Source organism: Pseudomonas morbosilactucae (assembly GCF_023241715.1).
Classification (GTDB): domain Bacteria; phylum Pseudomonadota; class Gammaproteobacteria; order Pseudomonadales; family Pseudomonadaceae; genus Aquipseudomonas; species Aquipseudomonas morbosilactucae.
Genome location: NZ_JALQCW010000019.1, coordinates 1 through 115,017, shown reverse-complemented (window position 1 = coordinate 115,017; position 115,017 = coordinate 1). Strand labels below are relative to the sequence as shown.

Annotated in this window: 98 protein-coding genes and 3 pseudogenes; 53 read left to right on the top strand and 48 right to left on the bottom strand. The window is 64.7% G+C overall.

Annotated features, from left to right (window positions below; translation table 11 throughout):
• Positions 1–2,120: condensation domain-containing protein (locus tag M1B34_RS09870; RefSeq protein ID WP_268264979.1), on the bottom strand; the 2,120-nt coding region annotated here is incomplete at its 3' end.
• A 279-nt stretch (positions 2,121–2,399) separates the two neighbouring features.
• Positions 2,400–8,828, bottom strand: a complete 6,429-nt coding sequence (locus M1B34_RS09865; RefSeq protein WP_268264978.1) for a non-ribosomal peptide synthetase — start codon at positions 8,826–8,828, stop codon at positions 2,400–2,402.
• A 552-nt stretch (positions 8,829–9,380) separates the two neighbouring features.
• Between M1B34_RS09865 and M1B34_RS09860 the strand changes: the two genes are divergently transcribed.
• A complete protein-coding gene (locus M1B34_RS09860) occupies positions 9,381–10,187 on the top strand; it encodes a helix-turn-helix transcriptional regulator (RefSeq protein ID WP_268264977.1) in 807 nt (268 codons plus the stop codon).
• A gap of 56 nt (positions 10,188–10,243) precedes the next feature.
• On the top strand, positions 10,244–11,686 hold the full coding sequence (locus M1B34_RS09855) for an efflux transporter outer membrane subunit (protein WP_268264981.1): 1,443 nt from the start codon (positions 10,244–10,246) through the stop codon (positions 11,684–11,686).
• A 6-nt stretch (positions 11,687–11,692) separates the two neighbouring features.
• Here M1B34_RS09855 and M1B34_RS09850 read toward each other — a convergent pair whose 3' ends face one another.
• From M1B34_RS09850 to M1B34_RS09840, 3 genes are all read right to left on the bottom strand, one after another.
• Entirely contained in the window at positions 11,693–12,976 is a 1,284-nt protein-coding gene (locus tag M1B34_RS09850) for an arsenic transporter (RefSeq protein WP_268264976.1), read from the bottom strand.
• 38 nt (positions 12,977–13,014) lie between these two features.
• On the bottom strand, positions 13,015–13,362 hold the full coding sequence (locus M1B34_RS09845) for a metalloregulator ArsR/SmtB family transcription factor (protein WP_268264975.1): 348 nt from the start codon (positions 13,360–13,362) through the stop codon (positions 13,015–13,017).
• Positions 13,363–13,485: 123 nt separating this feature from the next.
• Complete coding sequence (locus M1B34_RS09840) at positions 13,486–14,037, bottom strand: NADPH-dependent FMN reductase (protein WP_123332405.1); 552 nt, start codon at positions 14,035–14,037, stop codon at positions 13,486–13,488.
• 206 nt (positions 14,038–14,243) lie between these two features.
• On the opposite strand from M1B34_RS09840, the gene M1B34_RS09835 reads away from it, so the two are divergent.
• On the top strand, positions 14,244–14,480 hold the full coding sequence (locus M1B34_RS09835; protein ID WP_123332403.1) for a hypothetical protein: 237 nt from the start codon (positions 14,244–14,246) through the stop codon (positions 14,478–14,480).
• A gap of 88 nt (positions 14,481–14,568) precedes the next feature.
• Positions 14,569–15,462, top strand: a complete 894-nt coding sequence (locus M1B34_RS09830) for a LysR family transcriptional regulator (protein ID WP_268264974.1) — start codon at positions 14,569–14,571, stop codon at positions 15,460–15,462.
• On the opposite strand, the gene M1B34_RS09825 is transcribed toward M1B34_RS09830, so the two are convergent.
• The 5 genes and pseudogenes from M1B34_RS09825 to M1B34_RS09805 all read right to left on the bottom strand — a co-directional run bounded on the left by M1B34_RS09825 (position 15,459) and on the right by M1B34_RS09805 (position 20,601).
• On the bottom strand, positions 15,459–16,049 hold the full coding sequence (locus M1B34_RS09825; RefSeq protein ID WP_123332399.1) for a GNAT family N-acetyltransferase: 591 nt from the start codon (positions 16,047–16,049) through the stop codon (positions 15,459–15,461). The two genes, M1B34_RS09830 and M1B34_RS09825, sit on opposite strands and share 4 nt — an antisense overlap.
• 29 nt (positions 16,050–16,078) lie before the next feature.
• Positions 16,079–18,334, bottom strand: a complete 2,256-nt coding sequence (locus tag M1B34_RS09820) for an arginine/lysine/ornithine decarboxylase (RefSeq protein WP_268264973.1) — start codon at positions 18,332–18,334, stop codon at positions 16,079–16,081.
• 109 nt (positions 18,335–18,443) lie between these two features.
• On the bottom strand, positions 18,444–19,199 hold the full coding sequence (gene dnaQ, locus M1B34_RS09815; RefSeq protein WP_123332394.1) for a DNA polymerase III subunit epsilon: 756 nt from the start codon (positions 19,197–19,199) through the stop codon (positions 18,444–18,446).
• Between the two features lie 92 nt (positions 19,200–19,291).
• The gene (rnhA, locus tag M1B34_RS09810) at positions 19,292–19,744 is read right to left on the bottom strand and encodes a ribonuclease HI (protein WP_123332392.1); all 453 of its coding nucleotides are present in this window, start codon (positions 19,742–19,744) and stop codon (positions 19,292–19,294) included.
• Between the two features lie 97 nt (positions 19,745–19,841).
• Positions 19,842–20,601: pseudogene (locus tag M1B34_RS09805) on the bottom strand (methyltransferase domain-containing protein).
• 65 nt (positions 20,602–20,666) lie between these two features.
• Between M1B34_RS09805 and gloB the strand changes: the two are divergent.
• From gloB to M1B34_RS09770, 7 genes are all read left to right on the top strand, one after another.
• Entirely contained in the window at positions 20,667–21,434 is a 768-nt protein-coding gene (gloB, locus tag M1B34_RS09800; RefSeq protein WP_268264972.1) for a hydroxyacylglutathione hydrolase, read from the top strand.
• Between the two features lie 99 nt (positions 21,435–21,533).
• Positions 21,534–22,970, top strand: a complete 1,437-nt coding sequence (locus M1B34_RS09795; protein WP_268264971.1) for a transglycosylase SLT domain-containing protein — start codon at positions 21,534–21,536, stop codon at positions 22,968–22,970.
• A gap of 205 nt (positions 22,971–23,175) precedes the next feature.
• A complete protein-coding gene (locus M1B34_RS09790) occupies positions 23,176–25,005 on the top strand; it encodes an extracellular solute-binding protein (RefSeq protein ID WP_268264970.1) in 1,830 nt (609 codons plus the stop codon).
• Positions 25,002–26,855, top strand: a complete 1,854-nt coding sequence (locus M1B34_RS09785) for an extracellular solute-binding protein (protein WP_268264969.1) — start codon at positions 25,002–25,004, stop codon at positions 26,853–26,855. Before M1B34_RS09790 ends, M1B34_RS09785 begins: the two co-directional genes overlap by 4 nt.
• 1 nt (position 26,856) lies before the next feature.
• A complete protein-coding gene (locus M1B34_RS09780; protein ID WP_123332380.1) occupies positions 26,857–27,930 on the top strand; it encodes a microcin C ABC transporter permease YejB in 1,074 nt (357 codons plus the stop codon).
• A gap of 1 nt (position 27,931) precedes the next feature.
• Positions 27,932–28,951 carry an ABC transporter permease gene (locus M1B34_RS09775; protein ID WP_123332378.1) on the top strand — a complete coding sequence of 340 codons (1,020 nt, stop codon included), beginning with the start codon at positions 27,932–27,934 and terminating at the stop codon, positions 28,949–28,951.
• Position 28,952: 1 nt separating this feature from the next.
• Positions 28,953–30,563 carry an ABC transporter ATP-binding protein gene (locus M1B34_RS09770; RefSeq protein ID WP_268264968.1) on the top strand — a complete coding sequence of 537 codons (1,611 nt, stop codon included), beginning with the start codon at positions 28,953–28,955 and terminating at the stop codon, positions 30,561–30,563.
• 42 nt (positions 30,564–30,605) lie between these two features.
• Here the strand turns inward: M1B34_RS09770 and M1B34_RS09765 are convergent, their stop codons facing one another.
• The gene (locus tag M1B34_RS09765) at positions 30,606–31,574 is read right to left on the bottom strand and encodes a GGDEF domain-containing protein (RefSeq protein ID WP_268264967.1); all 969 of its coding nucleotides are present in this window, start codon (positions 31,572–31,574) and stop codon (positions 30,606–30,608) included.
• An 82-nt stretch (positions 31,575–31,656) separates the two neighbouring features.
• On the bottom strand, positions 31,657–32,829 hold the full coding sequence (locus tag M1B34_RS09760) for an NnrS family protein (protein WP_268264966.1): 1,173 nt from the start codon (positions 32,827–32,829) through the stop codon (positions 31,657–31,659).
• A 352-nt stretch (positions 32,830–33,181) separates the two neighbouring features.
• On the opposite strand from M1B34_RS09760, the gene M1B34_RS09755 reads away from it, so the two are divergent.
• Positions 33,182–35,605, top strand: coding sequence for a hypothetical protein (locus M1B34_RS09755; RefSeq protein ID WP_268264980.1), 2,424 nt, complete (start codon positions 33,182–33,184; stop codon positions 35,603–35,605).
• A gap of 7 nt (positions 35,606–35,612) precedes the next feature.
• On the opposite strand, the gene M1B34_RS09750 is transcribed toward M1B34_RS09755, so the two are convergent.
• Positions 35,613–36,971 carry an XAC2610-related protein gene (locus tag M1B34_RS09750; RefSeq protein ID WP_268264965.1) on the bottom strand — a complete coding sequence of 453 codons (1,359 nt, stop codon included), beginning with the start codon at positions 36,969–36,971 and terminating at the stop codon, positions 35,613–35,615.
• Between the two features lie 165 nt (positions 36,972–37,136).
• Here M1B34_RS09750 and M1B34_RS09745 point away from each other — a divergent pair, with 165 nt between their 5' ends.
• The 4 genes from M1B34_RS09745 to M1B34_RS09730 all read left to right on the top strand — a co-directional run bounded on the left by M1B34_RS09745 (position 37,137) and on the right by M1B34_RS09730 (position 42,591).
• On the top strand, positions 37,137–37,679 hold the full coding sequence (locus M1B34_RS09745; protein WP_268264964.1) for a sigma-70 family RNA polymerase sigma factor: 543 nt from the start codon (positions 37,137–37,139) through the stop codon (positions 37,677–37,679).
• Between the two features lie 5 nt (positions 37,680–37,684).
• Positions 37,685–38,674 (top strand): FecR domain-containing protein, encoded by a 990-nt coding sequence (locus tag M1B34_RS09740; protein WP_268264963.1) that lies wholly within the window; start codon positions 37,685–37,687, stop codon positions 38,672–38,674.
• 158 nt (positions 38,675–38,832) lie between these two features.
• Positions 38,833–41,319, top strand: a complete 2,487-nt coding sequence (locus M1B34_RS09735) for a TonB-dependent siderophore receptor (RefSeq protein WP_268264962.1) — start codon at positions 38,833–38,835, stop codon at positions 41,317–41,319.
• Between the two features lie 438 nt (positions 41,320–41,757).
• Complete coding sequence (locus tag M1B34_RS09730) at positions 41,758–42,591, top strand: AraC family transcriptional regulator (protein WP_123332364.1); 834 nt, start codon at positions 41,758–41,760, stop codon at positions 42,589–42,591.
• 9 nt (positions 42,592–42,600) lie between these two features.
• On the opposite strand, the gene M1B34_RS09725 is transcribed toward M1B34_RS09730, so the two are convergent.
• Complete coding sequence (locus tag M1B34_RS09725) at positions 42,601–43,188, bottom strand: LysE family translocator (RefSeq protein WP_123334406.1); 588 nt, start codon at positions 43,186–43,188, stop codon at positions 42,601–42,603.
• Between the two features lie 104 nt (positions 43,189–43,292).
• Here M1B34_RS09725 and M1B34_RS09720 point away from each other — a divergent pair, with 104 nt between their 5' ends.
• The 16 genes from M1B34_RS09720 to dapA all read left to right on the top strand — a co-directional run bounded on the left by M1B34_RS09720 (position 43,293) and on the right by dapA (position 55,447).
• Positions 43,293–43,802: a GNAT family N-acetyltransferase gene (locus M1B34_RS09720; RefSeq protein WP_268264961.1), complete on the top strand. Its 510-nt coding sequence runs from the start codon at positions 43,293–43,295 to the stop codon at positions 43,800–43,802.
• Between the two features lie 108 nt (positions 43,803–43,910).
• Positions 43,911–44,441, top strand: coding sequence for a DUF3455 domain-containing protein (locus tag M1B34_RS09715; RefSeq protein ID WP_268260974.1), 531 nt, complete (start codon positions 43,911–43,913; stop codon positions 44,439–44,441).
• A 113-nt stretch (positions 44,442–44,554) separates the two neighbouring features.
• Positions 44,555–45,106: a sigma-70 family RNA polymerase sigma factor gene (locus M1B34_RS09710; RefSeq protein WP_425273377.1), complete on the top strand. Its 552-nt coding sequence runs from the start codon at positions 44,555–44,557 to the stop codon at positions 45,104–45,106.
• A complete protein-coding gene (locus M1B34_RS09705; RefSeq protein ID WP_123332356.1) occupies positions 45,103–45,810 on the top strand; it encodes an anti-sigma factor in 708 nt (235 codons plus the stop codon). The genes M1B34_RS09710 and M1B34_RS09705 overlap by 4 nt, the downstream gene beginning before the upstream one ends.
• Before the next feature lie 87 nt (positions 45,811–45,897).
• The gene (locus M1B34_RS09700) at positions 45,898–46,371 is read left to right on the top strand and encodes an arsenate reductase ArsC (protein ID WP_268264960.1); all 474 of its coding nucleotides are present in this window, start codon (positions 45,898–45,900) and stop codon (positions 46,369–46,371) included.
• Entirely contained in the window at positions 46,368–47,099 is a 732-nt protein-coding gene (arsH, locus tag M1B34_RS09695) for an arsenical resistance protein ArsH (RefSeq protein ID WP_268264959.1), read from the top strand. Before M1B34_RS09700 ends, arsH begins: the two co-directional genes overlap by 4 nt.
• 127 nt (positions 47,100–47,226) lie before the next feature.
• Complete coding sequence (locus tag M1B34_RS09690) at positions 47,227–47,910, top strand: YjfI family protein (protein WP_268264958.1); 684 nt, start codon at positions 47,227–47,229, stop codon at positions 47,908–47,910.
• A gap of 26 nt (positions 47,911–47,936) precedes the next feature.
• Positions 47,937–48,629 (top strand): PspA/IM30 family protein, encoded by a 693-nt coding sequence (locus M1B34_RS09685; RefSeq protein ID WP_268264957.1) that lies wholly within the window; start codon positions 47,937–47,939, stop codon positions 48,627–48,629.
• Between the two features lie 79 nt (positions 48,630–48,708).
• On the top strand, positions 48,709–49,263 hold the full coding sequence (locus tag M1B34_RS09680) for a rhomboid family intramembrane serine protease (RefSeq protein ID WP_268260977.1): 555 nt from the start codon (positions 48,709–48,711) through the stop codon (positions 49,261–49,263).
• Between the two features lie 53 nt (positions 49,264–49,316).
• Positions 49,317–49,967, top strand: coding sequence for a DUF2491 family protein (locus M1B34_RS09675; RefSeq protein ID WP_268264956.1), 651 nt, complete (start codon positions 49,317–49,319; stop codon positions 49,965–49,967).
• A gap of 46 nt (positions 49,968–50,013) precedes the next feature.
• Positions 50,014–50,442, top strand: a complete 429-nt coding sequence (locus M1B34_RS09670) for a DUF350 domain-containing protein (RefSeq protein WP_123332344.1) — start codon at positions 50,014–50,016, stop codon at positions 50,440–50,442.
• Positions 50,443–50,462: 20 nt separating this feature from the next.
• Positions 50,463–51,176, top strand: coding sequence for a DUF1190 domain-containing protein (locus M1B34_RS09665; RefSeq protein ID WP_123332342.1), 714 nt, complete (start codon positions 50,463–50,465; stop codon positions 51,174–51,176).
• 12 nt (positions 51,177–51,188) lie between these two features.
• Positions 51,189–52,346 carry a glutathionylspermidine synthase family protein gene (locus M1B34_RS09660; RefSeq protein ID WP_123332340.1) on the top strand — a complete coding sequence of 386 codons (1,158 nt, stop codon included), beginning with the start codon at positions 51,189–51,191 and terminating at the stop codon, positions 52,344–52,346.
• 118 nt (positions 52,347–52,464) lie between these two features.
• Positions 52,465–53,196: a class I SAM-dependent methyltransferase gene (locus M1B34_RS09655; RefSeq protein WP_268264955.1), complete on the top strand. Its 732-nt coding sequence runs from the start codon at positions 52,465–52,467 to the stop codon at positions 53,194–53,196.
• Between the two features lie 103 nt (positions 53,197–53,299).
• Positions 53,300–54,247 (top strand): sensor domain-containing diguanylate cyclase, encoded by a 948-nt coding sequence (locus M1B34_RS09650; protein WP_268260981.1) that lies wholly within the window; start codon positions 53,300–53,302, stop codon positions 54,245–54,247.
• Positions 54,248–54,535: 288 nt separating this feature from the next.
• Entirely contained in the window at positions 54,536–55,447 is a 912-nt protein-coding gene (dapA, locus tag M1B34_RS09645) for a 4-hydroxy-tetrahydrodipicolinate synthase (protein ID WP_268264954.1), read from the top strand.
• Positions 55,448–55,523: 76 nt separating this feature from the next.
• Here the strand turns inward: dapA and M1B34_RS09640 are convergent, their stop codons facing one another.
• Entirely contained in the window at positions 55,524–56,171 is a 648-nt protein-coding gene (locus tag M1B34_RS09640; RefSeq protein WP_268264953.1) for a ribonuclease T2 family protein, read from the bottom strand.
• Between the two features lie 585 nt (positions 56,172–56,756).
• On the opposite strand from M1B34_RS09640, the gene bcsQ reads away from it, so the two are divergent.
• Genes bcsQ through M1B34_RS09595 form a run of 9 tightly spaced genes read left to right on the top strand, consistent with a single transcriptional unit; the run spans position 56,757 to position 71,534 of the window.
• Entirely contained in the window at positions 56,757–57,881 is a 1,125-nt protein-coding gene (bcsQ, locus tag M1B34_RS09635) for a cellulose biosynthesis protein BcsQ (RefSeq protein WP_123332333.1), read from the top strand.
• The gene (gene bcsA / locus M1B34_RS09630; RefSeq protein WP_268260983.1) at positions 57,878–60,100 is read left to right on the top strand and encodes a UDP-forming cellulose synthase catalytic subunit; all 2,223 of its coding nucleotides are present in this window, start codon (positions 57,878–57,880) and stop codon (positions 60,098–60,100) included. Before bcsQ ends, bcsA begins: the two co-directional genes overlap by 4 nt.
• A complete protein-coding gene (bcsB, locus tag M1B34_RS09625) occupies positions 60,097–62,421 on the top strand; it encodes a cellulose biosynthesis cyclic di-GMP-binding regulatory protein BcsB (RefSeq protein ID WP_268264952.1) in 2,325 nt (774 codons plus the stop codon). The genes bcsA and bcsB overlap by 4 nt, the downstream gene beginning before the upstream one ends.
• A 14-nt stretch (positions 62,422–62,435) precedes the next feature.
• The gene (gene bcsZ, locus M1B34_RS09620) at positions 62,436–63,656 is read left to right on the top strand and encodes a cellulose synthase complex periplasmic endoglucanase BcsZ (protein WP_123332328.1); all 1,221 of its coding nucleotides are present in this window, start codon (positions 62,436–62,438) and stop codon (positions 63,654–63,656) included.
• Positions 63,638–67,570: a cellulose biosynthesis protein BcsC gene (locus M1B34_RS09615; protein WP_123332326.1), complete on the top strand. Its 3,933-nt coding sequence runs from the start codon at positions 63,638–63,640 to the stop codon at positions 67,568–67,570. Before bcsZ ends, M1B34_RS09615 begins: the two co-directional genes overlap by 19 nt.
• Positions 67,571–67,588: 18 nt before the next feature.
• Positions 67,589–68,275 (top strand): SGNH/GDSL hydrolase family protein, encoded by a 687-nt coding sequence (locus M1B34_RS09610; RefSeq protein ID WP_123332324.1) that lies wholly within the window; start codon positions 67,589–67,591, stop codon positions 68,273–68,275.
• The gene (locus tag M1B34_RS09605; RefSeq protein WP_268264951.1) at positions 68,272–68,949 is read left to right on the top strand and encodes a cell division protein FtsQ; all 678 of its coding nucleotides are present in this window, start codon (positions 68,272–68,274) and stop codon (positions 68,947–68,949) included. Before M1B34_RS09610 ends, M1B34_RS09605 begins: the two co-directional genes overlap by 4 nt.
• Before the next feature lie 18 nt (positions 68,950–68,967).
• Positions 68,968–70,383, top strand: coding sequence for an MBOAT family O-acyltransferase (locus tag M1B34_RS09600; RefSeq protein WP_268260985.1), 1,416 nt, complete (start codon positions 68,968–68,970; stop codon positions 70,381–70,383).
• Complete coding sequence (locus tag M1B34_RS09595) at positions 70,383–71,534, top strand: alginate O-acetyltransferase AlgX-related protein (RefSeq protein ID WP_268264950.1); 1,152 nt, start codon at positions 70,383–70,385, stop codon at positions 71,532–71,534. The genes M1B34_RS09600 and M1B34_RS09595 overlap by 1 nt, the downstream gene beginning before the upstream one ends.
• Positions 71,535–71,573: 39 nt before the next feature.
• Here M1B34_RS09595 and M1B34_RS09590 read toward each other — a convergent pair whose 3' ends face one another.
• The 11 genes from M1B34_RS09590 to M1B34_RS09540 form a co-directional block, all read right to left on the bottom strand.
• Positions 71,574–72,230 (bottom strand): response regulator, encoded by a 657-nt coding sequence (locus M1B34_RS09590; RefSeq protein ID WP_123332316.1) that lies wholly within the window; start codon positions 72,228–72,230, stop codon positions 71,574–71,576.
• Between the two features lie 249 nt (positions 72,231–72,479).
• Entirely contained in the window at positions 72,480–73,538 is a 1,059-nt protein-coding gene (locus tag M1B34_RS09585; RefSeq protein WP_123332314.1) for a protein-glutamate methylesterase/protein-glutamine glutaminase, read from the bottom strand.
• A complete protein-coding gene (locus tag M1B34_RS09580) occupies positions 73,535–74,017 on the bottom strand; it encodes a chemotaxis protein CheD (RefSeq protein ID WP_123332312.1) in 483 nt (160 codons plus the stop codon). The genes M1B34_RS09585 and M1B34_RS09580 overlap by 4 nt, the downstream gene beginning before the upstream one ends.
• Complete coding sequence (locus M1B34_RS09575; RefSeq protein WP_268264949.1) at positions 74,014–74,826, bottom strand: CheR family methyltransferase; 813 nt, start codon at positions 74,824–74,826, stop codon at positions 74,014–74,016. Before M1B34_RS09575 ends, M1B34_RS09580 begins: the two co-directional genes overlap by 4 nt.
• Before the next feature lies 1 nt (position 74,827).
• Positions 74,828–75,346 carry a chemotaxis protein CheW gene (locus tag M1B34_RS09570; RefSeq protein ID WP_123332310.1) on the bottom strand — a complete coding sequence of 173 codons (519 nt, stop codon included), beginning with the start codon at positions 75,344–75,346 and terminating at the stop codon, positions 74,828–74,830.
• Between the two features lie 11 nt (positions 75,347–75,357).
• Positions 75,358–76,986, bottom strand: a complete 1,629-nt coding sequence (locus tag M1B34_RS34300) for a methyl-accepting chemotaxis protein (RefSeq protein ID WP_123332308.1) — start codon at positions 76,984–76,986, stop codon at positions 75,358–75,360.
• 18 nt (positions 76,987–77,004) lie between these two features.
• Positions 77,005–79,089 (bottom strand): chemotaxis protein CheA, encoded by a 2,085-nt coding sequence (locus tag M1B34_RS09560; RefSeq protein WP_268264948.1) that lies wholly within the window; start codon positions 79,087–79,089, stop codon positions 77,005–77,007.
• Between the two features lie 3 nt (positions 79,090–79,092).
• A complete protein-coding gene (locus tag M1B34_RS09555) occupies positions 79,093–79,410 on the bottom strand; it encodes an STAS domain-containing protein (RefSeq protein ID WP_123332304.1) in 318 nt (105 codons plus the stop codon).
• Positions 79,411–79,414: 4 nt separating this feature from the next.
• Complete coding sequence (locus tag M1B34_RS09550) at positions 79,415–79,780, bottom strand: response regulator (RefSeq protein WP_123332302.1); 366 nt, start codon at positions 79,778–79,780, stop codon at positions 79,415–79,417.
• Between the two features lie 36 nt (positions 79,781–79,816).
• Positions 79,817–80,827, bottom strand: a complete 1,011-nt coding sequence (locus M1B34_RS09545; protein ID WP_259740382.1) for a methyl-accepting chemotaxis protein — start codon at positions 80,825–80,827, stop codon at positions 79,817–79,819.
• A 362-nt stretch (positions 80,828–81,189) separates the two neighbouring features.
• Positions 81,190–81,567, bottom strand: a complete 378-nt coding sequence (locus M1B34_RS09540) for a tautomerase family protein (RefSeq protein ID WP_268260990.1) — start codon at positions 81,565–81,567, stop codon at positions 81,190–81,192.
• Positions 81,568–81,674: 107 nt separating this feature from the next.
• Here M1B34_RS09540 and M1B34_RS09535 point away from each other — a divergent pair, with 107 nt between their 5' ends.
• Both M1B34_RS09535 and M1B34_RS09530 read left to right on the top strand, forming a co-directional pair.
• Entirely contained in the window at positions 81,675–82,535 is an 861-nt protein-coding gene (locus M1B34_RS09535) for a LysR substrate-binding domain-containing protein (RefSeq protein WP_268264947.1), read from the top strand.
• 125 nt (positions 82,536–82,660) lie between these two features.
• Complete coding sequence (locus M1B34_RS09530) at positions 82,661–84,073, top strand: DUF2252 domain-containing protein (protein ID WP_268264946.1); 1,413 nt, start codon at positions 82,661–82,663, stop codon at positions 84,071–84,073.
• 22 nt (positions 84,074–84,095) lie between these two features.
• Here M1B34_RS09530 and M1B34_RS09525 read toward each other — a convergent pair whose 3' ends face one another.
• The 8 genes and pseudogenes from M1B34_RS09525 to M1B34_RS09490 all read right to left on the bottom strand — a co-directional run bounded on the left by M1B34_RS09525 (position 84,096) and on the right by M1B34_RS09490 (position 90,295).
• Positions 84,096–84,956 carry an NUDIX hydrolase gene (locus tag M1B34_RS09525; protein WP_268264945.1) on the bottom strand — a complete coding sequence of 287 codons (861 nt, stop codon included), beginning with the start codon at positions 84,954–84,956 and terminating at the stop codon, positions 84,096–84,098.
• Complete coding sequence (locus tag M1B34_RS09520; protein WP_268264944.1) at positions 84,953–85,522, bottom strand: hypothetical protein; 570 nt, start codon at positions 85,520–85,522, stop codon at positions 84,953–84,955. The genes M1B34_RS09525 and M1B34_RS09520 overlap by 4 nt, the downstream gene beginning before the upstream one ends.
• Positions 85,486–85,941, bottom strand: a complete 456-nt coding sequence (locus M1B34_RS09515; protein WP_268264943.1) for an SMI1/KNR4 family protein — start codon at positions 85,939–85,941, stop codon at positions 85,486–85,488. The genes M1B34_RS09520 and M1B34_RS09515 overlap by 37 nt, the downstream gene beginning before the upstream one ends.
• Before the next feature lie 54 nt (positions 85,942–85,995).
• The gene (locus tag M1B34_RS09510; RefSeq protein WP_123332288.1) at positions 85,996–86,310 is read right to left on the bottom strand and encodes an AzlD domain-containing protein; all 315 of its coding nucleotides are present in this window, start codon (positions 86,308–86,310) and stop codon (positions 85,996–85,998) included.
• Positions 86,307–87,005, bottom strand: a complete 699-nt coding sequence (locus M1B34_RS09505) for an AzlC family ABC transporter permease (RefSeq protein WP_123332286.1) — start codon at positions 87,003–87,005, stop codon at positions 86,307–86,309. The genes M1B34_RS09510 and M1B34_RS09505 overlap by 4 nt, the downstream gene beginning before the upstream one ends.
• 239 nt (positions 87,006–87,244) lie before the next feature.
• Positions 87,245–88,440 (bottom strand): annotated as a pseudogene (gene fabV / locus M1B34_RS09500) (enoyl-ACP reductase FabV).
• Positions 88,441–88,678: 238 nt separating this feature from the next.
• Entirely contained in the window at positions 88,679–89,692 is a 1,014-nt protein-coding gene (locus M1B34_RS09495; RefSeq protein WP_268264942.1) for a lysozyme inhibitor LprI family protein, read from the bottom strand.
• Between the two features lie 162 nt (positions 89,693–89,854).
• Positions 89,855–90,295 (bottom strand): hypothetical protein, encoded by a 441-nt coding sequence (locus tag M1B34_RS09490; RefSeq protein WP_268264941.1) that lies wholly within the window; start codon positions 90,293–90,295, stop codon positions 89,855–89,857.
• Positions 90,296–90,547: 252 nt separating this feature from the next.
• Here M1B34_RS09490 and M1B34_RS09485 point away from each other — a divergent pair, with 252 nt between their 5' ends.
• Both M1B34_RS09485 and M1B34_RS09480 read left to right on the top strand, forming a co-directional pair.
• The gene (locus tag M1B34_RS09485) at positions 90,548–91,135 is read left to right on the top strand and encodes a hypothetical protein (protein ID WP_268264940.1); all 588 of its coding nucleotides are present in this window, start codon (positions 90,548–90,550) and stop codon (positions 91,133–91,135) included.
• 48 nt (positions 91,136–91,183) lie between these two features.
• Positions 91,184–91,498, top strand: coding sequence for a hypothetical protein (locus tag M1B34_RS09480; RefSeq protein WP_268264939.1), 315 nt, complete (start codon positions 91,184–91,186; stop codon positions 91,496–91,498).
• Between the two features lies 1 nt (position 91,499).
• Here M1B34_RS09480 and M1B34_RS09475 read toward each other — a convergent pair whose 3' ends face one another.
• On the bottom strand, positions 91,500–91,823 hold the full coding sequence (locus tag M1B34_RS09475; protein ID WP_268264938.1) for a hypothetical protein: 324 nt from the start codon (positions 91,821–91,823) through the stop codon (positions 91,500–91,502).
• 157 nt (positions 91,824–91,980) lie between these two features.
• On the opposite strand from M1B34_RS09475, the gene M1B34_RS09470 reads away from it, so the two are divergent.
• Positions 91,981–92,787 (top strand): DeoR/GlpR family DNA-binding transcription regulator, encoded by an 807-nt coding sequence (locus tag M1B34_RS09470; protein ID WP_123332270.1) that lies wholly within the window; start codon positions 91,981–91,983, stop codon positions 92,785–92,787.
• Positions 92,788–93,072: 285 nt separating this feature from the next.
• Here M1B34_RS09470 and M1B34_RS09465 read toward each other — a convergent pair whose 3' ends face one another.
• The 7 genes and pseudogenes from M1B34_RS09465 to M1B34_RS09435 form a co-directional block, all read right to left on the bottom strand.
• The gene (locus tag M1B34_RS09465; RefSeq protein ID WP_123332268.1) at positions 93,073–94,143 is read right to left on the bottom strand and encodes an alpha/beta fold hydrolase; all 1,071 of its coding nucleotides are present in this window, start codon (positions 94,141–94,143) and stop codon (positions 93,073–93,075) included.
• Between the two features lie 80 nt (positions 94,144–94,223).
• Positions 94,224–95,006 (bottom strand): 2-oxo-tetronate isomerase, encoded by a 783-nt coding sequence (otnI, locus tag M1B34_RS09460; RefSeq protein WP_268264937.1) that lies wholly within the window; start codon positions 95,004–95,006, stop codon positions 94,224–94,226.
• Between the two features lie 21 nt (positions 95,007–95,027).
• A pseudogene (locus tag M1B34_RS09455) lies at positions 95,028–96,487 on the bottom strand (GntT/GntP/DsdX family permease).
• A gap of 175 nt (positions 96,488–96,662) precedes the next feature.
• Entirely contained in the window at positions 96,663–97,301 is a 639-nt protein-coding gene (gene otnC / locus M1B34_RS09450) for a 3-oxo-tetronate 4-phosphate decarboxylase (protein ID WP_123332262.1), read from the bottom strand.
• Positions 97,298–98,590, bottom strand: a complete 1,293-nt coding sequence (otnK, locus tag M1B34_RS09445) for a 3-oxo-tetronate kinase (RefSeq protein WP_268264936.1) — start codon at positions 98,588–98,590, stop codon at positions 97,298–97,300. Before otnK ends, otnC begins: the two co-directional genes overlap by 4 nt.
• 10 nt (positions 98,591–98,600) lie before the next feature.
• On the bottom strand, positions 98,601–99,506 hold the full coding sequence (gene ltnD / locus M1B34_RS09440; protein WP_268264935.1) for an L-threonate dehydrogenase: 906 nt from the start codon (positions 99,504–99,506) through the stop codon (positions 98,601–98,603).
• A complete protein-coding gene (locus M1B34_RS09435) occupies positions 99,499–99,807 on the bottom strand; it encodes a hypothetical protein (protein ID WP_268264934.1) in 309 nt (102 codons plus the stop codon). The genes ltnD and M1B34_RS09435 overlap by 8 nt, the downstream gene beginning before the upstream one ends.
• A gap of 300 nt (positions 99,808–100,107) precedes the next feature.
• On the opposite strand from M1B34_RS09435, the gene M1B34_RS09430 reads away from it, so the two are divergent.
• From M1B34_RS09430 to M1B34_RS09420, 3 genes are all read left to right on the top strand, one after another.
• The gene (locus M1B34_RS09430; protein ID WP_268264933.1) at positions 100,108–101,775 is read left to right on the top strand and encodes a hypothetical protein; all 1,668 of its coding nucleotides are present in this window, start codon (positions 100,108–100,110) and stop codon (positions 101,773–101,775) included.
• Between the two features lie 111 nt (positions 101,776–101,886).
• Complete coding sequence (locus M1B34_RS09425) at positions 101,887–103,242, top strand: hypothetical protein (protein WP_123332252.1); 1,356 nt, start codon at positions 101,887–101,889, stop codon at positions 103,240–103,242.
• 166 nt (positions 103,243–103,408) lie between these two features.
• Entirely contained in the window at positions 103,409–103,762 is a 354-nt protein-coding gene (locus M1B34_RS09420; protein ID WP_268261004.1) for a hypothetical protein, read from the top strand.
• Positions 103,763–103,853: 91 nt separating this feature from the next.
• Here the strand turns inward: M1B34_RS09420 and deoC are convergent, their stop codons facing one another.
• The gene (gene deoC / locus M1B34_RS09415; RefSeq protein WP_268264932.1) at positions 103,854–104,549 is read right to left on the bottom strand and encodes a deoxyribose-phosphate aldolase; all 696 of its coding nucleotides are present in this window, start codon (positions 104,547–104,549) and stop codon (positions 103,854–103,856) included.
• A gap of 123 nt (positions 104,550–104,672) precedes the next feature.
• Between deoC and deoR the strand changes: the two genes are divergently transcribed.
• Positions 104,673–105,443, top strand: a complete 771-nt coding sequence (gene deoR / locus M1B34_RS09410) for a DNA-binding transcriptional repressor DeoR (protein ID WP_185039213.1) — start codon at positions 104,673–104,675, stop codon at positions 105,441–105,443.
• 12 nt (positions 105,444–105,455) lie between these two features.
• Here the strand turns inward: deoR and M1B34_RS09405 are convergent, their stop codons facing one another.
• From M1B34_RS09405 to rbsK, 3 genes are all read right to left on the bottom strand, one after another.
• Complete coding sequence (locus M1B34_RS09405; RefSeq protein WP_268264931.1) at positions 105,456–106,526, bottom strand: aldose 1-epimerase family protein; 1,071 nt, start codon at positions 106,524–106,526, stop codon at positions 105,456–105,458.
• Positions 106,523–107,854, bottom strand: a complete 1,332-nt coding sequence (gene fucP, locus M1B34_RS09400) for an L-fucose:H+ symporter permease (protein WP_123332242.1) — start codon at positions 107,852–107,854, stop codon at positions 106,523–106,525. The genes M1B34_RS09405 and fucP overlap by 4 nt, the downstream gene beginning before the upstream one ends.
• A 79-nt stretch (positions 107,855–107,933) precedes the next feature.
• The gene (gene rbsK / locus M1B34_RS09395) at positions 107,934–108,860 is read right to left on the bottom strand and encodes a ribokinase (protein ID WP_268261008.1); all 927 of its coding nucleotides are present in this window, start codon (positions 108,858–108,860) and stop codon (positions 107,934–107,936) included.
• A 291-nt stretch (positions 108,861–109,151) separates the two neighbouring features.
• On the opposite strand from rbsK, the gene M1B34_RS09390 reads away from it, so the two are divergent.
• Entirely contained in the window at positions 109,152–109,826 is a 675-nt protein-coding gene (locus M1B34_RS09390; RefSeq protein WP_268264930.1) for a type 1 glutamine amidotransferase domain-containing protein, read from the top strand.
• A 94-nt stretch (positions 109,827–109,920) separates the two neighbouring features.
• Here M1B34_RS09390 and M1B34_RS09385 read toward each other — a convergent pair whose 3' ends face one another.
• Positions 109,921–110,970 (bottom strand): ABC transporter substrate-binding protein, encoded by a 1,050-nt coding sequence (locus tag M1B34_RS09385; RefSeq protein ID WP_268264929.1) that lies wholly within the window; start codon positions 110,968–110,970, stop codon positions 109,921–109,923.
• Positions 110,971–111,184: 214 nt separating this feature from the next.
• On the opposite strand from M1B34_RS09385, the gene M1B34_RS09380 reads away from it, so the two are divergent.
• Positions 111,185–113,137, top strand: coding sequence for an oxidoreductase (locus M1B34_RS09380; protein ID WP_268264928.1), 1,953 nt, complete (start codon positions 111,185–111,187; stop codon positions 113,135–113,137).
• 217 nt (positions 113,138–113,354) lie between these two features.
• A complete protein-coding gene (locus tag M1B34_RS09375; RefSeq protein WP_268264927.1) occupies positions 113,355–114,014 on the top strand; it encodes a cupin domain-containing protein in 660 nt (219 codons plus the stop codon).
• A gap of 141 nt (positions 114,015–114,155) precedes the next feature.
• On the opposite strand, the gene M1B34_RS09370 is transcribed toward M1B34_RS09375, so the two are convergent.
• The coding region (locus M1B34_RS09370) for a transposase (protein ID WP_268264926.1) at positions 114,156–115,017 on the bottom strand (862 nt) is incomplete at its 5' end.

Genomic DNA, 115,017 nt, shown 5'->3' with positions numbered 1-115,017 from the left:
CCCTTGGGCTGGCCGGTGGAACCCGAGGTGTAGATCACATAGGCCAGGTGCGCCGAGGTCAGGTTGGGCAGCGCCAGGTCAGTGGCCGGGTGCTCACGCCAGTGCGGCTGGTCGAGGTCGATGACCGGCACCGACAGCGCCGGCAATTGCCCCAGCAGCGCGGCCTGGGTCAGCAACGCCCGGGGCGTACTGTCTTCCAGCAGGTAGGCCCGACGTTCGGCCGGCAGCGCCGGGTCCACCGGCACATAGCCGGCACCGGCCTTGAGAATCCCCAGCAGGCCCACCAGCATCGCCGGCCCGCGTTGTACGCAGATCGCCACCCGATCATCCGGCTGCACCCCCAACTCCAGCAGGTGCTGCGCCAGTTGATTGGCCTGGGCATTGAGTTCGCCATAGCTCAGCGCCAACTCGCCCTGACGCAGCGCCACGGCCGCAGGCCGCTGCGCCACCTGTGCTTCGAACAGCCGGTGCACGGCCTGGCCCCGGGGGAATTCAACCTGGTGGGCATTGAAACCCTGCAACAGGGTTTGCCGCTCGGCCGCCGGCAAAATCGACAGCTCGCGCAAGGCCATGGTGGGGCTCTGCTCCAGGGCATCCACCAGGCTGTACAGGGCGCATTGCAGGTAGTCGGCAATGCGTTGCACGCCAATCGAGCGGTCGATCATCAGGGTCAGGGTAAAACCCTCGCCCAGGTCGTCGACGTTGAAGGTGAAGGGGTAGTTGGTGCGCTCATCGGCGCCCAGCACCTGCACGCCTTCGGCCAACTCGATGATTTCGGCCAGGTCGGCGGCGGCACTGTGGCGGTAGTTGAGGATCGCACTGAACAGCGGCGTCGAGGCGTTGACCCCGCTGCACCGCTGGGCCAGTGCCAGGGATGCATGTTCATGGCCGAGCAAGGCGCTCAGGCGTGTGTGGGTGGCGCGCACCCCGCTGCGCACGTCCAGCGAACCCAGGTCGACCCGCAACGGCAGGGTATTGATAAACATGCCCAGGGCCCGGTCGGCGCCCTCGCCGGCCTGCATGCGGCCGAGCAGCACGGTGCCGAAAACCACGGCGTCACGCCCGCAGACCTGGCCCAGCACCATGGCCCAGGCCAGGTGCATCAGGCTCGCCGCGCTGACCCCGAGCTGCCGCGCCTGATTGCGCAGGCGCAGGCTCAGGGCGCTGTCCAGGGGCGCCCGCAATTGCTCGATGACCAGGCTGTCGCCCTGCACGTCCTGCACGCCGAAGGGCAAGGTCGGCGCGTCGATATCGCCAAGCATGTCGCGGAAGAACGTCTCGTGCACCTGGTCGCTCTGGCCCATGCGCGCCTTGGCCAGGTAGTTGCGGAAAGGAATCGCGGCCGGCACTTGCCCGGCCAGGCCTTGCATGTGGGCGAGGATCTCTTCGCGCACCACGTCCAGGGCGCTGTGGTCGAGGATGGTGTGGTGCGACAGCAGCAGCGCTACCACCCGCTGTTGAGCTTCATCGACGGCAAACACCAGGCGCAGCAGAGGCGCCTGTTGCAGGTCGAGGCGGTAATGCCGGGTGTCATAGCGCGCCTGCAGTTGGCTCAGTACATCACCGTTGCGAGGGTCGCAAGGCACCTCTTCGCAAACCAGCGGCGCCTGGCGCCAGACCACCTGCAGCGGCGTGTCCAGGCTTTGCCAGACCAGGGAGGTGCGCAGGATGTCGTGGCGGTCGATGGTCCATTGCAGGGCCTGGGCAAAGGCCTCGAAGCGCGCTCGGCTATCAAAGGCGAAGCGGGTCTGCAGCACGTAGGGGTCGCCCTGCTGTGCCGACAGGTGGTGGTAGAGCATGCCTTCTTGCAGGGGCGCCAACGGGTAGATGTCCTGCACGTTGGCCGCGCCGCCCGGAATGCCGGCGACAATGCGATCGATGCCGGCCTGGTCCAGGCTGACCAGGGGCAGCATGTCGGGGGTGATGCGCAAGGCCGGGCTCGACCAGTCGCCGTCATGGCCCGCCACCAGTTCGAGCAGTTGTGCCTTGTGCTGGATCAGGTTGTCCCACAGCTCATCGTCCAGGGCCTGGTCATCGCCGAGGATGACCAGGTCGCCCTCCTCCATTTGAAGACGGATCGCCAGGGTGGAAAGAACTGCCATCAATTCGCTGAAGTGCATTGGGTAACCTGCTTGTGAATTCGAAAATCGGTTGTCGAGAAAATCCATGTTCAGCTGCAACCTTGTGCCCCAACGGCATTCACCGTGCCGGGGCACCCAGCGCTCAATGCTGGTGTGCGGACCGTCCGCGCCGTGGCCTGTAAAAGTGACAGGGACATAGGGCCCGACGGGGTTCCCCGCAGGCTGGAAAAACTAAACCATCGACGCCCGTGGGCATGACATGGGAAGCCGGGACAAGGCCCGGGCCGGCCAGGACGGCCGGGCCCGGGTACACACCGCTCAGAGCCGGCGCTTGCGGGTGAGTTGCGGAATGGTGGTCTGCGGCACGTCGATCTGCTGCACCGGGGCCAGGGCCTTGGCAGCGAGCGCGGCCAGAGTCGGCTGGCTGAACAGCAGTCGCGCATCGGCGTTGAGCCCCGCCTGGCGCATGCGCGCCACCAGGCTCACGGCCAGCAGCGAGTGGCCGCCCAGTTCGAAGAAGTGGTCATGGCGCCCCACCCGCTCGATCTTCAGCACCTCGGCCCAGATCTGCGCCAGGGCGATTTCCACCTCGCCCTGGGGCGCCTCGTAACCCCGACTGAGCACCGCGTCCTGGCCCGGCGCCGGCAGCGCCTGGCGATCCAGCTTGCCATTGGGGCTCAGGGGCCAGACCGGCAACTGAACGAACGCCGAGGGCACCATGTACTCCGGCAATTGCGCCAGCACATGGTCACGCAACGCCTCAATGGCCGGGACCGGCTCCCCCTGGCGCACGGTGAAGTAACTCACCAGGCGCCCGTCGCGCATCAGCACCACCACTTCCCGCAGCGCCGGGTGGCTGGCCAGCCGCGCCTCGATTTCCCCCAGCTCGACCCGCAGCCCGTGGAGCTTGACCTGGAAGTCGTTGCGCCCGAGGAACTCCAGGTTACCGTCAGCGCGGTAACGCACCAGGTCACCGGTGCGGTACAGGCGATCGCCCGCCACGAACGGGCTGTCGATAAAGCGCTCGGCCATCAGCCCGGGCAGCCCCAGGTAACCCCGGGCCACGCCGACCCCGCCAATGTGCAATTGGCCGCTGACGCCCATGGGCACCGGCGCGTCATGGGCATCCAGCACATACAGGCGGGTGTTGCTGATGGGCCTACCGATGGGCAACTGGATCGACGGCACCTCGGCCCCCGGTTCCAGGGTCCAGGCGCTGCTGTCCACCGTGGTTTCAGTGGGGCCATAGACGTTGTGCAAGCGGGCCTGGGGCAACTGCTGCTGGAAGCGCCGGGCCATGGCCTCGGTCAGCTCGCCGCCGCCGGCAAACACGTCGGTCAGGCTGTGGCACTGGCGGACCTCTTCCAGCTCCAGGAACTGCTGGAGCATGGCCGGCACAAACTTGACCACGGTGATCTGCTGCTCGCGGATCAACTGCGCCAGGTAGGCCGGTTCGCGGTGGCCGTCGGGGCGTGCCAGGACCATGCGCATACCGATGCTCAACGGCCAGAACAGCTCCCACACCGAGCCGTCGAAACTGAACGGGGCCTTCTGCAACAGGCTGCCGCTGGCGGCCGCCGGGCACAGCCCCGAACTCCAGTGCATCAGGTTGCCCAGGCCACGGTGCTCCACCATCACCCCCTTGGGCGTGCCGGTGGAGCCCGAGGTGTAGATCACATAGGCCAGGTTCGACACCCCGAGGCCCGGCACCTGGGGATCGCTCAGGGGCTGGTGCTGCCAGGTGCAGGCATCGAAGTCGATCAGCGGCACTGCCGCCTGCTGCATCAGCTCGCGGGTCGGGCCGTGCACCAGCACCGCCACCGGCGCGCTGTCCTGCACCATGTAGGCGAGGCGCTCCGGCGGGTAACTCGGGTCCAGGGGCACATAGGCACCGCCGGCCTTGAGGATGCCCAGCAGGCCGACCAGCAACTCCAGGCCGCGCTCGACGCAGATCGCCACCCGGGAATCGGGTTGCACACCCTGTTCGCGAAGGTGATGGGCCAGTTGGTTGGCCCGCGCATTGAGTTCGCCGTAGCTCAGTTGCTGCTCACCGGCCACCAGGGCCACGGCGTCCGGGGTGCGCCGCACCTGAGCCTCGATCAGGGCGTGCAGGGTCTGGTCATGGGCGTAGGTTTCAGCCGTGGCGTTGAGGTCGATCAGCAGGTGCTGACGCTCGGCCGGCGGCAGGATCGACAGCTGTGCCAGGGGCCTGTGCGGTGCCTGCTCCAAGGCCTGGACCAGGGCGCCCAGGGCCGTTTGCAGGTAATCCAGCAGCCGCTGCGCGCCGACCTTGCCCGGCGCCCGGGCCGACAGGCGGAACCCGGATTGCAGGTCATCCACGGCAATGCTCAGCGGGTAGCTGACGATCTCTTCGCTGCTCACCAGCTCGATGCCCGGCAGTTGCACCTGGTCCTCGGGCGGCGCCGCGTGCCGGTAGTTGAGCAAGGTATTGAACAGCGGCGTCGGTGCAGCCACCGCGCTGCAACGTTGGGCCAGGGCCAGCGCGGCATGCTCGTGGGCCAGCAAATCGCTCAAACCGGCATGGGTATCGCGAATCGCCTGGGCGACACTGCAACCGGCCAGGCGCACCCGTAACGGCAAGGTATTGATAAACATGCCCAGGGCTCGATCGGCCCCCTCGCCGGCTTGCAGACGCCCCAGCAACACGGTGCCGAACACCACATCGTCGCGCCCAGCCAGGCTGCCCAACACCTGGGCCCAGGCCAGGTGATAAAGGCTGGCGGCACTCACCCCCAGCTGCCGTGCCTGCGCCCGCAGGCGCTGACCGAGCCCGGCGTCGAGCAGACCATGGGCCTGCTGCTGGTCGTCACGATCGACCTGGTACGCCTGCAAACCGAAGGCCAGGGTCGGCTCATCGACGTCACCGAGCATCTGCCTGAAAAACCCTTGGTGCTCGGCCTGCCGATGGGCCTGGCGGGCTTGCGCCACCACGTTGCGGTAGGCGACGGCCGGCGGCAACTGGGCTTGCTGGCCATTCAGGTGGGCCTGGATTTCGCCGATCAGCACCGCCGTGGACGTGGCGTCGTTGACCAGGTGATGGAAGCGCAACATACCGACCCAGCGCTGCTGCAACGGGTCTTCGGCCCAGGCCAGGGCCATCATCGGCGCCTGGCGGATATCCAGCGGGCGCAGGCCGGGGTCGAAGCGCGCGGCCAACTGGCCGAGGATGTCCCCTGACTGCGGTTCCAGTTGCACTTGCTCAAGCCCCAGTTGCGCCTGGCGCCAGACCACTTGCATGGGTTGCTCCAACCCGTCCCAGGCCAGGCTGGTGCGCAGGATGTCATGGCGCTCGATCACCTGTTGCAAGGCCTGGGCAAAGGCGTCCAGGCGTTCGCGACTGCTGAAGGCAAACATCGCGTGTTGCTGGTAGGGGTCGCCGCGTTCGGCACTGATGTGGTGATACAGCAGGCCCTCCTGCAAGGGCGCCAGGGGGTAGATGTCCTGGACATTGGCCGCGCCGCCGGGGATGCCGGCGACGATGCGGTCGATGGTCGGCTGGTCCAGGCTGGCCAGGGGCAGCAGTTGCGGGGTGATGTGGGTGCAGCCCGGGGCAATGCGGTTGGCCGGCACCTGGACTTCCTGGCTGTTGCCCACCGCCGCGGCCAGCGCCGCCAGGGTCGGCTGGCTGAACAGCACCCGCACATCGGCGCCGAACCCGAGCTGGCGCATGCGCTCGATCAAGCCCACCGCCAGCAGCGAATGGCCGCCCAGCTCGAAGAAGTGATCCTGGCGCCCGACCTGCTCGACCTGCAGCAGCTCGGCCCAGATCTGCGCCAGGGCCACTTCGACCTCGCCCCGGGGCGCTTCATAGTCACGACGCAGCAGCGCCGAAGCGTTCGGCGCCGGCAGGGCCTTGCGGTCGAGCTTGCCATTGGCGGTCAGCGGCAACGCCGGCAACTGCACATAAGCGGCCGGCAGCATGTAGTCCGGCAACTGGCCTTGCAGGGCCTCGTGCAAGTGCTTGATGTCGATATGCGCAGCCGCGTCCAGGGGCGTGAAGTAGGCCACCAGGCGCTTGTCCCCCGGGCTGTCTTCACGCAGCAGCAGCGCGCTGTCCTTGACCCCGGCGCAGTGGGCCAGGCGGGTTTCGATTTCCCCCAGCTCGATGCGAAACCCCCGCAGCTTGACTTGCTGATCGTTGCGTCCCTGGTACAGCAGCACGCCATCTTCGCGCCAGCAGGCCAGGTCGCCGGTGCGATACATCAGGCCGGGCGACGGTTCGCCCGGCAGGCTGCCCATAAACGGATCGGCGATAAACTTTTCCGCGGTCAGTTGCGGCTGGTTGAGGTAACCCAGGGCCACCCCGGCGCCGCCGATGTACAACTCGCCGACCACCCCCACCGCGACCTGGCGCTGCCGGGCATCCAGCACGTAGGCGCGGCTGTTGCCGATGGGGCGGCCGATGGGAATGCTCCCCGGGCTGACAGAGTGGATTTCAAAGGTGGTGGAAAAGGTCGTGGCCTCGGTCGGGCCGTAGCCATTGAGCAAGTGCTGCGGTGCGCCCTGCTCCAGCACCCGGGCGATCACCGCCGGGTCCAGCACATCACCGCCCACGATCAGGTAACGCAAGCTCCTGAACGCCGCCAGCAGGCCATCGGCGTGCTGGTGGAACAGCCCGGCGGTCATCCACAACACGCTGACCCGCTGCTCCAGCAGCAGAGCGCCCAGGGCGGTACTGGACAGCACAACGTCCTGATCGACCAGCACCACGCAGCCGCCATTGAGCAGCGGCGCCCAGACTTCCAGGGTGCTGGCGTCGAACGCCGGGTTGGAGGCGAAGGCCACCCGGTCATGGCGATTGAACTCGGCATAGCCGTTGTTCAACACCAGGCGGCTCACAGCCCGGTGAGGCACCAGCACGCCTTTCGGGCTGCCGGTGGAACCGGAGGTGTACATGATGTAGGCCACGCTTTCGGACGACTGCGCCAAGTCGGGGTTGTGCGCGGGCTGGTGGTCCAGCGCCAGGCGGTCCAGCTCGATGCGCTGCGCCGGGCACGCCAGGGTTTCGCGGCTAAGGGTCAGCAGCACCCGGGCCTGGCTGTCGCTGACCATAAACAGCTGACGCTCGGCCGGAGCATTGATGTCCAGGGGCACATAGACCGCGGCACATTTGCTGATGGCCAGTTGGCTGACCAGCAGGGCCTCGGAGCGCGGCAGCAGGATCGCCACGTTGTCGCCCGGCTTGACCCCGAGTTGCATCAGGTGCCGGGCCAGTTGGTTGGCCCGGCGGTTGAGTGCGCCGTAGCTCAGGGACTGCGCGCCATGCACCGCCGCGGGTGCCTCCGGGGCCAGCAGCACCTGTTGCTCGAACAGGCCGTGCAGGGTCTGGGCCTGCGGATAGCGGCGCGTCGTGGCGTTCCACTCGTGTATCCGCGCCGCTTCGCGGGCGGTCATCAGGGAGAAATCGCCGATCGTCCGTTCGCCTTGCGCCAGCCCTTGCTCAAGCACATGGGTCAAGCGCTCGGCCAGGGCCTCGACCTCGTCCGGCTGGAAATAGGCCTGGTTGTAGACGTAGTGAATCCAGGCCTGATCGTTGTGACAGTTGCTGCGCAGGTGGATCACCAGCGGCATCGGCTCGTGGTTGTTCGGCACCTTGATGGTCTGGGCCTGCGCCTCGCCGTAACAGTAGTCGTGGTCGTCCTGCTCGTAGGACAGCGACAGGTCGAACAGCTGGCCACGGCCTTCGCGCCACAAGCCAAGCTCGCGATTCATCTCGCTCAGGGGAAACCGCTGATGACGGAAATCCTGCCGCACCGCGTCGCGTATCGCCGCCACCAGTTCGGCAAAACTCAGCTCGCGGGCAAACCCCAGGCGCACCGCACTGACTTGGGTGAACAGGCCCAGGGTCGATCTGAAGCGGGCGTTGGAGCGGTTGAGAATTGGCAAGCCGACTACCCACTCGTCGCGCTCGCTGGTGCGGGTGAAATACACGTACAGCGCCGCCAGCCACACATGGAACGCCGACGCCCCCCAGGTTTTGCCGCACGCTTTCATCCGCTCGTGCAGCGCGGCGGGAAACGGCCGCACCAGGTTCGCACCCGGCGCGGCCTGGTTCGGGTAGTGATCGCGATGACGGGGCACCAGCAGCGGCTCGGGCAGGCTGCGGAATTTGTCCAGCCAGTAGGCGCGGTCGCGGGCGTAGCGCGGCGAACCGTGATAGCGGGCATCGTCGTGAATAAAGTCGATGTAGGACGCGGCCTCAAGCTCCGGCGACTGGCCCTGCGCCAGGGCGCTGTAGATGCCGCCCAGGGAGTGCAGCATCTGGCCGAAGCCCCAGCCGTCGAGAATCAGGTGGTGGGCCTGGGTGCCCAGCCAGTAGTGCTCAGGCCCGAGCTTGACCAGGAAAAAGCGGAACAGGGGCTCGCCGTACAGGGCATAGACCCGGGCCATGTGCTGCTGCATCAGGCTCTGGGCCCGGACCGTCGGCTCGGCCTCCTGGGACAGGTCATACAGCGGCATCGGCACCGGCATTTCGCGGGCAAAGCGCTGCAACGGCAGGCCGTCGGGGCCGGCGTCGGCCAGCAACTCGGTGCGCAGGGCATCGTGCTTGTGCACCAGGGCTTCAATGGCCCGCTGCATCAACTCAGCGTCCACGGGGCCTTGCAGCTCGACGTAGCCACCAATGTTGTAGCGCGGCGAGTCGGCCCGGCTCAGTTGGTCGAGCCAGATATCGCTCTGGGCAGCGGTCAGGGGGAACACCTGTGCAGTCCTGGGATGGGGATTCATACACAGACGTCCGGGGCGGCGGCAGAAAAAAGCGTCATAAGATCCTTCTCATGTAATGCGCCTGCTAAGGGCGGTATCGCGGAATTTAAGCACCGGCCCCGGTGCCAGCATGACACCCGAAACCCGGACAACCCGCCGCGCCATCACGCCCCCGACTTGACAAGCCCGGGCCTGGAGCCGGGGTTTCAGCCCTGACGACTAAAACGGGATCTATCTGAAAGTTCCTGAAGGAAGACTTATAAGCCTGTAGGAAATCCACCATAGAACAGGCAGGCCGCTCGCCCAATCGGCACCAAGAGATAAAAATAAATCATTAATAATCAGTTAGTTAGAGGGTGTTTTTAGGCGCCAGCCAAGGGCGTCGGGGATAAGCGTCAAAATAATCCCGCTATTTTCATGGCAGTTTTGTCCCGGTGTTCCACGGCATACACCCGGTAAGTCCATGGGATTTAATGATATTTCCGACGATGGATCAGATTCATGGAGAACTGATCAACACCGGATCGCCTCTGCCCCCTGTTCGACGATCTGTCTACATCAAGGATGATGAATATGAGTTTGGCCTGCAGCATCAGCACCCTGGAAACCCCACATTTCTACTCTGAACTCGGCGAATTGATCGCCAGCACCGGCAACCAAGGTTTTGCCGCCAACATGCTGCACCTGGTGGGCAAACGCGTCCCCGTGAACCGGGTCGAACTCGGCGAGTGGACCCTCGATGAACACCAGGCCTGCCTGCTGGACATCACGCCCCTGGGCAGCGCCGCCCTGCAGGATGTCGCCCCCTGCAGCGCGCTCTGGCACCGCGAGGAACAGCCGCTGCTGAAGAAAATGATCGAGATGGACGACTCGCTGTTGATCCAGATGAACGCGCGCACCGCCGACCCAGCCAGCCAACCGGCCCGGGAGCCGTCCCACCAGTGCAGCCTGGTGTCGCGCAAATCCAATCGGCGCTGTGTCATCTCCTTTTACCGCCCTCACCATCAGCGGGTGTTTTCCCTGTTTGAACTGTCGTTTCTCAAGAGCCTTTCGCAAACCCTGTTGCCGCTGATCGAGCGGCATGCTCAGGCCAGCCGTCAATACACCACGAACAAACCCTGGGCCCCCAGTGTGCCGAGCGTGCCCGAGCAGGCCTTGTTGCATCGCGAGTTCGACGAGCGCCTGGCGCGCAGCGCGACGCTCCTTTCGGCGCGGGAAAAAGAAGTCTGCCTGGGGCTGCTGACCGGCGGCACCGTGCCGCAGATGGCGCAGCGGCTCAACGTCAAGGCCAGTTCCGTGGAAACCTACCTCAAGCGCGCCGCGACCAAACTGGGAGTGAGTGGCCGCCATGGGCTGGCCAAGTGGATGGTCGGGGCATGACCGTGTTTTTTTCCAGTTCGCGTCAGGCTTCGCAGCGCCTGCGGCCAAGGCCCCTCATCAACAAATCGGCGCTGTGCCTGGCGATCCTGGCGTGGACCCTGGGCGGCTGCACGCTGATCCCGGACTACCAGCAGCCCGAATCGCCAGCCCCGGCCGACTACCCCCAGGGGCCGGGTTACCAGGAGGCAACCCAGGCCACACCCGTGGCCACCACGGACTGGCAGCAACTGTTCCGCGACCCGACCTTGCAGCAGCTGATTCACAACGCCCTGGCCAACAACCGCGACCTGCGGGTGGCGGCCTTGAACGTCGAGGCGTTCCAGGCCCAGTACCGAATCCAGCGCGCCGACCTGTTCCCGGCGGTCAGCGCCAACGCTAGCGGCTCGCGCCAGCGCATGCCGCCCAGTGTCACCGGCACCGGCGAACGAGTCATCCAGTCGACCTATTCGGCGACCCTGGGCATCAGCGCCTATGAGCTGGACTTTTTCGGCCGTGTGCGCAGCCTTGGTGAACAGGCGAAGTTCTCCTACCTGGCCACCGAGGAAGCCCGGCGCAGTGCCCAGCTGAGCCTGGTGGCGAACGTGGCGAACGCCTACCTGACCTGGCGCGCCGATCAGGAGTTGCTGGTGCTGAGCCGCAAGACCCTGGACGCCAACCTGGAAAGCCTGCGCCTGACCACCCGTGGCAGCGGCGCCGGCAAACTGTCCAACCTGGATGTGCTGCAAGCCCGCACCAGTGTCGAAAGCGCCCGCGCCAGCCTGGCCCGTTATCAACGCCAGGTGGCCCAGGACCTCAACAGCCTGAGCCTGCTGGTGGGGGCCGACGTCTCGCCCACCCTGCCCGGCCAGCCCCTGGCCAGCGAGCTGATTGTCGCCCTGCCCGCCGGCCTGCCCTCCGACTTGTTGCAGCGGCGCCCGGACATTCAGCAAGCGGAATACAAACTGATGGCGGCCAACGCCAATATCGGCGCGGCCCGGGCAGCGTTCTTTCCCAGTGTCAGCCTGACGGCCAACGCCGGCTCTTCCAGCCTGGAACTGTCAGGGTTGTTCAGAGGGGGTTCCGGGGGCTGGACCTTCCAGCCGCAGATCAACCTGCCGATTTTCAACGCCGGCAGCCTGCGGGCCAGCCTGGATTACTCCCGGCTGCAAAAAGACATTCTGGTGGCCCAGTATGAAAAGTCGATCCAGAGCGCCTTCCAGGAAGTGGCCAACGGCCTGGCCGCGCGCCAGACCTATCAGCAACAGCTCAGTGCCCAGCGCAGCCTGGTGGACGCCAGCCAGGACTACTACAACATGGCCGAGCACCGCTACCGCATGGGCCTGGACAGCAACCTGGTGTTCCTCGACGCCCAGCGTTCGCTGTTCAGCGCGCAGCAGGACTTGATCAACGACCGGCTGGCGCAACTGATTGCCGAGGTCAACCTGTACACCGCCCTGGGCGGCGGCTGGCAGGAAGAGCCGGGCCTGGCAACCTTGCGCCCGCCGGCCAGCGGTGGTTAGCGCCCGTTACAACGACAGGCGCAGCGCCAGCGCTGCCAGGGTCAGCAACAGCACGGGCAGCGTCAGCACGATGCCGACCTTGAAGTAATAACCCCAACCGATATGGATGCCCTTGCGGTCCAGCACGTGCAGCCAGAGCAAGGTGGCCAGGCTGCCGATCGGGGTGATTTTCGGCCCCAGGTCGCTGCCAATCACGTTGGCGTAGATCATCGCTTCCTTGATCACCCCCGTGGCCTGGCTGGCATCGATGGACAGCGCGCCAATCAATACGGTCGGCAGGTTGTTCATGATCGATGACAGCAGCGCCGTGAGCAGCCCGGTGCCCATGGCCGCGCCCCAGATGCCGTAGTGGGCGAACCCGTCCAGCCAACCGGCCAGGTGATCGGTGAGCCCGGCGTTGCGCAGGCCGTAGACCACCAGGTACATGCCCAGGGAGAAAATCACGATCTGCCAGGGCGCTTCCTTGAGCACCTTGCGCGTGGCGATATGCCGGCCACGGGCGGCAATCCCCCAGAGCAACGCAGCGCAAACCGCCGAAATGGCGCTGATGGGAATCCCCAGGGGCTCCAGGGCAAAGCAGCCCAGCAACAGGATACCGAGCACCCACCAACCGGCGATAAAGGTCGCCCGGTCGTGGATCGCGGTCTTCGGCTCGGCCAGTTGCGCCGGGTCGTAGGTCTCGGGAATGTCCCGGCGGAAAAACCACAGCAGCACGGCCAGGGTCGCCGCCACGCTCACCAGGTTGACCGGCACCATCACCGCGGCGTAGCGGTTGAAGCCGATCTTGAAGAAGTCGGCGGAGACGATGTTCACCAGGTTCGACACCACCAGCGGCAGGCTTGCGGTGTCGGCGATAAAGCCCGCGCCCATGACAAAGGCCAGGGTGGTGGCCTTGGAAAAGCGAAGGGCCAGCAACATCGAGATCACGATCGGGGTGAGAATCAGCGCCGCGCCATCGTTGGCGAACAGCGCCGACACCAGGGCGCCCAGCAACACCATGAAAGCGAACAGCTTGCGCCCCCGGCCATGCCCCCAACGCGCCACGTGCAAGGCTGCCCAGGCAAAGAAGCCGGCCTCGTCCAACAGCAGGCTGATGATGATCAGGGCGACGAAGGTGCCAGTGGCGTTCCAGATGATCTGCCAGACCACCGGAATATCACTGAAGTGCACGACCCCGAAGAGCAAGGCCAATACCGCGCCGAACACGGCGCTCCAGCCTACGCCTAGGCCCTTGGGCTGCCAGATCACCAGGGTGATGGTCAGCAGGAAAATCAACGCAGCAGTCAGCATTGGCAACAGCCTTCAACAAGGAACGAAAAGGTCGGGGATCAGCAGCAGCGCACCGGGCGGTCCGCCATGCCCTGCAAGCGTTGCAGGTCAGCGGCCAGCCACGGACGGTTGGCGTCTAGGGTGCCCTGCAACAGAGTGCCGACCCAGGGGGATAATTCCGGGTGCAGGCGATAATAAATCCACTGTCCCTGACGGCGATCGGCCAGCAACCCGCTGCTGCGCAGCAAGGCCAGGTGACGGGAGATTTTTGGCTGGCTCTGATTGAGGGCGGCGGTCAACTCGCAGACGCACAACTCGCCTTCACGGGCGATCAACAAGGCGATGCGACTGCGGGTCTCGTCGGCAAGGGCTTTGAACAGTTCGGCGGGGTTGAGCGAAGCGGACACGGGGACAGCCCTGGAGAAATGGAACGCCGAATATATGGAAAATCATATATCCAGTAAAGGGCTGTTTGATCGGCATCACCTCAAGCGCCGGCAGTCGGGCGCTCAAGGTGTGAGGCAAGGGCTCTAGACGTGACGCTCGACCCATTGCGCGTAGGCATTGATAAAGCTCTGCAGGAACGGCCGCGTGGCGTCGGACAAGGCGCCCGACTCGTCAAAGGCCGAGCCGGCGCCACCCAGGTAGGCCTCGGGCTGCTGCATGCACGGCACGTTGAGGAACACCAGGGACTGGCGCAGATGATGGTTGGCGCCAAAACCGCCGATGGCCCCCGGCGAAACGCTGATCACCGCCCCCGGCTTGCCGCTCCAGGCGCTCTGGCCATAAGGCCGCGAACCCACGTCGATGGCGTTCTTCAAAGGCGCAGGCACCGAGCGGTTGTATTCCGGGGTGACGAACAACACTGCGTCGGCTGCGCTCACTTGCTGGCGGAAAGTACTGTAGGCTGCCGGCGGTGTTACATCGATGTCTTCGTTGTAGAGCGGCAAGTCGCCAATCTCGACAATGCTCAACTTGAGGTTGGCCGGGGCCAGCTCGGCCAGGGCCAGCGCCACTTTGCGGTTGATCGAGGCTTTGCGCAGACTGCCCACCAGTACGGCGATCGTGTAGACCTTGCTCATGGTTGATTCCCGACTCTGTGCTTGAAGAAGTGACTAGTTATAGATGAGCCAGACCCGGTCTCGCCACCTCGCAGCGCTAAATAACCCAGGCAACACCCGCCTCCACCGGGGCGCAGACTATTTTTTTGAAGACGCAAAACTAACCCTGCCCCAGCAGGGTCTACAGCAGCGAAATTTGAGTGTTTATCTCCAGAGGTTCTAAGCAAATGGCAGCAGTACTCGTTGGACAATTCCATGCCCGGGACGCGGAAGGCCGTGTCTATTCCGTGCATGAGTTCCAGGAATCCACGCCTTCGCAAGACGGCCTGGCTGGCTCGGAGCCTGTCACCACCTATCGCCTGGCCATTGGCGACCGCGTCAAAAAACTCGATGACAACCAGTTTCTGCTGGTGCAATCGGACATCACCCTCACCCGTGAACCCGAGACCTTCATTGCCTCATAACCCGGCCTTATGAGCAGAAGTCATATGCACGGACTTGGGTTAGGATTCAGCTCTTGAATCCCTCCCCCGCTGGACATGGACTTCACGCATGCGTTTACGCCATATCGAAGTGATTCAGGCGCTCCTGCAAACCGGCCACCTGGGCACCGCAGCCGAGTTGCTGCAGTTGCCGGTGGCCGAGGTCGAAGGTTTGCTGCGTGACGCCGAAAGCCAACTGGGCTTCATGCTCTTCGCCAGCGTGCGGGGACGCTTGCAGGCGACCCGCGAAGCGCGGGAGCTGCAAGCCGGCATCACCCAGGTCTACGACGCGTTCGAACCCCTGCTGCGCCTGGCCAACAGCCTCAAGCAGTACCAGGCGCCGCCACTGCGGGTGGTCGGCACCCCGCCCGTGGCCCAGCAATTGCTGCCCCAGGGCCTGGCGGCCTTGCGCCGACGTTTCCCCGATACCCCCTGCAACCTGACCAGCCAAAGCACCCGGGAAATGGTCCGCAGCCTGCTGCTGCGCGAATGCGACCTGGGCCTCGGCCTGCACGACCCCGATCACCCTGACATTGAGTGCCAGCCCCTGGCCCAGGGCAAGCTGCAACTGCTGGCGCCCCATGGCTGGCTGCAGCCGAAACAGAAATACATTGCCCTGCAGGACCTCGCCGGCCAGGCCATGATCGGCCTGGAAGGCCAGGACCCGCTGAGCGTGACCCTGGACAGCAAGCTGCAGAATGTTCGCCCCGCACCGCTGATCCAGACCCGGGTGCAGACCCACCAGATGATGCGCAGCATGGTCGAGGCCGGTGAAGGCCTGGCCATCGTCGACCCGTTCACCGCCCTGGGCGCCCGGGCCGGCGGGCTGGACGTGTGCCCGCTGTCGCCGCCGATCCTCGTCACCCTGTATGCCTTGAGCCTGCGCCACAGCGAGCCGACGCCAGCCATTGGCGCCCTGCTGGAACTGCTCACGGAACGGGCCGAAGCCCTGCTCGCCGGCTAGGCGGGCAACGCCCCAAGGCCTTCGTCGGCAAACAGTCGATACCAGAAAATCGCCACTTCGGCGGTCTGCGGATCGATGCCGCGATAGCGCAACTCATCCACACCGCCCACCACATACCCGCAACGCTCGTACAGGCGACAGGCCCCCAGGTTATTGTTCTGGGTTTCCAGCATGATCCCCGGCAAGCGCTTTTTACGGCTCCAGAACTGCGCCACATCGAGCAACGCCTTGGCCACGCCATGGCGCCGGGCCGGGGCATGCACCGCCAGTTCGTCGATATGGGCGTAGCCGTTCCAATTGGTGCTGACCACGATGTGGCCCACCGGCTGGTCGTCGAGAAAGGCCATGAAGATCTCGCTGTCAGCGGCGCCGCGGTAGCTGCCGAACTCCTCGGGGTCGATGCCGTAGCACTTGCGATAAGGCTGGATCGGCCGCAGCGGCCACTGCGCCACGGCCATGCCGCGCTGGGCCTCGGCGTAGGCACTGACCTCGAAGCTGAAGTCGCTGCACCAGACGTACTCGGCAAAGCTCGCCTCAGCCACCCGCACCGACAGGCCGGGGTATTTCGGGTTAACAGCAGGCTGCATAGCAGGAAACGTCCTCAAACCTTGGGCACTCACAGGTTGATGCAATCGACGGTGTAAACCCGCCGATCGCCTTGTTCTTCATGTTGCAGCCCATGCACATCGGCCACAAAACCGGGAAAGCTACTGTCGAAGGCCCGGGCAAACGCCAGGTAATCGATGATCGAGCGGGTGGACTCGGTAAAGCGCTCGCCCGGCATGATCAGTGGGATGCCCGGCGGATAAGGCACCAGCATCACCGCGGCGATGCGCCCTTGCAGGGCATCAATGGACACCGCTTCGACTTCGCCACGCACCAGGTGGTCATAGGCGTCGGCGGGTTTCATCGCCACCTCAGGCAGCACCGTGTACATGCGTTTCAGGTGCTTGGCCGTGGCGTTGCTGCGGTAACAGGCGTGCAGTTGATCGCACAGGTCGCGCAAGCCCATGCCCTGGTAGCGCGCCGGGCTTTGCTGGGCGACGCTGGGCAAGCAGGCGCCGAGGCTGACGTTGGCGTCGTAGTTGCGCTTGAACTCCAGCAACTCGGTGAGCAAGGTGCTCCACTTGCCCTTGGTGATGCCCATGGAGAACAGCACCAGAAAGGAATACAGGCCGGTTTTTTCCACCACCAGCCCACGCTCCCACAGGAACTTGCTGACCACCGCCGCCGGAATCCCCCGCTCGCTCAAGGCGCCCCCCGCGGTCAGGCCGGGCATGACCAGGGTGACCTTGATCGGGTCCAGCAGCACATAGTCATCGGTGACCCCGGCAAAGCCGTGCCACTCCCCTTCCGGCTCCAACAACCAGTCGACGGTGTTGACCTGATCGATGCCGGCCACCTGCGGCGGCTGCCAGATGGAGAACCACCAGTCCTCGGCAGCAATGTGCTGGCGCAGATTGGCCAGGGCCCGGCGAAAACTCAGGGCTTCGTCGAACATCTCTTGCAGCAGCGAGCGCCCCGCCGGCCCTTCCATCATGGCCGAGGCCACGTCCAGGGAGGCGATGATGCTGTACTGCGGCGAAGTGGAGATGTGCATCATGAAGGCTTCGTTGAAGCGATCCCGGTCCAACTGCCGCGCGCCGCCGTCCTGCACATGGATCATCGACGCCTGGCTGAAGGCCGCCAGCAGTTTGTGGGTGGAGTGGGTAGTGAACACCAGGGGGCTCTCGGGCGAGCGCGAAGTGCCCATGCCGTAGCGCCCGGCGAAGAATTCGTGGAACGCCGCATAGGCGTACCAGGCTTCATCGAAATGCAGCACCTCGACGCTGTTACCCAGGCTCTGCTTGATCAGCTCGGCGTTGTAGCACAGGCCGTCGTACGTGGAGTTGGTGACCACCGCCAGCTTGACCTTGGGCGCCCGGCCCCGCGTCAGGGGGCTGGCGTCGATCTTGGCCTGGATCGATTCGCGGCTGAATTCGCTGAGCGGGATCGGGCCGATAATCCCCAGTTCGTTGCGCTCCGGGCACAGGTACAGGGGGATGGCGCCGGTCATGATGATCGAGTGCAGCACCGACTTGTGGCAGTTACGGTCCACCAGCACCAGGTCATCGCGGGCGACCATGGAGTGCCAGACGATCTTGTTGGCGGTGGAGGTGCCATTGATCACGAAGAAAGTGTGGTCGGCGCCGAAATTGCGCGCCGCGCGGGCCTCGGCTTCGGCCAGGGGGCCGGTGTGATCGAGCAGCGAACCCAGCTCCGGCACCGAGACCGACAAGTCCGAACGCAGGGTGTTTTCCCCGAAGAACTGATGGAACGCCTGCCCCACCGGGCTCTTGCGATAGGCCACGCCGCCGCCATGGCCGGGGGTGTGCCAGGAATAGTTGGAGTCGGCGGTGTGCTGCACCAGGGCCTTGAAGAAAGGCGGCAACAGGCCATCCAGGTAATTGCGTGCGGCGCGGGCCACTTGCCGGGCCAGAAAGGGCACGGTGTCTTCGAACAGGTAAAGAATGCCACGCAGCTGATTGAGCTCGCTCATGGCGTCGGCCGGGGCGTTTTCCAGGGTCACCTGCTCGCCCAGGGCAAAGATCGGCAGCGCCGGCGCACGCACCCGGGCCAGGCGGATCAGCCCCACCATGTTTTGCAGCAAATGGGTGTTTTCCCCGGCCCCTTCGGCGGCGATCAACATGCAGGCCAGGCCGTGATGGGTCGAGGCCACCAGCCGGCCTTCGGCGTAGTCCACGGCACAAAACACACTGAAGCTTTCCTGCTCCAGCTCGCGGGCGATACCACGAACCCGGTCGCCGGCCACGGTGTCGGCCTTGATGTCGCGGTGCACGATCAGGATCGGGAATTTCAGGTCTTTGTACATGGGGTCACGCATCCTGAGGCGGCAGGCCGCAGCCTGCCAATGAACTCAGGGTAGAAGCTCCCGGCGTGGTGTGTCACCCGCGCGGTAACAAAAGATCGCCCCTGGACACTTACTGCTGCTGGGCCTTGGCCTCAGCCATTTGGGTCCAGAGCGAAGGGCCACCGCTAGACTTGGCGATCAAGTCGAGGCGCACCTGGTGTTCGGTCAGCTCGGCCTCGGTGGCCCGGATGATGCGGGTGGGCTGGCGATCAGCCGGCAAGCGGCGGATCTCACTGCCACGCCCGCCGTCAGTACCGCCATTGCCATCGGAGGCGTTGCCGGCCAGGGACAGGCTGGTTTGGCCACCGGTCATGGTCAGGAAGACGTCGGCGAGGATCTCCGAGTCGAGCAAGGCGCCGTGGAGTTCGCGGCCCGAGTTGTCGACGTCGTAGCGTTTGCACAAGGCGTCGAGGCTGTTGCGCTGGCCGGGGTGGCGTTCCCGGGCCATGACCAGGGTGTCGAGGATGGTGCAGTGCTGGGTGATGTCCGCCAGGTCCTTGCGGCCCATCAAGGCGAATTCGTTGTTGATGAACCCCACGTCGAACGGCGCGTTGTGGATGATCAGCTGTGCGCCCTTGATGAACTCGAAAAATTCATCGGCCACTTCAGCGAAACGCGGCTTGCCCACCAGGAACTCGTTGGTAATACCGTGGACGCCGATGGCGCCTTCGTCACTCTCACGGTCCGGCTGCAGGTACACATGGAAATGACGCCCGGTGAGGCGCCGACCGATCAATTCGACGCAACCGATTTCAATGATCCGGTGGCCGTCGGTCACCGGCATGCCGGTGGTTTCGGTATCGAGTACAACAGATCTGTTGGCCATCAGGAATCGGTTCTCAGTGCTTCAAAAAGACGGGATTTTAACACGCTAAAGGCGCTGCGGGCGCTCGTCCGAAGAGCGGCTCCCGCGCGGGTTCAGCTCTGCTTGTAACCGCGCACTTCGTCAACGCCACGGTTGGCCAGTTGGTCGGCACGCTCGTTGCCGTGGTGGCCGGTGTGGCCGCGGACCCATTTCCAGGTGACCTTGTGGCGGTTGACCTGGGCGTCGAGCTGCTGCCACAGGTCGGCGTTTTTCACCGGCTCCTTGGCGGCGGTTTTCCAACCACGCTTCTTCCAGTTGGCCATCCACTCGTTGATGCCCTTCATCACGTACTGGGAGTCGGTGACCAGCAGCACGTCGCACTCGCGCTTGAGCTCTTCGAGCCCGCGAATCGCCGCCAGCAGTTCCATGCGGTTGTTGGTGGTATTGGCTTCGCCGCCCCAGAGTTCCTTCTCCACGCCCTTGCACACCAGCAGTGCGCCCCAGCCGCCAGGGCCGGGATTGCCCTTGCAGGCGCCGTCGGTGAAGATTTCTACGCTATCGCTCATCCAAGCCTTCCATCAAAAATACGCGGCTCGCCGACCAGGATCGGCGATGCCTGGGCTGAGCACGCTCAGCCGCTGCTAAAAAATTAACCGTGGGGGGTCAAGACTCACTGTGACGCCGGTTGACCTTGGCCATCGGCAGCGGGACCAGCTTGCCCATGGGCTCGCGCCGGACCTGGCGCACCGGCCGCAGGCCGACCGCAATCTTGCGCGCCACCAATAGATAGAAGCCGCCGCCGGACAGTTGCCAGTTGCCGGCCACCCGTTCCCAGCCGGCCAGCCGTGCTTGCCAGGCGGACGACGCAAGCGGCGGACGATAGCACCCGAAGCGGCGTTTCTCCAGCGCGAAGCCCAGCAGATTCAGCCAGTCGCTGAGCCGCGACGGCGAAATACAGCGCGCCTGGCGCAAGGCGTCATGGGCGAATACATGGCGCAAGCCCCAACTGCTCCAGGGGTTAATGCCGACGATCAGCAAATGGCCACCCGGGCGCACGCTGCTCGCCGCTTCCCGCAGCAGGCCGTGGGGCGACAGGCAGAAATCCAGGCCGTGTTGCAGCACCACCACATCGGCAGCGTGTTCGCTGAGGGGCCAGGCCTGCTCTTCGCAGACAATGTCCACCCCGGGCAACGGCGCGCCCAGGCGCACGTTGCGCTGCACCTGGGGCGCCACGGGCGGGGCATCCGCCGAGGGGCCGTAATGCACCAGGTAGCCACCAAAAAAAACGCCCCAGCTCTTCATCGAGCATGCGCCGTTCTTCGTCGAGCAAAAATTGCCCCAGAGGCCCGGACAACCAATCCCGGGCCGAGCTGATCAACGCCAGCCAGTCAGGATCGGCCTGAGCAAAGGCTTTATCGGTCATTGCGTTCTCCAACGGGCCAAGAAGCTCTAAGATGCGCCATAGTTTTCACCTTGGCGAATCCGACGATGATACAGATCAGTGCCCTGCCCGCGTTCACCGACAACTACATCTGGTTGTTACAAGATCCCACCCTCCAGCGTTGCGCGGTGGTCGATCCGGGTGACGCCGCACCGGTCCAGGCCTGGCTGCAACAGCATCCGGGCTGGGTTCTCAGCGACATCCTCATCACCCACCATCACCACGACCACGTGGGTGGCGTCGAAGCCCTGAAAAAAATCAGCGGGGCGCGGGTCCACGGCCCGGCCAACGAGCCGATCCCCGGGCGCGACGCGGCCCTGGCCGACCAAGACCGGGTCAACGTGCTCGGCCTGGAGTTCGAGGTCATCGCCGTACCGGGCCACACCCTGGGGCACATCGCCTATTACCACAGCGACCTGCTGTTATGCGGCGACACCCTGTTCGCCGCCGGTTGCGGCCGCTTGTTCGAAGGCACCCCGGAGCAAATGCACCACTCCCTCAGCCGCCTGGCCGCCCTGCCCGACGACACCCGGGTCTATTGCACCCACGAGTACACCCTGAGCAACCTGCGCTTCGCCCAGGCCGTGGAGCCCGACAACGCAGACATCGCGGCGCGCCTGCAAGAAGTCATCGAACGCCGGGAACAGGGGCAAATGACCCTGCCCTCGACCCTGGCCCTGGAGAAGCGCACCAACCCATTCCTGCGCACCGCCGAAACATCCGTTAAACAAAAAGCGGACGAACGGAATGGCCTGGATAACCTGTCGCAGAGTGCGGTTTTTGCGGCCTTGCGCGCTTGGAAAGATAAGTTCTAAGCAGGCTATCTATTGGTACAAAAATTCTGAATGGTTGACCGCACCCGAGGTGCTTCCTAGAATCGCCCGACATTTTTGCCCGGAACTTACTTCCAGCCAATGTCGTCATCTATTCGTAATTCCATCAGTTCAGACGCATTGACGCGCTTGGCCCAGGCCATCGCCGTGGCTGTGTCGGCTACGCTCGCGGGGTGCCAAAGCACCGGCCAGGCCCCGCAGAGCGAAGCGACGCACACTCAGAATTTCAACGCCCGCATCAAGCAGAAACCGATCTGGTTGAGCACCCAGCAGCCAAGCCCGCAAATCCCCCAGGACGTCTGGGAACGCATGCGCCAGGGCTTCCAGTTGCAAGAAGGGTTGGGCGTCAACCCGCGTATTGAACAACAACGCCTGTGGTTCGCCAGCAACCCTTCCTTTTTGGAAAACGCTGGGGAACGCGGCAGCCTCTACATCCACTACATCGTCGAGCGTCTTGAAGAGCGCAACATGCCGCTGGAACTGGCCCTGCTGCCAGTGATTGAAAGCGCCTACAACCCGATGGCCTATTCCCGGGCCGACGCGGTGGGTCTCTGGCAATTCATTCCCTCCACCGGCCGCTACTTCAACCTGCGCCAGACCCGTTTCTACGATGGCCGACGCGACATCACCGCCTCGACCACCGCTGCCATGGACTACCTGACCCGCCTGCACGACATGTTCAACGGTGACTGGTTGCTGGCGCTGGCCGCCTACAACGCCGGCGAAGGCACGGTCAGCCGGGCCATCGAGCGCAACGAAAAGCTCGGCCTGCCCACCGACTACTGGAACCTGCCGCTGCCGGCGGAAACCCAGGCCTACGTGCCCAAGCTGCTGGCCCTGTCGCAAGTGGTACTGGCGCCGGAAGCCTACGGCGTCAACCTCAACCCGATTGCCAACGAGCCGTACTTCCAGGTGGTCGAGATCAACCAGCGCATGGACCTGTCCAAGGTCGCGGCGGTGGCCAACATCGACGAGGACGAGCTGTTCCAGCTCAACCCGGCGTTCAAGCAACGCACCACCATCGACGGCCCGCAGCACCTACTGGTGCCAACCTCCAAGGCGCAGTTGCTGACCACCAGCCTGTCGACCATGCGCCCCGAAGAACTCATCAGCCAGCGTCCGCTCAAGCCGGTGTTCGAAGGCGCGACCCGCACCGAGATCGCTGGCGCCAAGCGCACCTACCGGGTCAAGCGCGGCGACAACCTGGGCACCATTGCCAAGGCCAACAAGGTCGACGTCAAGGACCTGCAACGCTGGAACCAGTTGACCGGCAAGAACCTCAAGGTCGGCCAGACCCTGGTCATGCAGGACAAAAGCAAGCGCATTTCGGGCCGCAGCACCACGGTGGTCGCGGCCAACAACAAGAAGTCGACCCAGTACAAGGTCAAGCAAGGCGACTCGCTGTACATGGTTGCCAAGCGCTTCAACGTCGAAATGCAACACCTCAAGCGCTGGAACCCTCGCGCCGGCCAGGCCCTGAAGCCGGGCCAGATGCTGACGGTCTACCTACCGCATTAAGCTGATCGCCGGCGAGCCCGCTCCTGTAGGAGCCGGCTCGCCGGCGATTGCGTTCTACCCCCGTTCCCCCGCATTCCACCCCCGCCCTGCCCCCCTCGCTAACACACCAGCACCCGGCGACCCGGGATGGCCTTTTTCCTGCCCAGACAAGCTGTTACTGTACGGCCCACAAAGCCCAAGCCGCCTGGACCGGATCCCTGACTTGATGCGTCCCCTGCTCCCGCTACTAATCAGTCTGGCCTTGAGCTTTCCCGCAAGCGCGACAATTACCGAAAGTCATGGTTATGCGCAGTTCGGCACGCTCAAGTACCCAGCCAAATTCACCCACTACGACTGGGTCAACCCCGCAGCGCCGAAAGGCGGCACCTTGCGGGTCATGGCATTTGGCACCTTCGATACCCTCAACCCCTACACCTTCAAGGGCACCAGCCCGGTCACCACAGCCAACTTCCTGCAGTACGGGGTCAATGAGCTGAATGAGCCGCTGATGGTGGGCACCGGTATCTACGCCCCCTCCGGCGACGAGCCCACGTCCAGCTACGGCCTGATCGCGCGCTCCGTGGAATACAGCGAGGACCGCAGTTGGGTGGTGTTCAACCTGCGCCCCGAAGCACGCTTCCACGACGGCACGCCGATCACCGCCTATGACGTGGCGTTTTCCTATCGCCTGCTGCTCAAGGAAGGCCACCCGCAATACCGCACCAACCTGCAGGAAGTGGCACGGGTCGACATCCTCGGCCCGCAGCGCATCCGCTTTGTGTTCAAGCGCAGCGGCAATCCGCTGCTGATCCTGCGCCTGGGCGAGTTGCCGGTGCTGCCTCAGCATTACTGGAAGGGTCGTGACTTCAAGGCCACCACTTTCGAGCCGCCCCTGGGCAGCGGGCCCTACCGCATCACCCAGGTGCAGCCGGGGCGCCAACTGGTGTTCGAGCGGGTCAAGGACTACTGGGGCCAGGACCTGGCGGTGAACCGCGGCTTCAATAATTTCGACAAGGTCGAGGTGGAGTTCTACCGCGACAGCGACGTGGCCTTCGAAGCCTTCAAGGCCGGCGAGTTCGATATCTACATCGAGCACCAGGCGAAGAACTGGGCCAACGGCTACCACTTCCCGGCGGTCAATCGCGGCGACGTGATCAAGGCCGAAGTGGCGCACCAGATTCCCACCCAGACCCAGGGCCTGTTCATGAACACCCGGCGCAGCACCTTTGCCGAGGCCAAGGTTCGTGAAGCCCTGGGGCTGATGTTCGATTTCGAGTGGACCAACCGCACCCTGTTCAGCGGCGCGTACAAACGCGCCACCAGCTACTACCCCAACAGCGAGTTCGCCGCCAGCGGCCTGCCCCTGGGCCACGAATGGCTGCTGCTGTCGCCCTACCGCGAGCAACTGCCGGCCAAGCTCTTCACCCAGCCCTTCACGCTGCCCCAGACCGACGGCCGCGGCATCCCCCGGGAAACCTTGCGTCGCGCCCTGGGCCTGCTTGGCGAGGCCGGCTGGACCCTCAACGGCCAGCGCCTGGTGAACAGCGCCGGGCAGCCGTTGCGCTTCGAGGTGCTGCTGGTCAACCCCAACCTGGAACGCATCCTCCAGCCCTACATCGAGAACCTGGCCAGCATCGGCATCGACGCGCGCCTGCGCACCGTGGACCGGGCCCAGTACAAGCAGCGCCTGGACCAGTTCGATTTCGACATGATCCTCATGACGATGAACCAGACCCTGAGCCCGGGCCTGGAGCAGTGGCAGTACTTCCACTCCAGCCAGGTCGGAGTCAAGGGCAGCAAGAACTACGCAGGCATCAACAACCCTATCGTCGATCACCTGCTGGAACAGTTGCTGGCCGCCCAGAGCCGCGACGAACAACTGGCCGCCGGCCGGGCCCTGGACCGGGTCCTGCTGTGGCAGCACTACATGATCCCCAACTGGTACATCAACTATCACCGCCTGGCGTACCGTAACCGGTTCGCCTTCGTCACCACGCCGCCCTATAACCTGGGCCTCAATGCCTGGTGGCTGAAAGCTTCGGAGAAAGCCCAATGATGCCTTTGCGTAACCTGCTCCTGCGCACCAGCGGCCTGTTGCTGATGGGGGTCGCCTGCATCGCCCAGGCCGCCCCGCAACACGCCCTGACCCTGTACAGCGAGCCGCCGAAGTACCCGGCCAATTTCAAGCACTTCGACTTCGTCAACCCCGACGCGCCCAAGGGCGGCACCTTCCGCGAGGCCGGCTTCGGCGGCTTCGACAGCCTCAACCCGTTCATCAACAAGGGCGTGCCGGCGGACAATATCAGCCTGATCTACGACACCCTGATGCGCCAGAGCCTGGACGAGCCCTTCACCGAGTACGGCCTGGTGGCCGGGCAGATCGAGAAAGCCCCGGACAACAGCTGGGTGCGCTTCTACCTGCGCCCGCAAGCGCGCTTCCATGACGGCCAGCCCATCCGCGCCGAAGACGTGGTGTTCAGTTTCAATACCCTGACCCAGTCCGGCGCGCCGCTGTACCGCACCTACTACGCCGACGTTGCCGAAGTGGTGGCCGAAGACCCGCTGCGGGTGCTGTTCAAGTTCAAGCACAGCAACAACCGCGAGCTGCCGCTGATCCTCGGCCAGTTGCCGGTGCTGCCCAAGCACTGGTGGGCCACCCGGGACTTCAACAAAGGCAACCTGGAGATCCCCCTGGGCAGTGGCCCGTACCAGGTTTCGGAGGTCAAGGCCGGGCGTTCGATCCGCTACCAGCGGGTCAAGGACTACTGGGCCAAGGACCTGCCGATCAACCGCGGCTTCTACAACTTCGACGTCATGGCCACCGACTACTACCGCGACAACACCGTGGCCCTGGAGGCCCTCAAGGCCGGGCAGTTCGACTTCTGGCTGGAGATGAGCGCGAAAAACTGGGCCACCGCCTACAACACCCCGGCCGTGGCCCAGGGCCGCCTGATCAAGGAGCAGATCGTCAACGGCAACCCCACCGGCATGCAGGGCTTTGTCTTCAACACCCGGCGCCCGGTGTTCCAGGACGTGCGCGTGCGTGAGGCCCTGAGCCTGCTGCTGGACTTCGAGTGGAGCAACAAGCAGCTGTTCAACGGCGCCTACACCCGCACCCGCAGCTACTTCGAAAACTCGGAAATGGCCGCCACCGGCCTGCCCGGCCCTGACGAACTGAAAATCCTTGCGCCGCTGCGCGACAAGCTGCCGGCCCAGGTGTTCAGCGAGGCCTATGCGCCGTCGGTGTCCGATGGCAGCGGCATGATCCGCAACCAGCAGCGCCAGGCCTACCAACTGCTGCAGGAGGCCGGCTGGCGCATCGTCGACGACAAGATGGTCGACGCCCAGGGCAAGCCGGTGGTGATCGAATTCCTCCTGGCCCAGACCGAATTCGAGCGGGTGTTGCTGCCGTTCAAACGCAACCTCAGCGACCTGGGGATCGACCTGGTGATCCGCCGGGTCGATGTCTCGCAATACATCACCCGCCTGCGTTCGCGGGACTTCGACATGGTGGTGGGCAGCTTCCCCCAGTCCAATTCGCCGGGCAACGAACAGCGTGAATACTGGAAGACCTCCAGCGCCGACAACCCCGGCAGCCGCAACTTCATCGGCCTCAAGGACCCGACCATCGACGCCCTGGTGGAAGACCTGATCAACGCCGACTCGCGCAGCAGTCTGGTGGCCCATGCCCGAGCCCTGGACCGGGTGCTGCAATGGGGCTACTACGTGATCCCCAACTGGCACATCAAGACCTGGCGCGTGGCCTACTGGAACCACATCGGCCACCCGAGCGTCTCGCCCAAGTACGACGTCGGCACCGCCACCTGGTGGATCAAGCCCGATGCCAAGCCGGCGGTTGAACTGAGCCCTCAGGAGCCGGCCGCTGCAGCCGGCGCGGAGCAATAAGATGCTGGCCTATATCGTTCGCCGATTGCTGCTGATCATCCCCACCCTGCTGGGCATCCTGCTGATCAACTTCGTGATTATCCAGGCCGCGCCGGGCGGGCCGGTGGAGCAGATGATCGCCAAGCTCGAAGGGTTCGAAGGCGCCACCAGCCGGATTGCCGGCGGCGGTGCCGAAGTCTCGGTGGCCGGCTCCAGCTACCGCGGCGCCCAGGGCCTGGACCCGGCCCTGGTCAAGGAAATCGAGAAGATGTACGGCTTCGACAAGTCGGCGCCGGAACGCCTGTGGATCATGATCAAGAACTACGCCAGCCTGGACTTCGGCGACAGTTTCTTCCGTGACGCCAAGGTGGTGGACCTGATCAAGGAGAAGATGCCGGTGTCCATCTCCCTCGGGCTGTGGAGCACCCTGATCATGTACCTGGTGTCGATCCCTTTGGGGATCGCCAAAGCCACCCGCCACGGCAGCCACTTCGACGTCTGGACCAGCTCGGCGATCATCGTCGGCTACGCCATCCCGGCGTTCCTGTTCGCCATCCTGCTGATCGTGGTGTTCGCCGGCGGCAGTTACTTCGACTGGTTCCCCCTGCGCGGCCTGACCTCCAACAACTTCGACCAGTTGAGCTGGGGCGGCAAGATTCTCGATTACTTCTGGCACCTGGCACTGCCGGTGACCGCCCTGGTGATCGGCAACTTCGCCACCATGACCCTGCTGACCAAGAACAGCTTCCTCGACGAAATCAACAAGCAATACGTGGTCACCGCCAAAGCCAAGGGCCTGACCCAACGCAAGGTGCTGTACGGCCACGTGTTCCGCAACGCCATGCTGCTGGTGATCGCCGGCTTCCCCTCGGCCTTTATCGGCATCTTCTTCACCGGCTCGCTGCTGGTGGAAGTGATCTTCTCCCTCGACGGCCTGGGCCTGATGAGTTTTGAAGCGGCGATCAACCGCGATTACCCGGTGGTGTTCGGCACCCTGTTCATCTTCACCCTGCTGGGGCTGGTGGTGAAACTGATCGGCGACCTCACCTACACCCTGGTCGATCCGCGCATCGACTTCGACAGCCGGGAGCATTGAGATGAAATTGTCCCCCCTCAATCGTCGGCGCTTCGAGCGCTTCAAGGCCAACAAACGCGGCTGGTGGTCACTCTGGCTGTTCCTGGTGCTGTTCGGCCTGAGCCTGGGTGCCGAGCTGATCGCCAACGACAAACCCTTGGTGGTGCACTACGACGACGGCTGGTATTTCCCGGCCCTCAAGCGCTACCCGGAAACCACCTTTGGCGGTGAATTCCCCCTGGAAGCCAACTACAAGAGCCCCTACATCCGCGAGCTGCTGGCGGCCAAGGACGCCTGGGTCTTGTGGGCACCAATCCCCTTCAGTTACCAGAGCATCAACTACGACCTGCGCGTACCGGCCCCGGCACCGCCCTCGGCGGACAACCTGCTGGGCACCGATGACCAGGGCCGCGACGTGCTGGCCCGGGTGATCTACGGCTTCCGCATTTCCGTGCTGTTCGCCCTGACCCTGACCCTCCTCAGCTCGATCATCGGCGTCATCGCCGGGGCCTTACAGGGCTTCTATGGCGGCTGGGTGGACCTGGCCGGGCAGCGTTTCCTGGAGATATGGTCCGGGTTGCCGGTGCTCTACCTGCTGATCATTCTCGCCAGTTTCGTCCAGCCCAACTTCTGGTGGCTGCTGGGGATCATGCTGCTGTTTTCCTGGATGAGCCTGGTGGACGTGGTGCGCGCCGAGTTCCTGCGCGGGCGCAACCTGGAATACGTCCGGGCCGCCAGGGCTCTGGGCATGCAGAACGGCGCAATCATGTTCCGCCACATCCTGCCCAACGCCATGGTCTCGACCATGACCTTCATGCCGTTCATCCTCACCGGCGCCATCGGTACCCTGACCGCCCTGGACTTCCTCGGTTTCGGCCTGCCCCCGGGCGCGCCGTCCCTGGGCGAACTGGTGGCCCAGGGTAAATCCAACCTGCAAGCACCCTGGCTGGGCATCAGCGCCTTTGCCGTGCTGGCGATCATGTTGAGCTTGCTGGTGTTTATCGGCGAGTCCGCCCGCGATGCCTTCGACCCGAGGAAATGAGATGAATCAGGACAATCTGATCGAAGTCCGCGACCTTGCTGTCGAGTTTGTCGTCGGCGAACAACAGCAGCGCGTGGTCGAAGGCATCAGCTTCGACATCAAGCGGGGCGAAACCCTGGCCCTGGTGGGCGAAAGCGGCTCGGGCAAATCGGTCACCGCCCACTCGATCCTGCGCCTGCTGCCCTACCCGCTGGCCCGGCACCCGTCCGGCACCATCAACTATTCCGGCCAGGACCTGCTGACCCTGAAAGAGAAAACCCTGCGCCATATCCGCGGCAACCGGATCGCCATGATTTTCCAGGAGCCCATGACCTCGCTGAACCCGCTGCACAGCATCGAAAAGCAGATCAACGAAGTGCTCGGCCTGCACAAAGGGCTGACCGGCAAGGTCGCCACCCAACGCACCCTGGAACTGCTGGAGCTGGTGGGCATCCCCGAGCCGCACAAACGCCTCAAGGCCCTGCCCCACGAACTCTCCGGCGGCCAGCGGCAACGGGTGATGATCGCCATGGCCCTGGCCAACGAACCGGAGCTGCTGATCGCCGACGAGCCGACCACCGCCCTGGACGTCACCGTGCAGTTGAAGATCCTCGAACTGCTCAAGGAACTGCAAGCGCGGCTGGGCATGGCCTTGCTGTTGATCAGCCACGACCTGAACCTGGTGCGGCGCATCGCCCATCGTGTGTGTGTGATGCAGCGCGGGAGAATTGTCGAGGAGGCGTCGTGCGAGCAGTTGTTCAGCGCGCCCCAGCACCCCTACACCTGTGAACTGCTGAGCGCCGAGCCCAGCGGTGGCCCCGCCAGCAACCCGGTGGGCCCGCCGATGCTGGAAGTCGAGGACCTGAAAGTCTGGTTCCCGATCAAGAAAGGCCTGTTGCGCAGCACCGTCGACCACGTCAAGGCGGTGGACGGCATCCACTTCAGCCTGCCCCAGGGCCAGACCCTGGGCATCGTCGGCGAAAGCGGCTCGGGCAAGTCCACCCTGGGCCTGGCGATCCTGCGCCTGATTGGCAGCCAGGGCTCGATCCGCTTCGAAGGCCAGCAGCTCGACGCCTTGTCCCAGCAACAGGTACGGCCGCTGCGCCGGGAAATGCAGGTGGTGTTCCAGGACCCGTTCGGCAGCCTCAGCCCGCGCATGAGCGTGAGCCAGATCGTTGGCGAGGGTTTGCGCATCCATAAGATCGGCAGCGAGGCCGAACAGGAGCTGGCGATCATCGAGGCCCTGAAGGAAGTCGGCCTGGACCCGGAAACCCGTCACCGCTACCCCCACGAGTTTTCCGGCGGACAACGCCAGCGCATCGCCATTGCTCGGGCCCTGGTGCTCAAGCCCCGGCTGATCCTGCTGGACGAGCCGACGTCAGCGCTGGACCGCACCGTGCAACGCCAAGTGGTGGAACTGCTGCGCAAGCTGCAAAGCAAGTACAACCTGACGTACCTGTTTATCAGCCACGACCTGGCGGTGGTCAAAGCCCTGAGCCACCAGTTGATGGTGGTCAAGCAAGGCCGGGTGGTGGAGCAAGGCGACGCGCAGCAGATCTTTGCCGCCCCGCAACACGCCTATACCCAGCAACTGCTGGAAGCCGCCTTTCTGGTGCCGGCCAGCGCCGAGTAAAACCGCCGACACGGGGGCTGGCCAACGCCGCCCCCCGCGCCGTCAGCGCCTGCGCTTGCCAGCGTGTTTGTGCAAATACATGGCCTTGTCGGCATCCGCCAGCAGTTCTTCGATACCCAGGTGGCGATCAGCCTCGAATTCGATCTGACCGACGCTGAAGCGGATGTCATAACCGCGCTGCAGGGTGGCATTGCGCTCGTCAAGGATCTCTTGCAGGCGCGCCATGATCGCCGTGGTTTCCACGTGGTTGGAGCCGGTCAGCAAGGCCACGAACTCATCACCGCCCAGACGGCCGATCACGTCGCTTTCGCGGAAGGCGATGCGCAACACATCGGCAAAGGTTTTCAACGCTGCATCGCCCTCGGCGTGGCCGAAGGTGTCGTTGATGTGCTTGAACTCGTTCAGGTCGAAAAATAGCAGGGTTGCGGGTCGGTCCAGGCGTCGGCAGGCCGCCAGGGCATGCCGCGCCAGGGCTTCGAAGCCGCGCCGATTGGAGAGCAGGGTCAGCTCGTCCATGCTCGCCATCTGCACCGCCGCCAGCTCTTGCTCGGCCATGCGCGCCAGATCCCGCAACAGGTCCCGTTCTTCGTCGTCCAGGTCCCGCGGCCTGACGTCGATCAGGCACAGGGTGCCGAGCTTGGCGCCGTGACCCACGGTCAACGGGTAGCCGGCGTAAAAACGAATGCCTGGCTCGCCGATCACCAAGGGGTTGTCATGGAAACGCAAGTCCAGGGTGGCGTCGTGGATCAACAGGATCTGGTCCCCCAGAATCGCGTGCCCGCAAAACGACAGGTCCCGGGAGGTTTCACTGGCACACAGGCCAAAGCACGATTTGAACCACTGCCGATCACTGTCCACCAGGCTGACCAGGGCAATCGGCACGTTGAACAAGCGCTTGGCCAGGCGTGCCACACGGTCGAAACGTTCCTCGGCCGGGGTGTCCAGTACGTTCAAGCCCTGCAAGGTCTTGATGCGTTCGACTTCGTTGGCAGGTTTATCGGGGGCTAGCATCACTTTCTCCATCAATAGCGATGCTCAGTAGCGTAGTTCAGCCCCAGCATCGGTGGCCGCAAATCCCCCAGCGGTATCCAGCTCAGCGCCGGGCTTGCAGCAGCGGCCCGGTGTAACAGCACAAGAACGCCGCAAAGGCCGCGCACCACAGCAGCGCCGACACGCCCAGCCCTGGGGACCAGAACGGCACCAGCCAAACCCGGCACAGCCCAGCCAGGCCGATCAAGGCAAACCCGACCACCATCGGCCTGGGCGGCACCAGCGGCCGCCCGGTGTGGCCCAGGCTGACCCGGGCCAGCATCGCCAGCACCAGACCGCCCAAGCCGCCCACCGCCAGGGCGTGAGTGGCCAGGCTCTGCTGCCCCAACCCACCCAAGTGCCAGAGCGCCATGGCCAGCGCCGCCACGGCCAGCCAGGCATACGCCAGGTACAACGACCAGAGCAGCGGCACACGCCACAGGCCCGCGTCATGCCAACGCCACAGGCGCCAAAGCTGCAAGAGCGCCAGCAGCAGAAACAGCGGCGCCAGGGCTGCCCGTGGCTGCTGGCCCAGGCCGCCGGCCATGCTCAGCGCCGCCAACAGGCTCAGCACCAACAGGGCCCGGGTGGGCCAGGGCGACGATGGCGGCGTGGGCGGCCGACTCAAGCCGCGCTGGATAAAGAACGGGATCACCCGCCCGCCGATCAAGCTCATCAGTGCGGCCACCAACCACAACGCCGCCAGCACACCGCGGCGCTGCAAGGCCTCGTCAGCACTGGCGATACCCCACAAGAGCATTCCCTGGAACAGCGCCAGCAGCACCAGTATCAGCAGGATCGGGTAGTTGTCGCGTTTGCCGGCCATCCACAATTCACGCCCCAGCAGCAGGGCCAACAACGGTAGAAACAACCCTTGCAGGGCCAGGGTCCAGCCCATCGGCAACGGCAGCCACCAGGCCAGCCGCGCCATCAGCCAGACCAGCCACAGCAGGAGCAAGGGGCCGCCGTGCAGCGCTGCACGCCCGGTCCAGTTGGGGACCGCCGTCAGCAGGAACCCGGCGATGATCGCCACGGCAAACCCGAAGGGCATTTCATGCCGGTGCCAGGCCAACATTCCGCTGGACAGCGCCGGGGCCGACCACAGCCCCTGCAACCACAGCCCCCACAGGCCCAGCGCCAGGCAGGCAAAACCGGCGCCCGCGAGAAAGAACGGGCGAAAGCCCAGGCTCCACAGCGCCTGCTGGCCCAGCGGCTTCCAGCCTTCAGGCCGTGACATGGCAAGTCCTCCCCTGGCGTTGCTCCGCAGGGGGCGCAACAGGCGGCAACGGCAAACGGCGACGGGTCATGGGCAGCTCCTGATGTCTACTGGGTTCACAGAGCAGGTATCAGGTTTCATGCCAGGCCAGCAGCCCACTGAAACCTGGAGGTCCAGCCGCCACACAGTCTTAATGACTCCCTGAAAAACAGTCATTAAGACTCCATTCAGGTCAATCCGACTCCTTGCGCCACACTGCCTTTTTAGCGGCCAAACGCGTAGATTGAGCGCGCCCTGTTCCTTCTCCACGCACAAGGATGCCTCCGTGGCCAGCCCCGCCGATTCCCGTCCCGAAAAAAGCCTGTCGCGCCTGATGCTGGAGCTGTTGTGGCAATTGGCGGTGCTGCTGGTGCCGATCTTCCTGGTCACCGTGCTCCCACCCCTGCTGGCGCTGGCGACGTTGCTGGTATGCGCCGCGCTGATGACCCTAGCGGCGCGGCTGGGCTGGCCCCGGGGCGCCCGCGGCCTGGCGCGAGTGATGAGCGGCGCGGCCTTCGGCTTCGGTTTCAGCCTGGGCCGGGCCCTGCCGGCGTACTGGGACATCGCCGGCGCGGCCATCGGCATGTTCGCCGCATTGGCCTGCGTCGCCAGCCTGGAGCGCCGCCTGGGCCTGAGCCCCGCCAAACCCTCCCAGGCCGGCGCCAGCGGCGGGCCCAGCGCCTGGGGCGGCGACGAACCCCAGCACACCCCCGAAGGCCAGCCGATCCGCGTGTTCAACCACGGTGAAATTGCCATGGGCGGCCCCACTTATTGCGATTACCTGTTTCCCGATGGCGTGTTGCTGCAAGGGGTCGGTTCCTCGGCGCGCTTCTCCAACGATGGCCGCTACTTCGCTGCGACGCTGCCGTCGCGCCAGCAATGGGGCCTGCTGATTCTCGACCGCCCACAGCGGCGCCTGTACCACTGCGACTACAGCGAGTTCTGGGAACTGGACAGCTTCGCTGACGACACTCTGGACGGCCGCCACAGCCCGTTGGTGGACAACAGCCCGCGCCAGCACGGCCTTGAGCAACTGCTGCAAGGGGCCAGGGCCGTGGACCTGGTGCCGGTCGCCGACCTGTGGCTGGAGCCCGGCGCCTGGCACGAACGCCTGACCGGGGCGCCACTTGAAGAGACATCCCCCGATGGCGCCCAGCGCCTGCATGGCCAGATGGCCCTGCCCGCCAGCCTCGCCTCGTTGCCCCAGCCCCTGGAACCGCTGCGCGCGCCGCCCTATCGACTGAGCCTGAATGGCCAGGCCTCGGGCCTGCTGATCGGCGCCGAGGACAGCCGCGTATGGAGCGCCGACGGCCGTGCCCTGGCGTGTCTTGCCCGCCAGGAAAGCGACCCGGAAACCAGCAGTTATTGGCTGTGGCAACAGGATCTGGGCTGGCGCCGGCTGCCCGAACCCTGGGTGGCCAGCCCCGCAGAGCCGTCGTTCCATTGGCATCAACTGCTGAGCCTGGACGACCAGCACCTGCGCATCGACGCTTACCTGGACTGCGCCCAGCCGGACCACGGCACCTACGGCTACCGCTTGCACAGCATCCACAGCGACACCGACACCCAGGTCGGCCACGACCCGCAAGGCCGCATGCTGATCGCCGACCTGCCCCTGGCTCGCACCCAACTGGTCATGCCCCTGGACAGCCTGGGCCAGCGCGGCGCCAGCGACCTGGAGTCCGCGCCGCTGTTGGACGGCCAGCGCGCCCGCCTGAGCTGGCTGGCGGACAACCGCGATGGCCTGGGTGCCTATCGCTGCTGCATCGGCGACTGGCAACTGCCGGGGCGCTGGCAGTTGGATCATCGGGTCTCGGACTGCGGCCGCTACCTGGCGCTGTTGCCTTTTGTCGAGGCCCCGGCCGTCTGCGGTCAGGTCCAGGTGGCCGATCTGCAGCAGCGCCGTCTGCTGGCCGGGCCGCCGATGCTGCCCGTACGCCTGCTGGACTTTCGCGACGGCCGCCTGAGCCTGGCCGCCATCACCGGGCGCCTCGACAACCCGCGCCACAGCCAGCCGCTGCAACGGGCCAATCAACCGGCCCCGCCCGCCGAGGAGGCGGCAACCTTCTGCCAGGAACGCGATGATTCACGGCTGCTGTATGAAGTACTCCGGGTGCAGGTCGACGATCACTCATTGCGCCTGCTGCCCCGCTGGCGCCTGGTGGACCGGCCCCAGTCAGCCACCGCCGATGGCGACTTTATCCAGCCGGCGGCCAACGGTGAGGACGCCGCCTGGTTGTTCGGCAGCGAAACCGATTACGCCGACAGTTGCCTGCGCCCCGGCAGCCCGCGCCTGGGCGGGCATCTGCTGACCGCGTCCGGCTGTGCCCTGAGCGACCTGGCGCCGTCGATGATCTGGTCCCCCGCCGCCCGCTACCTGGCGCTGACCCGCTATTGCAGCGAGCGCAATGATCGGCAGGAGGACCGCTATGGCTGGCAAGTGCTGCTGCTGGATGTGCGTGACCACTGCCTGCGCACCTGGCCCGAGCGCCTGCACCATCGGCCGCAGTTCGAAGCCTTCAGCGGCGACAGCCTGCGCCTGCGCCTGTTCACCCGCGACTGGCAAGCCGCCGATGACGACGACTGCGGCCGCCTGCTGAAGCTGAACCTCAGCGAGCTGTTGAGCCTGCCGGGCACACCGCTGATTGAGCACCTGGGGTTGTGGCTGGACAGGGCCGAGCTGACCAATCTCAGCGCCTGGCAAGCCGTGCAACGCCCGCAAAGCCTGTACTTTGGCGCCCCCTCGGAAGAGGGCTAACAGGCGTTCACGGCTGTTTGACGTAGGTGCCAGCGATATCGCGGCCTTCATGGTTGCCCGACACCAGCAGCGCCCCCCTGAGTAACTGCACCCGGTAACCGCGCCGGGCCTGCGGGTCCCAGGCGATGGCCAGGTTGCTGGCGGTCAAGGGCACACGCTGCTGCATCACCAAGGGGGCGGCCCCGGGCTGCTCCAGGCGCAATTGCAGCTCGGCGCTGCCCAGGTCGTGGGGGTTGGGGCCGGGGATGATCTTCACGGTCAACTCGGCGCGGCGCTGGGTCGCGTCGTCGCGCATCAGGTAGCGACCGCTGCGCTGGTTGTCGGCCACCGAGCCGAGCTTGTCCGGCGCGACCTCGACGCTGACGCGTCGCAAGCTGCCGTTGAAGCGTTTGCCGCCGTGGGTCCAGACCGCACCGCGGTTGCCCTGGGCATCGTCTTCGGTGTGCACATACCAGGTGCCGCTGACCTCGCCGTTTGCGCCGGACTCCACCAGGGTCACGCTGCCGGTTTCATAGTCGCCCCCCACCACGCGGATCGGCTTGCCGCTGCCGCCACGGGGGTAGCGCACTTCACCCACCAACACTTCGCCCTGGCGCTGCCACCAGAGTTCCACCGGGAGCTTGCCATTGAGGGTGCCGCTGAACACCTCGGGCGCTTCGTTGTAGGGCCCCTCAAGGTGCGAATGTTCCTGCCACTGGCCGTTGACCAGGGTGCGGACGCTGACGTTGAAGTAATCCCGAGGCATGAAGGCCTCTTGCTCGGGAGGGTTGTAAAGTTCTTCCGTGCGCTCTTCGACCATCACCGGCAGGTTGTTGTGCACCTCCCAACTGGCGTCCTGGTGCCAGCAGCAGCCGCTTTTGGTCCAGGTGTGCAAGCGTCGGCGCTGCCCATCGGTCTCGAACATGCCCAGTTGCCCGTCGCGGGTCAGGTCGGAAAATGCCTGGCTCAATTGCAGGCGCCGGGTGGCCGGGTCGAACAGGTAGACATCGTAGGACGGCCCGCCGTAGCCGCCTTCGCTGCCATTGCGCAGGGCCAGGTCTTGCTCGCCGTCAAAGTTGAAATCGTCGAAGAACAGCACGCTCTGGTCGCCGTACATCGGCGCCTGGCCCGTGGACAGGCTTCCGTCGGTCTTGAGGGTGGCATAGGCCTCGGGCGAGACCAGGGTTTGCAGCAGTTCGCCGCTGGCCTTGTCACGCAGGCTGACGGTGACCGGCGCCGGGTCATAACTGGTGGCCGGTGCCTGGGCAAATCGCAGCTCGATGGCGTATTTCTGCGCCGGGTCCGTGAGGCGGTACACCAGTGGCTCGGCAACGGCCGAGGTGGCCAAGAGCAGGCTGGCAAGCACCAGCGCAGGGCGGATCAACATGAGACACGGCATCCTTGCAAAACCATCAGGGGCGCGCAGTTTAGCGGCAAGCCGGGGTCACCGACACGGCTCCGTAAAAGCAAACCAATATCATTTGCAGGGCAAGTGGGCTTTTTGCTTTAATCGCGATCAATTCCCATTTGCACCCTAGGCGCCCGGCGCCGGATGGACACTGTGTTTTCGACGCCACCTCCCGCTTCCGCCCTGGTCCAGAGCCTATATCACGCCCACCACCGCTGGCTCTACGAGCTGCTGCGGCGGCGCCTGAACAACGCCTGCGATGCCGCCGACCTGGCCCATGACATCTTTGTCCGGGTGCTCAAGCGGCCGCCTGCCCTGAGCGGCGACGTACACCAGCGTTCGTACCTGGCGACCATCGCCCGTGGCCTGTGCGTCGACCATTGGCGCCGGCGGCAGCTGGAACAAGCTTGGCTCCAGGCCTTGGCCGCCCGGCCCGAACCCCTGCAACCCTCGCCGGAACACCAGGCGATCATCGTCGAGACCCTGTACGAGGTGGACGCCATGCTGGCGCGCCTGCCGTCCAAGGTGCGCGAAGCCTTTCTCCTGGCCCAGCTCCATGACCTGCCCTACAAGGTCATTGGCGAACGGCTTGGCGTCGGCGAACGCATGGTCAAGAAGTACCTGGCCCAGGCGCTGATGCATTGCGCGATCCTCGAGGCCGAGCTCGACGGCCTGTTGCTGGAATGACCCCGATGAATGACGCCCAGCCCAGCAAACTCAGCCATGCCAGCCTGGAACAGGCCGCCCAGTGGTACGTGCAGTTGCACGACCAGCAGGTCACCGAGCAACAGCGCCAGCACTGGCGTAACTGGGTCGAACAGAGCCCGGAGCACCGCCTGGCCTGGGGCTATGTGGAGCGGATCAGCCAGCGTTTTGCGCCCCTGCATGACGGCGCCGGGCAACAGGCCGCGAGCCAGGCCCTGCGCAGCGCCGGTCGCAGTGCCCCGGGGCGCCGCCAGGTGCTGGGCAGCCTGTTGCTGCTGGGGGCCGGCAGCCTACTGGGTTGGGGCACCTGGCGCGGCACCCCGCTGCCCCAGGCCCTAAGCCGCTGGCGCGCGGACTACGCCACCGGCACCGGGGAAACCCACGAAGCCCGGCTCAGCGATGGCAGCCGCATCTGGCTCAATGCCCTGAGTGCCCTGGACGTGCGCTACAGCCCCATGGAGCGCCTGTTGCTGCTGCACCTGGGGGAAGTGCTGATCGACACCGCCAAGGACCCGCAACGGCCGTTTCTGCTGCAGACCGAGCACGGCCGGTTGCGGGCCCTGGGCACCCGCTTCAGCGTGCGCCAGGACCCCCAGCACAGCCTGCTCAATGTCTACCAGGGCGCAGTGGAAGTGCGCTGCGCCGACGGTGGCCAGGTGCAGGTGGTCAACGCCGGCCAACAACTGGCCTTCGACCGCTCCAGCCTGATGCCGCTGCAACCCGCCAGTGCCGCCCGCGAGGCTTGGAGCCGTGGGCTGCTGCTGGCCGACAACCTGCCCCTGGGGCAGTTGCTCGACGAACTCGGGCGCTACCGCCCCGGGCACCTGGGCTGCGACCCCGCCATCGCCAACCTGCCGGTGATGGGCACCTTCCCCCTGAAGGATTCCGATCAGGCTTTGGCATTGCTGCAAGCGGCGCTGCCGGTGCGGGTCAAACGCCTGACGGATTGGTGGGTCAGCCTCGAACCCCGGGCTTGAACGGCCAGCCCTACATCCGCGGGTTGAACCGCTGTGTTGAGCCGCCGTGACAGGCCCCTGAAAAAATTTTCCAGGGGCAGTTCCCTTTTCGTTTTCTGGTTCGGTTAACCCGGTAACAGCACTCACATTGCCGATCGATCCGATCCCAAGGGACTTCCATGCCGTCACCCCGTTTCTCTCGCCTGCGCTTGCCTTTGCGTCCTCTGGCCCTGGCCATTCCCGCCGCCCTGCTGTGCCTTGCCGCGCCGTCGGTGAACGCCACCGAAGCCCCAAGCCAGCAAGGCAGCCAACCGTTGCGCCACTACGAGATCGACCCCGGCAGCCTGATCGCCGCCCTCAACAGCTTCTCTGAGCAGGCCGGAATCTTCCTCGCCGGGCACAACGACCTGGCGGCCGACAAGCGCAGCCCGGGACTGAGCGGTGACTACAGCGTCGAACAGGCCTTGCAGCGCCTGCTCCAGGGTTCCGGCCTGCAAGCCCAGCCCCTGAGCAGCGGCGGCTACGTGCTGCAGAGCGCACCGAGCAGCAACGGCCCCCTGGAACTGGGCGCCACCAGCATCTCGGCCCAGACCCTGGGCGCCACCACCGAGGGCACCCAGTCCTACACCACCGGCGCCACCTCGTCGGCCACCGGCCTGGCGCTGTCGCTGCGGGAAACCCCGCAATCGGTGACCGTGATCACCCGCCAGCAGATGGACGACCAAGGCTCCACCAGCATCGCCGACACCCTGCGCCGAGCCCCGGGCATCAGCGTGCAGAACTACGACAGCGAGCGCTGGGAGTTCTCGGCCCGCGGCCTGCCGATCACCAATTTCCAGTACGACGGGGTCAACTCGACCTACGACGGGGTCTACGACTACGGCACCACCAGCACCGACATGGCGACCTTCGACCGGGTGGAAATCATCAAGGGCGCCAGCGGCCTGATGACCGGCGCCGGCGACCCGTCGGCCACGGTCAACCTGATCCGCAAACGCCCGACCAAGGATTTCAAGGCCTCGGTCACCGGCACCGTCGGCTCCTGGGACAGCTACCGCAGCGAGGGCGACATCTCCGGCCCGCTGACCGACAGCGGCAACGTGCGCGGGCGCTTTGTCGGGGTCTATCAGGAGCGCAAATCCAACCTGGAGCACTACCAGAACACCAAGGACATCGCCTACGGCATCCTAGAGATGGACCTGACCCCGGACACCCTGCTGACCTTCGGCATGGACCAGCAGAACACCCGCTCCCGGGGCGCCAGCTGGACCGGTTTCCCGATGTACAACAGCGACGGCTCGCGCACCCACTTCTCACGCTCGTTCAACCCGGCCACCGACTGGAGCCGCCGCGATTTCCAGACCCAGACCCTGTTCGCCTCGCTGGAACAGAAACTGGCCAATGACTGGAAGCTCAAGGTCAGCTACGACCGCAAGCACCGCGAGCACGACACCCTGCTCGGCTCGGCCAGCGGCGGCGCCCCGGACGCGGCCACCGGCAACGGCATGTTCATGTACATGGGCAAGTTCGTCGGCGACCAGACCCAGGACAATATCGACCTCAACCTCAGCGGCCCCTTCACCCTGCTGGGCCGCGAACATGAGCTGATGGCCGGTTTCACGGCGATGCACGCGCGCCAGGATGACCCGGTCTACGGCTCGGTGTACCCGATGCTGGGCAGCAGCATCTACGACTGGAACGGCCACTTCGCCAAGCCGAACATTCCCCAGTCCGGCACCGACGCGATTGTCGAGCGCCAGACCGGCGCCTACCTGGCCACCCGCCTGAAGCCCACCGACGACCTGGCCGTGATCCTCGGCACCCGGGTCAGCAACTTCAAGGCGTCGGACCACACCGATTTCTTCGACCCAGCCAAGGCCGACATCCGCACCGACTACCACCAGACCGGGGTGGTCACGCCCTACGCCGGGGTGATCTACGACCTCAATGACACCTACTCGGTGTACACCAGCTACACCAACATCTATCAGCCGCAAATGAGCAAGGACGCCCAACGCAAGCTGCTCGACCCCACGGAAGGCGACGCCTACGAGGCCGGCATCAAGGCCGAATACCTGGGTGGCCGGGTCAATGCCAGCTTCGCCGTGTTCCGCATCGAGCAGGACAACCTGGCGCAGAAAATCAGCGGTGAGGATGCCGACGCCATCTACCGGGCGATCCAGGGCGCCACCACCAAGGGCTTTGAATTCGAAGTGGCCGGCGAACTGCTGGAAGGCTGGAACCTCAGTGCCGGCTACACCTATAACCACACCCGCGACGCCAACAACGACTACGTCTACGGTTCGGTGCTGCAAACCACCGCGCCCCAGCAAGTGGCCCGGCTGTTCAGCACCTACCGCCTGCGCGGCGACCTGGACAAGCTGACGGTGGGCGGCGGGGTCAACTGGCAAAGCGAGTTCTACGGCAACGTGTTCCAGCCCAACCCCGATGACACGGTCAACTTCGGCCAGTACACGCGCATCACCCAGGACAGCTACTTCCTGGTGGATGCCATGGCCCGCTACCAGTTCAACCAGCACCTGAGCTCGACCCTCAACGTGAAAAACCTCTTCGACAAGCAGTACTACACCGGCATGGGCAACTTCGGCACCGGCTTCTACGGCGAGCCCCGCAGCCTGCAACTCACCACCAAGTGGGACTTCTAGGCCACGTAAGCCGGCTCCCACAGATGTACGGTAATCCGTGGCGGGTCGTAGGAGCTGGCTTGCCAGCGATGGCGTCGGTAAGCCTTGCGCTTGATTCAAAAACGCCATCGCCGGCAAGCCGACTCCTACAGAAGCAAGGTGATCCGTGACGGGTTGTAGGCGCTGGCTTGCCAGCGATGGCATCGGTAAGCCTTGCGCTTGACTCGAAGGCCCCATCGCCGGCAAGCCGGCTCCTACAGAAGCGGGGGATCCGGGATGGGTCGTAGGAGCTGGCTTGCCAACGATGGCATCGGTAAGCCTTGCGCTTGACTCGAAGGCCCCATCGCCGGCAAGCCGGCTCCTACAGGGCCCATTCGCAATGTGCCCTGAAAACATTCGATCCGCTGGCCCGGCGCGTTTTACACTGCCTGCCCTCCGTCCGTTTCAGGAAGCCCCGCGATGACGTCGTCCGGCGCCCAGCACTCCGATCAGGCCCCGCGTTTCTGGCGTGATGCCGCCCTGCCTTTTATCGAGGCGCGGTCCATCGCTGACGGGCGCCTGGCCTGCTATTCACGGCACTCCCACGAGCAGTTCTCCATCGGCGTCATCACCGCCGGGCAAAGCACTTATGTACACGAGCAGGCACAGTACCGGGTGGCGGCGGGCACGGTGGTGCTGATGAACCCCGGCGTGGTCCACGCCTGCAACCCCATCGACGACCAGCCCTGGTCCTATCGCATGCTGTATGTGGATACGCCCTGGCTGACTGCGCTCCAGCATGAACTGGGGTTCAGCCCGGACCAGGACTACCGCCCCTTCGCCCAGCCCTACAGTGACGACCCGGCTTTGTTCGCCGGGCTCAACCAACTGTATGAGGTGCTGGTGGATGAACAGGCCGACACCCTGCACAAACACAGCACCGCACTGAGCTTTTTCAGCGACCTGCAGCAGCGCCTGAACCCCGCCGCGACCGCGCCACGGCACAGTAACGCCAAGCTGCAACAGGCGGCACGCTTCATCCGCGAGCACTGCACCCAGGCCCTGAGCCTGGACACCATCTGCCACGCCTGCGGCCTGTCGCCGTCGTACCTGATCCGCGCCTTCAAGCAGCAATACGGCATGACGCCGCACGCCTTTCTGGTGGACCAGCGGGTGCAGTTCGCCCGTGCCCGGCTGCGCCAGGGCCAGGCGATTGCCGAGGTGGCCCTGGAAGCCGGTTTTGCCGACCAGGCGCATTTTCAGCGGGCGTTCAAACAGCACCTGGCCGCGACCCCGGGGCAATACCGCGGCTGAGCCGGCGTCTCAGGCCAGCAGCAGGTACAGGGCACAGGCCACCAGCAGCAAGGCCATGCAGCGATTGAACAGGCGCACCCCGGCAGGATGGCTGAGGTACTGGCGCAAAAAGGTCCCGGCGTAGGCCCAGCAGCCGATCGACAGGTAGCAGATCACCAGGTACACCAGCACGAACTGCCACACCAGCCGCGGCTCGCCATCCGCGGCAAAGGCCCCCATGCCCGCCACGCAAGCCAGCCAGGCCTTGGGGTTGAGCCATTGCATCAACGCGCCGTACCAGGCCGAAGGCGCCCGAGCCTGATCGCCCGAGCCCAGGCGACCGTCATCGACGGCCAGCTTCCAGGCCATGTACAACACAAAGGCCACGCCAAACAGCTGGATGCCCCGGGTCAGGAACGGCCAGCGCAACAGCAGTTCATGCAGACCCAGGCCAATCAACAGCAGCAACAGGACAAAGCCCAGGGTGGCGCCACCCACATGCCGCAGGCTCGCACGAAAACCGAAGCGTGCCCCGGAACCCAGGGCCACGATGTTCACCGGCCCCGGGGTAATGGATGCGGCCAGGGCAAAGGCCGCCATGGAAAACACTACGCTCATCATTCACGCTCACAGAATCAAGGAAAGACCGGGCGACCTTAGGCGCGGCGCCCCCTCGGCGTATTGAAGAAAACTGCCCAACCCACTCTGTGTCGGAGTTCGTCATGCCCACCTTCGAGCTGCACGCCGCCCAACGCGACGACTGGCCCTGCCTGGACAACCTGTTGCAGTTCTACCTCCATGACCTGAGCCAGTGGCTGCCCCTGCCTCTGGGGGCCCATGGGCTGTTTGCCATGCAGTCGATGGAGCCGTATTGGCGAGCGGCCGGCACCCTCCCCTGGCTGATCCGCGTCGACGGGCAACTGGTCGGTTTCGTCACCCAGGATCAGCAACGGCGCGTGGCCGGCGCGCAGTACAACCTCGGTTACCTGTTTATCTGCCGGGGCTGGCGTCGCCAGGGGCTTGGCCGCGCCGTGGTCAAGCAGCTACTGGAACGCTACAGCGGCCCATGGCAGGTGCTACACCTGGAGGCCAATCGCCCAGCCCGGCTGTTCTGGAGCCAGGTGCTTGAACAACTGAGCGGTCAGCCCTGCCTTGGCCAGCCCTGTGAGGCCGACGGCTACCCGGCCACCCTGTACCTGTGCCCGGGCCTCCCGAGCTCGTCGACAACCTGAGTGAAAAAATATTTTCAACCGACTGCATCCAAACCCTGTGCCCCGCGGGTAGTACTGTCAGCAGCCCAATGGCTGCGCAGTCGATCCCCCTTTTCTGGAGCACTGTCCATGAACCGCACATCCCTGCTCAGCCTGACCCTCTCCCTCGCCGCCACCGGCTGGCTAAGCGCCGCCCAGGCCCAAGCCGACCTGCCCGACAGCATCAAGGTGCCGGACGGGCACAAGATCGCCCTGGAAACCGTCGGCGTCGGCGAGATCACCTACGAATGCCGCGACAAAGCCAACGCCCCCGGCCAGACCGAATGGACCTTCGTCGGTCCCAAGGCGGTGCTCAACGACCGCAGCGGCAAGGCCGTCGGCGACTACTTCGGCCCGCCAGCCACCTGGCAAGCCAAGGACGGTTCGAAGATCACCGGCACCCAAGTGGCCGTGGCCCCCTCCAGCGCCGGCAACCTGCCGTACCAGTTGGTCAAGGCCAACCCCGCCGAAGGCAAGGGCGCCATGAGCGGCGTGACCTATGTGCAGCGCGTGGCCCTCAAGGGTGGCGTGGCCCCGAGCACGCCGTGCACCGCCGCCGAGAAAGGCAAAAGCCAGCAGGTCAAGTACCAGGCCGACTACCTGTTCTGGGCCGCTAAATAAACCGCAACAAAAGGCCGGACAAGCCGTGGGAAAACTGATCTACGCTGCTGTGCAGATGCCCCGGCCATCCGGCCGGGGTTACTGCTCTTCATGGACGGCCCCCACCCTTGTCCCTGCCTGAAGCCCTATTCGATTACCCGGCCTGCCTGGCGGCCTGCGCCCGTGGCGAGCGCCCCGCCCTGGAGGCCCTGTACCGCCAGGAAGGCCCACGCCTGCTGGGGGTAGCCAAACGCCTGGTGGGCGACGGCGCCCTGGCCGAAGACATCGTCCACGACGCCTTTATCCGCATCTGGAACGGCGCCGGCAGCTTCGACCCGACCCGGGGCGACGCCCGGGGCTGGATTTTCAGCGTGACCCGGCACCTGGCCCTGAACCTGATCCGCCGTAACGGCCGGGAAGTTCACGTCGGTGAGGAAAGCGCCCTGCAAGCCCTGGCCGAGGCGCAGGAACCGGACGTCTATGGCGCGCCATCCGCCATGGCCGATGAGCAGCGCATCCACCGCTGCCTGGAGCAACTGCAACCCGAGCGGCGCCAGTGCATCCTCCACGCCTACGTGGACGGTTACTCCCACGGGGAGATTTCACAGAAGACCGGCACGCCACTGGGCACGGTCAAAGCCTGGATCAAACGCAGCCTGGCGGCATTGCGGGAGTGCATGGGATGAACAACGGTGCAGCAGATGACGACCACGATGCACTCCAGGCCCTGGCTGGCGAGTACGTATTGGGCAGCCTGCCGGCGGAGCAGCGCGATCAGGTCGAGCAACGCCTGCCCTATGAGCCGGCCCTGCGCGCCGCGGTGGATGCCTGGGAGCAACGCCTGCATCCGCTGACAGCCCTGGTGCCGCCCCAGCAGCCTTCGCCGCAACTCTGGCGTCGCATCGAACGCAGCCTGCAGCAGGATCGGCGCCCCGCCCAGGTCGCCACGCCCTGGTGGAACCTGCTGGCCCTGTGGCGCGGTCTGGCGGCTGCCGGCCTGGCGGCGAGCCTGGTGCTCGGTAGCCTGTTGCTGACCCGTGCGCCCCCGGCCCCCAACTACCTGGTGGTGCTGGTGGCGCCCCAGGACAAGGCCCCGGGCTGGGTGGTGCAGGCCAGCGACCCACGCGAACTGCAATTGATCCCCCTGGGGGTGATCGAGGTGCCGAGCGACAAGGCCTTGGAGTTCTGGACCAAGGCCGATGACTGGCAGGGGCCGGTGTCCCTCGGGCTGGTCAAGCCCGGCCAACCGCTGCGGGTGCCGCTGGATCGGCTGCCTCCGCTGCAAGCCAATCAGCTGTTCGAGCTGACCCTGGAAAACCCCAACGGCTCGCCGATCGGCAAACCCACCGGGCCGGTGCAATTCATTGGGCGCGCGGTCAAGGTGCTGTAGCACCCGGCACCGCAGGTGCGGCGAGCGACTTGGCAGCGCGCATTGGCATGCGTATATTCGAATATTCATATATACGAGCCACCACCGATGAACATTCTGTTTATGTGCACCGCCAACAGCTGTCGCAGCGTGTTGTCCGAAGCCCTGTTCAATCACCTCGCCCCCACCGGCCTGCACGCCGTGAGCGCCGGCAGCTTCGCCAGCGGCCAACTCAATGCCCAGGCCCTGGCGACGTTGAGCCGGGCCGGCGTGTCCATCGAGGGGCTGTACAGCAAAGGTTCGGACGCCTTCGCCGATGCACCGCCCGATGTCGTTATCAGTGTCTGCGACAAGGCCGCCGGCGAACCCTGTCCGGTGTACTTCGGGGCGGCCATAAAAAGCCATTGGGGCCTGGCCGACCCCGCCGATGTGCAGGGCAGCGAAGCCCAGGTCGAGGCGGCGTTCGCCCACACCGAAGGCATCATCCGCCGACGCCTGGCCGCCTTCTTCGCCCTTGACCTGCCGCGCCTGTCCAGCGCCGAACTCAAGGCGCAACTGGACCGGATCGGAGCCCTGGGATGAATCACCATAAGGATGTTGACCCGCACCTGCCCAACCTCGACCCGCAGTTGCTCACGCCACCCCAGCCCCATCAACTGGAAGGCCTGGCCAGCCTCAGCCATCCGCCGCGCATCCTGCTGCTCTATGGCTCGACCCGGGAACGCTCATTCAGCCGCCTGTTGACCGAGGAGGCGGCGCGCATCCTGCGCTACCTGGGCGCCGACACCCGAATCTTCGACCCCAGCGGCCTGCCCCTGCCCGACGACGCCCCCGTGGAACACCCCAAGGTCCAGGCCCTGCGTGACGCGGTGCTGTGGTCCGAGGGCCAGGTCTGGTGCTCGCCGGAACGCCATGGCGGCCTGTCGGCGGTGTTCAAGGCACAGATCGACTGGATCCCCCTGGCCTTGGGCGCTGTCCGGCCGACCCAGGGCAAGACCCTGGCGCTGATGCAAGTCTGTGGCGGCTCGCAGTCATTCAACACGGTCAATCAGATGCGGATCCTGGGGCGCTGGATGCGCATGTTCACCCTGCCCAACCAGTCCTCGGTGCCCAAGGCCTTCGCCGAATTCGACGAGGCCGGGCGCATGGCCCCTTCGGCCTATTACGATCGGGTGGTGGACGTCATGGAGGAACTGATGAAGTTCACCCTGTTGCTGCGCGGCCGCGCGGACTGCCTGGTGGACCGCTATTCCGAGCGCAAGGAAAGCGCCGACGCCCTCTCACGCCGGGTCAACCAGCGCGCCCTCTGAAGCGTGCAACGTGCCGACACATATCTTCCGGCCCAAGGCTGAAAAATATCACGCGTGAGATATTTACCGCCTGAAGAATCAGGCGTAGATTTCTCACACGTGATACGTGACCAACGGAGTCACCCTGATGAAAAGCCCCGAAAACCCGTCCGATGCTGCGCAAGCGCCCTCCGAGAATTCCCAGGGATCGCGCTCGAAAGCCACCGGCAAGAAACCGTCGAGCTTCTACATGAAGCAGATGCGTGCGGGCCTGAGTGGCGCCGGTTATGTGAAACATGAAACTTGGGTACTCCCGGAAAACCGCAGCGTACTCAAGCACCTTGAAAAGAAACTGCGCCAACCCCTGATGGCAGGCGCACCGGTATTGGAGAACTACATGATCGCAGGTGAAAACTGGACCATCGACCGCCTCTTCAGCGCCCTACAGGCCCTGGATGAAGTGGCCTCGAACGAAATCACCCTGAGCCTGATCCAGGGTTCCGAGCAGAGCATCAAGCTGGACATGAACGATTTCGGCGGCCTGCCAATCTACGTCGCGGTGGTGGGTGAGCAGATCATCGTCGACACCGTGCTGGTGGACCTGGAGTCGATCAACGACGTGCCCCGTTTCAACGACGCCGTGTTGCGCAGCCGCGAAATGTTCCCGTTGTCGTCCATCGGCATCGAGTCCATGCCCAACGGCCAGACCGTCTACAACATGTTCGGCGCCCTGAGTTCGGGCTCGAACCTGACCAACGTGGTCACCGAAATCAAAACTCTGGTGGACAACGTGCAGCGTGCCACCGAAGCCTTCGAAAGCTTCTTCAACTGATTGCCGAGCCCCTGGAGTAACGCCACATGACTCAATCCATCTGGAACAAACTGTTTACCGCCCTGCGCGGCGGCGCCAACGAAGTCGGCGAATCCATTGTCGACCAGCAGGCCCTGCGCATCCTCGACCAGGAAATCCGCGACGCCGACGGTGCCCTGGCCAACGCCAAGCGCGAGCTGGTGACCATCATGGCCAAGCACAAGCTCAGTTCGGAGCGCGCGGCCGAATACAACACCAAGATCGCCGACCTGGAAACCAAGGCCGTGGCCGCCCTGCAGGCCAACCGTGAAGACCTGGCCCTGGAAGTGGCCGAAGCCATCTCAGGCCTGACCACCAGCCTCGACGCCGAGCAGAAGCAAGCCGCCGAGTTCGGTGCCTACGCCGAGAAAATGCGCAAGGACATCAGCAAGGCCGAAGCGCGGATCAAAAGCCTGCGCCAGCAAGTGGACATGGCCAAGGCCCGGGAAAGCGTGCAGAAGGCCCAGGTCAGCGCGTCCATCGCCAGTGGCGGCGCCAACGGCAAGCTGGAAACCGCCGTCGGCACCCTTAACCGCCTGCAAGCCAAGCAGGATCAGCGCGCCGCCGAACTGGAGGCCCATGAAGAGCTGTCCGAAGCGGCCAACGGCAATGACCTGGATCGCCGCCTGCGCGAAGCCAACATCATTCCCGACCAGGGCAGCGCCAACGCCATTCTCGAGCGCTTGAAGAACAAGCAGTAAGGATGGCCGCGGCACCCGGCAAGCCAGGGCCTGGTACCTGCGCTTGCCGCGTGCCGTTTTTTTTGCTCAAGGAACCCCCATGAACGGTTTCAAGACCCTGGCCGGCCTGGCCCTGTTGATGCTTGCGGTGCAGGTGTTGAACAGCGCCAGCGGCTACAGCCTGAACCACTTCGGCCTGATCCCGCGCACCCTCCAGGGCTTGCCGGGGATCGTGCTGGCGCCCTGGCTCCACGGCTCCTTCGCGCACCTGGCGTCCAACCTGGTACCGTTCCTGATCCTCGGCGGCCTGGTCATGGCCGAAGGTCGCCAGCGTTTCGTCAGCGTCAGCCTGGTCGTGATCCTGCTGGGCGGCGCCCTGGTCTGGCTGTTCGGTTTCCGCGGCGTGCATGTCGGCGCCAGCGGCTGGGTCTTCGGTTTGTGGGGCTACATTCTGTCCCGGGCCTGGTTCGAACGCAGTTGGCGCAGCCTGCTGGCCGCTGCGGTCACGCTGTTTTTGTACTCGGGCCTGGTGTTCGGCTTCCTGCCACGGGCCGGGGTGTCCTTCGAGGGGCACCTGGCCGGAGCCTTCGCCGGCTTTATCGCTGCAAAAATCCTTCTATCCCGAGCCCGGCCGATGTCTAATGCGGCCCGATAACGGCCGCACGCCGCACTGGACATCGCCTCCACCCGCCTCAAGGACTTCAACCAATGGGATGGTTTAAACAGTTGCTGGGCTTTGAAGCCCCGAAAACCCAGGCCGTCGCCCCCAGCGCCGGCCCCCTTGGCCTGCGCCAGGGCCTGGGCCTGAGCTTCGACCCGACCCTCAAGCTGCTGCTCGACGGCCAGAGCGCCGTGGTGATCCCCGACAGCCAGCAGATCTGGGCCGAAGGCCGGGTCGAGCTGGGCCAGTCCAACTGGCTTTCGCGCTACTACCTGAACGACCAGGACTACTGGTTGCAGGTGCACACCAGCGGCGCGGCCGATGGACAGGTCGAATCGGTGATCCTGTTCAACTACCTGAGCTACGTGACCATCAGCAGCGAAGCCGAACTGCGTCGCCTGGCCGGCCCCGACAGCCTGATCGGCTTGCCGAGCTACAACCATGACGCCGTGGAATACACTCGCGAATGGGGCACCGAAGCCGGGCAGACCGAGCTGGTGGCCTTTATGGAACAGGTACGCAACCCGGACGAGGCCTACGCAGTCGAACATCGGGCCATGCTCTATGCCCGGGACACCGGCCTCACCGACCGTCGTGAATTCCTGCTGTTCTCCGTCGAAGAAGACGCCGAGGGCAGCATCAGCCTCAGCACTTCCCTGGGTATATCCCTGTACGGCACCGACTTGCAGATCATCTGACGTGCACCTGATCTGATTGGCACCTCCTCTAAAAAGGACCCGCACCATGCTTGAAGCACTCTCCATTTCCCTGAACAAGTTCGCCGTGCTCGGCTTTCTCAGCTACATCCTCGGCGCTGCGGTGATTTTCGCCCTGTTCCAGTTCGTCTACACGCGCATGACCCCGCACAAGGAATTCGAGCTGATCCGTGCCGGCAACGTGTCGGCCGCCATTGCCCTGGGCGGCGCCATCATTGGCTTTGCGATTCCTGCCAGCAACGTGATCGCCTACTCCATCAGCCTGCTGGACTTCGTGGTCTGGGCAGTGATCGCCGCCGTGGTGCAACTGCTCGCGTTCCTGATGACCAGCCTGGTGCTCAAGGGCGTCTCGGAACGCATCCGCCAGGGCGAACTCGCCGCCGGCATCTACGTCGCCGCCGTGGCCATCAGCGTCGGCCTGCTCAACGCCGCCTGCATGACCCCCGCACAAAACTGATCGACTGGACGGAACCCTCGATGAAACGAAGTCAATACGTTCAGCTGTCCCTGGCCGCCTCGGTGGCCCTGGCCATCTCCGGTTGCGGTGGTGAGCCGGACGGCATTTCGGTGCAACAGAAATTCAACTTCCAGTCGGTGCAGGAATGCGTCGACGGCAAGATCGCGGTGGACATCTGCTCCGACGCTTACATCAGGGCCATGGCCGAGCACCGCAGCCAGGCGCCGGTGTATGACAACCAGGCCGACTGCGACGCCGACTTTGTCGCGGACTGGTGCCAGCAGGATTCCAGCGGCAAGTTCATCCCGAAAATGGGCGGCTTTGAAATTGCCGCCAGCGGCACTTTCACCCAGGCCGAAGTCGACGCCGCCCGCGCCGCAGGCGTCGCCGATGGCAGCCAGGCTTCGGGTTCGGGCAGCTCGGTCAACGGCCTGCTCACCGGCCTGCTGATCGGCAACATGCTCAGCGGCGGCAACCGCAACTATTACTCCGAGCCGGTCTATCGCTACCGCGACAACCGCGGCGGTTACAGCAACTCGACCCTGAACCAGCGCATCGACAACGGCACCACGTTCAGCAAGTCGCGCCAGGTGCAAAGCGGCAACAGCTTCAAGAACACCCGGCCGATTTCCGTGTCCTCGGCCACCTCCCGCGGCGGCTTCGGCAGCCAGTCCAGTGCCCGCAGTGGCTGGGGCGGCGGGTCGAGCAAGGGCTTCGGGCGTTCGAGCAGTTAAGGAGCCACGGCCATGAAGAAGATCGCCTGCAAGGAACGCCCGGACTGGCGCCAGACCGCGGAGAAACTCGGCTTCCTGTTCCACACCATCGACGGTGAAGCCTATTGGGATGAAAGCGCCTACTACCAGTTCAGCCTCAAGCAGATCGAGAACGACCTGGAAGACCCCACCACCGAGATCCACGAGATGTCCATGGACCTGGTGGACAAGGTGGTGCACAGCGAGGAATTGCTCGAGCGCCTGAGCATTCCGCCAGCGTTCTACGACCTGATCCGCACCTCATGGCTGGAGGGGCACCCGCACCTGTACGGGCGCCTGGACTTCTCCTACAGCGGCCAAGGCCCGGCCAAGCTGCTCGAACTGAACTACGACACCCCCACCAGCCTCTACGAAACCGCCGCGTTCCAATGGGGCTGGCTGGAGCAGAACATCGAGCGCGGCCTGCTGCCCCGCCACGCCGACCAGTTCAACAGCATCGATACCCGCCTGCACCAGGCCTTTGCCCATCTGGGGATCAAGCGGCCGTTCTACTTCGCCTCGATGAAAGCGTCGGTGGAAGACAAGGCCACCACCGATTACCTGCGCCTGATCGCGGAAAAGGCCGGCATCGAATCGCGGCACATCGACGTCGAAGACATCGGCCTCAACGCCGAGGGGCGCTTCGTCGACCTGCAGGAGCGTTGGATCCCCCACCTGTTCAAGCTGCACGCCTGGGAGTTCATCTTCCACGAGCCGTTCGGCGCAGCCATCGCCCAGTGCGACACGCAGTTTTTCGAACCGCCGTGGAAGGCCATCCTTTCCAACAAAGGCATCCTGCCGCTGCTCTGGGAGTTCCATAAGGGCCACCCCAACCTGCTGGAAACCCACCTCGATACCCATCCGTCCCGGGCCGTGCCCAAAGGCTGGGTGCGCAAACCGTTCTTCTCCCGCGAGGGCGCCAACATCGAGTTGCGCACCGAGGACGACCTGCTGGTCAAGGAAGACGGTCCCTACACCGATGCGCCCTACATCCTCCAGGCCCTGGCGCCACTGCCGCGCTTTGACGACAGCTACACCCTGATTGGCTCCTGGGTCATCGGCGACCAGGCCGCCGGCATCGGCGTGCGCGAGGACGACAGCCTGATCACCAAGGACTCCAGCCGCTTCCTGCCGCACCTGATCCTCGACTGAAGGCGTCACGCGCTCTGCGCACTGCATTCCTCAGAGGAATGCAGTGCAGTCGAAAGATGAATTTTATTTATTATTTCCCTGGCGCTACCGTCATCGGACCTTAACCCGAGGACTCGCCATGTCAGCCAGCACCCCCTCCAGCGCAGAAAAGTTCGACGCCGCCCGAGCCGACGAATACGCCCAGCAAAGCCGCATCGCCCTGGCCGGCTACGAAGCCTGCCATGAATTGGCCGCCTGCCTGCTGGCCGCGAGCCTGGGCACAGGGCGTGAGGCACGCGTCCTGGTGGTGGGCGTGGGCGGAACCGCCCAGGAAATTCTCTGCGCAGCGGCGCTGGAACCGCGGTGGCAATTCACCGCCGTCGACCCTTCGGCGGCCATGCTCGAACCCGCCGTGGCGCAATTGCGCAAGCATCAGCTGCTGGACCGCACCGAGGTGCACCTGGGCACCCTCGACAGCCTGGCCCCGAGCGAACCCTATGACGCCGCCACCTTGATTGGGGTCCTGCATCACTTGCCCGGCGATGACGCCAAGCAGCAGATCCTGCAGGCCATCAGCCAGCGCCTGAAACCCGGCGCGCCGCTGATCCTCGCCGGCAATCACCAGGCCTACGCCAGTCAGCCATTGCTGCTGGCCGCCTGGGGCCAGCGTTGGCGGCAACAGGGCGCCAGTGCCGATCAGGTGCAGGCCAAACTCGGCAAAATCCTCCAGGGTGCCGACCCGCCAGCCTCCGAAGCTGCGGTCCAGGCCTTGCTGCAGGACGCCGGGTTCGATGCCCCGCTGCGGTTTTTTTCCAGCCTGTTCTGGGGCGCCTGGATCGCCCACAAAGCCGCCGCCCACCACGCCAGCTAAGCCCGGGGTGCGTCCGTCGCCTCGCTGGCAATAGGCCTTGATTCGCCCGGCGCATCGCCGCCATGCTGCGGCTGTTTTTTTTCGCGCCGAGGCCCCGACCGTCATGAGCTCCGCCATTCCTACTGCCGAACCCGACAGCGATGTCTACAAGACCCTGCTGGAGTCCACACAGGCGATTCCCTGGCGCATCGACTGGAAGACCATGACCTTCAGCTACATCGGCCCACAGATCGAACGCCTGCTGGGCTGGCCCCAGGACAGCTGGCTCGGGGTCAATGACTGGGTGGAGCGCATGCACCCGGACGATCGCGACTATGTGGTGGAGTTCTGCGTGTCCCAGTCCCGGGCTGGCATCGACCACGAAGCCGACTACCGGGCCCTGACCCGGGACGGCGACTACGTGTGGATTCGCGATGTGGTGCACGTGGAGCGCAAGGACGGCGAGGTGCAGGCGCTGATCGGCTTCATGTTCGATATCAGCGAACGCAAGAAGACCGAGGAACATCTGCTGCGCCTGCAGAAACAGCTGGAGGAGTATTCCTTCCAGGACGGTCTGACCGGCATCGCCAACCGACGCATGTTCGACACCGTGCTGGCGCGCGAATGGACCAGCGCCCAACGCACCGGCCTGCCGCTGAGCCTGATCATGCTGGATATCGATTATTTCAAGCAGTACAACGACCGCTACGGCCATATCCAGGGCGACGACTGCCTGCGCCGCGTGGCCCAGACGCTGGCACAGGCGGCCAATCGGCCCCGGGACTTTATCGCCCGCATCGGCGGTGAAGAGTTTGTCTGGCTGCTGCCGGAAACCGATGGCGAGGCCGCGCGCCAGGTGGCGGACAAATGCCTGCACCTGATTCGCCAACAACAAATCACCCATGAAGCCTCAAGCGTCTCCAACCTGCTGACCCTGAGCCTCGGCGTAGGCACCACGGAGGCCACCGCCGACGGCTCGGCCCTGGGCTTTGTCGAGCAGGTTGATCGGCTGCTGTACCAGGCCAAACACAATGGGCGCATGGGCGCGGCATTCTCGGTATTTCGCGATTGACAAAATCGCCGCCGACTTTTAAAACTGTGCGCCTGATTTCCGAGTGTGCCGGCCTTTATGACCTTCGTTCGCGACCTTGACCTTTGCGCCATTGGCTTGATTGCCAAGGCCCGGGTTCGCGTGGCTTGCACCTCTAAATCGAAGAAACAGTCGCTCATGTGATCGGGGCGCTGTGTCCCGTCAGATGAGCTGACAGGACCACCAGCGCGACGGACACCCTTCCCCCCTGCTGACCTCCCTCTTCTCTTCTGGCGGCGACCCAAACGGTCAACCTTCAGGAGAATACGCATGTCATCGTTTCAAGGTATCTGGGTCCCTATCGTCACGCCGTTCAGTGCGGGCGCCATCGACTTTCCCGCGCTCCGGCGCCTGACCGCGCACCTGCTGGACAGCGGCGTGGCCGGGTTGGTGGTCTGCGGCACCACCGGCGAGGCCGCCGCCCTGAGCAAGGCCGAACAATTGGCAGTGCTCGACGCCGTGCTGGAGCTGGCGCCACCCCGGCAAGTGGTGATGGGCCTGGCCGGCAACCACCTGGACGACCTGCTGGCCATGCAGCGCGCCATCCTCGAACGCCCGGTGGCCGGGCTGTTGGTGCCGGCACCCTATTACATCCGGCCCTCCCAGGCCGCCCTGGAAACCTTCTTCACGACCGTGGCCGACGCCTCCAGCGTGCCGCTGATTCTCTATGACATTCCGTATCGCACCGGCACCACGTTCCACATCAGCACCCTGCTGAACATCGTGCGTCACCCACGGATCGTGGCAATCAAGGACTGCGGGGGCAATCTGGACAACACCCTGGCGCTGCTGGCCAGTGGCGACGTGGACGTGCTGTGCGGTGAAGACCAACAGGTGTTCAACGCCTTGTGCCTGGGGGCCACTGGCGCGATTGCCGCCTCGGCCCAGGTCAGCCCGGCGCTGTTCGTGCGTTTGCAGCACCAGGTCGAGGCCCAGCAACTGAGTGCGGCGCGGGCCACCTTCTTCGAACTGCTGCCGCTGATTCGGCACCTGTTCAGCGAACCCAACCCGGCGGTGGTGAAAAGTGCCCTGGCACTCCAGGGCCTGATCGGCGATGAATTGCGCGCACCGATGCAAGGCTGCCTGCCCGCCACCGTGGAACGCCTGCAGGCACTGCTGAACCCCACTCCGGACAGGCACATCCCTTCAGCCATGCCCTACCCGGCCAGCGCCAGTCTTTAGGCGCTCCCTTGTCGATGATGGCGCCCCAGCAAACGACGCCATCGCCGACACGCCTCACCCTGGCTCAAGGCAACCGTCAACGCACTGGCGGCAAGCGAATCGGACCGCTGCGACACTGGTTTTTCACGCCACGGCCGCACGGGCCAAAATCCAGGTCGCGGGTCAGGCACACGCGCACCTCGGAAAGCTCAGGCCCGCGACACACCACGGCCAGGCCATTCTCGGCCAGTTGCGGGTTACTTTGACGGAACAACCGCACCACTTCACGGGCCTCCAGGTAACGCACCTGGTCGGACGGCTGCAACGCCTCGGGGATCTGCACCACCGCCAAAGCTTTGTCGGTGACCTCCAGATAATCCAGGGGCGTCAGGCCGCTGCAAGTGCCGTGCTTTTTCCATTCGTGCTGCAACAAGCGGGCAGTGGGGAACAACGTCAAACCTTTGGCTCTCGCCTCACGACTCAACCCGGTCAAGGGCGGGCAGGACTGGGGCCAGCCACCGGCAGCGTATTGCGGCCACAGGCCATGCAGGACAAACCCATACCCCTTGCCCAGGCACTGGGGGTTTTGCGGCTGGCTCAAACAGAAGGTCGGCGACCACGACAAGCTCAGCAGGTAATAGTCAAAAACCCCCGCCACCGCCTCAGTCTGCGACCGCGCCTGGCTCGGGGCTGCCAGGTTGAATGCCAAGGCGACGAACAGCGCCATTCTCCACAGTGTCTTCATCAAGGCTCTCTATAATGGGAAGTCATCACGCCAAGTAACCAGCACTTGGCCATTGTCAGGGTTCTGCCACAGCACTGCGCCATGCTTTGGATTGAGCCACACCCGCCGTTCGGCACAAATGCGTATAAAAAAGTGTCGCGATTGACACAGAGTGCCTCAAAGAAGATGCCTTCTGCGCGCCTATCAGGGCATCACCTAAACAACGCCAAAACGCCGCCGATATCAGAGGATGGGTCGAAAACTGCATTTTCCGGCGTCGATTGCTCCCGATAGATTGGATCCAAATCAACTTCCGACGAACGATTCGCGGCACAATACGACCGCCAGCGCCACCGACCAAGCGCTTTAGACCAATGCTTTCAAGGCTATATAGGCAAAGCCAAAGGTTTTGGGAATTCTAGGCGCCAAAATAACGTCAAAAAAAGAACACCACAGAAAGAAAATCAAATAGACAACAGAATAATGACGGTATTACATTGCCATCAATGGAACCAGCAATACCAAAAGACAAGGACGCGTGCGTTCGGGCAAACATTTGTCCCTTCTTTTTGACGAAACCTGCTCAAGACCCCAAGGGATAATCACATGCATCGTTCGGACGATATTACGAACCTGTTTAGCCGGTTCGGGGCCAGCGCGGACAGTTACAGAGAAATCGAGCACACCTACGACTACATCGAAGAGCCTCCGGTCGCGGTCAAGCCGCCCGAGCCGCTGGTGGTCGCGGTAGCCCAAGCCAGCACCCCGCAGCCGGTCGCCACCCCGGTCGAGCCGGCACCGGCGCACCTGACCCTGGTGGTTTCCGAGCCCATTGCAGCCCCGGTGGCAGCCGCGTCGAGCACGGCCCTGGGCAGCCTGTTGGCGGAAGTCATGCACAAGCGTGAAACCAGCCAGTCGTCCCCCACTTCCCATCTACGTCCGATACTCAAGGCCAAGGTCATCGCCGTGGTCTCGAGCAAAGGCGGCGTGGGCAAGACCACTCTGTCCGGTGCCCTGGCCAGTGCCCTGAAGCGCAGCGGCGGCCAGACCCTGGCGGTCGACCTCGACCCACAAAATGCCCTGTGCCTGCACCTGGGCGTCAGCGCCGACCAGCCAGGGCTGATCCAGGCCAACGACAACGCCAGCACCTGGCGCGCCATCGCCCACAGCGGTTTTGCCCGCAGCCAGTGCCTGCCCTATGGCGTGGCCACTGAACAGCAGCGGCGCAGCCTGGAACAGAACATGGAAGCCGACCCTTACTGGCTGGGTCGCCATCTGAGTGCCATGGGCCTGGGCGAACACGACACCGTGATCATCGACACCCCGCCCGGCGCCACGCCGTACCTGAGCCAAGCCCTGGAAATCGCCGACCAGGTGCTGATCGTGGCCCTGCCCGACGCCGCGTCCTACACCAGCCTCAACCAGATGGACCGGCTGCTGGCACCCTACCTGCAAAAAGACACTCCACCGCAGTGCCATTACGTGATCAACCAATTGGACGATGGCCGCGCGTTCAGCGTCGACATGTCCGAAGTGTTGAAGAAAAGAGCCGGCAACCAATTGCTGGGGGTGGTCCACCAGGATCATTTCATCAGCGAGGCACTGGCCTACGAACGCAACCCGCTGGCGCACACCCCAAGTACCCGAGGCTGCCAAGAGATCCTCGATATCGCAGGATCGCTTAGCGAACTGCTCATGCTGCAAGACACGGAAGAGTCCATTCCATCATGACCGGTGACCCCAACCTCACGCCCCACATCCAGGGGCGTACCGAAGTGCGTGTGAACGCCTGGCTGGCCCGCATCAACCAATGGCCCAAGCCCGTGCGCCAGGCGCTGATCATTGTCAGCTCGGTGATTGCCGGGCTGCTGCTGATCAGCACCATCAGCGCACCGCTGGACCTGTACAGCCAGTGTTTCTTCGCCCTGCTGTGCTTCGGCTCGGCCCTGCTGATCAAGCGCCTGCCGGGGCGCCTGCCGATTCTCGCGCTGATCGTGCTGTCGCTGATCGCGTCGCTGCGCTACATGTACTGGCGCCTGACCTCGACCCTGGGTTTCGACACCTGGCTCGACGCCTTCTTCGGCTATGGCCTGGTGCTGGCGGAGTTCTACGCCCTGGTGGTGCTGGTCTTCGGCTATGTGCAGACGGCCTGGCCGCTGCACCGCCGCCCGGCGTTGCTGGAAGGCGAGCCGAACACCTGGCCCACGGTGGACGTGTTCATCCCCACCTATAACGAAGCCCTGAGCATCGTCAAACTGAGCATCTTCGCCGCCCAGGCAATGGACTGGCCCAAGGACAAGCTGCGGGTCCATGTGCTCGACGACGGTCGCCGTGACGAGTTCCGCGACTTCTGCCAGCGCATCGGCGTCAACTACATCACCCGCGACAACAACCATCACGCCAAGGCGGGTAACCTCAACGCCGCACTCAAGGTCACCGACGGCGAATACATCGCCATGTTCGACGCCGACCACGTGCCCACCCGCTCCTTCCTGCAGATCGGCATGGGCTGGTTCCTCAAGGATCCGAAGCTGGCGATGCTGCAAACGCCGCACTACTTCTTCTCCCCGGACCCGTTCGAGAAAAACCTCAACACCTTCCGCGCCGTGCCCAACGAGGGCGAGCTGTTCTACGGCCTGGTGCAGGACGGCAACGACCTGTGGAACGCCACCTTCTTCTGTGGGTCCTGCGCCATCCTGCGCCGCACCACCCTGGAAGAGATCGGCGGCGTGGCCGTGGAGACCGTGACCGAAGACGCCCACACCGCGCTCAAGCTCAACCGCGCCGGCTACAACACCGCTTACCTGGCCATCCCCCAGGCGGCCGGCCTGGCCACTGAAAGCCTGTCGCGGCACATCGCCCAGCGGATTCGCTGGGCCCGGGGCATGGCACAGATCTTTCGCACCGACAACCCGCTGACCGGCAAGGGCCTGATCCTCGGCCAGCGCATCTGCTACGCCAACGCCATGCTGCACTTCTTCTATGGCTTGCCGCGCCTGGTGTTCCTCACCGCGCCCCTGGCGTACCTGATTTTCGGTGCTGAAATCTTCCACGCCTCGGCGCTGATGATCACCGCCTATGTGCTGCCGCACTTGTTCCACGCCAGCATGACCAACTCGAAGATCCAGGGGCGCTTCCGCCACTCGTTCTGGAACGAGGTGTACGAGACGGTGCTGGCCTGGTACATCATGCCGCCGGTGCTGATGGCCCTGATCAACCCCAAGTTCGGCGGCTTCAACGTCACCGACAAGGGCGGCATCATCGACCGCGAGTTCTTCGACTGGAAGCTCGCCCGCCCCTACATCGTGATCCTGGCCCTGAACCTCACCGGCCTGTGCTTCGGTATCCACCAGTTGATCTGGGGCGACCCGAGCACCGCCACCACCGTGCTGATCAACCTGGCCTGGACGGTGTACAACCTGATCATCACCAGCGCCGCGGTCGCGGTGGCCTCGGAAACCCGCCAAGTGCGCGCCGAGCCAAGGGTTCGCGCCGCGTTGCCGGTCAAGGTGACCCGTGCCGACGGCAGCGAAGTGCTCGGCGAAACCCAGGACTTCTCGCAAAGCGGGCTGGGCCTGAAGCTGCCGGACGGGGTGAGCATCGCCCGCGGCGAACGGATTCGGGTGTCGCTGTTCCGCAACGCCAAGACCAGTGATTTCAACACCACCGTGGTGTTCAGCAACGGGCCTTTCATCGGGGCCCAGTTCGACCCGCTGACCCTGCGCGAACAAAGCGAACTGGTGCGCCTGACCTTCTCGCGGGCCGACACCTGGGCCGCCAGTTGGGGCAACGGCAAGCTCGATACGCCGCTCTCCGCCCTGCGTGAAGTCAGCGCCATCGGCCTGGTGGGCATCATGGGCCTGTTCAAGGCCGCGCTGATCCACAAACGCCAGCGCAGCGCCGCCAAAACCTCCTCGCAACCGCTCGAACCTCTTATGGACAAGTCATGATGCCGATCTCATTCGCCAGCACCGAACCGCGCAACAACCGCCGGCCTTTCCTGCTCGTGGCTTCGTCCGTCCTGTGCCTGGGCAGCCTGACGCCCATGGCCTGGGCCGAAACCGCCGTCACGCCTGTCGCGGCCACAGTCGCCCCGGCCAGCGCCCCGGCGGAACAGCCGCCAGTGACCGTAGGCAGCAATGAATACAGCCTGACCCTCAAGCAGTTGGGCCGGCGCGACACCATGAACCTGCAAGGCACCGAAGCCTCGGACAGCGTCAGCTTCGGCATCCGCGCCGACCAGGTGGTAACCGGTGCCCAGCTGTTGCTCAACTACAGCTATTCGCCGGCCCTGCTGGCCGAGCTGTCGCAGATCAACGTCATGGTCAACGACGAAGTGGCCGCCAGCCTGGCCCTGCCCAAGGACGGTGCCGGCACGCCCCAGCAGCAACTGGTGCAGATCCCGCCGCAGTTGATCACCGAGTTCAACCGGCTGCGCCTGCAGTTCATCGGCCACTACAACATGGGTTGCGAAGACCCGCAGCACAGCAGCCTGTGGGCCAAGATCAACAACAGCAGTGAATTGAAGATCCAGGTGGCCCAGCTGCAACTCAAGGACGACCTGTCGATCCTGCCGCTGCCGTTCTTCGATCGCCGCGACTCGCGCCAGGTCGACCTGCCGGTGGTCTTCGCCAGCACCCCGAGCCAGGCCAACCTGGAAGCCGCCGGCGCCCTGTCGTCGTGGATCGGCGCCCTCGCCGCCTACCGTGGCGCCACCTTCCCCACCAGCCTCGGCCAGTTGCCGAAGGAAGGTAACGGCATCGTTCTGGTCAACGCCAAGGAAGCCGTGCAACTGGACGGCATCCAAGTGCCGGCAGCCAAGGGCCCGACCCTGACCCTGGTGAGCAACCCCCGGGACGCCCACGGCAAATTGCTGATCGTCAGCGGCCGTGATGACGCCGAAATCAAAATCGCGGCACAGGCCGTGGCCGTGGGCGGCAAGGCCCTGGACGGCTCCAGCGTGGTCATCGACAAGCTCGACCCGATCAGCCCGCGCCAGCCGTACGACGCGCCCAACTGGCTGCCGACCAATCGCCCGGTGAAAATCGGCGAGTTGATCGAGGCCGGCAAGCTCAATGTCTCGGGCTACAACCCGGGCAATATCACGGTGCCGCTGAACCTGCCGCCAGACCTGTTCAACTGGCGTGAATCCGGGGTGCCGCTGACCCTCAAGTACCGCTACACCCCGCAACAGGTCTCGACCAACTCGTCGCTGCTGATCAGCTTCAACGACACCTTCGTCAAGTCCATGCCCCTGCCCTCGGTGACCAACCTCAAGGGCGGCGACAACCTGCTGGAGATGCTCAAGAAGGACGCCAGCCTGCCACGCGAGGCCACCGCGCTGATTCCCCTGGGCACGGCCACGCCGCAGTCCCAGCTGCATTTCCGCTTTATGTTCGACTACGTCAAACAGGGCGAATGCCAGGACATCATCATCGACAACATGCGCGGCATGATCGACCCGGAATCGAGCCTGGACCTCAGCGCCTACAACCACTACATCGCCCTGCCCAACCTCGGCGTGTTCAACGACAGCGGCTTCCCGTTCACCCGTATGGCCGACCTGTCGCAGAGCGCCGTGGTCCTGCCGGACGGCAGCGGCCCGGCGGAATGGAGCGCCTACCTGACCGTGCTCGGCCGCTTCGGCCAGGCCAGCGGCTACCCGGCCGCCGCGGTCAAAGTGGTCAGCGCCAAAGACGTGCAGAGCGTGGCCGACCGCGACCTGCTGGTGCTGTCCTCGGGCGACAACCAGCCGCTGTTGAAGGAGTGGGCCGATCGCCTGCCGGCCGTCAACAACGGCGACAGCCATCGCTTCTCGCTGTCTGACCTGACCCTGCGTGTGCGCAACTGGCTGAGCACCGATCCAAGTGCCAACCAACGCAAACCTCAGCTGCAAGTGACCTACACCGGTGCCAACAGCAGCACCTACCTGACCGGCTTCGAGTCGCCGCTCAAGTCCGGGCGCAGCGTGGTGGTGATTGCCGCCGGCAAACCCGAGGCCTTGGCCGACGCGACGACAGCGCTGATTGGCGGTGACCAATTCAAGGACACCATCCAGGGCAGCCTGGCCGTCATCAAGGACCAGCAGATCACCTCCCTGGTCGCTGAAGACCAGTACTACGTCGGTGACCTGGGCCTGTTCAAGCGGGTGCAATGGCTGCTCTCGCAGAACCCGCAGTGGATGCTGCTGGTGACTGTGCTGGGCCTGGCCATGGTCAGCTGCCTGATTTACCTGGGCCTGCGCAGCCGCGCTAAAAAACGTCTTTCTTGATGGAACACAGAATCATGACCCCACGTCTCTCGCGTTTTCGGCAGTTGCCCTGGCGTAAAGCCGCGCCGGTGCTTACCGCGCTGGCGTTGCTGCTGCCCGGCGCTGCCCAGGCAGCTTCCTGCAGCGCCCAGACCTGGCCGCTGTGGCAAGACTATGTACAACGCTTCGTGCAGGACGACGGGCGCATGCTCGGCTCCAGCATGAACCCCGACCAGAGCAGCTCCGAAGGTCAGTCCTACGGCATGTTCTTCGCCCTGGTGGCCAACGACCCGCAGACCTTCGAGCGCCTTTGGCGCTGGACCAAGTCCAACATGGCCGGGGCCAACATCGCCCAGAACCTGCCGGGCTGGCTGTGGGGCGCCAACGCCGAGGGCGCCTGGGGCATCCTCGACAAGAACTCCGCCAGTGACGCCGACCTGTGGTTCGCCTACGCCCTGCTGGAAGCCGACCGCCTGTGGAAGAAGCCCGAGTACCGGGCCGACGCGCACCTGATCCTGAGCAACGTCGAAAAGACCCTGGTCAAGAACATCCCGGGCCTGGGCAAGATGCTGCTGCCAGGGCCGGTGGGTTACGAGCACCCGGACCAGCTGTGGCGCTTCAACGCCAGCTACATGCCGATCCCGCTGATGCGCCGCTTCACCCGGGAAAGCCCCGACAGCCCATGGAAAGAAGTGGCCAACAGCACCGCGAAGATGATCGCCGACAAGGGCATGAACCCCTACGGTTTCGTCCCGGACTGGATCGGCTATCGCGGCACGGGCGCCAACAAGGGCCGCTTCGGCGCCGACCCGTTCACCAGCGACCTGGGCAGCTACGACGCGATTCGTACCTACCTCTGGGCCGGCATGACCCCCGCCGCCGACCCGCTGACCAAGGGCCTGCTTGAAGGCCTGGACGGCATGGCCAAGGCCACCGTGGCAGCAGGCGTGCCACCCGAGAAGGTGCACGTGCTGACCCGCGCCATCGACGGCAACGGCTTCTACGGTTTTTCCGCGGCCGTGGTACCGCTGCTGCGTGCCAAGGGGCTGACCCAGGCCGCCGATCAGCAACAGGCCATTGTCAATCAGTCGATCGCCAATTACCTCGACAAGAGCAACCCGGCCTACAGCCTGCATCAGTACTACCATGTGATGCTCAGTCTGTTCTCCCTTGGCTGGAGCGAAAACCGCTACCAGTTCAACACCGATGGAACGGTTAAATTGTCGTGGGAGGCCACATGCGCAAGCAAACCCTAGCCCTGGCTGTCTGGGCGGCGATCGCCGCCAATGGCAGCTTCGCCGCCGAAGCCGGCGACCCCCAGGCCCTGCTGATCCAGCAAGGTTACTACTGGCAGGCCAAGGAGCATCCGGACCGCGCCGCTGAGGCCTGGAGCAAGCTGCTGAACATGGCCCCCGAGCAACCCGATGCCCTCTACGGCCTCGGGCTGATCAAGGTCCAGCAGAAGAACATCGCCGAGGCCCAGGCTTACCTGAGCCGCCTGCAGGCCCTCAAGCCGCTGCCGTTGCAGGCCCTGCAATTGCAGCAAGACATCGCCCTCAGCTCGCCGGAAAAACAGGCGCTGCTGGAGCAGGCGCGAGAATTGAGCGACGCCGACGAGCGCGACAAGGCCGTGGCCGTGTACAAGCAACTGCTCGACGGCCATCCGCCCCAAGGGCTGATTGCCCGCGAGTACTACAACACCCTGGGCTTCGCCACCGGTGGCTGGCCCGAAGCCCGGGTCGGCCTCGAACGCCTGGCCAAGCAACGCCCGGACGATTCGATCCTGGCGCTGTTCCTGGCTTTGCACCTGGCGCGGAACCCGGACAGCCGGCCCGAAGGCATCCAGGCCCTGGCCAAGCTCTCGCACAACCCGGACATCGGCGGCAACGCCGACGAAACCTGGCGCTTCGCCCTGCAATGGCTGGGCCCGCCCTCCCGTGACCAGGTGTCGTTGTTCCAGCAATACCTGCAGGCGCACCCGGATGACACCGAGATCCGCGCGCTGATGGACAAAGGCATCGCCCAGGGCCGTAACGGCCCGGGCTGGCAACGCGATCCCCATGTGGCCCGAGGCCTCAAGGCCCTGGACGCCGGTGACCTGGTCACCGCCGAGCAGGAGCTGCAGGCGCGCCTCACCGACCAGCCCCGGGACTTCGATGCCCTGGGCGGCATGGGCGTGCTGCGTCAACAGCAGAACCGCCTGCCAGAAGCCGAGAACTACCTGGTGCAAGCCACCCAGCTGCCCGGTGGCGGGCAATGGCGCACGGCCCTGGAAGACGTGCGTTATTGGATCCTTCTGGGCGCCGCCGACACCGCCCAACGGGCCGGCCGCTACAGCGAAGCCCGGGACTCGGTGGACAAGGCCATCGCCAAGAACCCGCAGAACCCTGCCGGCCCCACGGCCTTGGCCGGGCTGCAGGCGCGCATGGGTCAACTGGACGCCGCCGAAGCCGGCTACCGCAAGGTCCTGGCAAAAACCCCGGACTACGCCGATGCCCTCAGCGGGCTGATCAACGTGCTGTCCCAGGCCAACAAGTCGGATGAGGCCCTGCGCCTGATCGACTCCCTGCCGGCCGCCGAACAGGCGCGCCTGGCACCCAGCGTGCACATCCGCGCCCTGCGTGCCACCCAGGTGGCGAAGATCGCCGAGCGCCGTGGCGACCTGCCCGCCGCGCAGAAGGCCTATAAAGAGGCCCTGGCCGACGACCCGAAAAACCCCTGGACGCGCTTCGGCCTGGCCCGGGTCTACCTGCGCTCCGGTCAGGCCCAGACCGCTCGTGACTTGATCGACGAACAGCTCAAGCAGCAACCCGACTCGTCGGATGCGCTGTACGCCAGCACCCTGCTGTCGGCAGAGCTGGGGGAATGGACCAAGGCCCAACGCGCCCTGGCGAAAATCCCGCCGGCCCAGCGCAGCCCCGACATGAATGAAATGGACCTGGACATCCGCCTCCACGTGCAGACCGAACAGGCCGTGGAAATGGCCCGTCGCGGCCAGCGCCAGGAAGCCTGGGCCCTGCTGGAAAACGCCTCGCCGTTGACCCGCAACAAGCCCGAGCGTGTCGCAGTGCTGGCCTCGGCCTACGCCGAAGCCGGCAACCCGCAGCAGGCCGTGAACCTGATGCGCGACCTGCTGGACCAGGAAACCGCCCCCGACGCCAACCTCAAGCTGCTGTATGCCGGGGTGCTGCTCAAGGCCGACCAGGACACCGAAGCCAGCGACATCCTGCGGGACTTGCAAGGCCAGGCCATGGACGACAGCGCCACCAAGCGCTACGCCGACCTGGTGTACCTGTACCGGGTCAAGCAGGCCGACCAGTTGCGGGAAAAGAACGACCTGGTGGCCGCCTACGACATGCTCTCCCCGGCCTTGGCCCAGCGCCCCAACGACGCCCAGGGCGTGACCTCTCTGGCGCGCATGTACGCCGCCAGCGGCAACCTGGAAAAGGCCCAGCAACTCTACGCACCCTTGCTCAAGGGCGACCCGAGCAATGCCCGCCTGTACCTGGGCCTGGCAGACATCGGCATCCAAGGCCGGGACTACGGCCTGGCGGAAAAATCGGTGAAAAAGGCCCTGGCCCTGGAGCCCGGCGAACCCCAGACCCTGACCCACTCTGCGCGCATCTACCGCAGCATGGGCAAGACCGGCGAAGCCAGCAAACTGCTGCGCAAGGCCCTGGAGATCGAGAGCAGCCAGCAAGTGGCAAGCAACCCGGCGCCCGCCGCCAATGCCGCGCCCAAGCCGTTCAACCCCTTCGTCGGCCTGCCGGGCCAACGCAAGCAAGCCACGGCCCTGACCACCGCCAGCCTGATCCCGCCACCGGTATCGACTTCGCCCAGCGAGCGCAGCCGTGGCAAGACCCGCGCCAGCGACGAGCAGGTGCCGCTGCTGGCGTCCAACTACCCGGCCGGCAGCAAAGGCATGGCCCTGGGCGAAGACATCTACGCCCCGGAAAGCCGCACCTCGAGCTACCAGAGCCCGGCGCAGAAAGTCCTCAACGAAATCGCCGCCGACCGCAGCGGTTACGTGAATCAGGGCTTTACCGTGCGTAACAACAACAGCGAAAAAGGCCTGGGCAAGCTGACGGATATCGAAACCCCGTTCGAGCTTGGTCTGCCCCTGGGTGAAGACAGCGCCAGCATGGCCCTGCGCATCACCCCCGTGTGGTTGTCGTCGGGCAGCATCAGCGCTGACACCAGCAACCGCTTCGGCACCAGTGCCCTCAATAGCGACGGCACCCTTCGGCCGAGCAATCAGCGCACCTTCAGTGATCGCCAGACCGACACCGGCGTCGGCTTTGCCGTGGCCTACAAGGACAAGGAACAGGGCCTGGAAGCCGATGCCGGGGTCAGCCCGGTGGGCTTCACCTACAGCACGCCCATCGGTGGGGTCAAACTCAACCGGCCGTTCGAGGGCGACACCGACTACCGCTGGGGCATCAATGTCTCGCGGCGCTCGGTCACCGACAGCCTGACCTCCTTCGCCGGCTCCCGCGATCCACGCACAGGCGTCAAATGGGGCGGCGTCACCGCCAACGGTGCGCGTGGCGAGCTGAGCTACGACGACCAGGAAATGGGCGTCTACGGCTATGCCTCGGCGCACAAACTGCTGGGCAACAACGTTGAGTCCAACAACCGTGCGGAGCTGGGCAGCGGTATCTACTGGTACCTGCGCAACGCCGAAGACAGCACCCTGACCCTCGGTGTCAGCGGCTCGGCCCTGAGCTACTCGGAGAACCAGGGCTACTACACCTACGGCCACGGCGGCTACTTCAGCCCGCAGAAGTTTTTCGCCATCGGCGTGCCCATCAGTTGGGCGCAACGCACCGATCGGTTCAGCTACCGCCTGAAGAGCTCTGTGGGCGTGCAGTACATCGGCCAAGACAGCGTCGAAGCCTTCCCGGACGACAACGTGCTGCAGGACCGGGCCGGCAACGCAAACCTGGGCGAATACAAAGGCTCGAGCAAAACCGGCATCGGCTACAGTTTCAACGCCGCCGGCGAGTTCAAGGTTCGACCCAACTTTTTCCTCGGCGCCAGCCTGGGTGTGGATAATGCCAGCGACTACACCCAGTACGCCGGCGGTCTGTACCTGCGCTACACCTTCGAGGACATGACCGGCCCGATGAACCTCCCGGTCAGCCCCTTCGGCTCCCCCTATTCGAATTGATTTAACGAGGAATGATTCATGGCTTCTTCTGTATTGGCAGGTCTGACCCTACTTGTGATTGGCGAGAGCCACATGAGCTTCCCTGACTCACTGATGAACCCGCTGTACGACGAACTGACCCAGCAAGGTGCCCAGGTCCATGCCATCGGCGCCTGTGGCGCCAACGCGGCGGACTGGGTCACCCCCAAGCTCAAGCTCGACTGTGGCGCCACCCGAGAACCGGGCGAGAAGATCAAGATCCAGAGCCGCGGCACCATGGACACCCAGCCGATCAAAGACGTGATCGCCAAGGACAAACCCGACCTGGTGGTGCTGATCATCGGCGACACCCTGGCGTCCTATAAAACCACGCCGTTCCCGAAAGTCTGGGCCTACCAGAGCGTCACCGCCCTGACCAAGCAGATCGCCGACACCGGCACCAAGTGCGTGTGGGTCGGCCCGGCATGGGGCAAGGCCAACGGCAGCAACACCAATGAAAACCAGTACGGCAAGAACCAGGTGCGCACCCAATTGGTCGCCAGCACCCTGGCCAACATGGTCGCGCCGTGCACCTACGTGGACTCCACCAAGTTCTCCAAGCCGGGCCAATGGATCACCTCCGACGGCCAGCACTTCACCATCGCCGGCTACAAATCCTGGGCCGGTGCCATCGGCAGCGCCCTGGGCCAACTCCCGGCAGACGCCGTGAAAGGGGCGAAGAAGTGAGCCGCGCCCTGCTGCTGACCGGCGGCCTGGCCGCCCTGGCGCTGAGCGGCGCCGCCCTGAGTGCGCAGATTGCCCTCTACCCCACCGGCCCGTCCCAGGACTCGGCCTACCTGCGCTTCGTCAACGTCTCGGCCAGCCCCCTGGAGCTGGCCCCGGAAGGTTCCAAGGCGACCTTGAAGCTGGAGGCCGGTAAAGCGGCCACCGACTTTATCCCGGTGCCCGGCGGCCAACCGGTCAAAGGCAGCCTGAGTCGCGACGGCAAGAGCGTGCCCCTGAACGTGCAAGTTGCCGCCGGCGACTTCGCCACGGTGTTCGCCTTGAGCGACGACGCCCAGGGCATCCGCCAACTGGTGGTCAACGAGCCGTTCGACATTCCCAACCAGCTCAAGGCCTCCCTGGCGCTGTTCAACGCCGACCCGAGCTGCAAGGAGGCCAAGGTCAACCTGGCCGGACGTGATGCCGACCTGTTCCAGAAAGCCCCGGAGGGCAACCCCAAGCGCCAGGAATTCAACCCGCGCCCGGCCCTGGCCGTGCAGCTGGTCTGTGGCGGCGCCAACGTCGGCGCGCCCCTGGAACTCGGCGCCCTGGAAGCCAACAAGCGCTACAGCTTGCTGCTGGTGCCCGGAGCGAGCGGTCCACACCTCCTGAGCGTCGCCGACGCCGTCGCCAACTGATCGGAATACTTCGCCCCCATGGTCTTCGCCTCCCTGGAGTTCCTGACGCTGTTCCTGCCGGCCTTCCTGCTGATCTATGCAGTGGCACGGCCGGCCTGGCGCAACGTCATTCTGCTGATCGGCAGCTGGTTGTTCTACGGCTGGCTGAGCCCGTTGTTCCTGTTCCTGCACATGGTCCTGACCTTGCTGGCCTGGGTCGGCGGGTTGCTGGTGGATCGCTCCCGGGAGGACGGCAAGGGTCGCATGCGCCTGCTGGTGGCGCTGATCGTGATCAATACTGCGGTGTTGTGCTGGTACAAGTACGCCAACATTCTCGCCGGGACCTGGAGCGACCTGATCACCTACTACGGCGCCATGCCCCTGGAATGGCAGCGGGTGGCATTGCCGGCGGGGCTGTCGTTCATTGTCCTGCAGGCGATTTCCTACCTGGTGGACGTGCATCGCCACGTGGTGCCGGTGGAGCGCAGCTTCATCAACTACGCCACGTACATCTCGATGTTCGGCCACTCCATTGCCGGCCCGATCATTCGTTATGACTGGGTGCGGCGCGAGCTCAACCAACGCTATTTCAACTGGCAGAACTTCGCCCTCGGTGCCCGCCGCTTCATGATCGGCATGTGCATGAAGGTGCTGGTGGCCGACACCCTGTCGCCCCTGGTGGATGTGGCCTTCCACCTGGAAAACCCGTCCTTCGTCGATGCCTGGATCGGTTGCCTGGCCTACTCCCTGCAACTGTTCTTCGACTTCGCCGGCTACAGCGCCATGGCCATCGGCCTGGGCCTGATGCTGGGCTTCCACTTCCCGGAAAACTTCAACCGGCCGTACCTGGCCTACAGCATCCAGGACTTCTGGCGGCGCTGGCACCTGTCGTTGTCCAGCTGGCTGCGGGACTACCTGTACATCGCCCTGGGCGGCAACCGCAAAGGCACCTGGAAGACCTACCGCAACCTGTTCCTGACCATGGCCATCGCCGGCCTGTGGCACGGTGGCGACAGCTGGAACTACCTGCTCTGGGGTTCGGCCCACGGCATCGCCCTGTGCGTCGACCGCGCCTGGTCGCGCTCCAGCCTGCCGAGCATTCCGCTGTGGGCCAGCCACACCGCGACCCTGCTGTTCGTGTGCCTGGCCTGGACCCTGTTCCGCTCGCCGGACTTCGCCACGGCCCTGAGCATGTACGGCGGCCAGTTCGGCCAGCACGGCTTCGCCCTGGGCGACGCCCTGGCGGTGACCCTGCGCCCGGTGCACGGCCTGGCCGCGTTGCTGGGGGTGGTGTGCATCCTCGCCCCGCTGCTGCAAACCCGTTGTGAAAGACGCTTCGCCGACAACCCGCTGTTCGCGCTGTCAGCGGCCCTTTGGCCTGTGGCTGGTTTCCTCCTGTCGTTCGCTCTGATCGCCAGCCGTGAAGCCGTGCCCTTTCTGTACTTTCAGTTCTGATGACCAAGCCAACGCAATCTCCGTCTACCGCGCCCACGCCGCCCTCCGACCTGGCGCTGCGCGTCAGTCCGCTGGCCGGCGTGATCTTCGCCCTGTTCCTCGCTGGCGGGCTGCTGTCGTGCCTGTGGCTGATGATCAAGGGACCGATCGAATTCGTGCCCAAGGTGGTGACCCAGGACATGCTGCTGCACGGCGACGTGACCCATCGCTTTGCCAAGGAGCTGTCCGACGCGCCGCTGCCCAAGCAGGTCGCCGACCTGGAGCGGGGCGGCAGCTGGCTGGTGTTCGACGACCTCGGCCCACGGGTACGCCAGGGCTGCCCAGGCTGGCTGTTCCTCACCGATGAGCTGCGCCTGAACCGGCATGCCGAGAACAACGCCCAGGCCAAGGCCCAGGCGGTGATCGAGCTGCAACAAGGCCTGGCCAAGCGCGGCATTCAACTGCTGGTGGCGGTGGTGCCGGACAAGAGCCGGATCGCCGCGTCCGAACTCTGCGCGCTGTCCCGGCCGGCGCAACTGGCACCGCGCACCGAGCAGTGGCTGAGCCTGCTGCGCGGCGCCGGCGTATCGAGTGTGGACCTGGCGCCGGCCCTGCAACCCCTGGCCGCACAGGCCTACCTGCGCACCGACACCCACTGGAGCGAAGCCGGGGCCAAGGCCGGTGCCCAACGCATCGCCCAGGCGGTGGCCGAGTTGAAGTTCAGCCCGACGCCGCAACAGGCCTTCGACCTGACCCAGCACGCCAGCGCCCGCCGTCCCGGGGACCTGGTGCGCCTGGCGGGGATCGACTGGCTGCCTCTGGGCCTGCAACCTGCCGGGGAAGACGTCGCTGCTTCCGAGGTCAAGGCCCGCGCCGTGGAAACCAGCGGTGATGCCGAGAGCCTCGACGACCTGTTCGGCGACAGCAACCTGCCGAACACCGCGGTGATCGGCACCTCGTTCTCGCGCAATTCGAACTTCCTCGGCTTCCTCGAACTGGCCCTCGGCGCCCCCATGGGCAACTTCGCCAAGGACGGCGGCGAGTTCTCCGGGGCCGCCAAAGCCTACTTCGACAGCCCGGCATTCAAGCAGACGCCACCCAAGCTGATTGTCTGGGAAATCCCCGAGCGGGACCTGCAAACGCCTTACGGCAACGACGTACACCTGCCTTGAAACACGCCGGCGGACGGGTCCCCGACCCGCCCGCCCCGGCTAGTCATTGAGCTGCACAATGCCCTTGCGCACGGCAAACATCACCAGCCCGGCGATGTCGTGAATACGTAGGCGGTGCATCATCTGCGAACGGTGGGCCTCTACCGTCTTCACACTCAAACCCAGCCCCAGGGCGATGTTGCGCGTGCTTTCGCCTCGGGCGATCAATCGCAGGATTTCCAGTTGGCGCGCCGTGAGCACCTTGCTCGGCGCCTTGAGGCTGGGTTCATGGTGGTGCTTGATGGCGTGGTTGATCACCAGCGGCACCACCGCCGATGACAGGTACTGGCCTTGCTGGCTGAGGGCTTGCAGGGCCAGTTCCAGCTCCACCACGCTGGCGCTCCTGAGCAGGTAGCCCTGGGCACCGGCTTGCAGGCATTGCATGACAAAGGTGCTGTCGGTGTACATCGACAGCATCAGCACCCGACTGTTGGGCGAACTCAGGGACAAGGTCTTGAGCGTCTCGATGCAGGCCAGGCGCTCCAGGGCCAGGTCCAGCAGGACGATTTCCGGCAGCAGGCGCGAAGCCTGTTCGATAGCACTCAGGCCATCGCTGGCTTCAGCGATCACTTGGTATTCCGGCTTTTTCTCCAGCAATGCCCTGATACCGGCACGGACCAGTGGGTAATCATTGGCAAGCAAAATTCGACACAGCATAGGCTTCAGCCCAGTCATAGAAATACGGGCACAACGCCAAGGCGTTGCAGTGTTTTATTGCGGGCGTCGTCGCCTGGATGGGGGCTACCCTGCCAAAATCCGTGCTTGGCAATGGGCCAGCCGGGCAAGCCCGGAGTGGAACTAAACAAGCCGGGCCCGGCGTCGCGAGAGCGACACCGGCCCGTGGGGCGTTGGCACAAGACCGATGAGCCGCCGCGCTGCGACGTCCATCGGGCAGGCAAGCGACGTTCAGCCGTGACGAGGGCCGCAGGCGAACTGCTGGATCAATCGGGCCACTTTGGCCAGAGGCTCGACCTGCTGCGCCGCGCCCAGGCGGATGGCTTCCCGGGGCATGCCGAAGACCACGCAACTGGCCTCGTCCTGGGCGACGGTCTGGGCACCGCTTTCACGCATCGCCAACAAGCCGCGGGCACCGTCGTCCCCCATGCCGGTCATGATGATGCCCAGGGTATTGGTCGCACCTTGCCGGGCGACCGAACGAAACAGCACATCCACCGAGGGCTTGTGCCGGTTGACCGGCGGCCCGTCAATCACCTCGACCTGATAATGTGCGCCACTGCGCTTTAACTGCATGTGCAGGCCCCCAGGTGCCAGCAGGGCCAGGCCGCTGTGCACGCGATCCAGATGCCTGGCTTCACGCACTTCGATCTGACACAGGCTGTTGAGCCGGCGGGCAAAATCGGCGGTAAATTTCTCCGGCATGTGTTGAACGATCACAATGCCCGGGCAGTCACGGGGCAGTTGCCGCAAAACGAATTCCAGGGCCTGGGTGCCGCCGGTGGAACAGCCCAGGGCCACCACCCGCTCCGTGGTTTGCAGCAGGCTCGGCGCCGGCGCGACGTTGCTTTCCTGAGCCGCCAACGGTGTCGCCTGCAACGCCCGGGGCCGCGAGCGGGCGCCCTCCTCCACCTTGCGAATCAGATCGGCGGCCATCTGCTCCAGGCTCTGCTTGAGCCCCAGCTTGGCCTTGGTGAACACCCCCACCGCCCCCGCCGCCAGGGCCTCCACGGCCACGTTGTTGCCCTGCTCGGTGAGGGTCGAGCAGATGATGGTCGGGGTGGGTCGCTCGCTCATGATCTGGCGCAGGAAGGTCAGGCCGTCCATGCGTGGCATCTCGACGTCGAGGATCAACACGTCCGGCCAGTCGCGGCGCATTTTGTCGATGGCGTACAACGGGTCGGCGGCCATGCCGATCACCCGGATCCGCGGATGGTTCTCCAGGCAAGTGCTGAGGACCTGCCGCACCAGCGCCGAATCGTCGACGATAAAGACCTTGATCTCGCTCACGCGTCCCCCTCGGCCGGCAGCGTCACCCGATTGCGCAGGCAGGCCACCCGGCCGCTGCGGCCGTCGACCTGCAAGCGTCGGTAGTGCTGGCCGTTGAGGTCGCAGTAATCCACCGGCCAATTGCGCAGGCTGAACTGCTCCCGGGCAAAGGCGCTGTTGTTGGGGCCGATGGTGCGCGCCGTCTGTTGCAGGCGCAGCAGGCTGGCGCCACCGAACAGGCCCTTGCGGTATTCGCTGGGGCGCGTGCCGTGGCGCAGCATGTCGGCGTGGATGCGCTTGAACACGCCCTCGCCGTAGCGGGTGTCGAGGCCATTGCGGGCCTGGGGATCGTTGGGCAGCAGGTAATGGGACAACGCCAGCAAGCGCCAGCGCGGGTGCCACAGCACCACCGCCACGCAACTGCCCAGCAGGGTCGAGACCGTGCCTTCATGGCGGCCAAAAAAATACTCACCAGGGTGCAGGAACAGGGGCGATTTCATAAGAGTTGGTACACAGAAGGGCTGAGCAGACGCAGGGGCAGATCGAAGCCGTGGACGCTCTCGGCGTGGCCGATAAACAACAGCCCTCCGGGCACCAACTGGCGAATCAGGCGCTGGACGATGCGCTGCTTCTCGTCCTGGTTGAAATAGATCAACACGTTACGCAGGAAGATCACGTCGAAAGGCCCGAGCCCCTCCGGCAACGGCTGCACCAGGTTGACCTCGCGCAGGCTGACCCGCTCGCGCAACGCCGGCTGCACGCGAAAGCGCCCGCTCATGTCACCGATGCCCTTGAGGCAGAAACGCGGCAACCAGCCTTCGGGAAAGTACTTGGCCTGGCTCAGGTCGTAGATCCCGCTGCGGGCTCGTTCGAGCATGCTCAGGCTGAGGTCGCTGGCGACGATCGACCAGTCCTGGGTCAGGGCGCTGTCCTTGGCCACCATGGCCAGGCTGTAAGGCTCTTCGCCGGAGGAACAGGCCGCGCTCCAGATCCGCACCGGGCCTTTGCGGCGGGCCAGCCACTGGGCCAGGAAGGTGAAATGCACCGGCTCGCGAAAGAAGTAGGTTTCATTGGTGGTCAACAGGTCCACCACCAGCCGGCGCTCGTCGAGGCAGGCCGGCTGGTCGAGCATCTGCAGGTACTGGCTGTAACTGTGCAGGCCATGGTGACGCAGGCGCTTCATCAGCCGCCCGGCCACCAGCGGCCGCTTGTTGGCCGCCAGGGCAATCCCTGACGCCTCCAGCATCAGGCCTTGCAGGCGTCGGAACTCATGGTCGCCCAGTTCCGGCAACTTAAAGACCGCGGGCATCTCAGCGGCCATTCATCACTGCAAGGCTGAGCTGCTGGATATCATCCAGGGACAGCACCTGGGCAATCGCCAGGATGATGGTGAAGGCCTGCTCGCTGCGGGCCATGCCGGCAATGAAGTCGGTACGGATGCCCACCCCGAACGGCGGAGGCGGCACCACTTGCTGGGGATCGATGTCCAGTACCGCGTCCACCGCATCCACCACCAGGCCGATGGGCTGCACGCTGTCGCCCAGGGCCAGTTCGATGATCACGATGCAGGTGCGCTTGTCCGGGCGGGTCAGTTCGAAACCGAAGCGCGCCGCCAGGTCGAGCACCGGCACCACATTGCCCCGCAGGTTGATCACCCCGTGGATAAAGGTCGGCATCATCGGCACCGCCGTGACTTCGGCGTACTCGATGATTTCCCGCACCAGTTCGATGGGCAGCGCGTAGGCCGCCTGGCGCACCCGGAACGACAAGTGCTGGATGCGCGTGGTGTCCAGTTCGGGCAACACCACCAGGGCTTGAGATTGGGTCATGTTCGCCTCCCTCAATTGAAGCTGACGAATTGGCCTTCATCCGCCGTCGCGCGGCCTTTGTTCCAGGCCGGCGTCGAGTTGGCGAACACCTCCGTGGGGCGCGACGGGGAACGCGGGGCGCTGTCCTGTTCGAAGCGGAAGAAGCCGATCAGCTCCTGCAGTTGCCCGGCCTGGGCGTTCATTTCCTCGGCAGTGGCGGCCAACTCTTCGGAGGCCGCAGCGTTCTGCTGGGTGATCTGGTTCATCTGGCCCATGGCGATGTTGATCTGCCCGGCCGCACCGCTCTGCTCTTGGGATGCGGCAGTGATTTCCTGCACCAGGTCCGAGGTTTTCTGGATGTTGGGCACGATATCGCCCAACAGGCGCCCGGCCTGTTCCGCCAGGTTCACGCTGCTGGACGCCACCTGGCCGATCTCCTGGGCCGCCACCTGGCTACGCTCGGCCAGCTTGCGCACTTCGGCAGCCACCACCGCGAAGCCCTTGCCATGGTCGCCGGCACGGGCCGCTTCAATGGCGGCGTTGAGGGCCAGCAAATTGGTCTGGTAAGCGATGTCGTCGATGATGCTGATCTTGTCGGCAATCTGCTTCATCGCCAGCACGGTGTCGCTCACCGCACCGCCGCCCTGGACCGCGTCGTTGGCAGCCTTGCCGGCGATGCCGTCGGTGATCTTGGCGCTTTCGGTGTTCTGGGTGATGGAGGCGGACATCTGCTCCACCGAGGCACTGGTCTGCTCGACGCTGGCGGCCTGTTCGTTGGCGGCCTGGCTCAGGGACTGGGAGGTCGAACTGACCTGCTCCGACGCCGAGGACAGGGAATCGGCAGCGCTGCGGACATCGCCGAGGATGCTGCGCAGGCGCTGGGTCATGTTCTGCATGGCGCTCAGCAACTGCCCGGTTTCATCGCGGCTGCTGGCCACCAAATCCTGGCTCAGGTCGCCGGCGGCCATGCGGTTGGCAGCGGCCACGGCGCCGTTCAGCGGCCGGGTGATACTGCGGGTCACGAGGATGCCGATCAGCATGCCCATCAAGCTGGCCACCAGCACCAGGGTGATCATCTGCACCCGGGAATTGGCCGCGATTTCACTGATTTGCTGATTGGCTTCGCTGGCCCGCTCCTGCTTGCGGTTGGTGACGTCGCCCAGCAGGCGGTCCACCTGATCGCTGCTGGCAATCGCCTTGGGCAACAGGTTGGTGATGTCGCTGGTTTCCTGCAGATCGCCGGACTGCTGGTGCAGGCTGAGGATCTGCTGCACCAGGCCGGTGTATTCCTTGAGCGGCGCGTCCAGCAGGTCGATCTGGGCCAGGCCCTCCTTGGTCAGGAAGCTGGCCCGAGCCTTGGTGATCAACTGGCGGGTGCGCTCCAGGGCGTCATTGGCCTGCAGGGCGGACTGTTCACGAGCGGTCACGCTGGTGGACAGCAGGCTCTGGCGCATGGCGCGGCCGGCGACGATCAATTGGATATTGGCTTCCTGCATCTGGCTCAAGCCGGTGACATCGATGTCGTACATGCGGTCCGACAGCTGATCGACCTGGTCCAGGTTGCGAATGCCGATCAGGCCGATGATTGCGGTCAGGGCCACCACCAGCAGAAACCCCGCGGTCAGCCGGATGCCTATTTTCATATTGCGAATGAACTGCATGATGTATCTCCTGAAAGGCTAGGCAAGGGATTCGGCGAGGCCGTTGCGGGTCGGTTGGTCGAGCAGGGCTTGCAGATGGCGAAACAGGCTGGGGATGTCGAGGATCAGCGCCACCTGGCCAGAGCCGAGGATGGTCGAGCCGCTGATGCCCCGCAGGTGCTGGAACATCTGGCCCAGGGGCTTGATCACGGTCTGCAGTTCCCCCTGCAGGTGATCGACGATCAGCCCGGCCTGTTGCCGGCCCTGGCTGACCACCACGATATTGCGTCGCCGCGCCGGCTGGCCCTGGAGGCCGAAATGCCGGTCCAGGGCGATGCACGGCAAGGGCTGGCCCCGCAGGTTGAGGTAGCCGTAACCCTGTTCCAGAGGTTCGGCACCGGCTTCCATGCACTCGGTGACCATGTCCAGGGGGATGACGAAATGGTCTTGGCCCACCCCCACCAGAAAGCCGTCGATGATTGCCAGGGTCAGGGGCAAGCGAATGCGGAAGGTGCAGCCCTGCCCCGGGCTGGAGTCGATCTCGATGACCCCGCGCAACTGGTCGATGGCGCTGCGCACCACGTCCATGCCGACACCCCGCCCGGAGAGGTTGGAGACTTGCTCGGCGGTGGAAAACCCGGGCTCGAAAATCAGCAGGTGAATGGCCTGGTCACTGAGCACTGCGTCGGCCTCGACCATGCCTTTGGCCATGGCTTTTTCGAGGATCCGCGCGGTGTTCAAACCGCGCCCGTCGTCGCTGATTTCCAGCACGATCATGCCGGAGTCGTGGTAGGCGTTGAGGTTCAGGTTGCCGGCGGCGGGCTTGCCCAGGGCCAGGCGTTCGCTAGCCGGTTCGATACCGTGGTCGATGGCGTTGCGCACCAAGTGGGTCAGCGGATCGGCGATCTTGTCGATCACCGATTTGTCGAGTTCGGTCTCGCCGCCACGGATGCTCAACTGGATGTTCTTGTTCAGCTCCTGGCTGACGTCGCGCACCACCCGGTGGAAGCGGTTGAAGGTCTCGCCTACTTCCACCATGCGCAGCTTCAAGGCGCTTTCGCGGATCTGCTCCACGTGCTGGTGCACTGCCAGGGTGCTTTCGATGCAGGCCGGGTCGCCGTTGCGCCGCGCCTGCATCTGCGCCCCGGCGGTGCTGATCACCAGTTCCCCCACCAAGTTGATCAACTCGTCGAGCTTGTGCGCCGCCACCTTGACCAGTGCGGTGTCCTGGGGTCGCCGTTCGCGGCTGGTAGACGGGCTCGGGGCCGGGCTTGCCAGGGAAGACACCGCCTGGGACAAGGCCGACGCCAGGGGGTTGGGTGTGGCTGCGTCGGTTGCCGGGACGGGTTGAGCAGGCTGCCACTGCGCCTCGGGCTCGGGCTCAAGGCAGACGATGCTCAGTTGGCAGAAGTCGTCGATAAACTGGAACACCTCGGCGATCTCGGCTTCGTCGGCGGCGCTGCGCAGGGTCAGTTCCAGGCCCAGGTAGCAGGCTTCGGGATCGAGGCTGTCGAGGGGCGGCAAGCCCTGGCTCAGGGTCTGCAGGTTGACGATATCCCCCAGGCGTTTGAGGTAACGGACAAAGGCCGCAGGGTCGAAGCCGTTGCGCAACAGGTCTTCGGCGAAGGCCATGGAGATCTGCCAGAGGCGTGCGGGTTCAATGGTCGTTTCGACCGCCTGCCAAGGCGCCGCTGTATCACTGGGCAACGGAGTGTCAACCGTCTGCCCCTGGGCTTCCATCAAGGCGGCCAGCAGCACGCCTTGCGGCCCCTCATCGACTTCCAGCAAGCCGCTGTCAGGGTCCACCCGCTCGATCATCGCGCTGAGCTCGTCCATGCAGCTGAGCATCAGCGAGGTCAGGGCCGGGGTCAGCGGGCGCTGGCCGTCGCGCACCGACATCAGCAGGCTTTCCAGGTGATGGGTCAGGTTGACCAGGGGCGTCAGGGAGAAGATCCCCGCCGAGCCCTTGAGGGTGTGCACGGCGCGAAACAGGCCATTGATCGCTGGCTGGTCGTCGGGCGCGCGCTCCAGGCACAGCAGGCTGTCTTCGGCCTCTTTGAGCAGGTCACGGCCTTCGCTGAGAAACCCCTGGAGCAACTGATTCCACTGATCGCCACTGAGCATCGCTCAATCCTCGGTTGGTACTTCGGGGTACAAGGATTCCAGGCGCAGCAGCTCGATCAGCTCGGCCACGTTGGCCGCGCAAGCGACCACCCGCACCGGGCTGCCGCTCTGCCCCAGGGCGCGCTGCAAGGCCAGCAGCAACTGGGCACCGGCGCTGTCGAATTCCTCCACCGCGCTCAGGTCCAGTTGCCACGCCGGGGCGTCGAACGGCAGCCACTGCAGCAGCTCGGCCCGGGCCTCGGCCACCTGGTAAATGGTCAAGTCGCCCGTCACCTGCAACCGCGCCGGGCCGTCGAACGCCGAAGGCGTGAGGGTGAACACGGGCCTAGCCCAGCAGCTTTTCGACCGCCGCCAGCAACTGCTGGGGCTGGAACGGCTTGACGATCCAGGCCCGGGCACCGGCGGCCTGGCCTTCGGCCTTTTTCGATTGTTCGCTTTCAGTGGTGAGCATGACGATCGGCGTGAAGCGGTATTCGTTGCGCGCCTTGACCGCTTTCACCAGGCCGATGCCATCGAGGTTGGGCATGTTGACGTCGCTGATGATCAGGTTGACCTTGCGCCCGTCGAGCTTGGCCAGGGCATCGCGGCCGTCGCAGGCCTCGATCACTTGGTGACCGGCGCCGGTCAGGGTCATTTTCACGAGTTGGCGCATCGACATTGAGTCGTCGACGATCAGAATGGTCTTGGCCATGTGTCACTCCCTGGAACTGAAGGTTGAATCCGGGCCTCAGAAAAACGTCACTTCGCTGGCCGCCGCACTGGGGGCCTGGCCGTGGCGTTCTTCATCGGTGGTAAAGCGTTGGCGCAGACGCTCGAGCCAGGCCTTGGGGTCCTGCAGGCTCGGCGCCTGTTCGGCCATGGCATCGAGCAACTGCTGCAGGTCCACCTGAACGTGGTCGAGCATCTGGTCGGTACGGTCCTGGAACTGCAGGCTGACCATCACCGCCTGAATGTCTTGCTGGGTGTCGCGGGCGTCGCGCTGCAAGGCGCCGGACGCGGCGGACAATTGATTGAGGTTGTCCCCCAGGCGGGCCATGACTTCGGTCACCGACTGGTTGAGGAAATCCAGGTTGTTCTGCTCGCTGCTGCCCAGTTCCGCCGCGGCGGCGATGGTGCTCTGGATCGCGTGGTTGATCTCGCTGACCTTGGCGTCCATGCCCTGCCCGGTTTCCGCCGAGAGGCTGGAGAGCTTGCGCACTTCGTCGGCGACCACGGAAAAGCCGCGGCCGTATTCTCCGGCGCGGGCGGCCTCGATGGCGGCGTTGAGGGCCAGCAGGTTGGTCTGGCTGGCGATGTCCTGAACCCGCTTGGCCATCTGCTGCAACTGGCTGGTGTAGCTGTCGAGGTGGCTGATGGTGCCCAGTAGCTCTTGCTGGCGCTGGCTGCTGGTCTGGAAGGATTGACTGACATCATGCAGGCGCTGGTTGGCGTCACGCAGGCTCTCGCCGACGCCGTTGCTGCCCAGAATGCCTTCGGAATTGCTGAGGGTGCCGTCCAGGCGGGTGGTGATGCGCTGGAAACTCTCGAACAGCGCAGCGATGTTGCCTTGCAGCAACTCCCGGGTACGGCCCAGGCTGTCGCTCCAGTTCGGTGCCACAGCCTGCAACAGGTTCTGCAACGCCGGGTCCTGCTCGGCACGGGCGGCGGCCGGGGAACTGAGGGCGGGTTCGGAGCGCTGGGCTTGGCGTGGGCGCAGGCCAATCAGCAAGGTGGCGACCAGAAGTAACGCGACTATCATCAGAGTGTCCGAGCCCAGCAACAGCCCCGCCACACAGAGCGCAAGTCCCGACCAAACTCCTAGATAGATCCCCATTGCCTGCATCCGCTGCCTTACTCGAAGGGCGCGATACTACCGATGGCATTTTGCGATCAATATAAGGAAAACCCTTAATCCGACCGCCCAGTCAGACTCAAAACACACAGTCCATTAGCACGACAAAGCTAACCAATGAGTCAATTTAATCCGCCGGTCACCCGACAAAATGGTGGCTTTAAAAGAATCGATCTGACTGGAAAAAACCGGATTTTTTAAGGATTTTCCTTAAGGTTCCAAATTATTTCAGGGTACTTCCGGGATGCCCGACCTGGGCCCTCGCCACTTCACAGGTTTGCGCGCCCGCCGCCAAAGGACCACTCCTGGGCCTCGGTGGTATTGATCACGATCATCACGTCCTCCGGATCTAGGTTCAGGGCCTGCTGCAGACGTTGCACCAACTGCTGGTAAAAACGCTGGCGAGTGGCATGGCTGCGTGGCCGGCCGGCGGTGATGGCGATCAGCACAAAGTCATCGCTTCTCGGCCCGCCCAGGTAGTGCCGGTGGTAGATCAACTCCCCGGGCGCGTGCTGGTGAATCACCTGGAAGCAATCATCGAGCGGCACTTCAAAGGCCTCCACCAGGGCCTCATGGACGCCCCGGGACAGGCGTGCAAGGTAATCATCGGACTGGCCGCGGTGCAGGGAAATACGGGCAAAAGGCATGGCAAGGCTCCGGCATCGGTTAAGGGCCTGGCAAAACTAACAAGCGCATACAATCCCGAATATCAGATAATCCTCCGCCATTAATCCCGAATAAGTGGACGATCCCCATGCGCCGCCCGACCTTTGACCTCGACGTCTTGCGCACCTTTGTCACCGGTGTCGAATGCAACAGTTTTGCCAAGGCCGCCGAGCGCCTGGGGCGCTCCACCTCGGCGGTCAGTGCGCAGTTGAAAAAGCTGGAGGAACACGTGGGCCATCCGTTACTGGTCAAGGCCGGACGCGGCCTGGTGCTGACCGCCCTGGGCGAGGCCCTGTTGAGCCACGCCCGGCGATTGCTGGCGCTGAATGACGAGGTCTTCGCCAGCCTGCAACAGACCCGGCAACAGGGCACAGTGCGCCTGGGCCTGCAGGAGGACTTTGCCGAGCACCTGCTGAGCGACATTCTGCGGCGCTTCACGCGGATCCACCCGTTGGTCAACCTGGAGGTGCGGATTGCCCGCAATGGCGAACTGCTGAGCCTGATCGAGGGCAACCGCCTGGACCTGGCCCTGGCCTGGGACAGCGGTGTGAGCACCGCCTATTCAACAGCCATCGGCCGCACCGCCCTGCACTGGATCGGCAGCCGCGAGCAGCCCGGCGTGCCGACTGGCCAGCCACTGCCGCTGGTGCTGTTCGAAGCGCCCTGCGTGCTGCGCACCTTGGCCTTGCACGCCTTGGACCAGGCGCAGCAACCGTGGCGTATCGCCCTGACCAGCCCCAGTGTCGGCGGGTTATGGGCCGCCGTGGCTGCGGGCCTGGGCGTGACCTTGCGCAGCCGCATCGGCCTGCCCGCGCACCTGCAGGTTCTTGAACACCTGCCGCCCTTGCCGAGCCTGGGTTACGTGCTGCACCGAGGGCTGGAGCAACCGCCGGCCGTGGTCGAGTTGCTCGCCGAGTTGATCACCGACAGCCTGGAACGCCAGCCCTGAACGACGCGTCCTCGGCCCCTTGCGACGCGCTGGCGAATGCACCAATCCCTGCTAGCGTTTCAGCACCGCGAGCGCCCTGCTCAAGGGCTGCCATCGCCGCCCGCTACCACCGCCGAAGAGACCTGATGAGCACCGTCAAAGAACGCCTCAAACAGGGCAAGGATGCCCGCAAGCATTGCCCCCGCAGCACTCAGGCCGAGGTCGGTCAGACCCGGCGCGATCCCTTGCCCTTGATCGAAGCCTCCAGCCAGGGGCGGGTCCGGGCCCTGGTGGAACTGCGCTACGGGCGCATGCTGGTGTCGCCCTTCACCTTCTACCGCGGCAATGCCCTGCTCCAGGCCCACGACCTGGCCGGCACCCCGAACATGGGCCTGGTCTCGACCATTTGCGGCGATTGCCACCTGATGAACTTCGGTGGCTTTGCCACCCCGGAACGCAACCTGCTGTTCAGCGTCAATGACTTCGACGAGGTCCACCCCGGCCCTTGGGAGTGGGACCTGAAACGCCTGGTGGCGAGCTTCCTGGTGGCCACCCGCGACCTGCGCCACGGCGCCAGCGTCGAAGAAGAGGTGTGCCGCCAGTTGGTGGGCGCCTATCAGCGCAGCATGGCCCACTGCGCCGAACAGAGCGCCCTGGACATCTGGTATGACGCCCTGACCTATGAAGACCTGCTGGAGCAGGCGCAAAACAACAGCAACATCGTTGAACACGTGCAGCGCGCCATGGACAAGGCGGCACGTCGCACCCACGCCGAACTGCTGCCCAAAATCAGCGAACGCGATGCCCGGGGCGACTTGCTGATTCGCGACGACCTGCCGGAAATTTTCCACCTGCACACCACCACCAGCCTGCTCGACGCCGATGACGACTGGATGCGCCTGGAAGACTGGCGGCCGCTGTACGACACCTTGATGGGCGACTACCGCAACACCTTGCAGGCCGATCGCCGAGCCCTGCTGGCGCGCTTCGAGGCCCAGGACCTGGCGTTCAAGGTGGTGGGCGTGGGCAGCGTCGGCACCCGCTGCCTGGTGGCGCTGCTGACCGACAGCCAGGAACGCCCGCTGTTCCTGCAGTTCAAGGAAGCCCGGCGTTCGGTGCTCGCCGACTACGTGCGCGGCAAGTCACGCCTGCGTCACAACGGCCAGCGCGTGGTAGAGGGCCAGCGCCTGATGCAAGCCGCCAGCGACCTGTTCCTCGGCTGGACCACCGGCCCCAGCGGCCGGCACTTCTATGTGCGCCAACTGCGCGACATGAAAGTCTCGGCGGAGCTGGAAACCTTCGACGCCGACACCTTTGCCGCCTACGCCCGGGTTTGCGGCCGAGCCTTGGCCCGCGCCCATGCCAAGGCCTCGGGGCATGCGGCGCAGATCAGTGGCTACATCGGCAAGAGCCAGACCCTGGCCGACGCGCTGTGGAAGTACGCCCAAGCCTGTGCCCAGCAAAATGAGCAGGATTTCGAACGTTTCCAATACGCCTGTCGCAAGGGTCGCCTGAAGGCGCGATCAGAAGCTGACTTCGCCGCCGATCACCTGCCCTGAACCGTTCAGGGCACCCAGGGCTTCAGGCCATCGGGCCAGACGACGCCGGCGGCACCTCGGCCAGGCTGCGGTAGACCGGCACCCCCAGGCGCAGGGCCATGGCCACCAACGCATCGGCCTGGGCACACGGTCCGTCGCTGCGCAGCAGGCCATCGCAGCGTTGCAGCAGGCGCTGGGCATTGGCCTGGAATGCCGCGTCCGGTAACGACGGCGCACTCAGTGCCACATGCCCGGCCGCGAACAGCCCGGCCGTCCAGGACGCCAGCGTCGACGCTTCAGGGCCCAGCAACAGCAGCAGACGGCTGCGCGGCAGCAGGTTCAGCGCCAGGTATTGCAGGAGCATGATGGTCTTGCCGTCGACAATCTCCCCGGCCTCGACCATGGCCAGGGCCTGTTCGAAACCCAGCTCCAGCACTTCAATGTCCTCGCCCTCTTCTTCCAGGCCACCGCCGCTGCCGATGCGATCGCCGGGCCGGTATTGGCCGATAAAGAAGTGGATGCGCTCGGTGACCGAGCCCGGGCTCATGAATGCGGCATAGATCTGCCGAACCTCACCGACCCGGTAGCCGGTCTCTTCCTCGGCTTCCTGGCGAATGCGCTGCTCGGGGCCGGCGTTGTCCAGCAGGCCGGCGGCGGCCTCGATCAGGTAGCCGCTGTGGTCGTTGACGAAGGCTGGCATGCGGAATTGCCGGGTCAGCAACACCGTACGCTGCTCCAGGTTGTAGAGCAGGATGGTGGCGCCGTTGCCGCGGTCGTAGACCTCACGCTGCTGGGCCTGCCAGCGGCCATCGCGACGGCGCAGGTCGAAGCTGTATTTCTTCAGGATGTACCAGTTGGTCGAGAGGGTTTCTTCAGCAGTGATGCGGACCGGGCTGGCACTCATGGACGCTCCTCATTCAAGGCCGTGGCGGGTGGAAAATCCTTGAGCCGTTCCAGCAGTTGCGCAGTGAAGGCGGGGTTGAAAACAAAGGCGCCGTCCTGCTCCTGCAACTGGCCGGCATCGACCCGGGCCTGGAACCAGTCGGTGATAAAACCGGGGGCATAACCGCCGGTGCCAAAGCCGTTGCCGAAGGCGATCAAGGCGCTGTAGGCGGCCAGATAATCCTCGCGCCCGGTGGCGCCGTGGCGGTGTTGGTAGAGCCAGAACTGCAGGTCGTAGAGCAGGTGCGACAGCGGGTCGGCGTGCAGGGCGAAGTAGCGTTTGTCTTCGAGGATCTGCTGCGAAATCACACGGATGCGCGCGCCAAGGTCGGGGACCGGGGCAAAGTGCTCCAGCAACTCGGCCAGGGGTTCGGAGAACGGCGCGTCGGCAATCATCGCCTGGTCATCGAGGAAGTCCTGCTCGGAGGTGTCGTAGACCTCGGGGGACACCAGGCTGCGGACAAAGCTGGCAAAGTCCTGGGCCAGGAAGGTCACCCGATAGTCGCCTTCCTGGTCGACGTGAACCACCTGCGGCTCGCCCTCGGGCCACAGGCCCGGTAGTCGAGGGCGATCATGTCGTGGCCCGCCGACGGGCAACTGCAGATGTACACGCCGAGGTCCGGGTAGCCCCACTCTTCGATCATGAAGCGGCTGCCGAACTCGCCGCCCAGGGAGTAGGTGCGGCGCCGACCGATGCTGAGGAAACAGTCGATCGCGCAATGGTCCTCGGACCAACTGGTGCCATCGTCCACCGGGCAGCAACTGAGGGTCGGCCGGCCGCCATTGTGGCGCTGCATAAACGCCACGTAGGACGGCGGCAGGCGGTAGCCCAGGTCGGCCTCGATCTCGGCGATCAGGGCAGCGCTGGCCGGCTCATCGTGAATGTCGTCACCAGGTTCCGAGTCCCAGAACGCTGCCAGGTCGATATCGTGGGGAAAGTCGCGCATGCCAAGCATCCATTGCCGTTGAAAATCAGGCGCACAGCCTAACCCAGCGACGCCCTAGAACCACCACCGCAGAAGGAAAAAAACACCCATGCTCAGGAGCATGCTGAGCAAGGTATTGCGCGTGTAAATCACCAGGGCGATGGCCACCAGCGAGCTGAGCAAATAAGGGTTGCCCGGGCTCAGGTTGAGCTGGTGGTCCGGCATGAACACGATCGGCCCGCAGATCGCAGTCAACATGCCCGGCACGGCAAACCCCAGGAACTGCCGGGCATTGCTGCTCAGGCGCAGCGGTAAACGTGGCTCGAGGAACACGTAGCGGTTGAGAAACACCAGCAACCCCATGCCAATAATCACGGCCCAAACCATCATGTGCGCCCCCGATACAGCTTGTTGCAGATAAAGCCCGCGGTCATGCCCGCCAGCCCCGACAGCACCAGGGCCGAACCCCATTGCCAGTAACTGAACAGCACCGAGCAGAACAACGACACCGCCACACAGACCACCGTGGGCACGTTGCGCACCAGGGGCGTGATCAAGGCGATAAAGGTGGCGGCGATGGAAAAGTCCAACCCCAGGTGTTCCAGGCCGGGAATGCTGCTGCCCAGCAGAATGCCGGCCAGGGTGAAGAGGTTCCAGGCGACGTAGAAGGTCAGGCCCACGCCCAGGGCGTACCAGCGGTCGAACTGCTGCCGGTCATGGGTGCTGACCAGGGCGAACAGTTCGTCGGTCAACAGAAAGCCCAGACCCACGCGCCACCGCCCCGGCAGCGGTGAAATCACCGAGCGCATGCTCATGCCGTAGAGCAGGTGCTGAGAGGTCAGGAGCAAGGTGGTCAGCAGGATGGAAAAAATCCCCGCACCGCCCTTGAGCATGCCGATGGCCACCAGTTGCGCGGCGCCGGCAAAGACAATGCTCGACAGCCCCTGGCCTTGCAGCGGCGTGAGGTTGGCCTCGATGGCCATGGAACCGGCCAGCAGCCCCCAGGGCGCAGTGGCCAGGGACAGCGGCATGATGGCAATGGCGCCCCGCAAGAACGCGGCACGCGGTAAGAGAACGCTGGACATAACACCCTGCACACAGAGAACGGACCGAGACTGTGCCACCCACCGCCGCGCCTGGCTTGAACAATCTTGCGCACTTTCAAACCCACCGCCAGCAAAGGCTTGTGTGGGCGCTGGCGCGGACCTGAGCCCTGCGCAAATCTTGCGGGCCTCATCGCCGGCGAGCCGGCTCCGACAGGAGTGGCCGGGTAAAACGACAACGCCTCACGAAGGAGGGGCGTTGGGGGTGACGCTGTACGGGCTTAGAGCTGGATCAGGTTGCTGATCTTCACGTCCGGCTCGACGTCGGCTTCATAATCCACGCCAGCGATTTCAAAACCGAACAGGCGCAGGAATTCCTGCTTGTAACCGGCAAAGTCGGTCATCTCGTAGAGGTTTTCGCTGGTGACCTGGTCCCACAAGGCTTTCACCCGGTCCTGCACTTCCGGTTGCAGTTCCTTGTAGTCGGCGCGCAAGCGGCCTTCTTCGTCGATGATCGGCTTGGGGTTGTACAGGCTGTCTTTGTACAGGCCGTAGACCTGCTCGATGCAACCTTCGTGGCTGCCCTGCTCTTTCATCACTTTGAACAGCAACGACAGGTACAGCGGCATGATCGGGATCGCCGAGCTGGCCTGGGTGACCACGGCCTTGAGCACCGAAACGCGTGCGTCGCCGTGCAGGTCGGACAGCTGCTCGCGCATGCCGATGACCTTGTGGTCCAGGTCCTTCTTGGCTTCGCCAATGGAACCGTTCCAGTAGATGTCGTGGGTCAGCTTCTCGCCCAGGTAGGTGAAGGCGGTGGTTTTCGCGCCTTCAGCCAGAACGCCTGCTTCGTGCAGGGCGTCGATCCACATCTGCCAGTCTTCACCGCCCATGACCGCGACGGTGCCGTCGATCTCTTCCTGGGTGGCCGGCTGCAGGGTGGTTTCCTTGACGATTTCCTTGTCGGTGTCGACACGCGCAGGGTCACGGACTTGCCCAGGGGCTTGAGGGTCGAGCTCAGCACTTCACCGGTTTTCGGGTGGGTGCGACGCGGCGCCGCCAGGCTGTAGACCACCAGGTCGATCTTGCCCAGGTCGCGCTTGATGGTGGCGATGGTCTCGGCCTTGACCGCATCGGAGAAGGCGTCGCCGTTGATGCTCTTGGCGTACAGGCCTTTCTCTTCGGCGAACTTGTGGAAGGCTGCACTGTTGTACCAGCCGGCGGTGCCGAGCTTGCCTTCAGAGCTGCCGCGTTCGAAGAACACGCCCAGGGTGTTGGCGCCGCAGCCGAAGGCCGCGGTGATGCGCGCAGCCAGGCCGTAGCCGGTGGAGGCACCGAGCACCAGCACGTTCTTCGGGCCGGCGTCGATGGCGCCTTGCTGGGTGACGTATTCGATCTGTTGCTTGACGTTGGCTTCGCAGCCAACCGGGTGGGTCGTCACACAGATAAAGCCGCGAACGCGGGGTTTGATGACCATACACAATCTCCCAATTTCAATATGCCAGGCGCCTGTTCAGGCGCCAGCAGCGTCACTTGTTCAAGTCATAGACGCTCGGAATGCCCGCGCGTCACGCAATTGGCCAACCGCCCATGGACCGGGGGTGGCGCGCTTCTCGCCGGGGCCGAACACCGGCATCAGAATAAGCGGCGGCTATTACAGCATTACCCGCGCTCGCGGCATACCTTTGTCGACGGCGAACACCCGCTCCCCGGGGTCAAGGCATCACCTCCAGGGGCAGCGCAGCCTGGGCGGCGCGTTCCTCGTACCAGCGCTGCAAGGTCGCGGGCATATGCCCTTTCCAGGCCGGTACGTTGCTGTAATAGCGGGCCCGGGACTGGCCCTGGGCGTCGAACACCAGCAGCACCAGCCAGAACTGCTCCTTCGGGCCCGTCATGAGGATCGCCGCATTGCTGCTGGCCAGGCCCCGCAGCCACATCTCCTGCACCTTGGCCCCGGGCATCTCTGCGGCCGGCTCGGGGCTGGTGATGGAGCCGGCGTTCTGCACCAGAACCGAGTAATCGTCCTTGAGCAACTGGCGCAGCGCCCGATCCTGCTGCGGCGTGTCCAGCAGGCCCAGGTCCAGCAGGTTGTAATTCACCTTCAACGGCGTCTTCGAGGCCACGTAGCGGCCGGCATAGTAGACCCCCATGCCGGCGCCACAATCGCCGCCGGCCTGCTCCACTTGCAGCACCCCGTTAAGGGGCACGAACTTCAGCTGGCAATCGGCCTCGGCAAAACTCGCCGTGCCGCCTTGCAGCCGGGCCTGGCCCTGCAGGTCACCGGAGTTGCCGCCGCTGGCAGCGCTCAGATCAAAGTCCAACGGCCCTGCCCCACGCTGCCGGGTTTGCAACTCGGCACCGTCGGACTCGCTGGCGGGCACCCGCTGCCAGGTCGCGGTCCAGTTGAAGGGCGCAGCCACATAGCCCAGTTCGGTGATGCGCATCAGGTAGCGCCGGCGCAGGCAACCCACGTCGGCCGCGCACTGGTCGCGGGTCTTGAGCCACTGGCGCTGATCGAGTTTGAGGGCCTTAGGGTCAGCAACCTGGGCCAGGGCCACGCGCCAGCGCTCACCCAATTCACCGTCGAGCATGGCGGTGTAGGGGTCGTTGCAAATGGCTTTTTCACTGGGGCTGGCGGCCTTGGTGCAATCGAAACTGCTGGCCTGAGCGGCACTGGCGGCGAACAACAGAACACCCGCCAGGACGGCGGACGGAGAAATAACGGGCATGGGGGCAATTCCATTGCAAATGGGCGGCGCCAGTATGCCGGGCCGGCGCCGATTTTTCAGCCCTGCCCACCAGCGTCACTTGGACAACAGGCAGGCCCGAGCCGCAGCGCCCCGGACAGACGACGGCTGTCGTCCATCGGGGCCTTGCCCATCACAGGGGAATCAGAGCTTGGCGGCCTGTTCCAGGTAGTCGGTGAGGAAGTGCTGGGGCGGCGTCTGCTCGGACAGGCTGGCGTCATAGCCAACGCGCAACTCACGGGTTTCACCCGGCAGGTAGAGTTCGCCGTAGTTGCCGTTGACGATCAGCACCACGTAGGGCTTGCCGTTGACCTGGGTCGAATAGCGGGTGTCGCGGCTGGTTTTTTCCACGTGCATTTTCTGGATCTTGCGCTGCCAGTCGTGGTCGATGCCGTCGACCATCACCAGCGCTTCATTGGCGGCGCGCTCACCGAACCTCAGGGTCGAGACTTTGATACCCTGCTCGCCGCTGAAGGCCACCATCTTATCGGCCACTGGCGGGCGGTCGTTGTCGGTCGCCGCCAGCGCCGAAGCGCTCAGGCACAGACCCAAAAGCAGCGCCAACCCGTTCCTTTTCATCAACATGCTGATCATCCTGTTTTGCCATGGAAAAGCCCCGAAATCCCCGAGGCCTCCTTGCAGATTGCAAAGTGGCATTTTGGTTCCATCGCTCGACTTATTTTTTACCCCGAACCGCCGACACAGGGATGCCACAAGGAACCCGCCCAATGCAGCAAAACCCGACGCGCCGGGCACCGTAAAACAAAGGACTGTCACCCCCATGCACCATGCGTTTTTCCACCCCGCCGCCTGCTTGCCCACTCGGAGGCCCAGCCGATGAGTACGCACTGCGGCAGCCGACCCAGCGCCCACCACCTTGACGTGAGCTGCCCGCATTGCCGGGGCCTGGCGCGCTTTGACGCCGCGACGATCAGGGCCATCCCCCTCAAGCAGGACGTTGCCTTCTTCCAGCAGCATCCAAGCCTTGAGTACACATTGCTGACCAACCAATCAGGGCAACATTGGCACGGGGCGCGCTACTTTCCCGGCCTGCACGGCGACCCACGCCGTTCGCTGCACAACCTGCCAGAGGGCTATCAGGGTGAGGACTGGGGCAAGACCTACCTCCCCGACGCCCACGTGAACGGGTGCCTCGGGTCGGTGACGTGCGAGCATTGCGGGTTGCGTACCCGCCACCTGTTGCAATGGCCAGTGGAAGCGTACTTTTCCCTGACCTACAAAGGCCAGTTGCTGTGGGCCTACAACCGCGAGGCGGCAAACGACCTGCTGGACTACCTGCTCTCGGACCGCCGACGACCGGATCATTACCGCTGGGCCAGGTTTCTGAGGCACGTGCCGACCCTGTTCAAAACCCGCAAGGCACGCCCGGCCGTGGCCCGCCAACTGAAGCGTTTGCTGAGCTGAACCCATGCATGTTTCAAGCTGAACAACCCCTTGAGGAGCACCCCGAACATGGACGCCAAGACCCTGGTCGCCCACTGCAAGCTGGATAAGGATCGCTACCTGGAACACCTCGACCAGTGCCAGGTCGGCGCGCGGTTGCGGGCCATGAACCTGACGACCGAGCAACGGCATGAAGTCCTCGCCCTGCTCGACGGCGCCTTGACCGACCAGCTCTACGGCCTGCTCCTGGGCCTGGACGGCGCCGCCTGCATCGGTGATGAGCAACATGATTTTCGCCTGCTCAATGAAGACGGCGACGCCATCAGCGGCAACGGTGAACTGGAAGCCGAGGCCTATGCGCAGTTGATCGAAAACCCACGCTGAATCAGGCCCCCGCGTTATTCAGCGCCGCGTCCAGGCTGTGCCCCGCCAGTTCCCGACCGTCAAGCCAGAGGCTGCGGTCCGCCAGACGGACAACCAGAGTCAGCGCCGGGCGATCGCCGGGGTAACGGCGCAGGCAGAGTTGCAGTTCGGTGGGGGATTCGACGGCGCGGATCAAGTCCCACAACCCATCGCTCAGGTCCAGCAGCACGCGGCCGGTTTCCAGGTCGGTGACCTTGGGTGCGTGGACCCAGTGACTCATGCGCATTTCCTGGGGGGTCAGGCGGATTTCCAGGCGGCCATCGTGGTAGGTGTTCACATCGGTCATGGGGCATTCCTTGACGCGGGTCGAGGGCGCGGATCATAACCTGCTGTGACGATTTTCCTCAGGCCCTAGCGGTACAAGAACTCGTCCCCAACGGCCGGATTCGCTACTATGTCTTCCCTCTTTCCTGCCTGTACAGCCAAGCCAATCTGGAGCCCGAATGCCCACTCCCAAGGACATCGCCACCGACAGCGGCGCCCCGATGATTCCTGAGCAGCGCCGCGAGCAGATCCTGCGTCAATTGCGCAAGCACCAGGTGTTGAGCGTGCATCAGTTGATGGAGATGTTCGACTGTTCGCACATGACCGTGCGCCGGGATATCGCCCTGCTGGAGCAAGAGGGCCGAGCCTATTCGGTGACCGGTGGGGTGCGCATTGCCAGCCAGTTGCACAGCGAGCCCAGCCACCAGTCCAAGGCGGTGGTGGAGCTGCCGCAGAAGCAGGCCATGGCCAAGCTGGCCGCCGGCCTGTTGCACCCGGACATGACGGTGTACCTGGACGCCGGCACCAGCACCCTGGAGATCGTGCCCTACATCAAGGCGTTGTCGGGCATGACCGTGGTGACCAACGATTTCGGTGTGGTCCAGGCGCTGATGGAAGCGCCCCAGGTGACGGTGATCCACACCGGCGGGCAGCTGGATCATTCCAACCATTCCTGCGTCGGCGGGCTGGCCGTGGCGACCTTGCGCCAGGTGGTGACGGACATCGCCTTTATGTCCACCAGCTCCTGGGACCTGCTGCGCGGTATCACCACGCCGTCGGCGTTGAAGGTCGAAGTCAAGCAGGTGGCGATGCAGTCGGCGTCCCAGGTGGTGCTGGTGGCCAGCAGCTCCAAATACGGCACCTTCAGCATGTACAAAATCGCCGGCCTGGAGCAGTTCGACATCATCATCAGCGACGCCGCCCTGGCCCCAGCGGCGGCGGACGGAATTCGCAAACAAGGCGTGGAATTGCTGCTCCCCCTGTAGGAGCCGGCTTGCCGGCGATGGGGCCCGTGAATTTTGTATCGTTCTTGCGGGCGTGATCGCTGGCGAGCCAGCTCCTACCTGGGCTTGGCTGGACGGGACGCGGAGCGTCTGCGGCGACATTCCCACGGACCGTGGGAACGAGCAGGCGGCCTTAGTGACCGTTCCCACGCTCTGCGCCACCCTGCCCCCCTTGTAGGAGCCGGCTTGCCGGCGATGGGGCCCTTGAATCCGCTACCGATTCAAGGGCGTGATCGCTGGCGAGCCAGCGCCTACAACGAGGGGTGCTCAGTGGCTTTTTTCGGTTTGCTGCATGAACTGGCCCAGTTCCTTGACGTAGAACTTCGCCATGCTGGTGGTGCCGTGGCCACGGGTGTCGGGGCTGGCGGGGATCAGCAACAGGCGGGCATTTTTCAGTTGGCCCAGCGAGGCTTGCAGGGTGCCGGTTTCCGGCGGGTTGCGCTCGTCGTCCGCCGAGTTGATGGCCAACACCGGCGCCTGGATCTTGCCCAGCCCTGGCGCGGCGTTGTAGTCCGCCGAGGATTGCCACTGGTAGATAAAGTCGTTGGCATCGGCGGTCTGCGGCGCGTTAAGGCGCTCGTCCACCAGTTTGTCGGCCTGAGCCCGGGTCGGCGCTGCCGCCTGATAGGCCAAGGTCCCGCCGCTGGTGCCGACGCTGAACAGCGCATTGGCCAGGCGCAGGGACGGCGGCTGAGCCGTGTAGTTGCCGTTGTTGTAGGCCGGGTCCTGCTTGATCGACTCCACCAGCAAGCGCCGCATCATCCAGTTGCGCGACGACATCTCGGTGGGCTGGGACGCCATGGGCACCAGGGCGTCCATCATCTGCGGCCAGGTCTGGCCCCACATCCAGGTCTGCATACCGCCCATGGAATTGCCGATGATCAGGCGCAGGTGCTTGACCCCCAGCCCTTCAGTGACCAGCCGATACTGGGCCTGGACCATGTCCGTGTAGTTGTACGCCGGGAACCGGCTGCGCAAGCCATCGGACGGCTTGCTCGACTGGCCGACGCCAATGCCGTCGGTGGAAATGATGTAGTACTTGCTGGCATCCAGGGGCTGGCCTGGGCCAAACAACTCACCGCCGAAATCCTTGCTCAGCACATCGCTGCCTGGCCGATAGGTGCCGTGCAGGTAGAGGATGGCCGGGTTCTTCGGGTTGCCCAGGGTGACGTAGTGCAGTTTCAGGTTGGCGAGTTTTTCACCGTTGTGAAAGGTGAACTCGGGAGCGACCCAGTCGCCCTCGGTGGCGGCCGGCAGCGGTGCGGCGCTGACGGCCGAACCGGTAAAAAGCAGGGAGCACAGTAGCCCGATAGCGGGCCTGGAAGCGAAACGCTGCATGGGATGAGTCCTATTGTTGTTTTTATAAGAACCCCCCGCGCAGGCCTGCGCAGGGGGTATTGCGATCAACCTTGCCTGGATCAGCGGGTTTTCCAGTCCCGCAGCCATTGCAGGCCGGCCGAGGTGTTGCCCCGTGGCCGGTACTCACAGCCCACCCAACCGTCGTAACCCAGCTGGTCCATCAGTTCGAACAGGTAGGGGTAGTTGAGCTCCCCCAGGTCCGGTTCATGACGGTCCGGCACGCCGGCGATCTGGATATGGCCGATGCCGGCGAAATCACGACGCAGCTTGACCGCCAGGTCGCCTTCGACGATCTGGCAGTGGTAGCAGTCGAACTGCACCTTGAGGTTGCTGGCACCGACTTCCTGGCAGATGGCCTGGGCCTGGTCCTGACGATTGAGGAAGAAGCCCGGCATGTCGCGGGTGTTGATCGGCTCCAGCAACACGGTGATCCCCGACTTGGCCGCCTGGGCCGTGGCGTGGGCCAGGTTTTCCAGGTACACGGCGTGATGCCGGGCGCGGTCGTTTTCCGAGGGCAGCAAGCCGGCCATCACGTGGATCCGCGAGTTGCCCAATACGGCGGCGTACTCCAGGGCACGCTCGAAACCGGCGCGGAATTCAGCCTCACGCCCCGGCAAGCTGACAATGCCCCGCTCCCCTGCCGCCCAGTCACCCGGCGGCGCATTGAACAGGGCCTGTTGCAGGCCGTTGTCCGTCAGGCGCTGCTTGAGCTCCTGAGCGCTGTAGTCGTACGGAAACAGATACTCCACCGCTTCGAAGCCGTCTGCCGCAGCGGCGGCGAAACGCTCCAGAAACTCGTGTTCCGGGTAGAGCATGCTGAGGTTGGCAGCAAAACGAGGCATGTGAACTCCTGAGGCAAAGGGTCAGACAAAAGGCCAGATCAACAGGGTTATAAAGAAGCCCAAGGTACCGAGCAAGGTGGTGATCACGGTCCAGGTGCGCAGGCCGTCCGCCACGTTGAGCCCGGCCAGCTTGGTGAAGATCCAGTAGCCGGCGTCGTTGATGTGGGACATGGCCAACCCGCCACCGCCCATGGCCAGGCACAGCAGGGCCATGTGGTTGGGGGTCAGGTTCAGGGTGGCGATCAGCGGCGCGATGATGCCGGCGGTGGTTACCAGGGCCACGGTGGTGGAGCCTTGTACCGCACGCAGCAACATGGTCAGCAGGAAGCCCAGAGCCAGTACCGGCAAGCCTGTGGTGCGCAGCATGTCGGAGACCACGGCACCGATCCCGGTGTCGACCAGCACTTTGCCGAACACACCGCCGGCACCGGCGATCAGGATCACCATGCCACGCCCGGCAGGGCCGAACCGATCACATCGGAGACCTGGCTACGGCTCCAGCCACGGCGCGAACCCAGTAGCCAGGCGCAGAGCAAGGTGTCGATCAGCAACGCCACCAGGGGCGCGCCGAGCACGGTCATGACCCCACGCAGGGTGGACTCAGGCGGCAACAGCGACGTGGCCAGGGTGCCGAGCAGAATCAGGATGATCGGCAGCAGAATCAGGCTGACGATCAGGCCGAAACCCGGTGGTGGCGCCGGTGGCAGCTTGGACACGATGGCGCTGGTGGACTCTTCCAGACCCATGTGCGAAACCGCCGCGGTGGCCTGTACCGACGCCTGGGGAGAACCGTTGTTCCAGGCTTCCAGGTCCTGGTTGGTGACGTGCGGGCCATAGACTTCAGCGCGGATGTCGTCGGTCATTGGGTAGAAGCGACGGGTCATGCGCCCGGCCACACGGTAGCCGACATAGCACAGGAACGCGGTCAGCGGCAGGCCGAACATCAGCACCCGACCCAGGTCGGCGCCCAGTTGGCTGGCAGCGGCCACGGCACCCGGGTGCGGCGGCAGGAAGGCGTGCACGGTGAGCAGCGCAGCGCACATCGGCAAGGCGAACACCAGCAGCGGCTTGCGCGCACTGCGGGCCACGCCATAGGCCAACGGCATCAGGATGATCACACCCACTTCGAAGAACACCGGCACGCCGATGATGAAGCCGGCAATGGTCAGCGCCAGGGGCGTGCGCCGGTTGCCGAAGCGTTCGATCAGGGTCTTGGCCAGCGCCTCGGCGCCGCCGGACAGCTCGATGATTCGCCCGATCATCGCGCCCAGGGCAATGATGATCGCGATGTGGCCCAGGGTCTTGCCCATGCCGCCTTCAATGGTGGCCACCAGGTCGGCGGGTTTCACCCCGGCCACCAGCGCCACCACGATGCTGACCAGCATCAGCGCCACAAAGGGTTGGAATTTGTACTTGAGCACCAGGAACAGCAACAGGGCGATGCCTGCGCCGGCGGTGAGCATAAGCAGAAGTGGGCTCATTGCGTCAGCCCCCCACAACGGGTCGGTGAAGCCGTGTTGCCGGTGGATCCGAAACTACCGCAGTCGATGTCTTTCATGCTGGGATGTCCTGTTGTTATTGTTTTTTACGGGCAAGCCGGGCCCTGGGGAAACAGCCAAAACGCCGCCTCCCGGGCCAAGCCTGCGTAAACTTTTTTTACCAGTGGGCGCCGAAGGTTTCGCGCAACTCGTCCAGGGCCGCCTGGTCCAGGGGCGCCGGTTTGGGGTTGCTCATCAGCCACAGGCGCGCGGTTTCTTCCAACTCCTCCAGGGCGTAGCTGGCCTTGGATACCGAGCTTTCCCAGACCACCGGGCCCAGGCGTTCGAGCATCACGCCGCGCACGCTGTTGGCCAGGCGAGCGACCTGCTCGGCGACCTTGGGCGAACCCGGGCGCTGGTAGCCGATCAGCGGGATGTGCCCGACCTTCATCACCTGGTACGGGGTCAGCGGCGGCAGGATGTCATCGGCTTGCCACACGCCGGCCAGGGTCAGCGCCACCAGGTGGGTGGAGTGGGTGTGCACCACGCCGCCGACACCCGGGTTGCGGTCGTAGACCTGGCGATGCAGGGCCAGGGTCTTGGACGGCTTGTCCCCGGACACCCACTCCCCCGCCAGGTTGACCTTGGCGATGGCCGCCGGGTCGAGACGACCGAGGCAGACATCGGTGGGGGTGATCAGCCAGCCATCGTCGAGGCGCGCGCTGATGTTGCCGGCGCTGCCCACGGTGTAGCCACGCTGGTAGAGGCTGCGACCGACGTCGCAGATCTCTTCGCGCAGTTCGCTTTCGCGGCTCATTGAGCGCCTCCGGCCAGTTGCTTGAGGGCTTTGTCGAAGAAGTCGCGGCCACCGAAGTTGCCGGACTTCAGGGCCAGGGCCAGGGGTTCGTCGCTGTTGCTGACGGTGGCCGGCACGCCCGGGTCGATCTGTGCGCCGATCTGCAGCAGATTGACGCCCAGGGCCTTGACCACGGCGCCGGAGGTTTCGCCACCGGCAATCACAAAGCGCCGCACGCCGCTCTGGCGCAGGCCCTGGGCAATCTCGCCCAAGGCGTTTTCCACCAGGGCCCCGGCGCGTTCGACGCCCAGTTGCTGTTGCACGGCCTTGACTTCATCCGGCGTGCTGGTGGCGTAGATCAAGACGGTTTCCGCATGGTCCCGGGCAAAGGCCAGGGCCTGTTGCACCACCGGCTCACCGGCGGCCAGGGCCAGCGGGTTAATGCGCAAGGCCGGGCGATCGGCTTCCAGCCAGGCCGCGACCTGGCCAATGGTGGCCACCGAGGCGCTGCCCGCCAATACCACTTCACCGCCGAACACCGCCGGCAGGGTCGAGGCATCGAAGTCGCGCAGTTTGCCGGCGCGCCGGAAGTTCTCCGGCAGGCCCAGGGCCAGGCCGGAACCGCCCGTCAGCAGCGGCAAGCCGGCGCAGGCGGCGCCCAGGGTATAGAGGTCGGCGTCGGACAAGGCGTCGGCAACCGCCATGCCAATGCCCTGGCCGCGCAGTTCGGCGATCTTCGCCTGCACCGCTTCGGCACCTTGGGCAATGCTGTCGTAGCGCAGCAGGCCGACTTTCAGCTGGGTCTGGGCTTGCAGCACCCGCACCAGATTGGCGTCGGTCATCGGCGTCAGCGGGTGATGCTGCATGCCGGATTCGCTGAGCAACTGGTCCTGGACGAACAGGTGGCCGCGGAAAATGGTCCGGCCGTTTTCCGGGAAGGCCGGGCACGCCAGGGTGAAGTCGCTGCCCAGGGCCTTGAGCAAGGCCTCGCTGACCTGGCCGATGTTGCCGGCGGCGGTGGAGTCGAAGGTCGAGCAGTACTTGAAGAAGATCTGCTCGCAGCCTTGTTCACGCAGCCACGCCAGGGCCGCGAGGGATTCCGCCACCGCGTCCTGGACCGGCGTGGTGCGGGATTTCAGGGCGATGACAATGGCGTCGGCATCAAGCCCGGCAGCGGTTTCGCGGCTCGGAATACCGATGCTTTGCACCGTGCGCATGCCGCCGCGCACCAGCATGTTGGCCAGGTCGGTGGCACCGGTGAAGTCGTCGGCGATGCAGCCCAGCAACGGGCGTGCGGTGGATGTGCTCATGGGGCGTTCCTCAAACAGACTCAGGCTTGGCGGTCGGCAATTCGATGCCCGGGAAAATCTTGATCACTGCCGAGTCGTCCTCGCGGCCAAAACCGGCGCTGGAGGCCTGCATGAACATCTGGTGGGCGGTGGCCGACAGCGGCAACGGGAATTTGCTGGCGCGGGCGGTATCGAGCACCAGGCCCAGGTCCTTGACGAAAATGTCCACGGCGGACAGCGGCGTGTAATCGGCCTTGAGGATGTGCGGAACGCGGTTTTCGAACATCCAGGAATTGCCAGCGCTGTGGGTGATGACTTCATACAGCGCATCGGCATCCACGCCTTCACGCAGGCCCAGGGCCATGGCTTCGGCGGACGCGGCGATGTGCACCCCGGCCAGCAATTGGTTGATGATTTTCACCTTGGAGCCCAGGCCATGGGCGTCGCCCAGGCGATACACCTTGCCCGCCATGCCGCCGAGGATCGCCTCGGCCTTGGCGTAAGCGTCGGCCGGGCCGGAGGTCATCATGGTCATCTCGCCGGCGGCGGCCTTGGCGGCGCCACCGGAGATCGGCGCGTCGAGGTACAGCAGGCCCAGATCGCTCAGGCGCTGGCCCAGTTCGACGGCGTAGGTCGGGGCCACGGTGGCGCAACCGATCAGCAGGCTGCCGGGACGCAGGGCGGCGACCGCACCGTTATCACCGAACAACACGCTTTCAGTCTGATCGGCGTTGACCACCACGGTGATGATCACATCGCATTCAGCGGCCATGGCGGCCGGCGAAGCGCAGGCCACGCCACCTTCAGCGGCGAACTGCTCGGTGACCGCAGCGCGGACGTCACAGGCATGCACATTGAAGCCACTGCGCAACAGCGAGCGGGCAATGCCCAGGCCCATCGCGCCCAGACCGACAACACCGACATTCTTGTTATTCATGGGGGACTCCAGTGGAAAGCTGCGACCGGTTCTGCCCAGCCAGGCGCAGGCGGCGGGCCGCATTGAGGGAATAGACGTTGTTCGGCGCCGAGACGCTGGCCGGCACAGGGCTCGCGGCAGCATTCAAGGCGGAAGATTCGAGGTGCAGCAGGGCTTGATCGAGGACTGCCAGGGGCACGCCGAAGGCGGCGGCCAGCAGGCATTCAGCGTAGCCGGCAGGCAGGGATGCACCGCAAACAGCAGCCGGCGCAGGCGGAGTAACGGGGTCACTCGGCAGAGGTAAAAGGGCCTTGTCGAACATGGTAGCCATCCTGTTTATGTTGTTATCAGGGTGCTTTACAGGTTGTGGCAGATCATCCACCAATGAGCGGATTATGTGAAGTTATTTTTCAATCTAACATTTTTTAACATTGCCCCGTGATCCGTCACACCCGGCACCCGCCCCTTTCAATAGCCAAAACAGCAAGTAATGGCGGTTTGATATTGCCAACCGATTTAACCCGCCCCTTGAATCCTCCCCAACCTCGGCTAGCGTTCAGCACTCCCGCTTTCCATACCGTGGGAGGCGATCGACACAAGACAAACAAGGAGTGTTTGCACCATGGCCAAACTCACGCAATTTTCCACCCCCGCCGACATCCAGGACTTCAGTGACAGCCCCGCCCAGCAAGAGCGGATGAACGCCGCCTGGAGCGGCAACATCAATCGCTGGGTCAACGCGGCACTGGTGGGCGACGTCTGGGACTTGATCAACTACGGCCCGCGCCCGGCCTTCTACAACCCTCTGGACACCGACACCCCGAGCACTTCGGTGAATGCCCCCATCACCTGGAACGCCTTCCCCGGGCGCATCCCCGCGCTGTTCCCCAACCAGTCGGCGAACTGGCTGCAATGGGCCGACCAGGGCGTGCCGGCCAACGTCACCACCAACCTCTGCACCCAGCAGAGCATCCCCGCGGCGCCCTACTCGCCCACCGGCCCCCGGGGCTGGCAGGACGAATACTGTGAATGGAGCGTGACCCGCAACGCCGCCGGGCAGATCACCAGCGTGATGTTCACCTGTGAGAACCCGGAATACTGGATGACCCTGTGGCAAGTGGACCCGGGCAAAGTGCTGCAGCGCTACCAGCAGTTGATCAACCCGGCGGTGCAGTTGGCCGACCTGAGCCTCAAGGATGCCCAGGGCCAAACGGTGATCGACCCGGTGACCGGAGCGCCGTGCTACAACCCGCTGAACAAGTGGAACAGCGGCACCCAGACCCTGCCCGGCAGCGGCGGCGCCATGCACCTGACCAGCTCGCCCAACACCCTGGGCGCCGAGTACGACCTGGCAGCGGCCGCGACCATGCCCCGGGAGCTGAACAACGAACCGGTGACCTCGGCCTCGCAACTGGTGTGCTACGCCCGTTACGGGCGCATCGGCCGCCACAGCGACCCGACCATCGGCCAGAACGTCAACCAGTACGTCAACTACACCTCTGGGCTGACCGAGGTCCGGGCGACCCTGACCAACCCGCCGGGTCTGTACATCCAGACCCCGGACTTCAGCGGCTACACCACCCCCGACGGCAGCCCGGCGGCGGCCTGCTGGACCATCAACCGAGGCCACCTGGCGCAGACCTCGGACGACATCGACCGCATCCTCCACGCGACCTTCAGTGTGCCTGCGGGCAAAAACTTTACCGTCAGCGACATCAGCATCAACGGTGCAAAAATCCAGTACGCCTCGCAGATCGCCGGCACCATCACCATGGGCTTGATGGCCACGGTGTTTGGCAACAGCGGCGTGACCCAGCAACCGGTGGCCGGCACCCTGGACAGCGACAACCCCAGCCCGTCGGTATCGGCACTGCAACCGCTGTCGGTGTTCAACGCCTACCGGGCCCAGGAACTAGCCAGCAACGAGCAGGCGCTGTCGATTCCGATCCTGGCCCTGGCCATCCGCCCCGGGCAGCAAGTGGACAACATTGCCTTGCTGCTCAACACCAGCCAGACCCCGAACGGCGCCAGCTTCAGCGTGGTCGAAGGCGGCGTCAGCATCAGCATCACCGGCACCCAGGACCTGCCGGGGCTGGACATGAGCCTGTATCTGGTGAGCATCAGCGCCGACGCCAACGCCGCCCCGGGGGATCGCACGGTTCTCGCCAGCGTGCCTGGCATGGCCAGCACCCAACAGGCGGCGATCGGCCTGCTGACCGTCGGCGGCCCGACCCTGGTCACCTCACAGACCGGCCCGAGCAAGCCGAACTTCCGTCGCGGTCGCGGCTGAGCCCTGCCCACCTGTAATGCCCGCCTCATCGACCGTGGCGGGCAGCCTGGGGCTGCCCGCCACGGCCTGTTCCAGGCGTCCGCTGATCCATGTATTCAAGGAGGAATCATCATGCGCCGTCGTCCTACGGTGTTACTCGGCCTGGCCCTGCTACTCGGCTTACCGGCCACCCAGGCCATGGGCGCGCCGCTATGCGGCAGCCCGTTCGTCCCCTCGCCAACCCTGCAACCGACACTCGCCAACCCCAATTTCAGCGCCAGCGACAGCGCGGTGGACTGCTTCATGTGGCAAACCATGGTCTACCTCAACTGGCCGGCCACCCCAGGCCAACGGGGCGTACCGAATGCCGCCGCCAGCCTGGGCAGCCCGGGCCCCAGCGTCTGGCAGACCTACAAGGATTACAACGAGCTGTACCTGCCCAATGGCCAGCAACCGCCAGCCTGGAACGACAACTTCCTGTCGGTGCAGCGCTTGCAGACCCGAGGCGTGGCACGGGCGTTGCCGTCGATCCGCCTGCTTAACAGCACCAGCAAGGTCTTTCGCGCCGCCAATGCCAACGAATCCCCGGCGCTACGGGAAATCGAGCAGGTCGGCGGCGGCGTGCTCTACGACCAGGCCGGCAGCCCGGTGTACTACGAAATGCTGGTGAATGAGGTCAACTTCGACTTCATCTACAACAACCAGCTGTACAACCCCGCCCAGCAGAACCTCTATGCCAAGCAAAAAGGCATCGTGCTGCCGAACAACTCCATCGAGATCAAGGCCGCCTGGAAGGTGCTGAGCGCCCCGGATAACCCCCAGCGCTTTCTCACCGCCCAAGCGTTGCTGCCCGGCAGCAGCACGCCGGTGACCGTGGGCCTGGTCGGGCTGCATGTGTTCCAGATGCCTTCCAGCGCCTTCAACCAGGGGTTCTGGGCGACCTTCCAGCAGCTCGACAACGCCCCCACGGTGGCCGGCGCCACCCCAGGGGCGCACTACTCGTTCAACAACCCGCAGTGCGCGCCGGCCCAGTGCCAGCCCAATGACAAAACCAGCAATCCGACCCAGGTGGTGCAGAACTTCCCGCCGACGCCAGAGGCGCAGAACATCAACCAATACATGCAGAACCTGATCGCCCAACAGGCCCCGGGCTCCGCCTTGCAGTACTACCAGTTGGTGGACGTGCAATGGCCGACTTCGCCACAAGCCATCGGTCAGCCCGGGGCCACGGCACCGGCGCCCAGTGGCACGCCGAACCACGACACCCTGATCAACCCGGTGCTGGAAACCTTCCTCCAGACCAATCACACGAGCTGCCTGGGTTGCCATGTGTACGCCAGCGTGGCGGCGGACGGCAGCAAGCCGGCCACCGACTACCAGGCCAGCTTCAGCTTCCTGCTGGGCCACGCCAAAAGCCCGGCCCTGGGCAGCAACCTGAAAAGCCTGGCGCAACAGATCGAGGACGCGTCCCTGAGCCTGCAACACTGACCGGCCACTGACGTGGATCAGTGCGCGGCCGCGGGCAGGCGCAGAAGCTCGGGGCTGCGGCGCCATCCGACTGAGGGTAGCGCCCTTCATCGCGACGCCATTGACGCTCCCCCCCAGGCAGAGCCCAATGGCCGGTCTGGCAATGCTTGGACAAGGATGATTCAACATGGCAACGATCAAGGTTCTATCCGGTGATTTTCTTCAGGGTGACGGCGAATACCGCCGAGGCACCTTCAAGTTGAAAACCGCCTTCAACGCCTCGCCCGGGGTGGAGATCAAGGCCTCGGCCTTCAAAACCCTGGAAATCGCCACCGAGGATTCCGTCACCAGCAACGACGCCCTCAGCTTCGGCATCGCCGGGGCCATGCTCCTGGGGCCGGTGGGGGCCCTGGCCGGCTACCTGATAGCCGGCACCGAGACCGAGGTGACCTTTATCGGCACCTTCAAGGATGGCCGGCAATTGCTGGCGGCCACGGACAAACGCACCTATCGGGACATTTCCCGGCACGTCGGCGGCTGAACCCGGCCCGACGCAACAGCGCCCCATAACACGGCCTGTGTCATGGGGCGCTTTTTTGAGCCTGGGTTTTGTTAACGGGACCGACGCGGCCTCAGTAACCCGAACCCGACGCCTGGGCGCCGCTGATGATGGCGATGCCCGAGCTGGAGCCAAGGCGCGTGGCCCCGGCTTCGATCATGGCGATGGCCGTGGGGTAGTCCCGCACACCGCCGGAGGCCTTGACCCCGACCCCGGTGCCCACGGTGCGACGCATCAGGGCCACGTCTTCCAGGGTCGCGCCACCCTGGCTGAAACCGGTGGAGGTCTTGACGAAGGCCACCCCCAATTCACGGCAGATTTCGCAGGCGCTGACCTTGTCAGCGTCGCTCAGCAGGCAGTTTTCCAGGATCACCTTCAACGGCACCGCACCGCAGGCGCGCTGGACCTGGGCGATGTCGTCGCTGACCTCGGCCAGCAAACCTTCCTTGAGCCAGCCGATGTTCAACACCATGTCGATTTCCCGGGCGCCGGCGGCAATCGCCTGCTCGGCCTCGAACGCCTTGGCCGCGCTCAACCCGGCCCCCAGGGGGAAGCCCACCACCGCGCACACCACCACGTCTTGCCCTTGCAGGCACTGGGCGGCCAGGGGCACCTGGGCCGAGTTCACGCACACCGAGTAAAAACCATGCTCGCGGGCTTCGTCGCACAGGGTCGTAATCTGCGCCCGCGAAGCCTGGGGGGCCAACAGGGTATGATCGATGTATTTGGCCAAGGCGGCGGGTTCAAGACGCGTCTTAAGGTCGGTCATCAGGTCAGCTCCAGCTTGTCTATGGGGATGCGCCTGCGCCAACATTCACTGGTCACCTGCACAAATACGTTACAATAATAACAAATAATGTTACTTAAATAACACCAACATTCAACCCCCGGAATGCCTGTGGACAGTAAAAAAGCCGAACGTCTCAAGCTCATCCTCCAAGCCCTGCAGGACCAGAACGCCATTCACCTGCGGGAAATGGCCGCCCTGCTGGACGTCTCCGAAATGACCCTGCGTCGCGACCTGAGCATCTACAGCGATCAGCTGCGGCTGCTGGGCGGCTACATCACCCGGGCCTTCGACGGCAACGACGGCAGCGACTACCGGGTGGCCGAACAGGACACCCGCCACGTCGAGGAAAAACGCCGCATCGGCAAACTCGCCGCGCGCTTTATCCAGCCCGGCGACACGGTGTTTTTCGACTGTGGCACCACCACCCCGTTCGTCGTCGACTTCATCCCGGACGAACTGGAGTTCACCGCCGTGTGCAACTCCCTCAACGTGCTGCTCAAGCTGCAACAAAAGCCCAACTGCTCCATCGTCCTCTGCGGCGGCACCTTCCACCGCAAAAACCAGGTGTTCGAGAACAGCGCCGAAACCGGCATCCTCGATGGCGTGCGCCTGACCTGGGCCCTGGTCTCGGCGGCCGGGGTCAGCCAGGAATTCGGCGTCACCTGCTTCAACTTCCATGAAGTGGAGGTCAAGCAGAAGGTCCTGCGCCAGGCCCAGCACCGCATGCTGCTGGCTGACCACAGCAAGTTCGACAGCGTGCGCACCGCCCACTTCGGCCGCCTGGAAGACTTCCAGTACGTGGTCAGCGACAAGAAAATCCCCAAGGCCTACCGCGACGCCATTGCCGCCCAGGGCGCCGAACTGGTGCTCTGAGCGGCCCCGGCCTCAACGCACCAGGGTTTGTTCCAACGCCTGGCGCTCGGCCGGGCTCAGATAGCCGGTGGTCACGCTGAAGTCTGCCGTGGCCCCGGCCACCAGTGAGCGCACATGGCCCTTGGCGGACTCCGCCAGGTAGCCCTCAGGCTCGCAGGTGGCGGGCAAGACAAAGGCCGCCACCTGCTGGTCGGGGTTGTGCAGGATCCAGCGCGCCGCGTGGTCGAACTGATCGGGCCGGTAGCCGGTGTAAAACCCCGCGCCATCGGGATGGTTGAGCAGAAAATGCGCCCGCCCGCCGGCATCGGCCTGCACCCCGTCGAAGAAGCAGACGATTTCCGGGTCGTACAGCTGCGGCTGGTCCAAGCACTGTAACTGCGCCGGGTCCTGGCTCAACTGCTCCATGTAGGCACTCCAGGCCGGGGTCGGCTTGACGTGGGCCGGCACGCTGCTGCGCAGGCGAATCCGCTCGGCCCCCAGGGGCTCCACCAGCCGCGCGCCTTCCACATAGGCGTAGTTCATATGGGCCATGTACATCAGGTCCATGGGCTTGCTCGCCAGGTTGCGCACCTGCAGGGCGATCTCGAACAGGGCCGAGGCGTCGCGCAGGGTCACGCTGGGGCTGGCCAGGTAGCGGTCGCCAAAACCCTGGGCGTATTCATAGCTGCCGCCCAGGCGCAGGTAGGCCCCCGAGGCGTCTTCGCCAATCTCCAGCCAGGCGCTGTCCATGGGCGCACACGGCAGTTCGCCGTGCAGCGCATGGTCGTCCGCCGGGCTCGGGCAGCCGTTGCGCAACAGGCCGCTGTGGAACATGAAGCAACCGTAGGTGCCGATCACCGTCGGGCTGGGCCGGGGCTGGTTGAACAGGTGGCTCATGGTCAGGTCGCAACCGTCGAACACCGCCGACCAGATCATCTGCCCCTGATACGGCAGGACCACCAGCCGGCCCCGGCTGTTTTCCAGGCTCAGGGCGCGGACGCCGGACGGGTATGTCCAGGCCCGCACGGTGAACGCAGCGGACTCCAGGAGCAACTTTTCCTGCTCGCCAAACAGCGCGCCATACAAAGGGATACGGGTACTCATGAGGCCACCGCCGCGCCGGCCGGTGCCGGTTCGACCCGAGCCTGGCGCAGGCAGCGCAAGGCGTAGGCGACGATCACGATAAAGCACAGCAGCGGCACGCTGTAGGCCAGTTGCATGTTGCCGCCGGTGGCGTCGGAGAGCAGGCCCTGGAAGATCGGAATCACCCCGCCCCCCACGATGCTCATCACCAGCAGCGAACCGCCGACGCCGGTGTCTTCACCCAGGCCGTCGATGGTCAGGCCGTAAATGGTCGGCCAGCACGGGCCGAGGAAAATACTCACTCCCACCGCCGCGTACACCGCACTGATGTTCGGCACCAGAATGGTGTAAGCCAGCAACACGATGCACAGCACGCCGTAGATGGCCAAGACCTTGGCCGGGTGCAGCTTGCGCATCAGCAGGTTGGCAATCAGCTTGCCGACGAAATAGGCGGCGAAGGTGGTCAGCAAGAACCACGAGGCGCTGCGCTCGTTCATCCCGCCCATCTGCATGGCCAGGCGAATGGTGAAGCTCCACACCCCAACCTGGGCGCCGACATAGAGAAACTGCGCCAACACGCCAAAGGTGAAGCGCGGGTTGCGCCACAGGCGACCCAAGCTCTGGCCGAGACTGGCGGTCTTCTGGCTGCGCGGGGCATTGCCCTTGCACGCCGGGAAGCGGGTGATGGCGATGAGGATAAACATCAGCACCAGCACCGCGATCATCCACTTATAGGGCAGCAAGGTGGACTGGATCATCTGCAACTGGGCGATGGCCGCGTCCGAGGCGCTCATTTGCGTGAGCTGCTCGTGGGTGGCGTCGGTTTCCTTGAACATCACAAAGCTGCCCACGTACACCCCGGCCATGGCGCCGAACGGGTGGAAGGTCTGGGAGATGTTCAGGCGCCGGGTCCCGGTTTCCCGCGGGCCCATCAGGGTCGAATAGGTGTTGCAGGCGGTCTCCAGGAACGACAGGCCCGCGGCAATCACGAACAGCGCCAGGAGGAACATGCCGTACTTGGCGCTGGACGCCGCCGGGAAGAACAGCAGGCAACCGAACATGTACAGCAACAGGCCGATCAGGATCGTGCTCTTGTAGCTGAAGCGGCGCACCACCAACGCGGCGGGAATGGCCACGAAGAAGTACCCCAGGTAGAACGCCGACTGCACAAAGGCCGTCTGGAAATCGCTGAGCAGGAAGGCCTTCTTGAAGTGGGCGATCAGCACATCATTCATGCTCGCCGCTGCCGCCCACAGGGCGAAAATGCTGCACAGCAAAATAAACGCGAACCAGGGGGTGCGGTTGAGGTAGAAGCCGTCAGGCGTCTGTTGCAGCGGAGGCTTAGTCATTATTGTTCTCCGTGAATAGGTACTTTTTTTGGGGATATCGCTTTTATCGTGTCGCTTGCAGCGTGCAGCCAGTGCCCTATCAAGCCCCTTGCTGCCGCTGAAATTCTGCAAACTCCTGCACATCCGCATACGAACTCTGGGTTCCCAGCCCCGTCACCGAGCAGGCTGAATAGGCCACGGCCCGGGTCATGGCGGCGCGGATGTCGCGGTCGCGGCTCCAGTCGTTGATAAAGCAACCGATAAACGCGTCGCCGGCGCCGGTGGTGTCCCGCGCGTCGACCCGCAGGCCGGGCACCTGGAACTCGCCCTCCTCACCCACGTACAGCGCGCCTTGCTGGCCCAGGGTGACGATCACGTGGCGCAAGCCCCGGGCCACCAGGGAGCGCGCCGCCAGCAGTGCCGACTCAGGCCCGTCCACGGCCTGGCCGCTGATCAGTGCCAGTTCGGATTCGTTAGGGATCAGGAAGTCCAGTTGCGCCAGGTGAGTCGGGCTCAGGTCAGGCACCGCTGGCGCCGGGTTGAGCAGCACCGGAATACCGTGGCGACGGCCGAACTCGATGGCGTAATAGACCGTCTCCAGGTTGATTTCCAACTGCAGGACAATCAGCCCGCACTGGCGCAGGTCGGCCTCGGCGGCATCAATGTCCGCCGGCAGCAGGTGGGCGTTGGCGCCCTTGACGATGAGGATGCTGTTGTGGGAATCGCGCTTGACGAAGATCGGCGCCACGCCGCTGGACACCCCAGGCACCTTCTGCACATAACGGGTGTCGATGCCAAAGCGCTGGAAGTTGGCCAGGGTGGTGTCGGCAAAGGCGTCGTCGCCCACCTTGCTCAGCATCAGCACCTGGCCACCGAGCTTGGCGGCCGCCACGGCCTGGTTGGCGCCCTTGCCGCCACAGCCCATGGCGAAACTCGGGGCTTCCAGAGTTTCGCCCTGGGCGGGCATGCGTTCGATGTAGGTGATCAGGTCCACCATGTTGCTGCCGATGACTGCGATCCTGCCCATTTCTTTCCACCTTGTACGGCTTGGCCGGGCGGCTGCCGGCGTTGTTGTTTTGTTATTTAAATAACATTTCATGTGAACATTCAATCTTTTTTATTCAGCGCCGTGAGGCCGCAAGACCGACGGTTGATGGGCCTTGCCTGCCTCCCCGTCGCTGCGGCCCAACAGCCAAGGAACGCCGACGCGGGCCCAGGGTCCTTTAATTCATGGGCTCGGCGTTGCACCGCCCTGCCCCCGGACAGCCGCCAGGCGCTCCGCCTTTTTCCCTGCGCCGCACATTGCACTGGAGTTCCCATGAAAATTCTGATGGTCCTGACGTCCCACGATGAGCTGGGCAACACCGGGCAAAAGACCGGTTTCTGGCTGGAAGAGTTCGCCGCGCCTTATTACGTGTTCAAGGACGCCGGCGCGCAAATCACCCTGGCCTCGCCCAAGGGCGGCCAACCGCCGATCGACCCGAAAAGCAGCGCCGCAGACGCCCAGGCCGCGGCCACCGACCGCTTCTACAAAGACTCGGCGGCGCAGCAGGCCCTGGCGGCCACCCTGCCCCTGAGCACGCTCAAGGCCGACGATTTCGATGGGCTGTTCTACCCAGGAGGCCATGGCCCGCTGTGGGACCTGGCCGAAGACGCCCACTCCATCGCCCTGATCGAGCGCTTCAGTGCCTTGAACAAACCCGTGGGCGCGGTGTGCCACGCCCCGGGCGTGCTGCGCCACACCCTAGGGCCGGACGGCAAACCGCTGGTCAACGGCAAGGCCGTGACGGGTTTCAGCAACAGTGAGGAAGCGGCGGTGCAACTCACCGACGTGGTGCCGTTCCTGGTGGAGGACATGCTCAAGGCCCACGGCGGCCGTTACTCCAGCGGCGAAGACTGGGCCAGCCATGTCGAAGTGGACGGGTTGTTGGCCACCGGCCAGAACCCCGGCTCGTCGGAGGCCACTGCCGAGGCGTTGCTCAAACTGCTATAGACACACAAACGCCGCCGACCGGTGCTGACCGATCGGCGGCGTTTCTTGGTACGTGTGGCGAGCCCCGAGATCCAGGGGCTGACGTCACATCGGGCTACTGCGTGGCCCAGGCGTTGAAGCGTTCTTCCAGTTCCTCGCCGTGGTCCACCCAGAACTCGACGTCCATGGCCAGGGCGCCCTTGAGGTTCTGCGGGGCAGTGGGCACCCATTGGGCCAGCATGGGGTCCAGCTGGGCGGCAGCCAGGGTGTTGGTGGGGCCATAGGGAATTTGCTGCACGTAGCGGACTTGGTTCTCGGGCTGGTTGGTGAAGCTGATCAGGCGCTTGGCCTGGTCCACGTGCTTGGAGCCCTTGATGATCGCCCAGTAATCCATGCCGTACAGGCTGCCGGGCCAGACCACCGCCAGGGGCGCGCCCGCCTGGGCGGCTGCGGCAATGCGCCCGCTGTAGGTGGAGGTCATCACCACATCCCCCGCACTCAACCACTGCGCCGGCTGCGCACCGGCCTCCCACCACTGAACGTAAGGCTTGAGGGCCGTGAGCTTGGCAAAGGCTCGGTCCACCCCCGCAGGCGTGGCCAGCACTCGGTAAACGTCTTCGGGCTTGACCCCGTCCGCCAACAGGGCGAACTCCAGGTTGTACACCGCACGCTTGCGCAGGCCGCGCTTGCCGGGAATTTTGCCGACGTCCCAGAAGTCCGCCCAGGAGGTGGGGGCCTGGGCCAGCTTGTTGCGGTCGTAGGCAATCGCCACGCTCCACACCAGGGCCGCCGAACCGCACTCCTGGGCGGCATCGGCAATCAGTTGCTCGGCATGGCCCAGGGCCTTCCAGTCCAGGCGCTCGTACATGCCGCTTTCACAGCCGCGCGCCAGGTCCGGGCCTTCGATCTGCACCAGGTCCCAATCGACGTTGCCGGTGTCCACCATGACTTTGATCCGCGCCATCTCGCCGTTGTATTCGCTCTGGATCAGTTGGCTGCCGTCGGCCTGGCTGAAGGGCCGGAAGAACGCCACGTCCTGGGCTTTCTGCCCGGCGCCGCCGTAACCCACCACCACCATGTCCGGTGCCGCCCAGGCATTGCCCAGGGCCATGGCCAGGCCCAGTGCCAGGGGATAGACCGCGTGCTTGCAGGAAATCGCTTTCATCTGTGGTTCCTCGTAGCGGTGCCACGACGCCCAGGCGTGCGCAGCCCTTTTTTATTGTTTTGAGGTTCGCCCCGGGAGCGGGCGCAGATCGAAACTACTGCAAGAGCCAGTAAAAAAACAAGTTGATTTTTTACTACAGGTAAATTTTCATAGCCTCATAATAACAACGCCGAAGCGTCGCCCCGTCGTCGTCGGCCCGCCTGGAGTCACCGCAATGACCAGCGCCTTTCCCCACCTGTTCGAACCCTTGCAGATCCGTGGCAAACGCCTGAAGAACCGCATCATGTCCAGCGGCCACGACACCTCGATGCCCACCGACAACCTGGTCAACGAACAACTGATCGCCTACCACCGCGCCCGGGCCAAAGGCGGCGTCGGCCTGATCGTGCTGCAAGTGGCCGGGGTCCACGACAGTGCGCGCTACACCAGCCACGTGCTGATGGCCACCGACGACCGCTGCATCGAGGGCTATCGGCAACTGGCCGAGGCCTGCCATGCCGAGGGCACGGTGGTGCTGTCGCAGATTTTCCACCCCGGGCGGGAAATCATGGAGTCCGCCGACGGCCTGCTGGCGGTGGCCTACGCCCCTTCGGCAGTGCCCAATGAACGCTTCCGGGTCATGCCCCGGGCCCTGGATCAGGAGATGATCGACGAAATCATCCAAGGCTACGCCGACGCCGCCCGGCGCCTGCATCAGGCCGGCCTGGACGGCGTGGAACTGGTGGCCAGCCACGGCTACCTGCCGGCGCAATTCATCAACCCCCGGGTCAACCGCCGCACCGACGGCTACAACGGCGAACTGCAACAGCGCCTGCGCTTTATCCGGGAAATCCTCGACGCCATGCGCGCCAGCACCGATGCCGAGTTCATCATCGGCCTGCGCATCAGCGCCGATGAACGCGACCCCGAAGGCCTCACCGAAGACGAATCCCTGGCCGCCGTGCAACTGCTGCAAGGGCAACTGGACTACGTGCACATCGTCGCCGGCACCTCCGCCTCCCTCGGCGGCGCCGTGCACATCGTCCCACCCATGGCGGTGGAAGCGGCTTATCTGGCCCGGGAAGCCGGCACCTTCAAGGCCGGGCTGTCGATCCCGCTGTTCGTCACCGGGCGCATCAACCAGCCCCAGGAAGCCGAAGCCATCATCGCCAAGGGCCAGGCCGACGTCTGTGGCATGACCCGCGCGCTGATCTGCGACCCCGAGATGCCCAACAAGAGCGATAGCGGCCACGCCGAAGACGTGCGCGCCTGCATCGCCTGCAACCAGGCGTGCATCGGCCACTTCCACAAGGGCCTGCCGATCTCCTGCATCCAGCACCCGGAAACCGGCCGCGAACTGATCTACGGCCAGCTCAAGGTCAGCGCCCAACGCAAACGCATCCTCGTCGTGGGCGGCGGCCCGGCCGGCATGAAAGCCGCCGCCGTCGCCGCACAACGGGGCCACCAGGTCACCCTGTACGAAGCCACCTCCCAACTCGGCGGCCAAGTGCTGCTGGCCCAACTGCTGCCACGGCGCAGCGAGTTCGGCGGCGCCAGCACCAACCTGCAACGGGAAATGCAACTGGCCGGCGTCGAGGTGGTGCGCAACACCCGAGTCGACCGCGCCCTGGTCGAGCGCGAACAACCGGACCTGGTGATCATCGCCACCGGCGCCCAACCCTACTGGCCGAACTTCGAACGCGGCGGCGAACTGCAAGTGGTGGACGCCTGGCAAGTACTGCGCGATGAAGTGCAACTGGGCCGCAGCGTGGTGGTGGTCGACTGGCGCTGCGACTGGATCGGCCCCGGCATCGCCGAACGCCTGGTCCGTGCTGGGCACCAGGTGCAACTGGCGGTCAACGGCACCCACTGCGGCGAAAGCCTGCCGCTCTACGTGCGCGACCAACTGGCCGGCGAACTGCACAAACTGGCGGTCCCGATCATTCCCTACGCCCGCCTCTACGGCTGCGACGACAGCACCGTCTACCTGCAACACACCGCCAGCGGCGAACCCATGCTGCTGGAAAACGTCGACAGCCTGGTGCTGTGCCAAGGCCACCAATCCGTGGACGACCTCGGCCACCAACTCAAAGGCCTGGTGCCCTTCCAGCGCATCGGCGACTGCCTGGCACCGCGCACCGTGGAAGAAGCCATCCACGAAGGCTTGAAAGTCGCCTGGGCGCTTTGAGGCTGCTTTATACTCCAGGGCTTTTGCAGGACGGGCGTCCGAACAGGCTGTGTGAAAACGTCACGAGTGAAGGCAAGACAAGGCAAAAACAGGCGAGGAAGCGGAGTTTACTGGCTGTAAATGAGCATTCCGAGCCTGTTTTTAACGCAGTATTGCCAAACGCAGTAGTTTTCACACAGCCTGCGGATGCGCCCGCTTTCCAGGTCCGGAGCCCGCCATGAACCCCAGCAGCAAGACGCCGCCCGCGAGCCGCCCTCCCGCAGCGGAGCCCGGCACCGACAACCAGGCCCCTGGCGGCCCACAGTTTCTTGGCACCCGCATCCGTGGCCTGCGCAAACGCCGCGGCCTGACCCTGAGCGAACTGGCGCAACAGAGCGAACTCACCGCCGGCTACATCAGCCAACTGGAACGCAACCTCGCCTACCCCTCCATCCCCGCCCTGTTCAACATCGCCCGCAGCCTGGGCGTGACCATCCAATGGTTCTTCGCCAGCGAAACCCAGACCGCACCCGAAGACCAAGGCTATGTGGTACGCAAAAAACAGCGGCTGCAGGTGAATTATGAGAACGGGATTATCGATCAACTGCTGACCCCGCAACCGACCCGGCAGCTGGAGTTTTTGCACTCACGCTTTCCGCCGGGGACCTACAGCAAGGAGAGTTACAGCCATGAGGGGGAAGAAGCCGGGTATGTGCTGTCGGGGAGCTTTGAGCTGTGGGTGGGGGAACGGTATTTCCAGCTGAGTGAGGGGGATAGCTACAGCTTTTCCAGCCAGGAACCGCATAAGTATGGGAACCCTGGGGAGGAGGATGCGGTGGTGTTGTGGGGAGGGGTTAACCGAACGCCTGCCATCAGACTGATTCTGTTGAAAAAGTAGGTTCAGCGGCAGCCAGCCAGTCAGGTGTACCTGCTGTCGAAGTAGCTGCAAGCCACTTCAAGTTGTCTTTCGGTGTTTCGCTGAGCGTTCTGGCTCAGGTTTGAAGGTTAATTCGAGGGTTTCTGCCCATAGCAGGCGTACCTATCCCGTGAGCGGTGGCCCTTGAGGCAAAAGTTTGGCCATGCGACGCAGGTTCTGCACCATCGCAGCCAAGGTGAACTCGTCAGTAGCCCCCGCCAGGCCTCGCAGTCGCAAGCGGTCGAGTTTCATGATCCGTTTGAGGTGGGCGAAAAGAATCTCCACCTTCTTTCGCTCGCAGCGCGAGACGACGTACTCCGGTGTCTTGGCGATGCGTCGGGCCACGTCCCGGGCAGCCTCACGGATGCTGCGAACGATCTTCCGATTCGGCGTGTTGGGGCAGCACTTCGCTTTCAGCGTACAGGTGGCGCAGTCAGTTTGGCTGGAGCGATAGATGATGGTGTTGGCCTTGGTCACCCGCGATCTTTTTTGGGTGAAGGCGCGCCATTCACTGCGCAGTGGCTTGCTGGCTGGGCAGAGGTATTCATTGGCTTCCGGATTCCAGTGGAAGTCGTTACTGGAGAGGCTGTCGTCCTTGCGCTCGGTCTTGTCCCACACCGGCACATGCGGCTCGATGTCCTTTTCTTCGACCATCCAGGCCAGCATCGGGGCAGTGCCATAGGCGGTATCACCGATGAGGCGCTCTGGTGTGAGGTCGAACTCCGCTTCGACACGCTCGACCATCGTCTTGGTCGAATCGACTTCGGCAGTACGGTGCGCCGGGGTCGCCTCCACATCCATGATCACGCCGTGCTCAGTGTCGATCAGGTAATTCGTGGAGTAGGCAAAGAAGGCCGGACCGCCTGGCGCTGCTGTCCAACGCGACTGCGGATCGGTAAGCGAAATTTTCTCCGTCCCCGGTGGTTGGTACTTCACCCCGACCTCCCACTGCGTGCCATCGGTGGGTGGCAGCGGGTTGCCGGCG

What these genes read in the sequence shown, in the direction of transcription:
- dnaQ (WP_123332394.1), bottom strand. Translation starts at nt 19,199, where the DNA reads ATGGCCAACAGATCTGTTGTACTCGATACCGAAACCACCGGCATGCCG.
- M1B34_RS09820 (WP_268264973.1), bottom strand. Translation starts at nt 18,334, where the DNA reads ATGTACAAAGACCTGAAATTCCCGATCCTGATCGTGCACCGCGACATC.
- M1B34_RS09860 (WP_268264977.1), top strand. Translation starts at nt 9,381, where the DNA reads ATGAGTTTGGCCTGCAGCATCAGCACCCTGGAAACCCCACATTTCTAC.
- arsH (WP_268264959.1), top strand. Translation starts at nt 46,368, where the DNA reads ATGAATCACCATAAGGATGTTGACCCGCACCTGCCCAACCTCGACCCG.
- M1B34_RS09835 (WP_123332403.1), top strand. Translation starts at nt 14,244, where the DNA reads ATGGCAGCAGTACTCGTTGGACAATTCCATGCCCGGGACGCGGAAGGC.
- M1B34_RS09570 (WP_123332310.1), bottom strand. Translation starts at nt 75,346, where the DNA reads ATGACCCAATCTCAAGCCCTGGTGGTGTTGCCCGAACTGGACACCACG.
- M1B34_RS09550 (WP_123332302.1), bottom strand. Translation starts at nt 79,780, where the DNA reads ATGGCCAAGACCATTCTGATCGTCGACGACTCAATGTCGATGCGCCAA.
- M1B34_RS09705 (WP_123332356.1), top strand. Translation starts at nt 45,103, where the DNA reads ATGAACAACGGTGCAGCAGATGACGACCACGATGCACTCCAGGCCCTG.
- M1B34_RS09660 (WP_123332340.1), top strand. Translation starts at nt 51,189, where the DNA reads ATGAAGAAGATCGCCTGCAAGGAACGCCCGGACTGGCGCCAGACCGCG.
- rbsK (WP_268261008.1), bottom strand. Translation starts at nt 108,860, where the DNA reads ATGGGCAGGATCGCAGTCATCGGCAGCAACATGGTGGACCTGATCACC.
- M1B34_RS09480 (WP_268264939.1), top strand. Translation starts at nt 91,184, where the DNA reads ATGGACGCCAAGACCCTGGTCGCCCACTGCAAGCTGGATAAGGATCGC.
- M1B34_RS09715 (WP_268260974.1), top strand. Translation starts at nt 43,911, where the DNA reads ATGAACCGCACATCCCTGCTCAGCCTGACCCTCTCCCTCGCCGCCACC.
- M1B34_RS09615 (WP_123332326.1), top strand. Translation starts at nt 63,638, where the DNA reads ATGCGCAAGCAAACCCTAGCCCTGGCTGTCTGGGCGGCGATCGCCGCC.
- M1B34_RS09865 (WP_268264978.1), bottom strand. Translation starts at nt 8,828, where the DNA reads ATGAATCCCCATCCCAGGACTGCACAGGTGTTCCCCCTGACCGCTGCC.
- M1B34_RS09730 (WP_123332364.1), top strand. Translation starts at nt 41,758, where the DNA reads ATGACGTCGTCCGGCGCCCAGCACTCCGATCAGGCCCCGCGTTTCTGG.
- M1B34_RS09575 (WP_268264949.1), bottom strand. Translation starts at nt 74,826, where the DNA reads ATGCCCGCGGTCTTTAAGTTGCCGGAACTGGGCGACCATGAGTTCCGA.
- M1B34_RS09830 (WP_268264974.1), top strand. Translation starts at nt 14,569, where the DNA reads ATGCGTTTACGCCATATCGAAGTGATTCAGGCGCTCCTGCAAACCGGC.
- bcsQ (WP_123332333.1), top strand. Translation starts at nt 56,757, where the DNA reads ATGCATCGTTCGGACGATATTACGAACCTGTTTAGCCGGTTCGGGGCC.
- M1B34_RS09675 (WP_268264956.1), top strand. Translation starts at nt 49,317, where the DNA reads ATGGGATGGTTTAAACAGTTGCTGGGCTTTGAAGCCCCGAAAACCCAG.
- ltnD (WP_268264935.1), bottom strand. Translation starts at nt 99,506, where the DNA reads ATGAATAACAAGAATGTCGGTGTTGTCGGTCTGGGCGCGATGGGCCTG.
- M1B34_RS09740 (WP_268264963.1), top strand. Translation starts at nt 37,685, where the DNA reads ATGAATGACGCCCAGCCCAGCAAACTCAGCCATGCCAGCCTGGAACAG.
- M1B34_RS09600 (WP_268260985.1), top strand. Translation starts at nt 68,968, where the DNA reads ATGGTCTTCGCCTCCCTGGAGTTCCTGACGCTGTTCCTGCCGGCCTTC.
- M1B34_RS09670 (WP_123332344.1), top strand. Translation starts at nt 50,014, where the DNA reads ATGCTTGAAGCACTCTCCATTTCCCTGAACAAGTTCGCCGTGCTCGGC.
- M1B34_RS09510 (WP_123332288.1), bottom strand. Translation starts at nt 86,310, where the DNA reads ATGATGGTTTGGGCCGTGATTATTGGCATGGGGTTGCTGGTGTTTCTC.
- M1B34_RS09545 (WP_259740382.1), bottom strand. Translation starts at nt 80,827, where the DNA reads ATGATAGTCGCGTTACTTCTGGTCGCCACCTTGCTGATTGGCCTGCGC.
- M1B34_RS09840 (WP_123332405.1), bottom strand. Translation starts at nt 14,037, where the DNA reads ATGAGCAAGGTCTACACGATCGCCGTACTGGTGGGCAGTCTGCGCAAA.
- M1B34_RS09640 (WP_268264953.1), bottom strand. Translation starts at nt 56,171, where the DNA reads ATGAAGACACTGTGGAGAATGGCGCTGTTCGTCGCCTTGGCATTCAAC.
- M1B34_RS09540 (WP_268260990.1), bottom strand. Translation starts at nt 81,567, where the DNA reads ATGCCTTTTGCCCGTATTTCCCTGCACCGCGGCCAGTCCGATGATTAC.
- M1B34_RS09725 (WP_123334406.1), bottom strand. Translation starts at nt 43,188, where the DNA reads ATGAGCGTAGTGTTTTCCATGGCGGCCTTTGCCCTGGCCGCATCCATT.
- M1B34_RS09385 (WP_268264929.1), bottom strand. Translation starts at nt 110,970, where the DNA reads ATGAAAGCGATTTCCTGCAAGCACGCGGTCTATCCCCTGGCACTGGGC.
- M1B34_RS09690 (WP_268264958.1), top strand. Translation starts at nt 47,227, where the DNA reads ATGAAAAGCCCCGAAAACCCGTCCGATGCTGCGCAAGCGCCCTCCGAG.
- M1B34_RS09475 (WP_268264938.1), bottom strand. Translation starts at nt 91,823, where the DNA reads ATGACCGATGTGAACACCTACCACGATGGCCGCCTGGAAATCCGCCTG.
- M1B34_RS09595 (WP_268264950.1), top strand. Translation starts at nt 70,383, where the DNA reads ATGACCAAGCCAACGCAATCTCCGTCTACCGCGCCCACGCCGCCCTCC.
- M1B34_RS09590 (WP_123332316.1), bottom strand. Translation starts at nt 72,230, where the DNA reads ATGCTGTGTCGAATTTTGCTTGCCAATGATTACCCACTGGTCCGTGCC.
- M1B34_RS09485 (WP_268264940.1), top strand. Translation starts at nt 90,548, where the DNA reads ATGAGTACGCACTGCGGCAGCCGACCCAGCGCCCACCACCTTGACGTG.
- M1B34_RS09700 (WP_268264960.1), top strand. Translation starts at nt 45,898, where the DNA reads ATGAACATTCTGTTTATGTGCACCGCCAACAGCTGTCGCAGCGTGTTG.
- M1B34_RS09530 (WP_268264946.1), top strand. Translation starts at nt 82,661, where the DNA reads ATGAGCACCGTCAAAGAACGCCTCAAACAGGGCAAGGATGCCCGCAAG.
- M1B34_RS09760 (WP_268264966.1), bottom strand. Translation starts at nt 32,829, where the DNA reads ATGTCACGGCCTGAAGGCTGGAAGCCGCTGGGCCAGCAGGCGCTGTGG.
- M1B34_RS09535 (WP_268264947.1), top strand. Translation starts at nt 81,675, where the DNA reads ATGCGCCGCCCGACCTTTGACCTCGACGTCTTGCGCACCTTTGTCACC.
- M1B34_RS09775 (WP_123332378.1), top strand. Translation starts at nt 27,932, where the DNA reads ATGAAATTGTCCCCCCTCAATCGTCGGCGCTTCGAGCGCTTCAAGGCC.
- M1B34_RS09795 (WP_268264971.1), top strand. Translation starts at nt 21,534, where the DNA reads ATGTCGTCATCTATTCGTAATTCCATCAGTTCAGACGCATTGACGCGC.
- M1B34_RS09785 (WP_268264969.1), top strand. Translation starts at nt 25,002, where the DNA reads ATGATGCCTTTGCGTAACCTGCTCCTGCGCACCAGCGGCCTGTTGCTG.
- bcsA (WP_268260983.1), top strand. Translation starts at nt 57,878, where the DNA reads ATGACCGGTGACCCCAACCTCACGCCCCACATCCAGGGGCGTACCGAA.
- M1B34_RS09420 (WP_268261004.1), top strand. Translation starts at nt 103,409, where the DNA reads ATGGCAACGATCAAGGTTCTATCCGGTGATTTTCTTCAGGGTGACGGC.
- M1B34_RS09665 (WP_123332342.1), top strand. Translation starts at nt 50,463, where the DNA reads ATGAAACGAAGTCAATACGTTCAGCTGTCCCTGGCCGCCTCGGTGGCC.
- M1B34_RS09825 (WP_123332399.1), bottom strand. Translation starts at nt 16,049, where the DNA reads ATGCAGCCTGCTGTTAACCCGAAATACCCCGGCCTGTCGGTGCGGGTG.
- M1B34_RS09375 (WP_268264927.1), top strand. Translation starts at nt 113,355, where the DNA reads ATGAACCCCAGCAGCAAGACGCCGCCCGCGAGCCGCCCTCCCGCAGCG.
- M1B34_RS09380 (WP_268264928.1), top strand. Translation starts at nt 111,185, where the DNA reads ATGACCAGCGCCTTTCCCCACCTGTTCGAACCCTTGCAGATCCGTGGC.
- deoR (WP_185039213.1), top strand. Translation starts at nt 104,673, where the DNA reads ATGCCTGTGGACAGTAAAAAAGCCGAACGTCTCAAGCTCATCCTCCAA.
- M1B34_RS09505 (WP_123332286.1), bottom strand. Translation starts at nt 87,005, where the DNA reads ATGTCCAGCGTTCTCTTACCGCGTGCCGCGTTCTTGCGGGGCGCCATT.
- fucP (WP_123332242.1), bottom strand. Translation starts at nt 107,854, where the DNA reads ATGACTAAGCCTCCGCTGCAACAGACGCCTGACGGCTTCTACCTCAAC.
- M1B34_RS09745 (WP_268264964.1), top strand. Translation starts at nt 37,137, where the DNA reads ATGGACACTGTGTTTTCGACGCCACCTCCCGCTTCCGCCCTGGTCCAG.
- M1B34_RS09655 (WP_268264955.1), top strand. Translation starts at nt 52,465, where the DNA reads ATGTCAGCCAGCACCCCCTCCAGCGCAGAAAAGTTCGACGCCGCCCGA.
- M1B34_RS09765 (WP_268264967.1), bottom strand. Translation starts at nt 31,574, where the DNA reads ATGCTAGCCCCCGATAAACCTGCCAACGAAGTCGAACGCATCAAGACC.
- M1B34_RS34300 (WP_123332308.1), bottom strand. Translation starts at nt 76,986, where the DNA reads ATGCAGTTCATTCGCAATATGAAAATAGGCATCCGGCTGACCGCGGGG.
- M1B34_RS09495 (WP_268264942.1), bottom strand. Translation starts at nt 89,692, where the DNA reads ATGCCCGTTATTTCTCCGTCCGCCGTCCTGGCGGGTGTTCTGTTGTTC.
- M1B34_RS09515 (WP_268264943.1), bottom strand. Translation starts at nt 85,941, where the DNA reads ATGCGCGACTTTCCCCACGATATCGACCTGGCAGCGTTCTGGGACTCG.
- M1B34_RS09425 (WP_123332252.1), top strand. Translation starts at nt 101,887, where the DNA reads ATGCGCCGTCGTCCTACGGTGTTACTCGGCCTGGCCCTGCTACTCGGC.
- M1B34_RS09405 (WP_268264931.1), bottom strand. Translation starts at nt 106,526, where the DNA reads ATGAGTACCCGTATCCCTTTGTATGGCGCGCTGTTTGGCGAGCAGGAA.
- bcsZ (WP_123332328.1), top strand. Translation starts at nt 62,436, where the DNA reads ATGACCCCACGTCTCTCGCGTTTTCGGCAGTTGCCCTGGCGTAAAGCC.
- deoC (WP_268264932.1), bottom strand. Translation starts at nt 104,549, where the DNA reads ATGACCGACCTTAAGACGCGTCTTGAACCCGCCGCCTTGGCCAAATAC.
- otnI (WP_268264937.1), bottom strand. Translation starts at nt 95,006, where the DNA reads ATGCCTCGTTTTGCTGCCAACCTCAGCATGCTCTACCCGGAACACGAG.
- M1B34_RS09770 (WP_268264968.1), top strand. Translation starts at nt 28,953, where the DNA reads ATGAATCAGGACAATCTGATCGAAGTCCGCGACCTTGCTGTCGAGTTT.
- M1B34_RS09850 (WP_268264976.1), bottom strand. Translation starts at nt 12,976, where the DNA reads ATGCTGACTGCTGCGTTGATTTTCCTGCTGACCATCACCCTGGTGATC.
- M1B34_RS09755 (WP_268264980.1), top strand. Translation starts at nt 33,182, where the DNA reads ATGCTGGAGCTGTTGTGGCAATTGGCGGTGCTGCTGGTGCCGATCTTC.
- M1B34_RS09435 (WP_268264934.1), bottom strand. Translation starts at nt 99,807, where the DNA reads ATGTTCGACAAGGCCCTTTTACCTCTGCCGAGTGACCCCGTTACTCCG.
- M1B34_RS09650 (WP_268260981.1), top strand. Translation starts at nt 53,300, where the DNA reads ATGAGCTCCGCCATTCCTACTGCCGAACCCGACAGCGATGTCTACAAG.
- M1B34_RS09680 (WP_268260977.1), top strand. Translation starts at nt 48,709, where the DNA reads ATGAACGGTTTCAAGACCCTGGCCGGCCTGGCCCTGTTGATGCTTGCG.
- M1B34_RS09390 (WP_268264930.1), top strand. Translation starts at nt 109,152, where the DNA reads ATGAAAATTCTGATGGTCCTGACGTCCCACGATGAGCTGGGCAACACC.
- M1B34_RS09750 (WP_268264965.1), bottom strand. Translation starts at nt 36,971, where the DNA reads ATGTTGATCCGCCCTGCGCTGGTGCTTGCCAGCCTGCTCTTGGCCACC.
- otnK (WP_268264936.1), bottom strand. Translation starts at nt 98,590, where the DNA reads ATGAGCACATCCACCGCACGCCCGTTGCTGGGCTGCATCGCCGACGAC.
- rnhA (WP_123332392.1), bottom strand. Translation starts at nt 19,744, where the DNA reads ATGAGCGATAGCGTAGAAATCTTCACCGACGGCGCCTGCAAGGGCAAT.
- M1B34_RS09490 (WP_268264941.1), bottom strand. Translation starts at nt 90,295, where the DNA reads ATGTTGATGAAAAGGAACGGGTTGGCGCTGCTTTTGGGTCTGTGCCTG.
- dapA (WP_268264954.1), top strand. Translation starts at nt 54,536, where the DNA reads ATGTCATCGTTTCAAGGTATCTGGGTCCCTATCGTCACGCCGTTCAGT.
- M1B34_RS09470 (WP_123332270.1), top strand. Translation starts at nt 91,981, where the DNA reads ATGCCCACTCCCAAGGACATCGCCACCGACAGCGGCGCCCCGATGATT.
- M1B34_RS09525 (WP_268264945.1), bottom strand. Translation starts at nt 84,956, where the DNA reads ATGAGTGCCAGCCCGGTCCGCATCACTGCTGAAGAAACCCTCTCGACC.
- M1B34_RS09780 (WP_123332380.1), top strand. Translation starts at nt 26,857, where the DNA reads ATGCTGGCCTATATCGTTCGCCGATTGCTGCTGATCATCCCCACCCTG.
- M1B34_RS09735 (WP_268264962.1), top strand. Translation starts at nt 38,833, where the DNA reads ATGCCGTCACCCCGTTTCTCTCGCCTGCGCTTGCCTTTGCGTCCTCTG.
- M1B34_RS09560 (WP_268264948.1), bottom strand. Translation starts at nt 79,089, where the DNA reads ATGCTCAGTGGCGATCAGTGGAATCAGTTGCTCCAGGGGTTTCTCAGC.
- M1B34_RS09465 (WP_123332268.1), bottom strand. Translation starts at nt 94,143, where the DNA reads ATGCAGCGTTTCGCTTCCAGGCCCGCTATCGGGCTACTGTGCTCCCTG.
- M1B34_RS09580 (WP_123332312.1), bottom strand. Translation starts at nt 74,017, where the DNA reads ATGAAATCGCCCCTGTTCCTGCACCCTGGTGAGTATTTTTTTGGCCGC.
- M1B34_RS09430 (WP_268264933.1), top strand. Translation starts at nt 100,108, where the DNA reads ATGGCCAAACTCACGCAATTTTCCACCCCCGCCGACATCCAGGACTTC.
- bcsB (WP_268264952.1), top strand. Translation starts at nt 60,097, where the DNA reads ATGATGCCGATCTCATTCGCCAGCACCGAACCGCGCAACAACCGCCGG.
- gloB (WP_268264972.1), top strand. Translation starts at nt 20,667, where the DNA reads ATGATACAGATCAGTGCCCTGCCCGCGTTCACCGACAACTACATCTGG.
- M1B34_RS09720 (WP_268264961.1), top strand. Translation starts at nt 43,293, where the DNA reads ATGCCCACCTTCGAGCTGCACGCCGCCCAACGCGACGACTGGCCCTGC.
- otnC (WP_123332262.1), bottom strand. Translation starts at nt 97,301, where the DNA reads ATGAGCCGCGAAAGCGAACTGCGCGAAGAGATCTGCGACGTCGGTCGC.
- M1B34_RS09685 (WP_268264957.1), top strand. Translation starts at nt 47,937, where the DNA reads ATGACTCAATCCATCTGGAACAAACTGTTTACCGCCCTGCGCGGCGGC.
- M1B34_RS09790 (WP_268264970.1), top strand. Translation starts at nt 23,176, where the DNA reads ATGCGTCCCCTGCTCCCGCTACTAATCAGTCTGGCCTTGAGCTTTCCC.
- M1B34_RS09610 (WP_123332324.1), top strand. Translation starts at nt 67,589, where the DNA reads ATGGCTTCTTCTGTATTGGCAGGTCTGACCCTACTTGTGATTGGCGAG.